The sequence below is a fragment of the Candidatus Paceibacterota bacterium genome (assembly GCA_035452965.1).
GTDB lineage: Bacteria > Verrucomicrobiota > Verrucomicrobiia > Limisphaerales > UBA8199 > UBA8199.
The window spans coordinates 1-80,798 of the sequence record DAOTCE010000024.1 but is presented as its reverse complement, the minus strand read 5'-3'; the positions used below and the strand labels follow the sequence as shown (position 1 = coordinate 80,798).

Annotated in this window: 62 protein-coding genes and 1 pseudogene; 36 read left to right on the top strand and 27 right to left on the bottom strand. The window is 60.8% G+C overall.

Going from position 1 to position 80,798, the window contains the following annotated elements:
* Positions 1 to 113 precede the first annotated feature (113 nt).
* The 4 genes from P5205_16260 to tilS all read right to left on the bottom strand — a co-directional run bounded on the left by P5205_16260 (position 114) and on the right by tilS (position 6,421).
* On the bottom strand, positions 114 to 1,529 hold the full coding sequence (locus P5205_16260; GenBank protein HSA11915.1) for a phosphoglucomutase/phosphomannomutase family protein: 1,416 nt from the start codon (positions 1,527 to 1,529) through the stop codon (positions 114 to 116).
* Positions 1,530 to 1,552: 23 nt separating this feature from the next.
* Complete coding sequence (rpe, locus tag P5205_16255; GenBank protein HSA11914.1) at positions 1,553 to 2,281, bottom strand: ribulose-phosphate 3-epimerase; 729 nt, start codon at positions 2,279 to 2,281, stop codon at positions 1,553 to 1,555.
* A 502-nt stretch (positions 2,282 to 2,783) separates the two neighbouring features.
* Positions 2,784 to 4,802, bottom strand: coding sequence for an ATP-dependent zinc metalloprotease FtsH (ftsH, locus tag P5205_16250; GenBank protein HSA11913.1), 2,019 nt, complete (start codon positions 4,800 to 4,802; stop codon positions 2,784 to 2,786).
* 56 nt (positions 4,803 to 4,858) lie between these two features.
* Positions 4,859 to 6,421: a tRNA lysidine(34) synthetase TilS gene (gene tilS, locus P5205_16245; GenBank protein ID HSA11912.1), complete on the bottom strand. Its 1,563-nt coding sequence runs from the start codon at positions 6,419 to 6,421 to the stop codon at positions 4,859 to 4,861.
* Positions 6,422 to 6,964: 543 nt separating this feature from the next.
* Here tilS and rarD point away from each other — a divergent pair.
* Positions 6,965 to 7,903, top strand: a complete 939-nt coding sequence (gene rarD / locus P5205_16240; GenBank protein HSA11911.1) for an EamA family transporter RarD — start codon at positions 6,965 to 6,967, stop codon at positions 7,901 to 7,903.
* A gap of 66 nt (positions 7,904 to 7,969) precedes the next feature.
* On the opposite strand, the gene P5205_16235 is transcribed toward rarD, so the two are convergent.
* Positions 7,970 to 9,397 (bottom strand): glycosyl hydrolase, encoded by a 1,428-nt coding sequence (locus P5205_16235; GenBank protein ID HSA11910.1) that lies wholly within the window; start codon positions 9,395 to 9,397, stop codon positions 7,970 to 7,972.
* A 5-nt stretch (positions 9,398 to 9,402) separates the two neighbouring features.
* Positions 9,403 to 10,200, bottom strand: a complete 798-nt coding sequence (locus P5205_16230) for a 3-ketoacyl-ACP reductase (GenBank protein HSA11909.1) — start codon at positions 10,198 to 10,200, stop codon at positions 9,403 to 9,405.
* 132 nt (positions 10,201 to 10,332) lie between these two features.
* On the opposite strand from P5205_16230, the gene aroB reads away from it, so the two are divergent.
* The 5 genes from aroB (at position 10,333) to rsmI (ending at position 14,993) form a co-directional block, all read left to right on the top strand.
* The gene (gene aroB / locus P5205_16225; protein HSA11908.1) at positions 10,333 to 11,436 is read left to right on the top strand and encodes a 3-dehydroquinate synthase; all 1,104 of its coding nucleotides are present in this window, start codon (positions 10,333 to 10,335) and stop codon (positions 11,434 to 11,436) included.
* 1 nt (position 11,437) lies between these two features.
* The gene (locus tag P5205_16220) at positions 11,438 to 12,043 is read left to right on the top strand and encodes a hypothetical protein (protein ID HSA11907.1); all 606 of its coding nucleotides are present in this window, start codon (positions 11,438 to 11,440) and stop codon (positions 12,041 to 12,043) included.
* Between the two features lie 81 nt (positions 12,044 to 12,124).
* A complete protein-coding gene (locus P5205_16215) occupies positions 12,125 to 13,480 on the top strand; it encodes a bifunctional UDP-3-O-[3-hydroxymyristoyl] N-acetylglucosamine deacetylase/3-hydroxyacyl-ACP dehydratase (GenBank protein ID HSA11906.1) in 1,356 nt (451 codons plus the stop codon).
* Positions 13,481 to 13,491: 11 nt separating this feature from the next.
* Entirely contained in the window at positions 13,492 to 14,289 is a 798-nt protein-coding gene (gene lpxA, locus P5205_16210) for an acyl-ACP--UDP-N-acetylglucosamine O-acyltransferase (protein HSA11905.1), read from the top strand.
* Positions 14,286 to 14,993 carry a 16S rRNA (cytidine(1402)-2'-O)-methyltransferase gene (gene rsmI / locus P5205_16205; GenBank protein HSA11904.1) on the top strand — a complete coding sequence of 236 codons (708 nt, stop codon included), beginning with the start codon at positions 14,286 to 14,288 and terminating at the stop codon, positions 14,991 to 14,993. Before lpxA ends, rsmI begins: the two co-directional genes overlap by 4 nt.
* A gap of 91 nt (positions 14,994 to 15,084) precedes the next feature.
* On the opposite strand, the gene P5205_16200 is transcribed toward rsmI, so the two are convergent.
* The 8 genes from P5205_16200 to lat all read right to left on the bottom strand — a co-directional run bounded on the left by P5205_16200 (position 15,085) and on the right by lat (position 23,366).
* Entirely contained in the window at positions 15,085 to 16,464 is a 1,380-nt protein-coding gene (locus tag P5205_16200) for an FAD-linked oxidase C-terminal domain-containing protein (GenBank protein HSA11903.1), read from the bottom strand.
* Positions 16,445 to 16,681 carry a hypothetical protein gene (locus P5205_16195; GenBank protein ID HSA11902.1) on the bottom strand — a complete coding sequence of 79 codons (237 nt, stop codon included), beginning with the start codon at positions 16,679 to 16,681 and terminating at the stop codon, positions 16,445 to 16,447. Before P5205_16195 ends, P5205_16200 begins: the two co-directional genes overlap by 20 nt.
* Positions 16,682 to 16,692: 11 nt before the next feature.
* Positions 16,693 to 17,706 (bottom strand): TRAM domain-containing protein, encoded by a 1,014-nt coding sequence (locus P5205_16190; protein HSA11901.1) that lies wholly within the window; start codon positions 17,704 to 17,706, stop codon positions 16,693 to 16,695.
* A gap of 7 nt (positions 17,707 to 17,713) precedes the next feature.
* On the bottom strand, positions 17,714 to 18,751 hold the full coding sequence (locus P5205_16185) for an MlaD family protein (protein HSA11900.1): 1,038 nt from the start codon (positions 18,749 to 18,751) through the stop codon (positions 17,714 to 17,716).
* 1 nt (position 18,752) lies between these two features.
* Positions 18,753 to 19,499, bottom strand: a complete 747-nt coding sequence (locus tag P5205_16180) for an ABC transporter ATP-binding protein (GenBank protein HSA11899.1) — start codon at positions 19,497 to 19,499, stop codon at positions 18,753 to 18,755.
* On the bottom strand, positions 19,496 to 20,275 hold the full coding sequence (locus P5205_16175; protein ID HSA11898.1) for an ABC transporter permease: 780 nt from the start codon (positions 20,273 to 20,275) through the stop codon (positions 19,496 to 19,498). The genes P5205_16180 and P5205_16175 overlap by 4 nt, the downstream gene beginning before the upstream one ends.
* Positions 20,276 to 20,353: 78 nt before the next feature.
* The gene (locus P5205_16170) at positions 20,354 to 21,922 is read right to left on the bottom strand and encodes an aldehyde dehydrogenase family protein (protein ID HSA11897.1); all 1,569 of its coding nucleotides are present in this window, start codon (positions 21,920 to 21,922) and stop codon (positions 20,354 to 20,356) included.
* A 67-nt stretch (positions 21,923 to 21,989) separates the two neighbouring features.
* A complete protein-coding gene (lat, locus tag P5205_16165) occupies positions 21,990 to 23,366 on the bottom strand; it encodes an L-lysine 6-transaminase (GenBank protein HSA11896.1) in 1,377 nt (458 codons plus the stop codon).
* Positions 23,367 to 24,022: 656 nt separating this feature from the next.
* On the opposite strand from lat, the gene P5205_16160 reads away from it, so the two are divergent.
* Positions 24,023 to 25,003 carry a Gfo/Idh/MocA family oxidoreductase gene (locus P5205_16160; protein ID HSA11895.1) on the top strand — a complete coding sequence of 327 codons (981 nt, stop codon included), beginning with the start codon at positions 24,023 to 24,025 and terminating at the stop codon, positions 25,001 to 25,003.
* A 114-nt stretch (positions 25,004 to 25,117) separates the two neighbouring features.
* The gene (locus P5205_16155; GenBank protein ID HSA11894.1) at positions 25,118 to 25,414 is read left to right on the top strand and encodes an RNA-binding protein; all 297 of its coding nucleotides are present in this window, start codon (positions 25,118 to 25,120) and stop codon (positions 25,412 to 25,414) included.
* 122 nt (positions 25,415 to 25,536) lie between these two features.
* On the opposite strand, the gene P5205_16150 is transcribed toward P5205_16155, so the two are convergent.
* Positions 25,537 to 26,103, bottom strand: a complete 567-nt coding sequence (locus P5205_16150; GenBank protein HSA11893.1) for an aminodeoxychorismate/anthranilate synthase component II — start codon at positions 26,101 to 26,103, stop codon at positions 25,537 to 25,539.
* A 374-nt stretch (positions 26,104 to 26,477) separates the two neighbouring features.
* On the opposite strand from P5205_16150, the gene P5205_16145 reads away from it, so the two are divergent.
* A complete protein-coding gene (locus P5205_16145) occupies positions 26,478 to 27,671 on the top strand; it encodes a radical SAM protein (protein HSA11892.1) in 1,194 nt (397 codons plus the stop codon).
* Between the two features lie 2 nt (positions 27,672 to 27,673).
* The gene (locus P5205_16140; protein HSA11891.1) at positions 27,674 to 28,963 is read left to right on the top strand and encodes a radical SAM protein; all 1,290 of its coding nucleotides are present in this window, start codon (positions 27,674 to 27,676) and stop codon (positions 28,961 to 28,963) included.
* A gap of 144 nt (positions 28,964 to 29,107) precedes the next feature.
* On the opposite strand, the gene P5205_16135 is transcribed toward P5205_16140, so the two are convergent.
* Positions 29,108 to 29,476, bottom strand: coding sequence for a hypothetical protein (locus tag P5205_16135; protein ID HSA11890.1), 369 nt, complete (start codon positions 29,474 to 29,476; stop codon positions 29,108 to 29,110).
* A 166-nt stretch (positions 29,477 to 29,642) separates the two neighbouring features.
* On the opposite strand from P5205_16135, the gene P5205_16130 reads away from it, so the two are divergent.
* On the top strand, positions 29,643 to 31,175 hold the full coding sequence (locus P5205_16130) for a DegQ family serine endoprotease (protein ID HSA11889.1): 1,533 nt from the start codon (positions 29,643 to 29,645) through the stop codon (positions 31,173 to 31,175).
* A gap of 289 nt (positions 31,176 to 31,464) precedes the next feature.
* On the top strand, positions 31,465 to 32,214 hold the full coding sequence (locus P5205_16125; GenBank protein HSA11888.1) for a class I SAM-dependent methyltransferase: 750 nt from the start codon (positions 31,465 to 31,467) through the stop codon (positions 32,212 to 32,214).
* A gap of 15 nt (positions 32,215 to 32,229) precedes the next feature.
* On the opposite strand, the gene P5205_16120 is transcribed toward P5205_16125, so the two are convergent.
* From P5205_16120 to P5205_16105, 4 genes are all read right to left on the bottom strand, one after another.
* Positions 32,230 to 32,601 carry a DUF2304 family protein gene (locus P5205_16120; GenBank protein ID HSA11887.1) on the bottom strand — a complete coding sequence of 124 codons (372 nt, stop codon included), beginning with the start codon at positions 32,599 to 32,601 and terminating at the stop codon, positions 32,230 to 32,232.
* Between the two features lie 5 nt (positions 32,602 to 32,606).
* The gene (locus P5205_16115) at positions 32,607 to 33,284 is read right to left on the bottom strand and encodes a glycosyltransferase family 2 protein (protein ID HSA11886.1); all 678 of its coding nucleotides are present in this window, start codon (positions 33,282 to 33,284) and stop codon (positions 32,607 to 32,609) included.
* Positions 33,281 to 35,014 carry a hypothetical protein gene (locus tag P5205_16110; GenBank protein ID HSA11885.1) on the bottom strand — a complete coding sequence of 578 codons (1,734 nt, stop codon included), beginning with the start codon at positions 35,012 to 35,014 and terminating at the stop codon, positions 33,281 to 33,283. The genes P5205_16115 and P5205_16110 overlap by 4 nt, the downstream gene beginning before the upstream one ends.
* A gap of 238 nt (positions 35,015 to 35,252) precedes the next feature.
* Complete coding sequence (locus P5205_16105) at positions 35,253 to 36,608, bottom strand: Gfo/Idh/MocA family oxidoreductase (GenBank protein HSA11884.1); 1,356 nt, start codon at positions 36,606 to 36,608, stop codon at positions 35,253 to 35,255.
* A 115-nt stretch (positions 36,609 to 36,723) separates the two neighbouring features.
* Here P5205_16105 and P5205_16100 point away from each other — a divergent pair, with 115 nt between their 5' ends.
* The 3 genes from P5205_16100 to P5205_16090 all read left to right on the top strand — a co-directional run bounded on the left by P5205_16100 (position 36,724) and on the right by P5205_16090 (position 39,834).
* On the top strand, positions 36,724 to 37,353 hold the full coding sequence (locus P5205_16100; GenBank protein ID HSA11883.1) for a DUF47 family protein: 630 nt from the start codon (positions 36,724 to 36,726) through the stop codon (positions 37,351 to 37,353).
* A gap of 6 nt (positions 37,354 to 37,359) precedes the next feature.
* Complete coding sequence (locus P5205_16095; GenBank protein HSA11882.1) at positions 37,360 to 38,439, top strand: inorganic phosphate transporter; 1,080 nt, start codon at positions 37,360 to 37,362, stop codon at positions 38,437 to 38,439.
* Positions 38,440 to 38,742: 303 nt separating this feature from the next.
* Positions 38,743 to 39,834 carry an inorganic phosphate transporter gene (locus P5205_16090; protein ID HSA11881.1) on the top strand — a complete coding sequence of 364 codons (1,092 nt, stop codon included), beginning with the start codon at positions 38,743 to 38,745 and terminating at the stop codon, positions 39,832 to 39,834.
* Between the two features lie 16 nt (positions 39,835 to 39,850).
* Here the strand turns inward: P5205_16090 and glgA are convergent, their stop codons facing one another.
* Positions 39,851 to 41,347, bottom strand: coding sequence for a glycogen synthase GlgA (gene glgA / locus P5205_16085; protein HSA11880.1), 1,497 nt, complete (start codon positions 41,345 to 41,347; stop codon positions 39,851 to 39,853).
* Between the two features lie 43 nt (positions 41,348 to 41,390).
* The gene (gene serS, locus P5205_16080) at positions 41,391 to 42,692 is read right to left on the bottom strand and encodes a serine--tRNA ligase (GenBank protein HSA11879.1); all 1,302 of its coding nucleotides are present in this window, start codon (positions 42,690 to 42,692) and stop codon (positions 41,391 to 41,393) included.
* Positions 42,693 to 42,829: 137 nt separating this feature from the next.
* On the opposite strand from serS, the gene P5205_16075 reads away from it, so the two are divergent.
* Positions 42,830 to 44,152 (top strand): Gfo/Idh/MocA family oxidoreductase, encoded by a 1,323-nt coding sequence (locus P5205_16075; GenBank protein ID HSA11878.1) that lies wholly within the window; start codon positions 42,830 to 42,832, stop codon positions 44,150 to 44,152.
* Positions 44,153 to 44,188: 36 nt separating this feature from the next.
* Complete coding sequence (locus P5205_16070) at positions 44,189 to 45,799, top strand: DUF3352 domain-containing protein (GenBank protein HSA11877.1); 1,611 nt, start codon at positions 44,189 to 44,191, stop codon at positions 45,797 to 45,799.
* A gap of 483 nt (positions 45,800 to 46,282) precedes the next feature.
* Here the strand turns inward: P5205_16070 and P5205_16065 are convergent, their stop codons facing one another.
* Entirely contained in the window at positions 46,283 to 47,185 is a 903-nt protein-coding gene (locus tag P5205_16065) for a DMT family transporter (protein HSA11876.1), read from the bottom strand.
* A gap of 136 nt (positions 47,186 to 47,321) precedes the next feature.
* On the opposite strand from P5205_16065, the gene P5205_16060 reads away from it, so the two are divergent.
* From P5205_16060 to P5205_15980, 17 genes are all read left to right on the top strand, one after another.
* Complete coding sequence (locus tag P5205_16060) at positions 47,322 to 48,584, top strand: efflux RND transporter periplasmic adaptor subunit (GenBank protein HSA11875.1); 1,263 nt, start codon at positions 47,322 to 47,324, stop codon at positions 48,582 to 48,584.
* 35 nt (positions 48,585 to 48,619) lie between these two features.
* A complete protein-coding gene (locus P5205_16055; GenBank protein HSA11874.1) occupies positions 48,620 to 49,360 on the top strand; it encodes an ABC transporter ATP-binding protein in 741 nt (246 codons plus the stop codon).
* Entirely contained in the window at positions 49,357 to 50,811 is a 1,455-nt protein-coding gene (locus P5205_16050) for an ABC transporter permease (protein ID HSA11873.1), read from the top strand. The genes P5205_16055 and P5205_16050 overlap by 4 nt, the downstream gene beginning before the upstream one ends.
* Positions 50,808 to 52,163, top strand: coding sequence for an ABC transporter permease (locus P5205_16045; protein ID HSA11872.1), 1,356 nt, complete (start codon positions 50,808 to 50,810; stop codon positions 52,161 to 52,163). The genes P5205_16050 and P5205_16045 overlap by 4 nt, the downstream gene beginning before the upstream one ends.
* Positions 52,164 to 52,529: 366 nt before the next feature.
* Complete coding sequence (locus tag P5205_16040) at positions 52,530 to 53,558, top strand: helix-turn-helix domain-containing protein (GenBank protein ID HSA11871.1); 1,029 nt, start codon at positions 52,530 to 52,532, stop codon at positions 53,556 to 53,558.
* 125 nt (positions 53,559 to 53,683) lie between these two features.
* Positions 53,684 to 54,418, top strand: coding sequence for an ATP-binding cassette domain-containing protein (locus P5205_16035; GenBank protein HSA11870.1), 735 nt, complete (start codon positions 53,684 to 53,686; stop codon positions 54,416 to 54,418).
* Positions 54,415 to 55,623 carry an ABC transporter permease gene (locus P5205_16030; GenBank protein HSA11869.1) on the top strand — a complete coding sequence of 403 codons (1,209 nt, stop codon included), beginning with the start codon at positions 54,415 to 54,417 and terminating at the stop codon, positions 55,621 to 55,623. Before P5205_16035 ends, P5205_16030 begins: the two co-directional genes overlap by 4 nt.
* A 158-nt stretch (positions 55,624 to 55,781) precedes the next feature.
* Entirely contained in the window at positions 55,782 to 56,270 is a 489-nt protein-coding gene (locus P5205_16025; protein HSA11868.1) for an MGMT family protein, read from the top strand.
* Positions 56,271 to 56,323: 53 nt separating this feature from the next.
* Positions 56,324 to 59,017 carry a bifunctional acetate--CoA ligase family protein/GNAT family N-acetyltransferase gene (locus tag P5205_16020; protein HSA11867.1) on the top strand — a complete coding sequence of 898 codons (2,694 nt, stop codon included), beginning with the start codon at positions 56,324 to 56,326 and terminating at the stop codon, positions 59,015 to 59,017.
* Positions 59,018 to 59,429: 412 nt separating this feature from the next.
* A complete protein-coding gene (nifJ, locus tag P5205_16015) occupies positions 59,430 to 63,047 on the top strand; it encodes a pyruvate:ferredoxin (flavodoxin) oxidoreductase (protein HSA11866.1) in 3,618 nt (1,205 codons plus the stop codon).
* 19 nt (positions 63,048 to 63,066) lie between these two features.
* Positions 63,067 to 64,071, top strand: a complete 1,005-nt coding sequence (locus P5205_16010) for a dihydroorotate dehydrogenase-like protein (GenBank protein HSA11865.1) — start codon at positions 63,067 to 63,069, stop codon at positions 64,069 to 64,071.
* A 314-nt stretch (positions 64,072 to 64,385) separates the two neighbouring features.
* Positions 64,386 to 66,338, top strand: coding sequence for a sulfatase-like hydrolase/transferase (locus tag P5205_16005; GenBank protein HSA11864.1), 1,953 nt, complete (start codon positions 64,386 to 64,388; stop codon positions 66,336 to 66,338).
* Positions 66,339 to 66,452: 114 nt separating this feature from the next.
* Positions 66,453 to 67,943 carry a sulfatase gene (locus tag P5205_16000; protein HSA11863.1) on the top strand — a complete coding sequence of 497 codons (1,491 nt, stop codon included), beginning with the start codon at positions 66,453 to 66,455 and terminating at the stop codon, positions 67,941 to 67,943.
* A 106-nt stretch (positions 67,944 to 68,049) separates the two neighbouring features.
* Positions 68,050 to 68,604, top strand: a complete 555-nt coding sequence (locus P5205_15995; GenBank protein ID HSA11862.1) for a hypothetical protein — start codon at positions 68,050 to 68,052, stop codon at positions 68,602 to 68,604.
* Positions 68,605 to 69,167: 563 nt separating this feature from the next.
* Positions 69,168 to 71,276: an alginate lyase family protein gene (locus P5205_15990; protein ID HSA11861.1), complete on the top strand. Its 2,109-nt coding sequence runs from the start codon at positions 69,168 to 69,170 to the stop codon at positions 71,274 to 71,276.
* An 87-nt stretch (positions 71,277 to 71,363) separates the two neighbouring features.
* Positions 71,364 to 71,825, top strand: a complete 462-nt coding sequence (locus P5205_15985; GenBank protein HSA11860.1) for a YbaK/EbsC family protein — start codon at positions 71,364 to 71,366, stop codon at positions 71,823 to 71,825.
* Positions 71,826 to 71,848: 23 nt separating this feature from the next.
* A complete protein-coding gene (locus P5205_15980) occupies positions 71,849 to 72,103 on the top strand; it encodes a heavy metal-associated domain-containing protein (GenBank protein ID HSA11859.1) in 255 nt (84 codons plus the stop codon).
* A 28-nt stretch (positions 72,104 to 72,131) separates the two neighbouring features.
* Here P5205_15980 and P5205_15975 read toward each other — a convergent pair whose 3' ends face one another.
* Entirely contained in the window at positions 72,132 to 72,869 is a 738-nt protein-coding gene (locus tag P5205_15975) for a DUF1080 domain-containing protein (GenBank protein HSA11858.1), read from the bottom strand.
* A gap of 293 nt (positions 72,870 to 73,162) precedes the next feature.
* Positions 73,163 to 74,221: pseudogene (locus tag P5205_15970) on the bottom strand (TIM barrel protein).
* A gap of 121 nt (positions 74,222 to 74,342) precedes the next feature.
* Here P5205_15970 and P5205_15965 point away from each other — a divergent pair.
* Together P5205_15965 and P5205_15960 are read left to right on the top strand one after the other, a co-directional pair.
* Positions 74,343 to 75,917: a hypothetical protein gene (locus P5205_15965; GenBank protein ID HSA11857.1), complete on the top strand. Its 1,575-nt coding sequence runs from the start codon at positions 74,343 to 74,345 to the stop codon at positions 75,915 to 75,917.
* 216 nt (positions 75,918 to 76,133) lie between these two features.
* On the top strand, positions 76,134 to 77,342 hold the full coding sequence (locus tag P5205_15960) for a YkgJ family cysteine cluster protein (GenBank protein ID HSA11856.1): 1,209 nt from the start codon (positions 76,134 to 76,136) through the stop codon (positions 77,340 to 77,342).
* A gap of 225 nt (positions 77,343 to 77,567) precedes the next feature.
* Here P5205_15960 and P5205_15955 read toward each other — a convergent pair whose 3' ends face one another.
* The gene (locus P5205_15955; protein HSA11855.1) at positions 77,568 to 78,941 is read right to left on the bottom strand and encodes a gfo/Idh/MocA family oxidoreductase; all 1,374 of its coding nucleotides are present in this window, start codon (positions 78,939 to 78,941) and stop codon (positions 77,568 to 77,570) included.
* A gap of 34 nt (positions 78,942 to 78,975) precedes the next feature.
* Positions 78,976 to 80,607 carry a fucose isomerase gene (locus P5205_15950; protein ID HSA11854.1) on the bottom strand — a complete coding sequence of 544 codons (1,632 nt, stop codon included), beginning with the start codon at positions 80,605 to 80,607 and terminating at the stop codon, positions 78,976 to 78,978.
* Between the last annotated feature and the right edge of the window lie 191 nt (positions 80,608 to 80,798).

Sequence of the window (80,798 nt, the reverse complement as noted above, 5' to 3'; positions counted from 1 at the left end):
CAAGCACTTTTTCACCTATTTATGCATTTTTCTTCACGAGGCTAAGGATTGAGGGGTATTGCCACGTCCGAAGCACCTCGCGATCGGTTCAGCAACTAACGGCCGATTCCGGGCTAGATCTGCCGCGTGAAGCGCACGCCTGTGTTCAGCAGCATCCGGACGTCGCCTTGGGACTTGCCTTCCGCGTAAATGCGCAGGATGGGCTCCGTTCCGGAGGCGCGCAGCATCAGCCAGGAGCTGTCCTGTGCAATGAACTTGACGCCGTCAAAGGTCTTAACCTCGGCTAGCGGGGAGCGCAACAACCTGGCTGGCGGGTTCTTTCCCAGGTGTTCGACAAGCGCCGCGCGCTTCTCAAGCGGGAAATGGGTGTCAATGCGCCCATACTCGTGGGGGCCGAACTGTTTGACCAGCTTGGCCAGAAGCTTGTTGACGGAGAGCCGCTCGACCGCGAGCAACTCCAGGAGCATCAAGCCCGCGGCAAGACCGTCACGTTCGGGGATGTGCCCGGGGAATCCGATGCCGCCGCTTTCTTCGACGCCGAGCAAGACCCCCCCTTTGATCATCTCGGTGACGATGTATTTGAAGCCAACGCCAGTCTCAATCAGATCCAACCCGTAAGCGGCGCACATGGCGTCCACCATCGAGGTAGTGGTCAGGGCTTTGACAACCCGTCCCCTGCCCTGCCGGTTGACGACCAGATGATGCAGCAGCAGGCAAATGATCTGGTGGGTGGTGAGATAACCGCCGCGTCCGTCCATGCCGCCGACGCGATCGGCGTCACCATCAGTCACCAGGCAGATGTCGTGCGGGTGCTTCTTTAGAAATGCCGCACTGCGCGTGTAGTTCTGTTTGATGGGTTCCGGGTTGATGCCGCCGAAGAACGCGTCGTGCTGACCGTTCAGCGTTGTCACGCGGCAGGTCGTGCCCGCGAGCAATGTCTCGAAACAGCCTGCGCCAACGCCGAAAAGCGCCTCGTGGGCGAAGCGGAGGCCGGACTTGGCTACCCGCTTGAAGTCCACCAGTTGTTTGACGGCAGCGTAATGGGCCGGTCGCAGGTCCTTGATTTTGAGCTGTCTGGCTTTGACCGCATCAGCCAATGGCGTGGTTCGGACTGGGCCCTTATTCAGGAACGTCTCTATCGCCGCGCAAGTGGCGGCGTCGGCGGAGCCGCCGTAATGCGATTTGAGCTTGAAGCCGTTGAAGGCCGGCGGGTTATGGCTGGCCGTGATCATTACGCCGCCAACCGCGTGCTGGTCTTTTACGGCATACGAAACGGAGGGCGTGGGGGTGGGACAGGGCGTCAGGACGACCTGGAAACCGTTCCCGACAAAGACCTCGGCACAGCAACGGGCAAATGCGTCCGACGCAAAGCGGCGATCGTAGCCGACGATGACCTTCTTCTCGGTGCCAGCCACAGAATTTGCGCTCCAGAACTCAGCGGCGGCTTGCGCGACGCGCGCCACGTTGGCAAAAGTGAACTCATCGGCAATGATCGCTCGCCAGCCGTCCGTTCCGAACTTAATGCTCATAATCTGTGAATGTGGCCATCGCCCTAAAGAACGTATCGCTCAGCCTTGGATTCTGAATTCACGGTGGCCGTGGCCGGGGCACTATTGGCCTTAGAGGCAGCAAGCTCAACGATCTTGCGCATTTTCCTTACCGCCGCACCCAAACTCGGACGGCCGAAGAGGGTGGTGCCACTTATGAACGTGTCGGCTCCGGCGCGCGCGCATTCGGCTGAGGTTTTGAAGTCAATCCCGCCATCCACGCCGATCTTGTAGTCGAGACCCTTATCGCGCCGCCAGGCGTCGGCCTGTTGGATCTTTGGGAGCGTTTCGTATATGAACGACTGCCCGCCAAAGCCGGGGTTGACGGTCATAATCAGCAGGTAGTCAATCTGTTCAAGGTAGGGCTGAACCATGGAAATGGCCGTGGGCGGATTAATAGCCAGGCCGACCTTTCGGCCTAGCGACTTTATCTTCCAGAGCAACGGGGTAACGGCCTCTCCCAGTTCCACGTGAATGCTCATTTGGTCTGCGCCGGCCCGGGCGAACGGATCGAGCAGAATCTCGGGCTTGGAGCACATCAGGTGAGCGTCGAAGAAGAGCTTTGAGAGTGGGCGGATTGTCTGCACCACTGCCGGGCCAAAGGAAATATTCGGCACGAAATGGCCGTCCATGATATCGAGGTGCAGCCAGTCGGCGCCGGAGGTGTTCACACGTCTTACTTCGCGGGCTAGCCGGCCGTAATCCGCTGCCAACAGCGATGGCGCTATAATCATCCCGCTACGCTAGAGAGTGGAATGTGAATTGTCGAACAAGGAATTCCAAATCCCGTCTGAGGCAATAGCAGGATTCAGCCGAATTACTGCCTGCTCCCCCGCAAACCGGGTGTAACCAGCCAACCCCACCGACAGCCGCCGCAACCACTGGCTCCACCCGTCGCCCAAGCCTGAGGCACCCCACGCCCAAGCCGACAATGGCTATGGGACGGCGTCAATCCGGCGGGACTACGGTGTGGTTCCCATGGGGGTCGGTCCCCATGGGATACACACCGGGGTATAACGGGTGTCAAAGGGTTGTCGCACCGGGGCAGCTACTCGGTATAGGTTTAGGGGACTGGTTGAACCTAAATGCCCCGGACCCCCTGAAATCCAACCGCGGCGCGGCGGACTCCTGACCTTGCAAGTGGCTGGAATTGCAGTGGTTAAAACGCAACCAGAACCTTGACTGTGGTTTCCAGGGTTCTATGATGGATCGGTTGCGGCAGTAACTGCAGGTCCTCTAAGCTGTAGCTGGCGCTGGGCTGCCCAATCCGGGCAATTTAGGCGGGGTCGGCTTGGTAGGGGCTTCCGGCAGCGGCGTGCCCGCCGGAGCGCCTTGAGGGGGCCCAACTTCCGGTCGCGGTGGCGGAGAAGTAAACTTGCCGGTCTTCACGATCTCTTCGACTTGTTGGCCGTCCAAGGTCTCGTATTCGAGAAGCGACTTGGCAATCAACTCCAGCTTGTCAATGTTGGTTGTGAGCAGGGTCTTGGCGTTCTTGTATGCGTCGTCAATGATTCGCTTGACTTCGGCATCAATTTCCTGCGCGGTGAATTCACTATAAACTTTGGCGCGGGAAACCTCGCGGCCGAGAAAGACGAACTCGTCGTCCTCCCCATATTGCACCATGCCCAGGCGGTCACTCATGCCCCATTGGGTTACCATGGCCCGGGCCATGGTCGTCGCTTGTTGAATGTCGCCCGCAGCCCCACTGGAAATATCTCCCGAGATGATCTCCTCGGCGATGCGGCCGCCCATCATGACCGTGATCAGGTCGAGCATCTCCTTGCGGCGGCGGTTGAGCACATCGGTCTTGGGCAAAGACATGGTGGAGCCAAGCGACTGGCCGCGGGGAATGATTGTAACTTTGTGCAATGGGTGAGTGTGTTCGAGCAGAACATTGAGCAGCGCATGGCCAGCTTCGTGCCAGGCCGTAAACTTCTTGTCTTCGACCGTCATGGCGAGACTGCGGCGCTCGCGTCCCCAGCGCACCTTGTCGCGCGCCTCCTCCAATTCCTCCATGTTCACGGCCTTCTTGTTCGTGCTGGCTGCCAACAGCGCGGCTTCGTTCAGCAAATTGGCCAGTTCCGCACCGGAATAGCCTGGTGTCCCGCGGGCAATGACCGACAAGTCCACCGACGGCGATAGCTTCACATTCTTGGCGTGAACTTTCAGAATCGCCTCGCGCCCACGCACGTCCGGCAGGCTGACGGTTACTTGGCGGTCAAAGCGTCCTGGGCGCAAGAGCGCAGGGTCCAGGACATCGGGGCGGTTCGTTGCCGCGATGATAATGATTCCTTCCTGCGTGTCGAAGCCGTCCATTTCGACCAACAGCGCGTTGAGGGTTTGCTCGCGCTCATCGTTGCCACCGCCCAGGCCGTGTCCTCGGCTGCGGCCGACAGCATCAATCTCGTCTATGAAGACCAGGCATGGCGTGTTGCGGCGCGCTTGTTCAAACATGTCGCGCACGCGGCTGGCGCCGACGCCGACGAACATCTCAACGAAGTCCGAGCCGCTGATGCTGAAGAAAGCGGCATCGGCTTCTCCGGCAATGGCTTTGGCCAGCAGCGTCTTGCCCGTGCCAGGAGGACCGATCATCAGGATGCCTTTAGGAATGCGTCCGCCGAGACGCTGGAACTTCTTCGGGTCCTTGAGGAATTCAACCAGCTCGGATACCTCATCGATGGCTTCCTCGATGCCAGCGACGTCTTTGAAGGTCGTCTTGTTGCGCTCCTTGGCCAGCAGGCGCGCTTTGCTCTTGCCGAAACTCAGTGCGCCTTTGCCGGCCATCTTGATCTGGCGAATGAAGAAGAAATAGATCAGTGCGGCAATCACCACGAATGGGAGGACGCTCAGCAGAAAGCTAAATAGCATGGTGTTCGGCTCGCGCGGCTCGAACTGCGGCAGGCTAAGCAGCTTCTTCTCCAAATCAGGCAGCAGCCGTGCTTTGGCGCGGAATGGCACTTCTACTTTGCGATCATTCTGCAGTTTCCAATACTTGCCGGTGATCTCCCTGAGGTCCGGGCTCTGGGGGTTGTAGTTGATGGTGGCTGAGGCAATGCCGTTGGTCTCTACCAACTGCTGGAACCGGTATTGGTTAAGAACCTCGCCCGGGGACTCCATGCGGTCCTTGAACAGCATGAGCAGCGTAAGGCCGCCCAGGATGGCAATCCAGACCACCATGGTGCGCGGCGGGACACGAAATTCCCCACCCTTCTTGGGGTTCTTGCCGCTATCGCTATGTTTGTTGTCGTCAGGCATCTTTAAGCAGGTTGCGCCAAGTTAGCATGGCCGCTCGGGCCCCGCAACTTAACCAATTAAAGCCGCTTCCACCGCCATTGCAAGCGGCGAATCGTGTCCTGTGTAAGCTTGAATCGTTCCGAAATTCGCATCCCCTCGATCCAGAAGACCTCCCCCATCGCTGTGGTTGCCACAATCAGCCGGTGACGCTCCGTTCGCGGCACTTTCTGGTTGGTGAAGATGTCCTGCAGTTTGACTCTACCAGCCATGCCAATCGGCTGAAATCGATCACCCAGCCGCCAGTGCCGCAGGACGACAGGCGACCCGACCTTGTCCGCGTCAAAACACTCCTGTCGAACCGCGGTGCTGGGCCGCTTGCCTCCTCGGCCAGCGTAGATACGCCACTCAATCTTAGCCCCGCCGAATTCCAGCTCCCCTGTCCTGCCTTGCAAGTCCACTTCCGCGGCATCAGCTCTGAACTCCACCGGTGCCGCGTGATGCAAACGCACTAAGCCAGTGTGGTCGCGAACTGCATAGCAAACGCAGCCAGCGAACTCAGCCGGCTGGGCCATCGCTTGGGAACTACCGAGCCGACTTACATCGGCGGCTGCGGCGGTGCGAAGTGTTTGGCTGGCGCCAACTGCCACCGAGCGATTCGGCTTGAGCCGCAGCTGTTCCACCAGTTCGAATTCCGGTGTGATCCCCTGCCCTGCCAATTGCAGTTGCACACATCGCCGCTGCACCGCCACCGGCAGCTTCTCGAACCCCGGCTGATCCCTCTCACCGCTCCATTCCCGCGGCAGCCAACCCAAGGAGGCACCAGTCTTCCCAGCCTTCCGTACTCGCACCTTGGGCCGTGGGCTTGGGGCTTTGGACCTACCCGATTCCCGCAGCCAGGCCTCTGCCGCCTTAACTGCAAACTCCGCTTCGGCCCCCAGGATTTCCATAACCCGCGGTAGGGTCTTGTCCAGGGCTGGCTGATAATTGCGGCGGAGCAGCGGCAGCAATTCATGTCGGATGCGGTTCCGCTGAAAGTCCAACTGTGCGTTGGTGGCATCTTCCCGGTGCCGAAGGCCCTGTTCCGCGGAGAACTGTCGCAACAACTTCTTGGGCTGGTCCAGCAGGGGCCGAATCAATTCGATCGCGCTGTCGTTCGGCGATCGGCTCCGACATTTCATGCCGGTCAAGCCTTCGCCGCCACTGCCGCGCAGCAGCCTCAGGAAGAACAGCTCAAGCTGGTCGTCGGCGTGGTGTGCCAGCGCGATGGCGGGGATTTGCCGGTGGGCCGCAGTGCGGGCCAGAAACTCGTGTCGCACGTAGCGCGCAGCCATTTCCAGGGACAGCTTCAGCGTCCGCGCCAGGCGACGGACATCCACCCGCTCAACTGCCACCGGCAACTTTAACTTCGCCGCCGCGCGGCGGACCAAGCGCTCGTCCGCATCACTGCTCCGGCCCCGAAGCCGATGATTCAAATGAGCGACGGTGAGCCGCCAGTGGTTCTTGCGACTCAGTTGGTGCAGCAGGTGCAATAAGACGATCGAGTCCACCCCGCCGGATACAGCCACCAGTATCCGCTGCCCCGGAAGAAACAGCCTGCGCGTGTGGATGGTTTGCTCCACGTGGCTTTGCAGTCCACTCACACGGGGATGCTATTTCAGCAGCCCTGTCAGGCAAGGAGGATTATGGTGCGGGTTTGCGGGATCATTTTGAATGCTCCGAGGCAGAAGGAAGCAACCGATAACCAGGGCTCTCGGATGGAATACAAAAAGGGCGGCTCGGTTTCCCGAGCCGCCCCCCAACCCAATCACCTCAAACAAAGAAAGAAGAGTAAACTGTGCCGTAACGCTACTCCGTGCGGTTTCTATTTACCAGCCGGGATAGTCCCGGAAATAGCCCCGGGGATTCACCGGTAGAAAAGGGCGGCCCGTCCCAACGAACGAGCCGCCCCCACCTGAACCAGCCACTATGAAACCCAGGCCGACCATCCACTCTTCAATTGCCGGCCCGGCGCAGTTACCAAACCACTGCGACAATGAGACGACGACTGGGCTGTGGGCATTCAAAAATTGTTGGAGCACTCTCACATGCTGTTGGTACTGAATTGACGTGCTTCTGTTCACCGCAGCTGCCTTGGGCCTTGGTCGGTGGTTGCTCGCTGTAGGGCACCTGATAGCTTCTGGATTGTGATCAATAGCGCGGACCATTCAAGTGCCATGATCGAGGTGGAGCCGACCGGCAAGCGCCGTCGTTCGCGCACTGGCCTGCTTTATGGCATCGGAGCCTATGGCATTTGGGGTGTGATTCCGCTCTACTTTCACTTCGTGGCAGAGGTGCCGCCGTGGATTGTGCTGTGCCATCGCATTATCTGGTCGGCGCTCTTCCTGGGGGTGGTGGTATCGGTCCGTGGTGAATGGAAGGCCGTAAAACCCGTGCTGCGTAGCCGCCGCAACTTGCTGTTCCTGACGGGTGGTTCGGCGCTCATCGCCTTGAACTGGTTGATATTCATCTATGCCGTCGGCAGCCATCAGGTGGTGGAAAGCAGTTTGGGCTACTTCATCAACCCGCTACTCTCTGTCGCGCTAGGGGTGATCTTCCTCCGTGAACGGCTCCGCGGCTGGCAGTGGGTGGCGGTCGCTATCGTGGGAGTGGCGGTTGCCAACCTGGCCTTGCGCGGCGCGAGGTTTCCCTGGATTGCGGTTTCGCTTGCCTGTACGTTTGGTTTCTACGGCTTGGCACGCAAGACCTTGGACATCAACTCGCTGCATGGTCTGATGGTCGAAACTGCTATTCTTGTTCCTGCGGCGCTGGTGGCGCTGGCAATCGTCCCGACCCGCATCGTCCCCGCCGCCACGTTGAGCATCCTGTCGCTTTCCGGTATCATCACGGCTGTGCCGTTGCTGATGTTTGGCGCGGCACTGCGGCGTTTGAAGTTATCAACTATCGGTTTCCTTCAGTATATCGGCCCAACTGGTCAACTGCTGGTTGCCGTGCTGGTGTTTCACGAGCCGTTGGACCGGATCAAGCTCGCCAGTTTCGCACTCTGCTGGCTGGGCATCGCTGTCTATACCGCCGACTCTGCCCTTAACCGAGATCAACCGCCCATAGCGGACGAGCCGGAGTAATGCCAACCAAGGGGATAAAACAGTGGGGAGCTTGACGGCTGGGATCGCTTTCCTGTTCCCGGATTCTCACCCACCCGCCACGAAGAAGCTGAAATACCTGTCGCAGCGAGCTTCGCGGAGTAACAGCAGCGCCAACTCACGGGCATGGTAGTCGCCCCACATCGAGCTCTCGCCGTTCGGCACCTTTTGGCCAGCCGCGACATAATCCCAGCCGTTGGGAAGGTGATAGACCGAGTGGAGCAACAGGCCTTCATGCTCTGGGCTGAGCGAGAGGTAGGGTTCGTCAAACAGGGTGTTTGCCACTGTCAGCCCAGCCTGTCGGTAGCGCTCGCCGCTCTTCTCATCGCCCTTGCCTTGAAGGTAGTTGCCCAGGCGAAGCAGGCCCTGCGCGGCGATGGCGGCGGCAGAACTGTCCACCGGCTCCCAGCGGTTGTAGGGGTCGGCAGGCTGGCCGAGGTAGGCGCCAAGCCGATGCAAATTGGGCGCGCCTGAGTCCCACATGGGGATACCGTCCGCGCAGGAGTTGGCGATATAGAAGTCCGCCGTTGCGCGCGCGGCATCGAGGAACAGGGCTCTGCTGGCCGCCAGATCGCGGGGGACGCCAGCCCGGTTATCAGGGGAACCTATCGGCCGCAGAGTCCCCGACGGCGTCTTTCTACTGTTCAGAGTTTCCAGGAATTCAAGTTGCTCCGCGAAGCCGAGAATGGCCCACGCCAATCCGCGCATCCAGGTGCCGAAGGACGAGTAACCCTGTTGGGAGTTGGGGGCGCGATAGCTGCCGTCGTTGATGTTGAAGATGCTCTCGTGAGCGGTTCGTCCGCGCACATCGAACGCATCACGGCCTTTGCCGTAGTAAACACTGTAAAGGGCTGTCGTCTCGGCGTGGTCCAGCAGCCGGTGGAGCAAGGAAATACTCCGGTCCCGTTCCCCACGCAGCACATGGCCGAGTTGGTGCGCCACAGCCAGTGAACGCAATGACCGCACGGTATCCACAAACAGCGAGTGCGGACCGTTGAAGGAATAGATATAACCCCCTCCATCGGCTGTCTTCGTCCACCGCGCCGCCTGCACGGCACCGGAGACTTTCAGCGCCAGCTCATAGAGGTCGTTCTCGTGCTCGTTGAACGGCAGTTTCCCTTCGCGCATCACTCGCCACAGGTTGCCATAGGTAGAGATGTTGTTGAAGCCGTGGTCGTGCACGCCCATGTTCGACACGTGCGGACCCATGAGCTGAATGGTCTTCCGGCGGCCCAGTTCGAGGAAGCGCCTCTCGCCGGTAGCGTCGAACTGAAGCAGGGCCGAGCCAAACTGGAATCCCTGCGTCCAGTCAGTCCAGGCACGCGAGACGTACTTGCCTCTGGCCGTGACCACCGGCGTGCCGTTGGCTGGTTCCCACCTTCTCTCCAGGCTCAATATCTTCTGTGCTGAGAGCTCAAACAACCGTTCGATCTTGGGCTGCAGTTTCTGCGCGGTCAGTCGTGTGTTTATGCGCATGGATATCAGAGTCTCCGCAGATGAAAGCCGCCATCCACGTTTATCACTTCGCCGGTGCTGAAGGGCAGCAGATCCTCAGCAACGGCGGCAACGGCTTTGCCTACGTCTTCTGGGGTGCCCCAACGCCCGATAGGGGTCAACCCCTCCGCGATGAGCCGGTCATACTTTTCCTTTACCGGGCCAGTCATGTCCGTGCGGATGACGCCGGGCCGGATCTCATAGACGTTAATGCCATGTTCGGCCAGACGCGCCGCATATAGCGCTGTGAGCATTGACAGGCCAGCCTTCGCAAGGCAGTAGTCACCCCGATTGGTGGATGCCGTGTAGGCGCTAACGGAGGAGATTGTGATGATCTTGGGTCGAAAGCAGGCGGGCGGCCCTCCTGCCCTGCCCTGTTCGATCATCCACCTGGCCGCTAACTGCGTAAGGAAGTAAGGCGCCTTAAGATTGATGTTGATAAGGCGATCAAAGCTCTCCTCGCTCGCCTCGAGAATGTCGGCACGGGCGCCAGGCGCCACGCCGGCATTGTTCACAAGCATGTCCAGTCTTCCCAGCCTATCCCTGGTGAACCTGACTAGTTCCTCGCGGTCAGCCTTTTGCGCAATGTTGGCCTGGCAGGTCTCTGCCCGGATGGTCTGGCCTGCAGTCCGTGCGGCTGAGAGGCAATCCGAGGCGGTTTGGCGTGCTGCAGCGGTATTGCTCGCGTAGTTGATAACCAAGTCCCAGCCACGCTTTGCCAACTCCAGCGCAATACCGCGGCCAATGCCGCGAGAAGCGCCAGTGATCAGGGCAACCAGGTTCATTGGCGGCCAGCATAGTAACCGAGCCGGGAAGCAAAAGGAAATAGTTTGCCCGGGTGGGGTGGTTATTCCGAGGCGTGCCCGCCCAGGGCGGCAAATCTTTGACACAGCGCGCCGAACCCCTATTCTTAGCCCGTGCGCATCGTTAGGGTACCGCTTGGCAACCGCAGCTACGACATCCAAATCGGGACAGGACTGCTCGCCCGATTGGGTCGCGAGTGTGCGCGGCTGGGCCTGAACCGGTATTGCGCCATCATTTCCGACCAAAACGTTGCGCCGCGCTTCGGCCAGACCGCAAGACGGGGGTTGGCCAGGGCCGGCTTCGTCGCGGAAGTAATCACTGTCCCCGCCGGTGAAACTGCCAAGAGCCTTCGCACGGTTGAGATCTGCTACCACCAACTGGCGGCGCGACGACTGGAACGGAAGTCTTTCATTGTTGCGCTCGGTGGGGGCGTCGTGGGCGATCTGGCAGGCTTCGTAGCCGCCACCTACCTGCGTGGACTCCCCTTTATCCAGGTGCCGACCACCCTGCTTGCGCAAGTGGACAGCTCTGTCGGCGGCAAGGTCGGGGTAAATCTGAAATCCGGCAAGAACCTCGTCGGGGCATTTCATCAGCCGAGGCTGGTGATGTGTGACCTGCGCACGCTCGCCTCATTACCCTTGCGCGAGTATCGGGCGGGCCTCTCTGAAGTCATCAAATACGGCATCATCTACGACTCCGCGCTCTTTGAATTCCTGGAGCGTGACCTGCCCAGGCTGTTGCGACGTGACCTGCGCTCCCTGGCGGCGGTCGTGGCATGGAGTTGCGAGATTAAGGCGGAGGTGGTTCGGCAGGATGAAACCGAGAGCGGCTTGAGAGCCATCTTGAACTTCGGCCACACCATTGGCCACGCACTCGAAGCCACTTCCCATTATGGAAAATACTTGCACGGCGAAGCTATCGCCATCGGCCAGGTCGCCGCAGCGAAGCTCTCGGCAAAGGTGCTGGGGTTGCCGGAAAACGAAGTCGAGCGAATCGAGCGGCTCTTCCAGCGGGCAGGACTACCCACCGAAGTAAAGACGACTATCCCGCAGCGAAGGAAGCTTCTTTCGGCCATGCGTCTGGACAAGAAAGTCAGCGGCGGAAAGGTCAAATTCGTGCTGGCCCGGCGCATTGGCAAAGTCGAGTTCGGCCATCAGGTTCCAACTGCCCTGATCCATCAAGCCCTCAACCCCCACCCCCCAACCCCTATCCCGTAATATGTCCGCTGTGAGCGAAACCATCGTCCGAGAGTACTTCGAACTGCACGAGTTTCTCGTCCGGCAGCACCGCAAGTATGTCGGCCAAACACGACGTGACGAGGAGGACGACATTGACTTCTTTGTCCTCAACCCCCATCCGCAGTCGGCGCCCGGGGCACTGCCGTTCATCCTGAACTCGGACGACCTGCCATACATCGAGCGTGCGATTGTGGTTGTCAAAGGCTGGCACACGGGAACTTTCAGCACCTCCCGGCTAGAGGCATCGCCGGAAATATTCCGTTTCGTCGAGCCTAAAGTGTTCAAGTTAGCAGCGCGCGCGTTCGGCAAGGAGGGCACGCCGATCAAGGTCCTGGTCGTTCCGACATTACCTCAGACCGCAGCCGCCCGCGACGAGAGCATCGCCCTGTTGCGCTCCAAAGGCATTGATGCCGTAATCCCGTTTCGCACCATGCTCGCCGAGTTGGTCCGCAAGACGGCCACCAACCTCAACTACCAGAAGTCCGACCTGCTCCAGATTATTCGCATCCTCAAGAACTACGATTTCTTCAAGGAACCGCAGATGGAGTTGTTCAAGCCGCGGACGGCGAAGCTTAAGAAGGGCTGACCCGGAAATCTCGCGCTGTGGCCGAGAGCTTGGTGTCATCTGCGGCTTGCCAAGGCTAGCGGCACTCTGTTTAATTCGCTCGTGGTACAGCAGCAAACACTAAACGGCTCTGCGAGCTATTCCGGGATCGGGTTGCACAGCGGCAACCGGGTCACCATGACGTTTCTCCCCGCTCCGCCCAACACAGGCATTCGCTTTCGCCGGGTGGACCTGGAGGGCAAGCCGGAGATCGAGGCGCGCGCGGAGAACATCGTCGAGAATAATCGGGCGACAACCTTGGCCAAAGGAAACACGCGGGTGCACACCGTTGAGCACGTCCTGGCCAGTTTCGCCGGGTATGGCATTGACAACGCCATTGTTGAACTGGATTCCAATGAGCCGCCTATCGCCGATGGCAGCGCACGCGAATATTGCCGGATGATCCGGGAGGCCGGCATTGTGCCTCAGGACGAGCGCCGGGACCCGTACATGGTCACAGCGCCGATTCAATTGGAGATGGGGGAGACGGTCATGACCCTCTTCCCAGACGAAACGTTGAAGCTCTCATGCACCAGCGCCGACAGCCAGGGACGGTTTACCCAGTACTACAGCGTCGAGCTTTCGCCGGCCACCTGGGAGCGTGAATTAGCCCACGCCCGCACGTTCGGCTTTTATGAAGAGATCGAATACCTGATCAAGAACGGCCTGATCAAGGGCGGCAGCCTGGAGAACGCCGTGGTGATTCGCGACGATGCGGTGCTCACCACCGAGCCGCTGCGCTATCCGGACGAGTTTGTCCGGCACAAGATGCTGGACATTCTGGGCGATCTCTCCCTGGTGGGCCGGCCGCTGCGCGGGCATGTCATCGCGGTCAAGCCCAGTCACGCGGCGAACTGCGAGCTGGTGCGGCGTATCCTGGCGCAAATGCGCAGGCCTCTGGTTGCAGCGCAGGCGTTTTCCCCGCCACCCGCCGCTCCGAAAGCCCCATTACCCTCCAAGGGTGCGCTCGATGAAACGCAGGCGCAGGATGGCGCCTTGGATATTCAGGGCGTGATGAAGTTGTTGCCGCATCGCTATCCGTTCCTGATGGTGGATCGCGTGGCCAAGATTGAAGGCAACAGAATCGTCGGCATCAAGAATGTCACCGTCAACGAGGCCTATTTTCAGGGGCATTTTCCCGGGCACCCGGTAATGCCGGGCGTTCTGCAACTGGAGGCCATGGCGCAGGTGGCCGGCATTGTGATGCTCAAAAGCGCGGAGAACGCCGGCAAGATCGCCTACTTTATGTCCGCCGAGGATGTGAAGTGGCGCAAGCCGGTGCTCCCGGGCGATGTGCTGGTAATTGAGGTGGAGTTGACCAAGATGCGCGGCAAGATCGGCAAGGCCAAAGGCGTGTGTAAAGTGCAAGGTGAGGTCGTCAGCGAAGCTGCCGTAACCTTCATGCTCGTGGAATCTTAAGGGGCGGCGACATGGTCCATCCAACGGCGATTATCCATCCCCAGGCGCGGATCGGGGCCGACTGCGATATCGGGCCGTATTGCCTCATCGGGGAGCATGTCGAGCTGGGGCCGGGGTGCCGGCTGCGCTCGCACGTGGTGATTGACGGCCACACGCGCCTGGGCCGTGAGAACGAGATTTACCCCTTCGCGAGCATTGGCCTCAAAACGCAGGATTTGAAATGGAAAGGCGGTGTGACGCGCACCGAGATTGGCGACCATAACACCATCCGCGAGTGTGTGACCATCCACAGCGCCACCGGCGACGGCGAGGCGACCGTCATCGGATCGCATAACAACATACTGGCCAGCAGCCATATCGGCCACAACGTCGTGATCGGCAACCGCGTTATCATCTCCATGGCGGCGCTGGCCGGGCATGTGATAGTGGAGGATTGCGCGCTGTTGGGGGGCCTGTCGGCCGTGCACCAGTTCTGCCGGATTGGGACGATGGCGCTCATAGCCGGCTGCGCCAAAGTGGTGCAGGACGTGCCTCCTTACATGATTGTAGATGGCAATCCGGCCGAGGCCCGGGCCGTCAACAAGGTGGGGCTGGAACGAAACGGCGTATCCGAGGAGGCCCAGGCGGCGTTGCGCCAAGCCTACAAGATTCTAATCCGCGATGGCCTGACAACCCCCAACGCCCTGGCGCGGATCGAAAGCGAATTGCCTCCCCTGCCCGAGATCAAGCACCTGGTCCAATTCGTTCGGGCGAGCGAACGGGGGATCACGAAGCAGGAACCCGGAAGGAACAAGGCAGGAAAGGGATGATGAACCAATCTCCGCCGCCGCTGACGCCGGGGACCCTTTACCTGGTCGCGACGCCGATTGGGAATCTGGAGGACATCACGCTGCGGGCGTTGCGCACGCTCAAAGAGTGCGATGTGGTAGCGGCAGAGGACACGCGGCGGACGGGGCAGTTGCTCAAGCACTTCGGCATTGCCAGGCCGCTGCTGAGCTATTTCCAGTTCAACGAGGCCAGGCGGAGCGAAGAAATCATCGCCCGTTTGCGGCGCGGCGAGAAGATTGCGCTGGTGAGCGACGCCGGCAGCCCGGGCATCAGCGACCCCGGCGAGCGAGTCGTGCGGGCGGCGATCACGGCGGGCCTGCGCGTCGAGCCGGTGCCGGGGCCCAGCGCGCTGGTCGCGGCCCTGACTGCCAGCGGGCTCCCGACCGACGAGCTCCACTTCATCGGCTTCCTGCCTCACAAGTCAGGTCAGCGCCGCCGAGAACTGGAGCGGCTACAGGGCATCGCCGGGACGCTAGTCTTCTACGAATCGCCTTACCGCATCGAGAAGCTGCTGGTTGAACTGAACGAAGTGTTCCCCGCGCGCCAGGTCGTTCTGGCGCGCGAGCTGACCAAGAAGTTCGAGGAGTACCTCCGCGGCAAACCGGCCGACCTGCTGACGCTGCTGCAGCGACGCTCGTTAAAGGGAGAATTTGTCGTCCTGGTAGGCAGCGAGACGGCTGGATAGGCTATGAGACAGAGGCTGAACCACGTCGGGCTCTCTGTCACTCGCCCGCCAGGCCCATCATCGGCCTGCGATCGAGGACTTTTGCACGCGATCAGACAAACTTGCCGGGGTTGAGGATGCCGCCCGGGTCGAGGGCGTGCTTGATCGCACGATGGAAGGCGCGGACCTCTGGCGGGACGGCCCGCGGCCACCAGCGCCGCTTGGCCAGGCCGATGCCGTGCTCGCCGGTAATCGCGCCACCCCAACCGATGACCTGGGCGAAGAGTTCGTCCAGCACGGCCTGGCTGCGACGTTTGGCGCCGGGTTGGTTGAAGTCCACCATGACGTTGGTGTGGATGTTGCCGTCGCCGGCGTGGCCGAAGCAGGCGACTGAAAGGCCGTGCTTGCGCTGCAGGCGGGCGGCGAAGTCGAACAGGTCTTCCAGGCGCCCGCGCGGCACGACGATGTCCTCGTTGAGTTTGGTGAGTCCGGTGTCGCGCAGCGCGTAGGAGAATTCGCGGCGGATTTGCCAGACAGCTTCGCATTGAGCAGCGCCCAGGCCAGTTTCAACGAAGAGGGGTTGCTGGGGGGCAAGGATAGCGCGGAGTTGGCGGATTTCCCCGCGAACGGAGCGCTGCTGGCCGTCCAATTCTACAATCAGGTGAGCGCGGCACCCCCGAAGGCGTCCGCTTCCGGTACGCTTGAAGGCGGCCGCTAGCGTGAAGGAATCAGCCAGTTCAAGTGCGGCGGGCAGGAACCCGGCGGCGAGAATGGCGTGCAGCGAGCGAACTGCGGCGCGCATGGACCCGAAACCGACGGCCAGGCAGGCGCGGTAAGGCGGGAGTGGCAGCAGCTTGAGGGAAGCCTCGGTGACGATGCCCAGCAGGCCCTCGGAGCCGACGAACAACCGGTGCAATTCGAAGCCGGTTTTATTCTTGTGCGTGCGACCGCCGAGGCGGAGCACGGTGCCGTCGGCCAGAACGACTTCCAGGCCCAGAACGTAATCTCGGGTGACGCCGTACTTGAGGCAACGCGGACCGCCGGCGTTGGTGACGATGTTGCCGCCAATGAAGTTGTCGGCGCGGCTGGCCGGGTCGGGCGGGTAGAACAGGCCGAGCTTCTCGACTGTTTGCTGCAGCCTGGCGGTATTGACACCGGGTTGGACGACGGCGACGAAGTCCGCCGCGTTGATCTCCTTGATGCGGTTCATGCGCGCCAGCGACAACACGATTCCGCCGCGTACCGGCACGCAACCGCCCACATAGCCGTGCCCCGCGCCGCGCGGGGTGACAGGGATGCGATGACGGTTTGCGAAACGCAGGGCTGCTGCGACGGACCGGCTGCTGCGGGGCAGCACAACGGCATCGGGTTTGTGGGCGGCGAACCATTTATCGCCCGCGTGCTCCGATAGTGCGGCGTCGGCGAAGGTAATTTCGCCCGGCGGCAGGATGCGTTTGAGTTGGGTAAGGAGTTTAGTTTTGCGCGGACTCATCAGGAGGGGTATCGGACGCGAGGAATTCCTGTGCGTCCTTGGCTTCCGCTGCCGGCACTTGCACGAGAATTCCGCCCGCGGCCAGCGCGTAGCCGTCGAGGCTTAGCGCAGAGAGTTCATGCGACACGACGGCGTGGAAGCCGGCGGCTTCCAGACGCGCACGGGTGAGCTGAGCCTCGGCTGGATTAAAAGCGCTGGCGACGGTGACGAGTGACATGGGAGAGTAGCCTACGCTGTTGACGGCTGTTTGAGGTCGGCAAAGACGATGACGCCCGCGCCGGTTTGGAGCTGGCTTTGGACCTGTGCCTCGACCTGCTGGCCGACAGCGTTCTGGGCGTTGTTCACCACGACCATTGTGCCGTCCGGCAAATAACCCACGCCTTGACCCTTGTCCTTGCCCTCGCGCACAATGCGCAGGGAGAGCGTCTCGCCCGGCAACAGGACAGTGCGGAGTGACTTGGCCAGGTCGTGAAGATTGACGCAGTTTACTTTCTGCAACTCAGCGATCTTGGCCAGGTTGTAGTCGTTGGTGTAGAGCTTTGCACGGAGGTTGCGCGCCAGACGCACCAGCTTGCCATCCACCCCCTCCTCGTCCGGGAAGTCGCCGTCGTGGATTTTGACTTCATTGCGCGTGTTGCGCTGGATGCGATTGAGAACATCGAGGCCGCGCCGGCCGCGGGCGCGCTTGATGGTGTCATTAGAATCGGCGATTTGTTGGAGCTCTTTCAGCACAAAGCGCGGCACGACAATCAGGCCCTCGATGACGTTGGCCTCGATCAGGTCGGCGATGCGGCCATCTACAATGACGCTCGTATCCAGCAACAACAGATTGTCAGGTTTGTTCTGGGGCGCGAATCGGATGTAAGGGATGATGAGGGAGAAGTCTTCTTTGTTGCTGCGCATGGCCAGCACCATGCCGATATAGCCGAAGCCGACGAAGAGCGCCATGCGAACCACTTGGCGATGGGGGGCGGCGTCCTTCGGGTCACCGAACAGGCCGGAGTGGTCAATGAGCAGAGCAACGACAGTGCCCAGGAGCAGGCCGAAGGTCGTGGCGGAGAAGGCGCGGAGCGAAAAGCCCTTCAGCATTTCGTCTATAGCAATCATGAGCCACCCGAAACCAAAGCCCGCGACCAGGAACAGGAAGGGATGGGCGAGCCACTCGGGCCGCACTTGGCTAATCGCATATCCGCCACCCGTGCAGAGGGCTAGGAATAGAATACGAATGACCCACAACGCCATAACCCAATCAACTATACGGATTCTTTGGCGATGTCAACGACCCTCGGCCCGGCACCGGGGCGTTGGTCCGGGGCGGCTTCTGTCTCCACAGAATGCCCCAGAGACCCCGGCGATTCAGGTTGCTGGTCGTCACGCTCAGGTTACTGGTCGCGATGGTTAGGTTGTTGGCAATCTGTGAAATCTCGTTTGCAAGAGTGTCGTCTACCAGTAATTTCCCAGCCAATCCCCTGCCCTCCTGCACACCCTCGATCAGGTTGCTCAGGGTGATAGAAGAGGCATGGATATTGGCAGCCGAGGCTTCGATCGCCGCGACAGTCGAGTTGATGGCGGGGGAGTTGGTGGTGAGAAGCTCGCGCGCCGCGCTGGCGACCTGGGTGGCCTGTTGCGAGAAGACCAAGAGGTTGTTGGCTGCGTGGGTGATGGCATTGCTGTTAATCTCCACGAGAGCTTGGACATTGCTCATAGCCGTCACGGAGCGCGCGGAGGCAAGATTAACGTTGGCGATGGTCTCGGCGAGGTTTGTCAGCGATTTCCCACTGAGGAATGTGCTCCGGGCATTGCTCAGCACCTCGCTGACATTCGTGGCGGTGGAGCCGATGTGCTTCAGAAACTCGGCGACCGAGCGTGCCACTTCCTGGAGGTCGAGCGGCGATTCTACCCTGGCTTCGTCCCCGGGCGCAAAGACGGGGCCCTGGTTCTCCGTCGGCAGGATGGCAACGTATTGGTCCCCGAGGAAGCCAGACTGATCAATTGCAAAGCGGGCGTCCTTGAAGATCTTGTACCGCTGGTGAATGCGCAGGGTAATAATGACGTTCGTACCGCCTGGATCCAACTGCATGTCGGAGACATGACCCACTTGAATCCCAGACATCAGCACCTGGGCGCGCACCTTCAATCCCCCAACCGTGGGGGCGCGGAGGAGCAGGTCGTAAGTCGGACGGAAAAAGCTGGCGCCTTTGCTGAACTGGAGCAGCAGCACGGCCAGCAGCGCCAAGCCAATGAAAACGAACAAGCCGACCTTCCATTCAAGCCTTGATTTGTCCATATCAGAAGTAGTGTTCTTTGGGGTCGGAAACGCCTTCAATGAAGCGCCGGACAACCGGATCCGGTGAATTAAAAATCTCGTCCGGCGTCCCCACCGCGTAAATTCGCTTGTCGTGCAGCATCAGGATGCGCTGGCCGAGCCGGCGCGTACTGCGCATGTCATGCGTCACCACCACCGTCGTCACATCCAGACGGTCCCGGACTCGCAGGATGAGCTGGTCAATGCTGTCGGAGACAATCGGGTCCAGCCCCGTGGTGGGTTCATCATACAAGACAATTTGAGGCTTGTAAATAATGGCGCGCGCCAGGCCGACCCGCTTTCGCATGCCACCCGACAGCTCGGAGGGCTTCTTGTCCTCAGTGCCGGGCAAATCCACCATTTCGAGGACTTCGGCTACCTTCCTGCGAACTTCTCTCTCGGGCAGCGAGCGATCGCGGCGAAAGGCGAAGCCGACATTTTCAGCCACAGTCATGGAATCAAACAGGGCGGCGCTTTGAAACAACATGCCGAACTTCCGGCGCACTGGCAGCAATTCACGCTCGTTCATCGCGGCAACGTTTTGACCAGCAATGAACACTTCGCCGGCGTCGGGTTTGAGCAGGCCAATCAGGTGTTTAAGCAGGATGCTCTTCCCACCGCCGCTGCGGCCGATGATCACCGCCGACTCGCCCTTCTCAATTCGGAAACTCACGCCTTCCAATATCCGGTGCGGTCCGAAGCCTTTCGTAAGATCGCGGACTTCGATCATAGCGTGTGGAAGATCTGGCCCAGGGCGAGCGTGAGGAAGAAGTTGGAGATAAGGATCGCGATGGAGGAATACACGACCGCCTCGGTGGTGGCGCGCCCGACGCCTTCCGCCCCCTCGCCGCAGTACATCCCTTTGTAACAACCGACCAAGGCCACAATACCGCCGAAGATCACCGCTTTAATCAAACCAACTGCGACATCGGCCGTATGAGTGTAGCGGAGCATGTTGTACCAAGAGTACACGGGATCAATGCCCAGCAGGAAGACTCCCACCACGTAACCCGCGCCAATCCCGACGGCGATGGCTTCCGCCGTCAACAGGGGCAGCGCGATGTGCAGCGCCAGCAACCGCGGCACGACGAGGTAGTCCACGGGATGGGTCGCCAAAGTGCGAAGCGCATCAATTTGCTCAGTAACCCGCATGGTGCCCAACTCGGCGGCGATGGCCGCGCCGACGCGGCCGGCGACCATCAGGCCGGTCAAAACCGGCCCGAGTTCGCTGCACATGGAGACGCTTACCACCGCGAGCGTAGCCGTGTCCATGCCGACCTTGTGGAACTGGAAATAGGTTTGGGCGCCAAGGACCATACCCGTGAAAGCGCCGGTGATTAGGACCACGGACTGGGACTTCACACCGGTGAAGTAGACCTGATATAGGAGGTCCCGCCAGGCCACCTGCAGGCTGAAGAGCGACCCGATGGACTCTTTTGACAGGAGAGCGATCCGGCCCAATCCCTCCAGCCATCCCGCCATCCATTGCTTGCCCATGGAATTCATAGCCGCGACCAAGATAACAGTCCGGTGACGCGGTCGCCAATTGTTTCAGGATTCCCCATTCCGCCCGGCGCGCCGGCCCTAGCCGAAAACGATTCCCTGCGCCAGCGGAAGTTCTTTTGAGTAGTTGACGGTCACGGTTTGGCGGCGCATGTAGGCCTTCCAGGCATCGCTGCCGCTCTCGCGGCCACCGCCGGTTTCCTTCTCCCCGCCGAAGGCCCCGCCGATTTCCGCGCCGCTGGTGCCGATGTTCACATTGGCAATGCCGCAGTCGCTGCCACAGGCAGAAAGGAACCGTTCGGCTTCGCGCAGGTCGTTGGTGAAGATGGCGGAACTGAGCCCTTGGGGCACCGAGTTGTGACAGGCGATGGCCTCGTCGAGAGTGCGATAGGTGATGAGGTAGAGAATCGGCGCGAATGTCTCCTCCCGGACAATTCTCATGTCGTGTCGAGCGGCGACCAGGCACGGCCGCACGTAGCACCCCCCGGGGTAGTCCGGCCCCCGCAAAGGTTCGCCGCCGTAAAGGACTTGACCACCCTCCTTGCGCACCTCGGCCAGCGCAGCCTGCATATCGGCGACGGCGCGGGCGTTGATCAGGGGCCCCATGAGGGTTCCCGCGTTGAGCGGATTGCCGATGCGGACCTGCCCGTAGGCTTCGACAAGGCTGCGGGTGAGGGGCTCACGCAGGGATTCGTGCAGGATGATCCGACGGGTGGTAGTGCAGCGTTGGCCGGCGGTGCCAACGGCGCCGAACAGGATGGCGCGCAGGGCGAGGTCCAGGTCGGCGGTGGGGGTGACGACGATGGCGTTGTTGCCCCCCAGCTCCAGGAGTGACCGACCCAGGCGGCGGGCTACAACCTCTGCCGCATGCCGGCCCATTCGGGTTGAACCAGTGGCGGAGATCAGCGGAATACGCGGATCGTTTATAAGGCGCTCACCGACCGTCGCCCCATCACCAATCACCAGGCTGAAGATGGCTGGGTTAACCTTGTTGGCGCGACAGATGCGCTCGGCGATTCGGACGGTGGCGATGGCAGTGAGCGGTGTCTGGCTCGAGGGCTTCCAGAGGGTAGCATCGCCGCAGACCGCCGCCAGGGCGCTGTTCCAGGACCAGACGGCGACGGGGAAATTGAAAGCGGTAATGACGCCGACGACGCCCAACGGATGCCACTGTTCCATCATCCGATGTTGTGGGCGTTCCGAGGCGATGGTCAGGCCGTAAAGCTGGCGCGAAAGACCGACGGCGAAGTCACAAATGTCAATCATCTCCTGCACTTCGCCCTGGCCTTCAGCCAGGATCTTTCCCATTTCAAGCGTTACCAGCCGCCCGAGGTCGCGCTTGGCGTTGCGCAAGGCATTGCCGAGTTGGCGCACAATTTCGCCACGTCTTGGCGCCGGCACGAGCTGCCATTCGCAGAAAGCTTCCTGCGCGCGCAGGATGGCGCGTTCGTAATCTTGCGCTGTGGCCGTGCGGACGGTGGCCAAGGCCCTGCCGTCAATTGGGGAGATGCACTTCAGCGCTTTGCCGCTGCCAAGCCATTCGTCGCAAAAGACGCCGGGATTCTCAGCCTTCAAACCGAGCCGCTGCAAGGTCGCGACTGTGGAGGTCGAAGCAGTCAGGCGCGTCTTGGATCGTCGGGTGGAAGTCATAATTTAGACCAGTAGTGATCAGGGGTGTTTCATTTAAAAGCGTTTGCGACAAGAATGCTGCGTGCTTTCAGAGGCGGCGGCACTCATGGTCCATGATGAGCAAGGCTTGTTCGATGATGTCGTCCTGCACGTCCAGCACCGGTCGCAGCCGGATGGACCGCTCGCCGCAGCGGACAACGAGCAGGCCAAGCTCATACGCGCCCTTCCAGAAGGCATCGCGGGCGGTGGTGCTGGGCAAATCGAACGCCAGCATTAGCCCGCGCCCGCGGACCGCTGAGACAACTGGATACTTCACTGCCAGCGCTTTGAGTTCAGACAGAAGCCGTTCGCCTTTGACGCGCGCGTTCTCGACGAGCCGCTCCTGTTCGATGATGCGCAGGTAGTGCGTGGAGCGGACGTAGTCGGTGAAGTTACCGCCCCAGGTCGAGTTGATGCGACTGGGCAGGCGGAAGCAGTTGTCCTTGACCTCATCCAGCCGCGGCCCGGCCATCACACCGCAGACCTGCACCTTCTTGCCGAACGCGAGCAGGTCCGGCAGCACATCGAAGTGCTGGCAGCACCAGGTCTTGCCGGTAATTCCCAGGCCGGACTGGACTTCGTCGAAGATAAGGAGAATTTCGTTCTCGTCGCATACGCGGCGCAGCGCCTGCAGGAATTCGCGCCGGAAATGATTGTCGCCGCCCTCGCCCTGGATCGGTTCGATGATGATGGCGGCGATATCTGCGGCCTTCCGCGCCAGGACCTCCTGTATCTGCTTCAGCGCCAGCTTTTCCTTCTCCAGAACTGCCGCATCGCGCTGTGCCGGCGGCAGGGAAAAGTCCAGGCTGGGCGAAATAATCCGCGGCCAGGGGAACTTGGCGAAGTGGGCGATCTTGCGAACGTCGGTGTTCGTCAAGCTCATCGTGTATCCGCTGCGTCCATGGAAGGCGCGCTCGAAGTGGATGATCTCCGTCCCGCGCTCGCCCCTGCCCGCAGCGAGGTTCTTCCTGACCTTCCAATCCATCGCAGCCTTGAGGGCGTTTTCCACCGCCAGAGCGCCGCCTTCGATGAAGAAGTAGCGTTCCAGCGGAGCCATGCCGGCTACGCGCGCGAACGTCTGGACAAAAGTCGCGAACTGCACCGTATAGACATCCGCGTTGGCCACTTTGATCCTGGCCGCCGCGAGCAAGTCGGCTTTGACTTCCGGCCGATCGAAATAGGGGTGGTTGAAGCCGATGGGCTGAGAGGCGTAGAAGCTGTAGAGGTCAATCAGCTCACGGCCGGTGGCTGCATCCACAAACCTCGATCCGCGGCTACGGGCCAGATCGAAGACGAGCTTGAAGCCGTCCACCAAAATATGCCGTTCCAGCTCAGCGATGACCTGTTGTGGCGGGACGGGAGCCGACAGACGCGGCGCCGCGACCTTTTGGACGGCAGCGTCTTGGGCTTTATCAACTACATGCATACGTGGTCTCCGCACTGGCAAAACCTGGTGTGAAGCTAACGAAGCGGCTTCGCTTGCTCAAGCCAAATTGATGGCCAACTTTCCACGATTAGCATTCCAATGCGGCAGCGGGCGTGCTTCTCCGCCGGATTTTCTCTGCCGCCAACGGCTTGCTCAGGGTAAGTTGGCAAGCCAAGACACACCTTTTGATACCTGTGTCTGGCGCCCACGTTGTCAGTTATGAACGCAAGCGCCCGTGCCGCACTTGCATCAACACCGCGCCCAAATTTTCGTCCGAATAGCCTCCCCGGTGCGACAACGCTGTGAAACCCGTTATACCCCGGTGTGGTTCCCATGGGGGCCGACCCCCATGGGAACCACACCGGGGTCCCGCCGGATTGGCACCGTCCCAACGCCGTGATTTGTATGGGCCTGGGGGGCAGGCAATGCATCGCCGTGCGAAGTCACTCCCTGACCTTGGCACGGTACCGACCCACCCGGCGGTGGAAGAACAAGGGCAGTCCCCTGCTTTTACCGAGGATTCAGTACATGTTTGCTGCGGGGCGAGGTAGGCAAGGCATCGTCCTGTGGGGGGTACTCCAGGAATTTCCGGCTGGCAATGCGCCTGAAGTCGCGTATTTTCACCGCGTTTCTAAACAACACGGCAAATTTGCTCTATGAGACTTTTACTCACCTGCGTGATAATGTCGGCGTGTGGGGTGATGGCGACGGGTGCGGAATTGCGGATCGGAATCATCGGCTGCGACACGTCGCACGTGCTCGCTTTCACTGAAATCCTGAACAATCCAGCCGCCAAGGGACACGTGCCGGGCGGCAAGGTTATTGCGGCCTACAAGGGCGGCAGCCCGGACATCCCCTCCAGTATCGCGCATGTCGAGAGCTACTCGAAGACGTTGCGAGAGAAATATGGGGTGAAGATCTACGACAGTATCGAAGGTTTATGCCAGGACGTGGATGTGGTCTTGCTGGAGAGCGTTGACGGGCGCCCGCACCTGGAGCAAGTGAAGCCCGTGTTGAAGGCGCGCAAGCCGGTGTATATTGACAAGCCGATGGCGGCGTCGCTGCGGGATACCCGGGAGATTTTCCGGCTAGCCAAGGTAGCCAAGGTTCCGGTGTTCAGTTCGTCGGCGCTCCGGTTCGGGAAGAACACGCAGGCGGTGCGCAACGGTTTGATTGGCCGGGTGCAGTACGCGGAGACCTACGGCCCTTGCTCCCTAGAGCCGCATCACCCTGACCTGTTTTGGTATGGCGTGCATGGGGTGGAGAGCCTGTACACCGTTATGGGCACCGGGTGCGCAACCGTGCAGCGCGGAACCACCACCAACGGCCTGATCGAGGTGGTCGGCACCTGGAACGACGGGCGCAAGGGCATTTATCGCGAGGACAAGGGTTTCCGCGGGCTGGCCAAGGGTGAAAAGGGCGAAACGGCGATAGGCGCTTACGACGGCTACGAGCCGTTGGTGGCGGCAATCATGGAATTCTTCCAAACGGGCATCGCACCGGTCAAACCCGAGGAAACGATGGAAATCATCGCTTTCATGGAAGCGGCCGACGAGAGCAAACGGCAGGGCGGCACACCGGTCAAAATTGTTGTTGCGTCCCCATCCAAAGCGGCTAAAGTCGGCGCCAATAGATAGCTGACCAGTTTCGAAGACAGGTGAATCCTCAGTTGAACACGGTTCAGTGATGATTTGAAACCCGAAGGTCGGGAACGGTCGCGAAAGGGCAGTGAGTCGAAAAGAAGAGTCATCGTGAGTACAAAACTGTTTGTCGGAAATCTTTCCTTCAATGCAACGCAAGAACAGATGCAGGACCTGTTCGGTGCGCACGGCACAGTCCTGGAGGTGGACTTGATCCGGGACAAATTCAGCGGGCGCCCGCGCGGCTTCGGCTTTGTGACCATGGAAAGCAAGGAAGGCGCTGATGCCGCTATCAAGGCGCTCAACGGCAAAGAGCTTGATGGCCGGGCGCTGACCGTCAATGAAGCGCGCCCGCGCGAGGAGCGTGCGCCCCGTTCGGGCGGCGGCTACGGCGGACGGCGCGAATAGCGCCGCAGCGAATCACTTTGAGGCGTCCTCCGGGATGCCTTTGGCAAAGGCACGGGATCAAATAACCTCCCGTGCCTGGTTGTTGTACGGCAGGGTTCAGGGAATCGCTGGCGCTGAAGGGTCTATTTCAGGCTGAGGAAGTTCTGGAGGATTCGCCGTCCGTTTTCCGTTAGGATGCTTTCCGGATGGAACTGGACGCCCCAGATCGGATATTGCTTGTGGCGCACCCCCATGATCTCACCCTCCTCGGTCTCAGCGGTGATTTCCAGGCAGTCGGGGGCGCTCTTGCGTTCGATGACCAATGAGTGGTAGCGGGTAGCAGCGAAGGGGTTGGCCATGCCCGCGAACAAATCCTTGCCATTGTGCTTAATCAGCGAGGTTTTGCCGTGCATCATACGGTAGTTCACGACGACATTGCCGCCGAACACGTGGCCAATGCACTGATGCCCGAGACAGACACCGAGGGTGGGGGTGTGCGGGCCGAAAGTGCGGATGATGTCGTTGGACAAACCAGACTCCCGGGGAGAGCATGGTCCCGGCGAAATGAGTATCCGCTCCGGGGCGAGAGCCTGGATTTCCTCTACTGAGATTTGGTCGTTGCGGTGGACCCGGATTTCCGCATTCAACTCGCCCAAATACTGGACCAGGTTGTAGGTGAACGAATCGTAATTGTCTATGACCAGAAGCATATTGGCTTGATGGAATGCTACGGCAGGATGCTGGAATTGGAAACCAGGAAATCTCGCAGAGTTGTCAGTGGAGGCGGCTTTAGGGCGTTCCGATGAGAATACGCTGGGATACAGTAAGGTCTTCTTGCGGACCAGGGCCTGATCTCTACATGGGGAATGGGGCGAATTCCTCGAACCGATTCGCGCTGTGGATCCCTGAAGCGCCGTGATGCGCGCGAGTTGCCACCCAAAGGCCGAAATTGGAACTCAATTCCCTTTCCCTTGCTGTTTGGCTGCTCGTTGGTAGGATGGCGCTCAAATGCGATCTGCGGCCCTCGAATGCTGGTGGACAATCTTGTTGAAGTCACTTGCGCGCTGCCTTTCTCGGTAAGCCGATGAGAAGGCCCAGTTTCTTCTTGTGCTATTTCGAGGCCACCCGGCGGTGCGACCAGGGTTGCCCCTACTGCATGACCGAGCGGGCGACCCCTGCACAGAAGCAGGAACTTTCCACGGACGAGGCCAAACGGCTGGTGCTTGACGAGTTGAAGGCCATCTGTCCCAAGGGAGCGGTCTCCTTTTCCGGCGGCGAGATCTTGCAGCGGCCTGACCATCTGGAACTCATTGCGCACAACGCCCGAAACGGTCTATATACCTTCGTAAACACCAGCGGCAGCGGTCTCGATTCGTCCAGGCTCAAACGGCTCAAAAGCGCTGCCGCCGGCCATCTAACCATGGGTTTCTCCCTCGATTCGGTGGATGAGGACATCCAGAAACGGTGCCGCTCTGGCAACCGGGAACGCCTGGAGTACCTTCTCAGGACCTGTGCCGAGCATGACGTTCCCAGCTTCGTGCTGCTTACAGTTTCCCGGCAGAACCTCCGGACGCTGAAGAGCACTATGGACTGGCTGCTGGCCCGGAAGATTGCAGTGATTCGTTCACCGTTTGTGCCGCGCGGCGCCGCGGCTAAGGCCCGTCATTTGTGTTTCGACCGGAACGACATGGGGGGCCAGATTCATCCAGCCCTGCGCGACAATCCGCTGAGCTACGTCAGTTATACACCATTCTTTGCCGCGCCGAATGCCACGCACCTGACTTTGGGTGGCCGCGGGCTCAGCCTGGGCAATCTTGGCTGCCAAGCCGGCCGCACGTTCATCGGTATCAACGCCGAAGGCGACGTGGCTCCCTGCGTGCACCTCCTGGACAGCCCGGTTTGCTGCGGCAATGTGCGCGACCAGCCATTGTCCAGGATCTTCGCTGAGTCCGACATCATGCGCACACTGCGCCGACCGCGCCCGGTCAAAGGCAAGTGTGAACGTTGCCGGTATGGGGATTCCTGTCGCGGCTGCCGCTCCCTGGCGTATTACCACACCGGCGACTACCTGGCTGAAGATCCGTCTTGTTTCTTTGAGCCTGAGAACATCGAAACCCGCAGCCCCCATGAGGAAACGCAAACCGCCAACGCTCGCCTCTTCCTGAACCACTTGGTTCAGAACCGTCCGTGGAATGAAATCTTTGGCGTGCAGGGTCGGCTAGGTGTCACCTTGCTCAATCTCAAAGCCAGGCTTAACGCATTCTTGGGGAGCCTCTGACGGTGCGGATTCTACTGGTCAAGCCGCGATGGTTCGTCAAGGACGGAGTCTATCGATTCCTAACCCGCGTCTCGTTTCAGCCGCTGCATCTCGGCATTCTGGCCGCGCTGTCGGGCGGGCATGACGTGACGATTGTTGACGAGGATTGGGACGAAGTTCCCTATGAGCAGAACTTCGACCTGGTTGGCCTCACGGCCACCACTTTCTCGTCGCAAAGGGCATTTGACATTGCGGATCGGTTCCGCGGGAAAGGTGCCAAGGTAGTCATTGGCGGCGTGCATGCCTGCCTGATGCCGGAGGAATGTCTGCAACATGCCGACACCATCGTCGTCGGCGAGGCCGAATACGTCTGGCCCCTACTACTCCACGATGCGGCTGCCGATGCTCTTAAGAAAGTCTATCAGCAGGACCAGCCCACGGAAATGGACGACGTTCCCATTCCGCGGCGCGACCTGTTTCGGCCAAACCCCCTGGTGGGGATGATCCAGGCTACCCGTGGCTGCAATCACTCCTGCAAGTTCTGCTACCTGCCCAACGTTCCCTGGCACCGGCATCGCCGACGCTCGCCGGACAAGGTGTATGACGAGATGAAAGGCATGGAACAGGACGTCGTATTCTTCGTTGATGATAACTTGTTTGTGGACGAGGACTACGCCATCGCCCTGTGCGAGAAGATTGCGCCGTTGAAGAAAGCCTGGTCCGTGCAGGCCCCCACCACTATCACCAAAAATCTCCGGCTGCTCGAGGCCATGCAGAAGGCCGGCTGCTTCTTCGTGCAGGTGGGCTTTCAGACCGTGCATCCAGACTCATTGGCGCGGGCTGGGGTGGTGCAGAACCGGGTTGAGAGCTACCAGGAGGTCGTCCGGCGTTTTCATCGGCACGGCATTCTGGTGCAAGGCTTCTTCATATTCGGCTTCGACAACGAGGACCAGCGCATCTTCAGTGCCGCGGAGACATGTATTAAGCAGATGGAGCTGGAGGACGCGCTGCTCTACATCCTTACGCCCTATCCCGGCACTCCGGTATACGACCAGTTGAAGAGCGAGGGACGGCTCTTGCGGCATGACCGGGACAAATTCGGCTGGGCCAACGCGGTGTTCAAGCCGGTCCGGATGACGCCTGCAGAGTTGGAGCGTGGCGTGCAGGCGACTTATGAAAACCTCTATCACTTCTTCAAGCGTCGGGCGCCCGGACAGATCCTGAAGTGGCTGCCTTTCTTTCTCCGTCACCCGCGTATCCTTTTGCTCGTCTGGCAGGCCCTTCACCGCCGAGTCAAGATTCTCAACGATTAGGCGGAGAATGGTAGCAGTCGCGGCGGGGCTCGAAATAAGTCATGCCGATTTCCGGAAACAACAGGTGTCTCCCCTCCCTGCGGCCACAGGTCAGTAGTCGTCCAAAGACGTTTACCCTGCGGAGGCCGATTTGGGTTGCGGATGCTACTGCCTCGGAGCAGGCGTGGGGGGCTTGGCTGCCTGATCGGAGAGGGGCTCGGCTTTCTGTTTCCAGGACTTGAACAGGCGCCGGTGGAGCGGCCCTGTAAACAGCCAGCCCACGCAGCCGACTAGAACGACTGCAAGGATCGTGAGTTTCAGCCGAAAGGACGCAATCTCCGCAGTGTAGTACGGGATGAACATGGACTGCCCCAAACCCAGCACGATAGTAGTCAGCACCAGCCCAAGCAGTCCCCCACCGATCGCCCACAAAACGAAATTCTTGGCCGATTTGTAAGCCATCACGCCGAACCAGACTGCCGACGCGGCCGCCACGGGCCACGGAATCCAACCGACAATGTAATTACTTTCCATACTAGTCAAACCTAGGATACTTGCCATACTAGTCAAACCTAGGACGCAGCCAAAGCGATCGCCGCTATCGGTCGTCCCTTACAAAAGTGTAATGCTCCGGAAAGGTCTCCGTCACACTCCGATTACTCCAATACGTAAACACAGAAAACAGATTGAAGCAACAGCTATGAAGAAGATCCTCGCTTACTTGAATGTTCGATATCTGGCCCTCGTTCTGGGCGTGACCGGTCTAGTTGCCGGCTCCGCGCTGGCGGTTAGCCAGGCAGACAAAGGCCAATCCAACACGGGAGCCGCTGCGCCCAAACTTGAAGTTGACACGACTCCGCTCACGCGCGCCGGTGGGCCGTACGCCAGCTTTGCGCCCGTCGTGAAAAGGGTTGTGCCGGGGGTGGTGAAGCTTGTCATCATGAGCAAAAGCTCCGCCGCTTCGAACCCGGACTGGTTTGGCTTCAGCGATCCGTTCTGGCGGCGGTTCTTCGGCGACCAATTCGGCGAGCGGATGCCCAAGCGCATGCCTAGCCTCCCACGCCAGTATGGTCTGGGTTCGGGTGTGATTGTCACCAAGGACGGCTATATCCTGACCAACAACCACGTCGTGGACAATGCCGACGAAGTGAAGGTGACATTGCACGACGGTCGTGAGTTTACCGCCAAGGTCGTTGGCCGGGATCCGAAGTCCGACGTCGCCGTGATCAAGATTGACGCGAAAGACCTGCCGTTCGTCTCGATGACCGACAGTGACAAAGTGGAGGTCGGCGACATCGTGCTGGCAATAGGCAACCCATTCGGCGTGGGCCAGACGGTCACCACCGGCATTGTCAGCGCCACCGGCCGGGGAGGGCTTGGCATCATCGAGGAGTACGAGGACTTTATCCAGACTGACGCAGCCATCAACCCCGGCAATTCCGGCGGCGCACTGGTGGATATCGAAGGCCGACTCATCGGGATCAACACCGCAATCTTCAGCCGCTCCGGCGGCAGCCAGGGGATTGGTTTCGCCATTCCAAGTAACCTCGCTCGCAACGTTATGGAGAGCCTCATCCAATATGGCCATGTCAGCCGCGGCTATCTGGGGGTTATGATTCAGGACGTCACCCCGGCGCTCGCGCGAGAATTCAAGCTCAAAGACCAAGGCGGGGCGCTCATTGGTGACGTTGTGCCCAAAGGCCCAGCCGACAAAGCCGGCCTCAAGAACGGCGACGTCGTGCTCGAATTCAATGGCAAGAAGGTCCGCGACAGCCGCCACCTCAAGCTCGCCGTCGGCGAGACCAAGCCTGGCAGCAAAGTGCCTGTCAAAATCCTCCGCGAAGGCGCGATCAGCAACCTGCAAATCGCCGTTCAGGAACTGCCTGGCGCCGAAAAGGTCGCTCAAAGCAGTGGCTCGAAAGAAACCGACACTGGCACACTTAATGGCGTGGGAGTCGGCGACCTGGATCAGCAGGCCCGTGAAGAACTCAAGGTCCCCGATACCATTACAGGCGTGGTGGTTACCGAAGTGCAGCCTGACTCGCCTGCAGCCGAAGCAGGCCTGAGGCCCGGCGATGTCATCCAGGAAATCAACCGTCAAGCAGTCAAGACCGCTGACGAGGCTGTGCGTATGACTGAGAATCCCAAAGACAAAATCACCCTGTTACGCATCTGGAGCAACGGCGGCAGTCGGTATGTCGTCGTGGACGAAAGCAACACCGGCGGGAAATAATGGCTGCCGTTGTTCCGAGGGCGGCCTTCGCGGTGGCGAAGGCAGGATGGTCGTGCCATTGCGAGAAGTTCTTCGAACGGGTGTTGCATCCCGGCTGCCAGTTAGTTATAAGTCACGAGGTCTGAACACGGCCGTGTTGTCAAAATCGAGAAGCTAAGAGTTCGACTACGCAGACAGCTCGATTGCCTGCTTTGTGGCTATGGCGGAGTTGGCTATTCCGTAATCGGACGAATGGCTCGAACGGCAAAGCCGACCAAGTGTTCATTGTAAATGAAGCAGCGTAGCAGCTATGTTTGAGAGATTCCCAAAGAAACGTCCTCCTCTCCCGAAAGAGATAGAAGAGATTTACGCAGCACATTACAGATCGAACCGCCAGGGACAGACAACCGCATCTTCGCTGGCCCAGAAGTTGGAGTCATGGATGCACAAGAAGGTGGCAGCCGATGTTGCCCGCCGCCCCGCCTCCCCTCCTGCAACCTTGGAAATAGGCGCGGGCACTCTCAACCAACTGAAGTATGAGCCTCCGCTCGGTCCTTACGATATCATCGAACCTTTCACAAGTCTCTATGCGGGTTCTCCGCTGCTGGGCAGAATTCGCAATATCTATGCAGATATCTCCGAGGTGCCCGATGATTCTCGATACGACCGGATAACTTCGGTGGCAACATTTGAACATGTGCTCAACCTCCCGAATGTTGTGGGGAAGGCCGGTCTGCTGCTGCGCGATAACGGTGTCCTGCGCATAGCCATACCTAGTGAGGGAACATTTCTTTGGACCATGGGTTGGAAACTGACTACGGGGCTTGAATTCAGGCTTAAACGTGGCCTTGATTATGGCCTGCTTATGAAGCACGAGCACGTCAACGATGCCAGGGAGATAGCGGAGATACTCGAGTTCTTCTTCGACAAAGTGGAGACCAGTTTCTTCGGGCTGGCCAGGTCGGTTTCGTTGTACCAATTCTACGTTTGCAGCAGCGCAAGGCTTGCGAAATGCCGTGAATATGGCGGCCATCCCGACGCACCGGTCGGGGCTGTGTAGAAGACTGAAGAAGTATCACTCAGCTGGCTTTGGGAACTGCGGGGGCTTTTGCGGTATCGGTTCTTCGGTGTCCCTGAGGGCGAGCTCTCGCACCAGGGAAGTTAACTGCTGTTCGATTTGTCGGTTTTTGAGATAGAGCCGGAAACAGGTATAGCTCAGCGCCACCAGACCGATGTAGAAGACGGCGTCGGCGCCGCGCCCCACGCCAAGAATGTCCGCCATCCACTGCGTGATGGCGGGCGCGAGTACGGCCCCCCCCACGGCGAGCCAGAACCCGCTCCAAGCGATCAGTTCAGTAACACCAATGGACCCGCGCTTGAAGCGCGAAACCGTTCGCGAGATGGCAAACAAGGCAAACAGGACAAAGAGAACTTGGATGATAAGCATGACTGCTAGCCGGCCGATTTACCAATCAGAAAGTCCCACACCACCCGGAAGGCCGCGGATGAGCGCTGGCCTTTGCCCCGAGAATACGCTGTATAAATGATCCGCGTGGGCACTTCGCGGTAGCGGAGCTTAAGGCGGCTGATCTCGTCTAGGATTTCGGATGCGTGGGCCATGCGGTCCTGGCGAATCTCAATTTTGCGCGCCGCCTCGCGCGAAAGCGCACGCAAGCCATTATGAGTGTCGGTAACACGGATTCTCGAAACGACACGCGTGAAGAGAACTCCCAGCTTGAGCGTCAGCTTACGCATGAAGGGCACACGGCTGCCGCCGTGCAGAAATCTCGAACCCAGCGCTACGTCGCACTCCCCCGCAAGGACTGGCGCCAGCAAGGCATCCACGTCTTCAAGTTGATGCTGGCCGTCGCTGTCGAAAGTCACGACCACCTCCGCCCCGCGGGCCAGGGCGCATTCAATTCCTGTCTTGAGGGCCGCTCCTTGACCGCGGTTAACCATGTGCCGGACGACGACCGCCCCGGCGACTCGTGACACCTCCGCAGTGGCATCGGCAGAGCCATCGTCCACCACGACCACGTTGGGGAACCGACTTCGCACCTGCCGCACTACCTCGCCAACGCAAGCTGCTTCGTTATAGGCCGGGATTACAAAGTATATTGGAGCGCTCACGGACCTAGCGCCTTTCCTCTCTGTAGAGTATTGATCGGCGATTCAAGCTCAATGACATGCCAGACTGCCTCGTCCTTGGTGGCACGCTGCCGCACTCGGGCCGTTCCAACGATCTTTCCATCCCGGGCCTGGCGCCAGTTTTCGATCCACTCAGAGGCAGGGACGTCATGAATGCGCGCCGTTGGAGACTCGATCCCCACGGCCACGTAGCGGATGCCTAGGGCGGCGATTTGCTCCAATGTGCTTTCAACCGGTACATGGATTATGCGCCGCTGACCGAAGGGTCGCCAGAGCGACGCTTCGAGCGAACTTGCCCCCACGAGCGAGATGAACCCAACTCTCTTCTCGCCCGGGGGCAGATACTGCCGTATGTCGGCAAGAGCATCCCAGCGGGTGGCATAGCTTGCGTAAAGAATTGCGGCGGTACCGAGGTTCTTTGAATGAGGATTACGCGCAGCCAAACGACTCAAGACTGTCTGCGCCGGCCAAAGGGGGCGTGGGGGATTGATGACCACTAACACCAGAGCGGGTAGCATCATCAACAGTGCCCAAAACTGCCATGTTCGGCTGCGCACTAGCTTAGACCAGCCTGGCCCCACGAGGAAGAAGGGCAGAAAGAAGCAGTAATAAGGAGTGACGATGCGTCCCGAAGTGCTCATGGCCGTCGTCAGCGTGTAAACCGCCAGGACCACGAAAGGTGACCAGCGAACCAGAGCCAGGAACCACTGATCAACTGACTGTGGAAACCGAGGTCCCACATTCGCGGGATGCACAAGGTGCGCAATCACCCAAGATACAAGCAACAAGATGGTCACACCCATCCCCAGACCAGCCATATACTCATAGTGGATCTCAGGGAGGGAGAAATGTGCCCCGGCGGGCTCAAACGCCTCTTCGATTGCCGTGATGAAGGACTGGGGCAAGACGCGATAAGCATGAGCATTCCACCATTGTGCTACCGGAAAGATTGGGGGGGCTAGATTCTGCACCGACAAGTTCATCAGGTTACCTGCAACAAGTGTCGCAGGATGCGCCCGGTGCACCGCTGGCGTCAAAACGGACATACCACTCCAGTCTCCTAAATGAAAGTGGTTAAGCGCCGCAGTTGGCAGGTAAGAACCCACCAACGCGGCAACTCCTACCAAAACCGTCGAAAGCGGCCGCGCCAAGACAAGCTTCACGCTCGGGAGCATCGCCAGAAACCACGGCAAGAGAAGAGGGAGATTGCTGCTCTTGATTGCCGTCATCAAGCCTGCCGACAAAATGGAGAGCCAGAGATCGAGATGGCTCCGGCTCTTCCTGGCGCGTAAAGCAAAATACAGCGCCGTTAGTGCAACTGTGGCGCCGGCAGCGTCGTTTCCGATGCTCCCCGCCTGCAGCAGAAAGCAATAGCCCGATGGCGCGATCCACATCCAGTGCCAAGCAACTCGACCCCGCACCTCCAGCCTCCTCAACACACCGAAGACCAACCCTGGAAGCAAGAGAAATGAGACAGCATTGTAGAAGAATACCCAGCGATCTGTTCGCGTTAACGCAAGCATCGGGGCCATCATCCATTCGAACCCGGCGTGTTGCGTGTTCATAATGACATGGTTAGTGATCCAGTGCCAGCGCTCCTCAGCCAGCCAGTTCAGCACGCGCGGAAGCCGATGGCTCATTCCGTCCGGGTTGGTAGGCGGATGCAGCACTCCACCCAGCACAGCGAGAAACGCCAACACAAGAAATGCCAAAGGAAAGGGACGCCGGAAACGTCGAATCAACCTTCGTGCATTGAATGATCGACCGCTAGCGGGAAACAACTGCCTGTGGGCAAGCAAGATTACGCTGCCACCGACCACGAAGACTGCCAAATAACCCACAGCGTTGAGTTGGTGAGCAACCGAGAGACCCCAACCTGCACAGTTGCAGAGCGCGCAAAAAAGGATCCAGAGTACGAGGACGGCTGGTGCACGCGCAGTCATTGGCACATCAGGAAAGTCCCGTGACACCCCAACCGCTGCGGTAGATGCGACGAATGAACTGGTTGGCGGTCCCCTCGGCGAAGCTCAGTGCCGCGGCATTCCAGTGGAGCGTGGTCTGCGGGAAGCGCAAGGCGACAGTGCCCAACAGCACTGCTTCGGCCAGCGGCCCGGAGTAGTCGAAACCCGCACTTGTCGGCGCACCGCCCAGGCAGGCCTCGACATACCTGCCCCAGTGATTCTGCTCGGTTACGTCCGGAAACTTGAGGTCCTTGAACTTCTTATCCGGGTAAAGCAAGGGCCTTGCGACATGCGGCACCACCAACGCGCCTTGCGTGCCAACTAAGATCGAGCCGGTGCCCGGCAGGTCGTCGCCTTCGAGCAGGGCGCGGATCGTGGAGGGCGGCTTCTGCGTGCCGTCATACCATGTGACCGGGATGGTGTTTGCGGCAGTGAAGCGGGTGCCGGGGAAGACGTATTGAACCTGGGAGTCAATCGGCCAGTTCCACTGGTTTGGAGGCGGGCCTTCGGATCGCACCGAGAGGGGCGCCCGCAGTTCGAGGGCCGTGAATACCGGGTCGAAGATATGGCAGCCCATATCGCCGAGAGTGCCAGTGCCAAAATCGAGACGTTTGCGCCAGTTGTTCGGATGGTAGTATTCGTCGCCGATGAAGGGCCGCTCGGCACAGACGCCCTGCCAGAGGTCCCAGTCCAAGCCCGTTGGCACTGGATCGGACTTGTCGGGGCGCGAGGTCGTGTCACCCCAGGTGCCGGAGTTCCAGGAGTGGACTTCCTTGACTCGTCCGATAGCCCCGGCCTGCACGAGCAACGCCGCCATCCGGTAGAAACTGGTCGAGTGAATCTGGATGCCCATCTGCGTCACAACGCCCTTCCAGCGGGCATACTCGGTCAACTTGCGCGCTTCGTAGAGGTCGTGCGTGAGCGGCTTCTGGCAGTAGACGTGCTTTCCCAATTGGAGGGCGCTCATGGCGATGGGCGCGTGCATGTGGTCGGGCGTCGAGACGTTGACGGAGTCGAGCTGTTTGCCTTCCTTATCGAGCAACTCACGCCAATCCTGGTAAACTCTGGCGGTGGGGAAATGCTTTTTAAGCTCAGCGGTGCGCCTCAAGTCCACTTCGGCCACGGCCACCAGTTCCACCTGTTTCGATTGCATAAGGTGCCGGACGTCCTCCCAAGCCATGCCAGCGGCCCCGAAACTGGCGTGACGTAGCACGCTGCTGGGAGGGCGGGCAATCAAGTCGCGCATGACAAAGGGCGCGGCCAGGGTCGCGGCGCCGAGGGTCTTGAGGAAGGTCCGACGGCTGAACGAAGAGTCGGACCTTACGTAAGTAAAATCAACAGGCATTGGGCGGTAGGCAACCAAAAGGTCCGGGGAGCGTCAATCGCAAACGTAGGCCCGGACGAGCATCCGCCTCTTTTTTTCGTGCGCTTGGCCGCCAGTCAGGTAGAAGTAGGACACTATGTTCTCGCTACAGAAACTCTTAGGCAAGGAAGACAAGTTCTTTGCGCTGCTTGAAGCCAGCGCAGAGGAGGCGCGCACCAGCGTGCAGGCGCTGGTCAAGCTGAGCCAGCAGCTCGACAAGCCGATGCCGGTGGATGACTTCGCTTACGCCCGCAAGAAGGACAAACAAATCACCCGGGAAATCAGCAATGCCGTTTATACCACCTTCATCACCGCCCTCGAGCGCGAGGACATCGAAGAGCTCTCCACCGCGCTCTACAAGATACCCAAGATGATTGACAAGTTCACCACCCGTGTGCTGCTGGCGCCGCAACTTGCCCGGGGAGTGGATTTCTCCAAGCAGATCACCGTGCTGGAGCAAGCCACCAACATCGTCCTCGAGTTGGTCAAATCGCTGCGCAAAGGCATGGACCTCGAACGTGTCAAAGAACTTAATGACAAGCTCCAGTTCCTCGAAAGCGAAGCCGACGGTCACATGATGTCGCTCTATAGGGACCTTTTCAGCGGCAAGTACCAACCGCTCCAGGTCATCGCCCTCAAGGACCTCTATGAACAACTGGAGAAGGTCATAGACCGCTGCCGCGATGCCGGCAACGTGGTCGCCCATATTGCCCTGAAGCATTCCTGACGCTCCATGACGTTGCTTCTGACGGTCATCGTCGTGGCGCTGGCCTTCGAGTTCATCAACGGCTTCCACGACACCGCCAACTCGGTGGCCGCGGTGGTCGGAACGAGGGTTCTCACCCCTACGCAAGCCATCATGCTCGCGGCAGTCACCAACCTGGCGGGCGCCCTGGCGGGCACGGCGGTTGCGACCACCGTGGGCCAAGGCCTGGTGGATGCCCAATGCGTCACCGGCGTGACGCTGATCTGCGGTCTGGGGGGGGCGATCATCTGGAACCTGATTACCTGGCGGCTCGGCTTGCCGTCCAGCTCCAGCCACGCGTTGATCGGCGGTCTGGTTGGCTCCGCTGTCGCCTCGGCGGGCAATAACTGGAACGTCGTCATTTGGTCTGAGCCGGTGGCCGGCAAGCCGTGGTACGCGTGGGGCGGCCTGCTCTACAAGGTCATCATCCCCATGTTCAGCTCGCCCATCCTCGGATTCCTGGTGGGATTTCTGTGGATGACCCTGCTGTATGTTCTGCTCGCGCGTTGCCGTCCGTCGAGCATCAACAAGGCGTTCCGCAAACTTCAAATTGTCAGCGCGGGTTTCCTGGGGTTTAGCCACGGCAGTAACGACGCCCAGAAGACTATGGGCATCCTTGCCCTGGCTCTTTTCTCCGCCACCAACATTGGTCATCTGAATCACCTTCCTTCCTGGCTCCATTTCCTGTACACGCCCGAATTCAGAATCCCGCTTTGGGTGAAGCTGATTTGCGCGTTCACAATGGCCGCGGGTACCGCCACCGGAGGCCGGCGAATCATCAAGACCCTTGGCCGCAAAGTCTCCCGGCTGCAGCCGGTGAACGGCTTTGCGGCGGACAGCACTTCGGCCTCGGTGCTCATGACGACCGCCGTGCTCGGCATGCCCGTCTCCACCACTCACGCTGTTTCAACCTCGATCATGGGTGTCGGCGCCGCGCGCAACTACAAGACCATGCACTGGCATGTGGTCGAAAGCATAGTGTGGACGTGGTTTATGACGCTGCCGGCAACTGGTCTGCTGGCTTACGCGCTGATGCGCTTGTTCCAGGCGCTGGGCGGAACGGCCTGAGCGGCTACCCGGATGTGCCCGAATGTGGCAATGGTGTAATAATAGGGGGGACCTTGCACAACGAAGGGACCGGGAACTGGGGCGGTGCGATGGCACAGCATCGTAACTCGTGGAGGCGGGTGTTTCCGTTTGAAGGCGTTGGGTCGGCACGCTGATGCTCGGTGCGGCTTTTTCGCTCAGGGAGAGGTGGGTTGGCATTTTCTCACAACAGAGATTGATGGCCAAAGATGACAAGGTAATTGACCCCCCGGGGGATGCCGGTAATGTCATTGCCCACATCGTGTTCAAGAGAATCTGACTGCTATGACACTTGTGCTGACAGTGATTCTGGTCGCGTTGATTTTCGAGTATATCAACGGATTCCACGACACTGCCAACTCGATTGCCACGGTTGTGGCCACCAAAGTCCTCACGCCGCGCCAGGCTGTGTTGCTGGCCGCCTCGACCAATTTGATCGGGGCCATGTGGGGCACCGCCGTCGCGAAGACCATCTCCTCAGGACTGGTAGACACCAAGGTCGTAACGCTCAGCTCCGAAATTATGATCTGCGCCCTCTTGGGAGCGATTGTCTGGAACCTGATAACGTGGTGGTTCGGATTGCCCTCCAGCTCCAGCCATGCGTTGATAGGCGGCTTGTGCGGCGCGGCACTGGCTTCCGCCGGCAACAATTGGCACGTCATTATTTGGGCTCAACCCGGCTCGGAGCATTGGTACCAGGGCAAGGGCCTTCTCTGGAAGGTCATTGTGCCCATGTTCACCTCCCCGATGGCTGGCCTGCTCCTGGGCTTCTTTATAATGGCGCTGCTCTATCTGCTGCTCCGGAATGCCCGCCCGACCGGGGTGAATCGCTTTTTCGGACGAGCACAAATGGTCAGTGCGGGAGCGATGGGATTCATGCATGGCACCAACGACGCGCAGAAGACCATGGGCATCATTGCCCTGACCCTTCTCGGCGCCACGCAAGCAGGGCAATTGGACAACCTGCCCCGCTGGCTATCCTTTCTGCACACCCCCGCGCCACTTCCGGGCAAAGACATGGAAATCGCCCTGTGGATCAAGGTCGTCTGCGCCATCACTATGGCCGCCGGCACGGCTGTCGGTGGCTGGCGCATCATCAAGACCCTGGGGCACAAGATGGTGAAGCTCCACCCGATTAATGGCTTCGCTGCCGAGACCGGTTCCGCCGCGGTCATTCTGGCCGCGACTCACCTCGGCATCCCCGTCTCCACCACCCACAACATCTCTGCCGCCATCATGGGGGTCGGTGCGGCCAGAAGACTAAATGCTATCAAGTGGTCAGTGGTCGAGCGCATGGTGTGGGCCTGGATTCTGACCATTCCCGTGAGCGGGCTCCTCGCCTATGCTTTGGTGCGGCTGTTACGGGGGCTGGGATAGCCTTGCTCCCAATGCCTTACTTCACAGGCCTGGATTCCGCGGATACAAGGTGAGAGTTGGTCCGCGATTGTGGCTGTGCGGCGCTATAGATCCGTAGGTAATCCCCCACGGTGCGATCCCAGGAGAAGTCGGCAGTCATCCCGTTAAGGCGGAATCGCTTTAGCGTCTCGGGCTCGGTGAACAGCGCCAGGGCCTTGCGCATGCCTTTGGCCAACGCTGTTGAGGAATACTCGGCAAATTTTATGCCGTTGGCCTTCCCGGCTTCTTCTCTGGCGTCAATAACCGTGTCGTCCAGGCCTCCGGTGGTGCGGACAATGGGGATCGTGCCATAGCGCAGGCCGTACATCTGGTTGAGTCCGCACGGTTCGAACCGAGAGGGCATTAGGAAGAAATCACAGCCGGCCTTGATCCGGTGCGACAAAGCTCCGTCGAAACCAACGCGCACACCAACCTGGGCCGGGAACCGCCGCGCAAGGTCGTGGTAGGCCCGCTGGAAGGCCGGCGAACCGTTCCCGATCGCGACAAATTGCAGATTCGCGCTGAGCATCTCCTCCAGCGCGCCTAGCAGGATCTCCACCCCTTTCTGTTCTGCCAGCCGGCCAATGTTGCCAAACAGCGGGATGCTGGCATCCACCGGCAGACCGAATTCCTTCTGCAACTCAAGCTTGTTTGCGGTCTTAGCGCTGAGGTCTTTCGCGCAATAGGGGTACTTAATGAACGGATCGCTTTTCGGGTTCCACTCCTCGTAATCAACCCCATTGAGGATGCCGACCAGCGAACTGTTGCGTTGCCGCAGCAGGCCGTCGAGGCCGCAGCCCATTTCTTCGGTCGTAATCTCGCGCGCGTAGCGGGGGCTGACGGTCGTGATAACATCGGCGTAGACGATGCCGGCCTTCAAACAGCTCAATTGGCCGTAGAATTCCACTCCCGCGGGAGTGAAGTAGTCTCCGGGCAGGTTGGTCAACTCGTATTGCGCACCAGGAAACAGCCCCTGGTAAGCCAGGTTATGAATGGTCAGGCAGACGCCGGGGGGGGGGCGCTGCGTCGTTCGTCCTCCCTGGTGTTTAATCAGCAGTGCGGCGAGGCTGGTTTGCCAATCGTGCAGGTGCAAAACCTCCGGTTGCCAGTCCAGATGCACCGCCAGGTGTGCCGCGACCTTCGATAGGAAGATGAACCGCTCTGCATTGTCCGGATAATCCGCCCCGTCTTGTTGATACAGGTCCGCGCGGTCATAGAACGACGGCTGATCCACGAAATAGACGGTCAGCCCCTCAGCCGGATTCAGGCCCCAGGTTTCAGCGCGAACGCTGCGCGCGCCGAGCGGCAATTCCAGGGGCAAATTCGCGCGCTTAAGGTCCGGAAAGCGCTCGCGAATGCCCGCATACAGCGGGGTCACCACGCCGACACGATTCCCCTTGCGCGCCAGCATCTTGGCGAGCGCCCCAACCATGTCGGCCAGCCCACCGGTCTTCGAGTAAGGATGGACTTCGCTGCTCGCGATTAAAATTCTCATGCCCAATACATTCGTGTCTGTGGCTGGCCGGCGAGCGAATGCCTCAAACCTGAATACGCTCTGTCTTGAGATAAGACTGGAGTGCCGCAGGCACTGCGAGGCTTCCGTCTGCCTGCTGATACGTTTCCACCAGCGCCACGAACAGCCGAGCAAGCGCCGTGCCGCTGCCGTTCAGGATGTGCGGGAATCTATTCTCGCCGCCCTCAGTCTTGAAGCGCAAGTTCATCCGCCGCGCCTGAAAATCCTCGCAATTCGACACGCTGGAAACCTCCAGGTAACTCCCCTGCCCTGGCGCCCACACCTCCAGGTCGTACGTCTTTGCGCTGGCGAATCCCATGTCGCCCGTGCACAGCAACACGGCCCGGTAATGCAATCCCAGCACCTGCAACACACGCTCGGCGCAACTGACCATCTTTTCGTGCTCCGCGTAACTATCCTCCGGCTTCACGATGCTGATCAGCTCCACCTTGTCGAACTGGTGCACGCGGATCATGCCGCGCGTCCCAACACCCGCCGCGCCCGCCTCCCCGCGAAAACAAGGCGTATAGGCGCAGTAGCGGATCGGCAGCGCGCTTTCCTTCAAGATTTCCTCGCGGTGAATGTTGGCCACCGGCGTTTCGGCCGTTGGAATCAAGTAGAGCTTCCCCAGCGTGCTGGGGTCCAAGCCTTCCTGCACCGCGTAATACTGGTCGGCAAACTTCGGGAATTGGCCTACCCCTTCCAGGCATTGCGGCCCCACCATGAACGGCGGCGACACCTCCGTGTAACCGTGTTCGCCGGTGTGCAAATCGAGCATGAACTGGATCAACGCCCGCTCCAGCTTCGCGCCCCAATTCGTGTAAAGCACGAAGCCGCTCCCCGCGAGCTTGACCGCGCGCGTGAAATCCACCATCCCCAGGCCCTCGCACAGCTCCACGTGCGGCTTGGGCTTGAACGCGAACACCGGCTTATCCCCGTGCGCCCGCACCACAAGATTATCCTCCGCCGCTTTACCCGCCGGTACCGACTCGTGCGGCAAATTCGGCAGCCGCAGCATTATCCGATCGCGGGCCGCCTCCGCCTCCGCCGCTTCCTGGTCCAGCACCGCGATCCGGTCGCCCAGGTCGCTGGTTTCCTTCTTCCTGGCCTCGGCCTCGGCGAGCTTCTTCTGGCCCATAAGCGCGCCGATTTCCTTGGAGACGCGCTTGCGCTGGGCCTTAAGCGCCTCGACCTCGCCCAGCGACTTGCGCCGCTGCTCGTCCAACCGCAGCAGTTCGTCAATGTGACTCTCATCCCCTGCCCCGCGCGTTGCCAGGCGCTGGCGGACGAAATCCGGCCGTTCACGAATCACTCTAACGTCAAGCATCGGCGCATTATAGGAGTGTCCCTTTCGGCAGCAAGAATGAAGGGCAATCCGCTCGCCGCCTGAACTTGATCAAGGCTCCAGTCTCGCGCCGATTTTATACTGGTGTCGCGGCGCGCCTTCTGGCGTCATTTGCACCCATGAATGAACTTGCTTCCTCTTCCAAGATTAGCCGTCGCCGTTTTCTAGCCGCCGCCAGCCTGGCTGTCGCCGCGCCGACCATTATCCCCGCCAGCGTGCTGGGCAGGGCGGGAAACACTGCTCCATCGGGACGCATCACGATGGGCATTGTCGGCTGGGGCATGATGGGCCCCGGCAATACCGACGCGTTTTTGGGGATGAATGATGTTCAGGTGGTTGCCGCTTGCGATCTGGACAAGAATCACCTCCAGGGCGCGCTCGATAGGGTCAACGGCCATTACAAGAACAAGGACTGCAAGCCCTACCATGATTACCGCGACATGATGGACCGCAAGGACATTGACGCTGTCATGCTCGCTGTGCCGGACCATTGGCATGCCCTGCTTGCCATCGACGCCGCCAAGAACAAGAAAGACATCTATGGCGAAAAGCCGCTGGCGCGCACTGTCGCCGAGCAACAAGCCATCGTCAAAGCCGTTCAGAAGCACAAGCGCATCTGGCAGACCGGCTCGTGGCAGCGATCTCAGGCGCCATTCCGCAAGGCGGCGGAGATCGTCCGCAACGGCCTTATTGGCAAGGTGACGCGCGTCGAGGTGGGCCTGCCCAGCGGCCATTCCGACTTCGCCGGGACGAAGGACAAGATGGGCGTGACCCAGCCGCCGGCGTGGCTGGACTACCCATTCTGGATCGGGCCGTCCAGGATGGAGCCTTACATCGAGGGCCGTGTCCACATGAACTGGCGCTGGAATTACAATACCGGCGGCGGCCAGTTGCTCGACTGGGTCGGCCACCATTGCGACATTGCGCATTGGGGCCTCGCTTTCGACAACTCCGGCCCTTACGAAATCGAAGGCCACGGCGAGTTCCCTCCCCCAACCGCCGTTTGGCACACCTGCACCAAATACCGCATCACCCTCAAGTATCCGAACGACATCACCATGATCATGGCTGGCGGCCATGCGGACATTCGAGGCGGCACCAAGTGGATTGGCACCGAGGGCTGGGTATGGGTGGACCGCGGAGGCTTCGACGCTTCCAACCCTGATTGGTTCGCTCAAATCCCGCCCGACCGGTACAAAATCGTGCTCTACAAGTCGGATAACCACCACCGAAACTTCATCGACTGCGTCAAGTCGCGCCAACCGACCATCACGCCCGTCGAGACCGCGCACCATTCCGCCCTTCCCGGCCATCTTGGTCTCATCTCGATGCTCGTGGGGCGCAAGATCAAATGGGATGCGGACAAGGAACGCATCCTGGATGACGCCGAGGCCGCCAAACTCCTGACCCGGCCCTACCGTTCGCCCTGGAAGCTGCGCTAGTTCGGGTCGGGCACATAGCGAGGCGAACTAATAGCTATGAAGTGGCAGTCCGCAGTGCACTTCGTCCTTTCGCTGGTCCTGCTCGCCCTCACGGTTGTCGTCGGTTGTAAGAAGGAGCAGGCGTCGGAGGTTGAACCGAGGAAGCTCCCCGTTCCGGGCGTCGCGTCAGCCGAACGAACCAGCTTCGCGCAGGTCACGTCGCAACTCGATCCGGGCGGCAGCCTATATCTGTATCTGAGCACCGAGCAATGGCTCGCGGGCGTTTCCGGCAAGGTCGCCGCTTGGCACGGCCTGCTGGGCGCCATTCCCGACCTCGGTAAGCAAGACCTTCAAAACCTTGACCGCGTCCTCTGCCTGGTCACCAATCTCATCCAGCACAGTGGCATCGAGGAAGTCAGCGGTTTTGGCATGAGTTCGGTTGCCCGCGACACCAACCTCTACCATTCCAAACTACTCCTGCACCATTACCCCGGCCAGAGCTCCGGCTTCCTTTGGAACATGTTCGGCCAGAAGCCTCATGCCTTGACCGGCCTCGACCTGCTCCCCGCCACCACGGCACTGGCCACCTTCTGCGATCTCGACGCCCCGATGCTCTGGGCGGTTCTCCAAAAGCAAGTCGCTCGGGCGGGCTTCCCCCAGGCCGAGGAGTTGCTCACCAGAATCCCTGCCAGCTTCGAGCAGTCCACCGGCCTCAAATGGGACCGCGTTCTCGCCTCGCTCGGCGGCGAAATGGGCTTCGCGGTTGTGCTTGACGACACGAGGGTGGTCCGGATCCCCGTGCCGGAACAAGCCGAACCGCTGCAAATCCCTGAACCCTCTTTGCTTATCGTTGCCACAGTCAAGGATGACACGCTCTTCAACCGTTTGGACGAAGCGCTGCGCAAGAACGGCGGACAGCAGATCGTCCGAGCCGACCAGCCCGGGCTAAAAATGCGGACCTGGCCTTTGCCGCTCCCGCTGCCCCTTCAACTCCGTCCTACCGTCGCCGCCACCGAGGGCTACCTCCTCATCGCCACAACCGATGCCCTCATCAATGAAGTCCTCGCCGCCAAGTCCGGCCAGAAGCATGGCCTGAAGTACAGTCGGGAATTCCAGCGCCTCGCCCAGGACCTGCCCGCGCAGGGAAACAGCTTCACCTTCACCAGCGCGCGCTTCGGCCAGACCATGGTGAAGATACAACAAGCCGCTCTGCAGGCGAGAGCCGGCGCTTCCGGGCCACAGGCAGCCTTTTTCCAATCTCTAATCACCTCAGGCAAGCCAGCGTTCAACTACATGGTCGCGGCGAACACCGACGATGGCTGGCTGGTGGTCGGCAACGGCAACCAGCATCCCGGGAAGTTGCTCGCCGCAGGCGCCGGTGTCCCCATCGGAATCCTCTCGGCGGTTGCCATTCCCAGCTTTCTCAAACCGCGCCCGACCGCCCAGAAGAACGCCTGCATCAACAACCTTCGCCAACTGGATGGGGCCAAACAGCAGTGGGCTTTGGAGAATAGTAAGGCCGAGTCTGACACTCCAGCGCCTGACGACCTCAATCCATATCTCCGTAACCAGCTAATCCCCACCTGCCCCGCTGGTGGCACTTACACCATCAACCGTGTTGGCGATCCGCCCGAATGCAGTATCGCAGGCCACAAATTGGCTGATTAAGGTGCCAAGTTTGGGAATATTGCCTGCCCATAGCGCAGAATCCAACCTGACCCGTAACTGGTAAAGCCGCATAGCCGGGCAGCTGAGTTCAAGAAATGCGCCGAAAGTCGTGTGAATTCAGTCACATCCACCGACTGCGGCTCCTGCCACTGCCTCCATCCGTGCCCCAAACCTGGGGCACCCCACGCCAAAGTCAGCTACGGCTATTGAACGGTGCCAATCCGGCGGGACCCCGGTGTGGTTCCCATGGGGGTCGGCCCCCATGGGAACCACACCGGGGTATAACGGGTTTCACAGCGTTGTCACACAGGGGCGGCTATTCGGTCCAGGCATAGGAGGCTCTCTCATGGATGGCGGCGCCAATTGTCTGCCTTCTGTCGGCCTGTTCACCTACGTAAATGGCACCTGTAAGCCCCCCTGTGAGCTTGAATGTGGTTTCCCTCAGGTGGGACGTGGGCTGACATGCCCGACACGGCAATTCGATCAGGCGGACTGCCTGGCTTGCACGCCAGGCGTGCCATGGACCTGGCGCGAGAGCCCGAGGGCCAGGCCGGCGGCGATGCTGAGGCTGCCGAAGAGATGGCCCCAGTGGAGCGTCTCATGGACCCAAAGCGCGGCGATCAGGACGCCGAAGACGGATTGGACGAAGATGGTGAGGGCGGCGACGTTAACAGGGCATTCGCGGATAATGATCAGCCAGAGGGTGTAGCCGCCGACGGTGCAGATGATGGCCAGGGCAAGAAGCAGCCACCAGGCCTGAATTGGCACCCTCTGGGCAGCGTGAAAGGTCTCTGGCCCGTCAACGAGCAGGTTGGCAACTGTCCCCGCCACCAGGGACATGGCTACGATCTTGGCGCCGCTGGCGCGAGCGACAATAGGTTTGCCGATGATGGAATAGGCGGCTTCGCATACGAAAGATGAGACAAAGATGAGGCTGGGCGCGAGGCCGGCCCATTGAAAATCACCGCGCCAGACACGGTTGAGGAGGGCGACTCCAAATATCCCGAGGGCGAAACCTGCCAGACGGCGCGGGCCCAACTGCTCGCGCAGGAAGAAGGCCGCCGCCGCCGATGTGAAGAGGGGCTCGATGGCCATGAGGACGGCCGAGTTGCCGGCCGTGCCGATCTCGTTGGCGTAGGTCTGCAGCCGCTGTCCCAGCGCGAAGTGCAGCACCCCCATGAGGCAGGCATCGAAGAGGTCCCGCCCCCGCGGCGCCGGCCCGCGCAGGAGCGGCCAGAGCGGGAGGAAGCACAGCGCCGCCAGGCCGAAGCGCAGAGTGACGATGCCGCCAGGGGTAAGGTACTGCCCCAGGACTTTGTTGGCGGAATATACGCAACCCCAGAAGAGGTTGAGCACCAACAATAACATCAAATACGACGGCTTCATACGTGTCCAAAGAGCGTAGAACAGAATCGGTTAGGGCCGGGTCTGGCAAGCTTTCATTGGCCTGTTTGCGCGCATGACCCAGATAGGCGTTTACTTGCGGGCTATTCCCTGACTAGTCTGTGTGGCCTCGATTGTGATGAATAAGTTCGTTGTTCTGATAGTTATCGCAGTTCTTGGAGCGGGCGGTTACTATGGCTGGAATCGTTGGCAGAAGGCCAGCCAGACCAGCGTCGCCTCCACCCGCCCCACGACTGCGACGGTGGAGTTGCGCAACATCAGCTTCTCGGTGAATGCGGCGGGGGAGATTGCGCCCGCCGAGCAGGTGTCGGTCCGCCCGGAAATCAACGGGCTGATTGATGAACTGCCGGTAGATGTCGGCGATTCCGTTAAAAAGGACGCCCTGCTATTCAAGCTGGACGACAAGCTGCTCAAACAGCAGCGGGCTGCAAATCAGACTGATATTGAGAAGGCGAAGCTGAGCCTGGAGAAGGCGGAGCGCGACTACAAGCGGGCGCAGCAACTGCTGGCCGAGAAACTCATTTCACAGGAGCTATACGACGACACCAAGACCACCTACGACCTGGCCAAGAACGCTCTTGAACGCACGGAGCGCGACCTGGCTCTGACCGATGAGCAGCTGACCAAAACCGAGGTGCGGGCCCCGTTTGCCTGCACCGTGTTGACCCGGCCGGTCTCGATGGGTCAGGCGGTGTCCGGCTCGGGCGGCTTCAACAGCGGCACCGAGGTGCTCACCATCGCCGACCTTAACTCGATGATCATCAACGCGCAGGTCAACCAGGCGGATGTGCCCCGGCTCAAAGTAGGTGGGATGGTCGAGGTGACGGTGGAGGCGGTGCCGGGCTTGAGCGTCACGGGCCTGGTGGAGCGCGTCTTTCCCCAAGCCACCATCAAGAACAATATTAAGGGCTACCCCGCCCGCATCCTGTTGAAAAATGTCGACCCCCGCATTCGCCCGGGCATGACCGCGAACGTTCAGATCCCCGTGGCGTCAGCGGACAACGTGACAGCCGTGCCCCTGGCCGCGGTGTTTACGGAGAAAATGTCGGAAGGCGGCCAGATGGAGCGCTTTGTTTACGTGCAGCAGGGAGAGACGTTCCAGAAGCGCAACGTGAAGGTGGGCGTTTCGGATTTCTTTTATGCGGAAATACAGGATGGCCTCAAGGAAGGCGAGGTCGTCGCGCTGGAGCTGCCCAAAGAAGCACGTGAGAACAAGGCGGGGAAAGCGACTGCGCAACGCAAAGGCGGTAGCGAGGGCGCAGGCGGTTCCGGCACCAACCTCAATACCGCCTCCGAGCGCGCGCCGGCAGGCGCCGGAAAAACCGACCGGCCACCCGGTAAAAAAGGCCCCGGTCCGAGCGCGGGCAGCGCCTCGCGTTGAGCTGGTCCGCGTTTCACCCTTCACGCATCACGCCCATGGCATTGGTCGAAGTCCGCAACGTCAGCAAGGTTTACCACCTTGGCGATGAGGAAATCCGGGCGCTCGACGACGTTAGCCTCGACATTGGGGAAGGCGAGTTTATCTCCATTATCGGTCCGTCAGGCAGCGGGAAGTCCACCTTGATGCACATCCTGGGGTGCCTGGACTCGCCCAGCAAGGGGACGATCCAGCTTGACGGGGTGATGATTCAGGATGCCACTTCGCGGCAGCTTGCAGCCATCCGCAACCAGAAAATCGGGTTCGTGTTTCAGTTCTTCAACCTGCTGCCGAAGCTAAATGTTGTCCAGAATGTCGAGCTGCCGATGATCTATAGCGGCATCTCCGCGCGGGAGCGGCGCGCGCGGGCCGCGGAAGCCTTAAGGCTGGTGGACATGGCCAACCGCGCCAGGCACCGTCCCAGCCAGCTCTCGGGGGGGCAGCAACAGCGCGCCGCCATCGCGCGGGCCCTCGTCAACAACCCGCGAATCATCTTCGCCGACGAGCCAACCGGCAATCTCGACTCGCATACCGGAGACGCCATCCTGCAACTCTTCCGCAAGCTCAGCCAGGAGGGCCGCACGATCGTGCTGGTCACCCACGACCCTGAGATTGCCGCGGTCACACCGCGTCGCATAGAGATCCGCGACGGCAAGATCGCGGCCCAGGTGGATTTGACCCTGGCCGGGCTGGCGGGTCCGGGGCAATCCGCCGGCGCGACGGTGCCGGCACAGCCATGAGCGCGCGGCGGGCCAATACCTCACCTGAGGTGTTCCAGCATTCCTGGGGGCAGCTTGGCATCACCATCCTCGCGGGCATGCGGGAGATTTGGGCGCACAAGTTCCGGTCGCTGCTGACGATGCTGGGAATCATTCTTGGCGTCTCCAGTCTCGTAGCTATGTCGGCCCTGGTGGCGGGCATGGAGAAGGGAGCCAAAGAGGCGCTGGTGGCCATCGGCGGGCTGGAACGGGTGAGCATCGAACCACAGAACCTCCCGATTGAGCAGCGCCATCTCTCCGACCAGGCCGTCGGCATCACCATCAACGACGTGCAGGCTCTGCAACAAAGCGCCCCGTTGGTGACGCGCTTCTCGCCGGAAATGCGCATCTCCGCCACCCTCACGGCCAAGGGGAAGAGCTTCCGACCCTGGAATTGCGTTGGCGTTTGGCCTGCAGCCTTGGAGCTATATGAGCACGTGGTCGAGCACGGCCGGATGTTCAACGAGCTGGATGATGAAATGGCCCGCAACGTCTGCGTCATCGGTACCGCCGCGCGTGACGAATTGTGGGGCGCGCCGGAGAAGATTGGCCGCGAAATCATCCCGATCGGTGAAACCCTTTTCATCAATGGCGTGCCCTTCACGATCGTGGGCATGTTCCAGCACTACGAGAGCGAGCAGGACCGCAAGGCGCGGTTGCTCGCCCAAAGCCAGGCCGGCCAGCAGCAGGCGGGAGGCGTCGTTCGCAGTCGCGGCTGGGGCAGCACTCGGCGGGGCAGCAGCTTCGTTTTCTACCTCAAGAACGCCACGGTCTTCATCCCCCTGAACACGGTGTGGATGAAGTTCCGGTCCGGAGCGACCCAGGTTATGCTGTCTTCTGGTGGCGGCAGCCGTACCATTACCAGCACAAGCGGCGACCCGCGGCTCTCGGGCTTGTCGGTGAAGATCGCCAGCGTGGACCTGCTGTCGGAGGCGTTGCAGCAGATTCGCAACGTCCTCATGTCCACCCACAAAGGCATCGAAGACTTCGGTTTCCGAACTCAGGAGGACTGGGCCGACCAAATCAACACCTTCATCCGCAACGCCCGGTGGAGCGGCGGCCTCATCGCCGGGATCAGCCTGCTGGTTGGTGGCATTGGCATCATGAACATCATGCTGGCCAGCATCTCGGAACGCGTGCGCGAAATCGGGATCCGCAAATCTGTCGGCGCCTCCACCGGCGACGTCTTTGTCCAAATCCTCGTTGAATCCGTGGTGATTGCCATCCTTGGTGGTCTGGTTGGTCTGGCCGCCTCCTTCGCCCTGGTGGACTTGCTCAGCCTGATCTCCCCGACGGAAAACGCGCCCATCGTCGGCCTGACCGCGCTCATGGTGGCCTTCGGCGCCAGCGTACTGGTCGGAATTCTGGCGGGGATCTTCCCGGCGATCAAAGCGGCTAACCTCAATCCCATACAGGCGTTACGGTACGAATGATCCTGCCTAACACCATCGTCGTCGGCCTCAAGGAAGTGTGGGCACACAAGTTCCGCTCCCTGTTGACCATGCTGGGCATCATTCTCGGCGTTGCCAGCCTGGTTGGCTTTGCCGCAATCATCAAGGGCATGGAGAACGGCATGCGGGAGACCATGATCGCCATGGGTGGCGCGGACCGGGTCAACGTGGACGACCAGGACGTGCCCGCCGAGCAGGAACATCTGGCCGATCAGGCGCCAGGCAACACCATGGTTGACGTCACGGCGCTGCGCAGCAGCGCTCCGCTCATGCGTTTGGTGTCGCCCAAGATGGATGTGGATGACGTGATCGTGACCCGGGGCGACAAGACGTTCCGGGCCTGGGACGCCGCCGGCGTATGGCCGGCCGCCATGGAGGTTTACCTCCATACGCTGGAGCATGGTCGTTTCTTCACCGACCTGGACGAGGAAAACGCCAACCCGGTTTGCGTCATCGGCACTGCCGTTCGCGACGAGCTGTTCGGGTCGCCGGAGCAAATCGGGCGTGAGATCATCCCGGTCGGCGAGAGCATCAACCTCAACGGGCAGCCCTTCACAATTGTGGGCATGTTCACCCGCTACGAGAGCGAACAGGCAAGGAAAGAGCGCGAGTTGGCCGGGCAGCGGCCGAGCGGACCGCAGTCCGGCCCCGCCCGGCTGAAAGCCCGGCACCGAAGCGGCAATTGGGCCTTCGACCATAAGAATGAGACCATATACATGCCGCTCAACACCGCCTGGGTCCGGTTCCGCTCCGCCGGGGACGAGAGCGGCATCCCGGACAATCGGCTTGACGACATTGGCCTAAAGGTAACCGGACTCGACCAAATGGAGGCGGCACTGCAGCAGACCCGCAATGTCCTCATGCTGACGCATCGCGGCATTGAGGATTTCCGGTTCCGCACCCAGGAAAACCAAATGGAGGCCATTGATAAGCAAATTCGCAACGCGCGCATGAGTGGTGGGGTCATTGCGGCAATCAGCCTGCTCGTGGGCGGAATCGGCATCATGAACATCATGCTCGCCAGCATCAACGAACGCATCCGCGAGATCGGCATCTGCAAGGCGGTTGGCGCGACCGGTCTGTCCGTCTTTACCCAGGTGCTCGTCGAGAGCATCGTCATTGCTCTGCTCGGCGCGGCATTGGGCGTGGTAGCGTCCTACGGCTTTGTGAGAGTGCTGGAGCAGATCAGCCCAACGGCCAACGCGCCGGTCATCACCCCGGCCGCCATGATTGTCGCCGTTGCCTTCAGTGCCGCCGTGGGAGTCTGCGCCGGGCTCTTCCCCGCGCTCAAAGCGGCCCGCCTTGATCCAATTCAAGCGCTCAGGTACGAATAGCGGACTTTGGCTCAGAATTCACTGGCACGATGGCGCCAATGTCGGATGGAACGACCGCAAGATGCGCTGCTCCAACCTGCCCGAACTCAATCGTTACTTCCGCCGCAAGTACCGGAAGGGGTGGAGCGTTTAGACCAGCTGCGGGGATCACAGACTTTGAGGCAAGACCACGCCTTTTTCTGTCGTGGTCTGAACAATTTTGGTGTCAGTGCAGCTTGGTCTTCCACGATCCAAGCGGCAAGATATCTCCCCTCAGGTCAGGCAGGATGCCCGCCGCTACCTGGTGGCAGAGATAGGCTGTACGTGGACAGCCACCACGTTGTGGCCCTGATTGACACCTTCTCCGTGTTCTCGTAATTTGCGTCAATGCAAACAACATTTGCTCGGCATGCTTTGGAAGGCGACGGGGGAGATGCCGCCCCTGCTCCCGGGCGTGCCGGGCGGGGGCGGCGCAGCGCCCGGGACGCTCAAGCCAGGGAGCCGGCGCTGAGGTCCCGCGGCAGCAGTGGAATCAATGCGGACCGCAATCTGGTCGAGGCGCTGAGCAATTCCAAGATCTTCCAGGATTACGAGCGCGCCTTTACCGAGGCCACAGGCCTGCCCGTGGCGTTGAGAGCGGTGGAATCCTGGCAGCTTCCCCATCATGGTCATCGCAACGAAAGCCCCTTCTGCGCCCTGGTAGTGGAAACCAGCCGTGCCTGCGCCTCCTGCTTGCAGGTCCAGGAAAGACTGGCGGCCGGCGCGGTGGACGAAGCGCACACCGTAAATTGTCCCGCGGGCCTATGCGACACCGCGGTGCCGGTGCGTCTGGGCGATCGCCTGATCGGCTTCCTGCAGACGGGCCAGCTTTTCCGCAAGGCCCCCAGCCGAAAGCAGTTCCAACGCACGCTTCGCCTGGTCTCCGAATGGGGCGTGAATGCGGATCCCCGCAAGCTTGAGCGGGCCTATTTCGCCACCCGCGTAGTGCCTAACAAGAAGCACGAGGCGGTCGTGAGACTTCTCAGCATCTTTGCGCAGCACCTCTCGATGCTCAGCAACCAGGTTGTCCTCCAACAAGAGAACGCCGAGCCTCCAGTGATCACCCGCGCCAAAGAGTACATCCAGCAGCACCAAACTGAGCACCTCCGCCTCGGACACGTTGCTCGAGCCGTCAATACCAGCACCTTCTACTTCTGCAAGATGTTCAAACAGGTTACTGGCATTAACTTCACGGACTACCTCTCGCGCGTGCGCATCGAGAAGGCCAAGAACCTTCTGCTCAACCCGAATTTGCGCGTGAGCGAGATTGCTTTCGAGGTCGGCTTTCAGTCCCTGACCCACTTCAACCGGGTATTCAAGAAGATCCTCGGCCAGTCGCCTACCGAGTATCGCGCTCAGTTGCTGGGCACGAGCTGAACATTGGACAGGCCGGGTAAGTTCGCCCTGGAGCATCGCCGCTGGACTGCCGGCTTGTGTGCCGCCTCAGTCGTCCTTATCCTCTTGCAGATGATGCGGCTCTCAATCCCTGCCCGGCGCTCTTCATGATCGAAGCTAGCCGACTGACCAAGATCTTCCCCGATAAGAAGCGCGGCCAAATCCGGGCCGTGGACGATGTCAGTTTTCACTGCGAACCGGGACAAATATTTGGCCTGCTCGGCGTCAACGGTGCCGGGAAGACAACCTGCCTGCGCCTGTTAGGCACCATTCTCCAACCCACCTCCGGCACCGCCCGTGTCGCCGGTTTCGATGTAACCGCGGAGCCGGAACGCGTGCGCGCACACATTGGTTTTCTCTCGACCGCTACGGCGCTTTACGGGCGGCTGACCGCCCAGGAAACGGTCGAGTATTTCGGCCGGTTGCACGGCGTGGCGGAGCTGGTCTTGCGCGAGCGTCTGGAAAGCATCTTCGCAACGCTGGACATGGATGAATTCCGGCATCGCCGCTGCGACCAACTCTCTAGCGGCATGAAACAAAAGGTCTCAATCGCCCGCACACTGGTGCATGACCCGCCGGTGATGATCTTCGACGAGCCAACCCACGGCCTGGACGTGTTGACGGCGCGAACGGTGGTCGGCTTCATCCATGATTGTCGCGCGCGCGGCAAGACGGTCATCTTCTCCACGCACGTGATGCGCGAAGCCGAGAAGCTCTGTGACCGGATCGCCATCATTCACAACGGGCGCATGATGGCCGAGGGCACGCTGGCAGAACTGCGAGAGCAGACGGGCGCGCAGGACCTGGACGACGTATTTGTGAAGCTGGTGGAGGAGAAATGACGACCTTGCGCAGCGTTGGCGTTGTTTATCGAAAGGAGCTGCTCGATTCGCTGCGGGACCGGCGGACAATTATCTCGATGATCGTGGTGCCGTTGATCGCCATCCCGGCGCTCACGCTGGGCATGGGAGTGCTGGCGGTCCGGCTGGTAACTCAAGCGCAGCAAGAGATCCCCAGGGTTATGGTGCTCGGCGGCGAGGATTCTACGCAGACCCTGGCCGCATTGCGCGCGCTGAAGACGATTCAGGTCGTCCCTGCCAGCCAGGACTACACCAATTTGATATCGAACAAGAAGGTTCGTGCCGCCGTCGAGATTCCCGCCGGGTTCGACGATGCCCTTCGCACCGGAGAGAAGAAGACGGTGCACATTTACATTTACGAAGGGGAGATGAAATCCTCCTTCGGGGCGCAGCCAATCGAGGAGTTCTTTCGCCAGTTGAGCGACCGAACGTTGAGCAAGCGCCTCGCCGCGCACAACTTCCCTGAGCGGTTGCTCAAGCCCTTCGACATACGACAGACTAACGTGGCGCCGCCCAAGAAAGTCAGTGGCAATCTTCTTGGAGCGTTTATCCCCTACCTCCTTATTCTGATGTGCATGACCGGCGCGATTTACCCTTCCGTTGATTTGACCGCCGGCGAAAAGGAGCGCGGGACAATAGAGACTCTCTTGTGCAGTCCGGTTGCCCGCACGCACTTGGTGTACGGGAAATGCCTGATGGTGCTGACCGCTTCGCTCGTCACCACCTTGCTGTCGCTCTGCAGCCTGGGGGCGTCCTTTGCGCTGGTTAAGCGATTGGCCACCGGCGGGGGCCGCGAAGCGCTGCCCCTGCCCCTGACGATGGACCTGTCCTCCCTGGCAGCCGTGTTTGTGATGATGCTGCCGATGGCCCTGCTCTTTTCCGCCGTAATGCTGGCGATTGGCTTGTTCTCCCGCACCACCAAGGAGGCGCACAGTTACTTGCAGCCGCTGCTGCTCGTCACCATCATGCCGGCGGTGGCGTCGATGCTGCCCGGCGTGGAGCTTAACAGCCGCCTGGCGGTTATCCCGGTGGTGAACCTCAGCCTCGTGAGCAAGGAAATTCTCTCCGGCACCTTTCATTGGAACTACATCGCGTTGATCTTCGCCTCGACCTGCATATACGCTGCCGGCGCCCTGGCGGCCGCTGTGGCGATGTTCAAACGCGAAGGCGTTTTGTTCCGCACCTAAACTGCTGGATCATCACCTAAGCCGGCATTTGCATGCCATTTGTTTTTGCTTTGCTAATGGCCCGGTCACCGCGCAATATATGGTGAAGATTTGCCAACGCCGGTGAAGTCGGGCCTACGTCCCGCCGGCAGACTGCAGTCGGTTGCTCCATTTCCAGAATGAGGAAACGCACATCATGGCGGGAGAAACTCGCGGACAGCAAAGGCCTGCCGCGAGTGGTTAAGATCGCGCCCGGAATGAGCGCACGGTGGGGCCGCGGCACTGTCGTTATCCCGGCTCCTCTGGAGGTGGATGCGCTGATGAAGCGTGTGCCGCGTGGCAAGCTTACGACCATCAACGAGATTCGCGCCGCTCTTGCCCGAAAGCACCGAGCCACCATCGGCTGTCCCATGACCACAGGAATCTTCGCATGGATTGCCGCTAACGCCGCCCAGGAAGCGGCGGCGGCCGGACAAAAAGCCGTAACCCCGTATTGGCGCACGCTAAAGACCGGCGGTGAACTTAACGCCAAGTATCCCGGCGGCATTAGCGGCTTGAGCCGGCGGCTGCGGGCTGAGGGCCATAGGATTTTAACTCGTGGAAAGAGGCGCTTTGTCGCCGACTTCCAGCAACAACTCATCACATTCAGCACTACAAATTCCCAATGAATACGCCCGTAACCTCTACCATTCAAAAGCCGTTTAGCTCCGCCGACCGTCAAATGGACCGCCATCCGCTGGATGCCATCTTCATGCCGAAATCGGTTGCGGTCGTCGGGGCTACCGAAAAGCCCGGCAGCGTCGGTCGCACTGTCCTGTGGAACCTGATGAACACGCCCTTCGGCGGCCCCATCTATCCGGTCAACCCCACCCGCCCCAGCGTGCTCGGTATCAAGGCCTACCCCAAGCTGGCTAGCCTTCCGGAGAAGCCTGACCTGGTCGTGGTCACCACACCGGCCGCGATTATCCCCGGTATTATTGGCGAGGCCGCTGACCTGGGCATTCCCGGCGCGGTGGTGATTTCCGCGGGCTTCAAGGAAACAGGTCCGGCAGGGGTTGAGCTCGAGCGGCAGTTGCTGGCCCATGTCCGTCGCGGCAACATGCGGCTCGTCGGCCCGAACTGCCTGGGAGTGATGAACCCCATCAGCGGCGTCAATGCCACCTTCGCCGCCGGTATCGCCCGCCGCGGCAACGTTGCTTTCATCAGCCAATCCGGCGCTTTGTGCACCGCCGTGCTCGACTGGTCCCTGCGCGAAATGGTCGGCTTCAGCGCCTTCGTCTCCATCGGCTCGATGCTCGACGTGGGCTGGGGCGACCTCATCAGCTACTATGGCGATGATCCGAATACCAAGAGCATCGTCCTCTATATGGAGACCATCGGCGATGCCCGGGCCTTCCTGTCCGCCGCCCGCGAGGTGGCCTTGACCAAGCCGATTATTGTCATTAAGCCCGGCCGCACCGAGGGCGCCGCCAAGGCTGCTGCATCTCACACCGGTTCGCTCACCGGCTCAGACGACGTTCTCGAGGCGGCCTTCAAACGCTGCGGCGTGCTGCGCGTGGACACTATTTCCGACCTGTTCCACATGTCCGAAGTCCTCGCCAAGCAGCCCCGCCCCCAGGGCAACCGGCTCACCATCATCACCAACGCTGGCGGGCCAGGCGTGTTGGCCACCGATGCGTTGTTGACCAGTGGTGGCGCCCTGGCCGAGGTGTCCAAGGAAACGATGGAAGAGTTGAACAAGTTCCTGCCGGCGGTCTGGAGCCATAACAATCCCATTGACGTTATTGGAGACGCCAGCGCGGAACTTTACGCAAAGACCCTCGAAGTGGCTGGCCGGGATCCGAATAACGACGGCCTGCTGGTCATCCTCACTCCCCAGGCCATGACCGATGCCACTGCCACCGCCGAGAAGCTCAAGGCTTTCGGCCACATCGAGGGCAAACCAGTGCTGGCCAGTTGGATGGGAGGCGATGAGATCGCCGCCGGCGAGGCCATCCTCAACCGCGCTGACATCCCGACCTTCGCGTATCCCGATACTGCCGCGATGGTCTTCTCGTCCATGTGGCAATACGCCGAGAACTTGCGCGCCCTTTACGAAACGCCCCTGCCTTCTGCCGATCCCGCCGACCTCGAATCCGGCCGGGCCAAGGCCCAGAAACTGGTGGAGGCCGTTAAGAAAGCTGGCCGCACCATCCTCACCGAGGCGGAGTCCAAAGAACTCCTCGATTGCTACGGCATCCCAACCGTCATCACCAAGATCGCGAAGACCGAGGCGGAGGCTGCCGCGCTCGCTAGGGAAATCGGCTTCCCTGCCGTCCTCAAGCTCTACTCGGAAACCATCACCCATAAGACCGATGTCGGCGGCGTCCAATTGAACCTCAAGGACGAGGCTGACGTGCGCCGGGCGTTCAACGACATCAGAACCTCGGTCACCCAGAAGAAGGGCGCTGAACACTTCCAGGGCGTCACCGTTCAGAAGATGATCAAGCTCGGCGACGGCTACGAGATCATCCTGGGCAGCAGCATAGACCCGCAATTTGGACCGGTGCTGCTGTTCGGCATGGGCGGCCAGCTAGTTGAAGTGTTCAAGGACAAAGCCTTGTCGCTGCCGCCGCTCAATACCACCCTCGCTCGCCGCATGATGGAGCGCACCAAGATTTATCACGCCCTCAAAGGCGTGCGCGGCCGCAAACCCGTGGACCTGGCTGCCCTCGAGAAACTCATGGTCGGCTTCAGCCAGCTCGTCGCCGAGCAACGCTGGATCAAGGAAATTGACATCAACCCGCTCTTTGCCTCCAGCGATGACCTCGTTGCGCTCGATGCCCGCGTCATCCTCCACGATCCCAAAACCACCGAGGAGCAACTGCCCAAGCTGGCCATTCGGCCCTACCCGACTCAATACGTTGGCGGCTGGAAGATGAAGGATGGCCGCAAGGTGACCATTCGCCCTATCCGCCCCGAGGATGAGCCGGTCATCGTCAAGTTCCACGAGGGCCTCTCCGAGCGCAGCGTCTACCTGCGCTACTTCAGTCCGCTCAAGCTCCAGCAGCGCGTTGCCCACACCCGCCTCATCCGCATTTGCTTCAACGACTACGACCGCGAAATCGCGCTTGTCGCCGAGCACAAGAACGGGGAAGGCCAGTTGGAGATCGTCGCCGTGGCGCGGCTCAGCAAGCTGCACAGCACCAGCGTCGGTGAGTTCGCCGTCGTAGTGACCGACCAATGCCAACGTAAAGGCCTGGGCACGGAGCTGACCCAGCGCCTCATCCAGATCGCCAAGATCGAGAAGCTCACCCGGCTGGTCGCCTACACCCTGCGCGAGAACAAGGAAATGCAGCAGATGTGCAAGAAGGTCGGCTTCGAGGTTCGCACCCCCGTCGGCGAGTCTGAGTGCGTCATTGAGATGAAGCTCTGAGGGCGTCGCGCGAGTGGTGCCCAATGAATGCGGGTTTCACGCGAAGCCTGCAGCGTCTGGTCATAAGGGCTGCATACTTATCTCTCTTGCCGTCTCCAGAATATGGACAGTGCGCGGGTCAGGAAGTGAGATAGTCCATCTGGGTTGTGCGGGTGGCAATCACCGTTGGCGCTTTCCGAGAATCCGTGATGGACCTCTTTTGGCGACACCGTTTTCTGTTTGCCTACCGGGCGGGATTGCGCGCAAAATAGGGTGAAGTTTTGCCAATGGCGGTGAAGTGCCTGGGCGAGCGCCCGGGCACATTGCTGCCGCCGGGACCGAGGATTCGCAATTCTCGCGGGGAGACCGCCACGGACACCAGTCAGTTTCCGTGAACGAACGAACGACTTTAGTGATTTAGCACTCTAGCAACATGAACAAAACCTATACAACGATTGATGGCAATGAGGCGGTCGCCTACGTGGCTTACCGCTGCAACGAAGTGATGGGCATCTACCCCATCACCCCCTCCTCGAACATGGGCGAGTGGTGCGACCAGTGGGCGTCCGAAGGCATCAAAAACCTCTGGGGCACCGTGCCATCGGTGGTGGAGATGCAAAGCGAAGGGGGCGCGGCGGGTGCCGTGCACGGCGCGCTCCAGACCGGCGCGCTGACCTGCACTTTCACTGCTTCCCAGGGCTTGCTGCTCAAGGTGCCCAACATGTTTAAGATCGCCGGCGAGCTGACCCCGACCGTGTTCCACATCACCGCCCGCACATTGGCCACCCATGCGCTGTCCATTTTTGGCGATCACAGCGACGTGATGCACGCCCGCACCACCGGGTTCGCGTTGCTTAGCTCGGCCAGCGTGCAGGAGGCGATGGACTTCGCGCTGATCGCGCAGGAGGCAACGCTCGAGAGTCGAATCCCCTTCCTGCACTTCTTTGACGGGTTCCGCACTTCGCACGAAGTTTCGAAGATCGAGCTGGTGGATGAGAACATTATCCGCCAGGTGATCAACGAGGACTTCGTGATCGCTCACCGCCAGCGCGCGATGAACCCCGAACGGCCGGTGCTGCGCGGCTCGGCGCAGAATCCGGACGTGTTCTTCCAGGCGCGCGAGGCGTGCAATCCCTTCTACGCCAAGTGCGCGGACATCACCGCCAAAGTGATGGACAAGTTTGCCGCCGTTACCGGCCGTCAATACCAGCCCTTCCAATACGTCGGCGACCCGAACGCGGAGCGCCTGCTGGTCATCATGGGTTCGGGTAGCGAAACAGCGCATGAGGCGGTGGAATACCTCAACGAACGCGGCGCAAAGGTCGGCGTTCTGAAGGTGCGGCTGTTCCGGCCATTCTGCGTGAAGCGGTTCATTGAGGCGATGCCAGCCAGCGTGAAGTCAATTGCGGTGCTGGACCGGACCAAGGAATCCGGCGCGTTGGGCGAGCCACTCTACTTGGATGTGGTGACGGCGCTGAACGAGAGCCTGGCGGCAGGTTGGGGCAAGCTCAAGAGCATGCCGAAGGTTGTCGGCGGTCGCTACGGACTGTCTTCGAAAGATTTCACACCGGCCATGGTGAAGGCGGTGTTCGACAACCTGGCTGCGGCCAGCCCGAAAAATCACTTCACCGTGGGAATCGAGGACGATGTCTCCCAGACCAGTCTGGCGTGCGATCCGGACTTCTCGACCGAGTCGGATAAGGTCGTCCGTGCTCTGTTCTATGGCCTTGGCTCGGACGGTACGGTTGGAGCCAACAAGAACTCGATCAAGATCATCGGGGAGAACACCGACAACTACGCCCAGGGCTACTTCGTCTACGACTCCAAGAAGGCCGGCGCGGTGACCATTTCTCACCTGCGGTTCGGTCCCAAGCCAATCCGCTCCATCTACCTGGTCACCAAGGCCAACTTCGTCGCCTGCCACCAACCGATCTTCCTGGACCGCTACGACATGCTCCAGGACCTCGTGCCTGGTGGGGCTTTCCTGCTCAACACTCACTACGGGCCAGGCGAAATCTGGGATCAGCTCCCCCGCCCCGTCCAGAAAAGCCTGATCAAGAAGAAGGTGAAGTTCTACGTCATTGACGCGATCAGCGTAGCCAAGGCTACGGGCATGGGCGCCCGCATTAACACCATCATGCAGACCTGCTTCTTTGCCCTCTCCGGAGTGCTCCCGCGCGATGAGGCCATCGAGCAGATCAAGTACACCATCAAGAAGACCTATGGCCGCAAAGGCGAGGAAGTGGTCAAGAAGAACATTGCCGCAGTGGACCAGACCCTGACCAACCTCCACGAGGTGAAGATCCCCGCCCAGGTTAGCAGCACGAAGGAGCTTCCCACGCCATTCACCGCCGACGCCCCGAAGGAAATCGCTGAAACCCTCGGCGTCATTTACGGCAACCGCGGCGAATCCTTGCCGGTCAGCGCGTTTAATCCTGACGGCACCTTCCCGACCGGCACCTCTCGCTACGAGAAGCGCAACCTGGCGCTGGAAATTCCGGTCTGGGACGAGAAGACCTGCATCCAGTGCGGCAAGTGCGTGGCCATCTGCCCGCACGCCTGCATCCGCATGAAGGTCTACGACGCGAAGCACCTGCAAGGTGCGCCCGCCACATTCAAGAGCACCGACGCCCGCTCTCCGGAGTGGAAGGGTTTGAAATGGACCCTCCAGGTTGCACCCGAGGATTGCACCGGCTGCTGCCTGTGCGTTGAGGTGTGCCCGGCCAAGAACAAGACCGAAGCCAAGCTCAAGGCCATTAACATGCGGCCGCAACCTCCCATCCGCTTTAGCGAGCGCGACAATTACAACTTCTTCCTCGCCCTGCCGGAGTTCGACCGCCGCAAGCTCAAGGTGACACAACTTCGCCAGATGCAGGTCATGCAGCCGCTCTTCGAATACAGCGGCGCCTGCGGTGGCTGCGGCGAGACGCCTTATCTGAAACTGCTCACCCAGCTGTTCGGCGACCGCATTGTCGCGGGCAACGCGACCGGCTGCTCCTCGATCTACGGCGGCAACCTGCCTACCACGCCTTACACAAAGAACAAGGAAGGTCGCGGCCCAACCTGGAACAATTCCCTGTTCGAGGACAATGCCGAGTTTGGCCTGGGCTTCCGCGCTTCCATTGACAAGCAGAAGGAGTTTGCCTGCGAGCTGCTTCAGAAGCTCGCCCCGAAACTGGGCGATGAATTCGTCAGCGCGCTCATCAATGCCAACCAGACCGACGAAGCGGGCATCTACGACCAGCGCGAACGCGTCGCTGCGCTCAAGCGGAAGCTGGCCACCGACACGAGCAGCGAAGCCAAGATGCTGCTCGCCATCGCGGACAACCTGATCCGCCGCAGCGTCTGGATCATCGGCGGCGATGGCTGGGCCTACGACATCGGCTACGGCGGCCTCGACCACGTTCTCGCCAGCGGGCGCGACATCAACGTCCTCGTGCTGGATACCGAAGTCTATTCCAACACCGGCGGGCAGTGTTCGAAGTCCACGCCGCGCGGAGCGGTGGCGAAGTTTGCCGCCGGCGGCAAGCCACTGCGGAAGAAAGACCTTGGCCTCATTGCCATGGGTTACGGCTCCGTGTATGTGGCCAGCGTGGCGATGGGTGCCAAGGACGAGCATACCCTCAAGGCGTTCATTGAAGCCGAGTCCTATTCTGGCCCCTCTATCATCATCGCCTACAGCCATTGCATCGCCCACGGTATTGACCTGGACCGCGGCGCGGGTGCCCGCCAGCAACGGCTGGCGGTTGAGTCCGGCCAGTGGCTCCTTTACCGCTACGATCCGCGTCGTGCCGAGCGGGGCGAGAATCCGCTGCAGCTGGATTCCCAGGCGGCCAAAGCCAAGGTGCAGGACTATCTGCTCTCGGAGAACCGGTTCAAGATGCTCACCAAGAGCAAGCCGGAGGACGCGAAGAAGTTCTTTGCTCAGGCGCAGACGGACGCCGAACGCCGCTGGGCTTACTACCAATACCTGGCGGGACTCAAACCCAATGGCGGCAACGGTGCGGGCACGCAGCCCAAGCCCGCCACCACCGTGGACCAACAACCTTAACTCATAACGACTCAGGCTTATGGATCTAAAGACAACCTATCTCGGATTAAAGCTTCGCACGCCGCTGGTCCCCGCGGCCTCTCCCCTGTCGGAAGAGATTGACGGCATCAAACAGATGGAGGACGCCGGGGCGTCGGCTGTGGTCCTCTACTCCCTGTTCGAGGAGCAACTGCGCCAGGACCGCGACGAACTGGACCATCACATGGAGCATGGCACCGAGAGCTTCGCCGAAGCGCTCACCTACTTCCCGGAGCCGAAGGAATTCCGCCTCGGGCCCGAAGAGTATCTCCAGCACATTGCCAACGCCAAGAAGGCAGTGCGAATACCGGTCATCGCCAGCCTCAACGGCTCGTCAACGGGCGGTTGGACGGATTATGCCAAAGGCATTCAACAGGCCGGGGCCGATGCCCTGGAGCTGAATATCTATTACATCCCCACGGACATGGACCTCAGTTCCGATGAAATCGAGCAGACGTACCTCGACATCCTCAAGGCAGTCAAGGCGGCGGTCACCATCCCCGTCGCGGTCAAGCTCAGCCCGTTTTTCACCAATTTCGCCAACATGGCGAAGCGCCTCGATCAGGCCGGCGCGAATGGGCTGGTCCTGTTCAACCGCTTCTACCAACCGGACATTGACCTGGAGGCGCTCGAAGTGAAGCCCAACATTCTGTTGAGCACGCCCATGGCCATGCGTGTCCCCTTGCGCTGGATCGCGCTGCTCTACGGTAAGATACGTCCTAGTCTGGCCGCCACCAGTGGCGTCCACCGCGCCACCGATGTGCTAAAGATGCTCATGGCCGGAGCCGACATCACCATGCTCTGCTCTGCGCTAATCCGGCATGGCGTGCGCCAGATCGGGGTCATTGAACGCGACCTGATCGCCTGGATGGAGGAGCACGAATACGAATCCGTCACCCAGCTAAAGGGCAGCCTCAGCCAGAAGAACTGCCCCGACCCAAGCGCTTTTGAGCGCGCCCAATACATGCGCGCCATCTCTCAGTACTCGGCCGCCAATTCCAAGTAAAGGATCGCCCCCACCGCCGATCGAGCGGTTCGATACAGCGCCGGTCTCTGTGCCGTCGCCGCCAGTCGGCGTATCTTGTCGAAGTCGAGTTCAAGCTCGACTTCTCCCGGATCCAGCGCGTAGGCATTAACGGGCAGTCGGAGCGCCGGCTTTAGCCGGCTGGCGCTGCCCGGGGCGCATATGCCGGCTGAAGCCGGCGCTCCGTCGCTTCCTGCAAACGCGCTGTCCCGGATCGAAGGCCGATGCTCGGGGCTTGGCTAAGCGCCCTGTCTGGACCAGCATGGCTGCTGTCGCTGGTCCTGAATAGCCGTATAATGAACACATCCTCCTTGCTTAGAATCGTTGTCCGCTGGCTCGCCACCAGGACGGTCATGACCGCCCTCCTGTCAGGTCAGTTAATCCTGGCAGTGCTCCCGATCAGGGCTGCGGCTTCCCCAACCCAAAACGCCGGCGACCGACCCAACATCCTGTGGCTGGTCAATGAAGACAGTGGTCCCTTCCTTGGTTGCTACGGTGATCCGCTGGCCCGTACCCCGACGCTCGACCGCCTGGCCAGCAAAGGAGTCCTGTTCGAGCGCTGCTTCGCGCAGCCAGTTTGTGCCCCTTCGCGGTTTACATTGATCACCGGCATGTACGCCGCCACCTGCGGTCCAGCGGAGCACATGCGAGCCAAGGGGAAGATTCCCGGCTGGCTCAGGGGCTTCCCGGCGCATCTGCGCAAAGCGGGCTATTACACCTCGAACAACGCCAAGACTGATTACAACGCGCCCATCGACATGAAGGAGGCGTGGGACGCCTCGAGCAGGAATGCGCACTGGCGCAACCGATCCAATCCAAAGCAGCCGTTCTTCAGCGTGTTCAACCACGAAGTCACCCACGAAAGCTGCCTGTTCCCCGTCGAGGAACAGACCCTCGATTTCCCGCCCACGGACCCCGCAAAAGTGCGCATTCCGCCCTATCAACCGGACACGCCGGAAATTCGCGCCGACTGGGCGCGCCACTACAACCACATCGCGCTGATGGATGCGCAAGTCGGCGCCAAGCTTAGGGACCTCGAGCAGAGCGGTTTGGCCGACAACACCATTGTATTCTACTACGCGGACAACGGCGGCGTGGTCCCTCGCAGCAAGCGCTTCCTTCAGCGCAGCGGCACTCATGTGCCGTTGATCGTCTATTTTCCTCCCAAGTGGCGGCACCTGGCGCCAGCCGCACCCGGTTCCCGGATCAAAGAGCCTGTGAGCTTCGTGGACTTTGCCCCAACCGTTCTCTCGCTGGCGGGAGTGAAAATTCCGGACTACATGATGGGCCGCGCCTTTGCCGGTGCGGCGAAGAGTCCGCCAAACGAGTATGTTTTCTGCACACGCGACCGCATGGACGAGCGTTATGACATGATGCGCTCGCTCATGAGTCACCGCTACCTCTACATCCACAACTACCGGCCGGAACTGCCTTATGTGCAGCGGCTAAGCTACCAGTTCCAGGCGCGTGGCTACCAGTCCTGGGCCCGGGAAGCCGCCACTGGGCACCTGACACCCGCTACGGCGCAATTCTGGGGCGAGAAACCGACCGAAGAGTTGTATGACCTGGTCGCCGACCCCGACAACGTGCACAACCTGGTCAACGACCCGGCCTATCGCGAGGCCTTGGAGAAAATGCGTGCCGAAATGAAGCGCCGGGTGCTGGCCATCAAGGACAACGGTTTCATCCCCGAAGGCTCGCCGCTGGAAGGCTACGAAGCCTCGCGCCAGCCAGGCGCCGTGCCTTTCGAGCGGGTGGTGGACCTTGCGAACCTGGCCTCGGAACGCAAGGCGGACAATTTACCCAGGCTCACCGAGGCTTTGGATGATCCAAACGAGGCCATCCGCTGGTGGGGCGCGCTGGGCTGCGCCATGCTCCGCAAGCAGGCTGCACCGGCCGAGGCCGCCTTGCGCAAGCGCCTGGTGGATCCGTCGGGTGCGGTCCAGTCGGCGGCGGCCAACGCCTTGGCCCAATTAGGCCACGTTGAAACGGCATTGCCTGTGCTCGAACGCTGGATCACTTGTACCAACGAGACCTTCTATGTCCTACACGCAGCGAATGTGCTCATCCGCTTGGGCGAAGCCGGACGCCCTTTGCTGCCGCTCATGAAGAAGCTCTACGCTGCCACCGAGAATGCTGCCAGGAACAGCCCTTCCGCCTACCTGCGCCGCAATCTCGAACAGAACATCGCCCTGCTCGAAGGCCGCGAGCCAGCACTCGTTTATCCCAAGTTCGGCCCTGTGAGATGACAACACCCGTGCCCTTCTCCACGCGCTTGAGTTCGGTCTTCGGATTTCGGCCTTCCTTCGGTTTTCGGTCCTCGGATTTCGGATTTCCACCCCGCCACCCTCCTTCCCGCCACCATGCACGCTAGACTGGCCCTCCTCCTCGCCTTGTCCCAAACCGCCGCCCTGGCCGCCACACTGCGGCTGAATGTCTTGCTCATTACCGCCGATGACATGGGCTACAACACGCCCGCCTTCGCCGGTTGTCTGACGCCTGGCATCACGCCCAACCTCGACCGCCTGGCGAAGCAGGGCGTGTGGTTTGTCAACGCCCACGTCACGGTGGCCGTCTGCCAGCCCAGCCGCGAGTGCCTGATGACTGGCCGATATCCCCATCGCAACGGCGCCACCGGCTTCTACCCCGTCCGGTCCGAGGTACCCACGCTCATGGAATCCCTCAAGGCCGCCGGCTACCAACTCGGCATTATGGCTAAGGTTAGTCACCTGGCCCCGCCCTCCAAATTTCCTTGGGATTACAGCTATGACGCGCGCGAACTCGGCCAGGGCCGCGACCCAAGCCTCTATTATCGCTCGGCCAGGGAGTTCTTCGCCAAGGCCAAAGATGCCGGCAAGCCTTACTTCCTCATGGCCAATTCCCAGGACCCGCACCGCCCGTGGGCCGGCAGCGAGGGTGAAATCACCCAGGGCCAGGGCAAGTTGGCCAGGAAAAAGAAGGCCAAGAAGGTGGCTGGTGCCCAGGCGAATGAAGACGGGATCGCAGCGCAAGCGACTTACCCTCCCCCCGCCCGCATCTACAAGCCCGAGGAGGTCGTCGTCCCCGGCTTCCTGCCTGACCTGCCCAACGTGCGCAAGGAAATGGCGCAGTATTACTCCTCCGCCCACCGCTGCGATGAGACGGTCGGGGAAATCCTGCGCGCGCTCAAGGACTCCGGCTTCGAGGAAAGCACGCTCGTGATGTTCCTGAGCGATAACGGCATCTCCATGCCCTTTGGCAAAAGCAACTGCTACCTGGCCAGCACGCGCACCCCCTGGCTCGTTCGCTGGCCTGGCAAGGTCAAGCCGAGCACTGTGGACCGCGATCACTTTATCTCCGGGATTGACTTCATGCCCACGATTCTCGAAGCCGCCGGCGTGGCGGCCCCCGCCAACATGGATGGCCGTTCCTTCCTGCCGCTGCTCCTCGGGCTCGACCAGCCCGGGCGCGACCGGGTGTTCACCTGTTACAACGACACTTCCGGTCGCCGCTCCTATCCCATGCGCTGCCTTCAGACTCGGCATTGCGGCTACATCTACAACGCATGGTCCGACGGCACGACCCAGTACCGCGCCGAGCCCATGGGCGGCCTGACCTTCAACGCCATGCAGCAGGCAGCCATGGACCAGAAGGACGTCGCGGCCCGCGTCGAGATGCTGCTGCACCGCGTGCCGGAGGAATTCTACGATTTTGCCACCGACCCGGACGGGCTGCACAATTTGATTGCTGACCCCAAGTGCCAGGAGCAGGTTGCCCAGGCGCGCAAGGATATGCTCTCGTGGATGCAGCGCACCCAGGACCCGCTGCTGAACACCTATCGCGCGAGGCTCAAACCAAAGCCGCTCAAGCCGTAAGGCAGGCCTGCGGTCGGTAGTCTGGTCGGGTTCTGTTTGGCCAGCCGACAGGCCACCCAGACCCCTGCGCGGCCGGATTTGGCGAACGTCCTGCTGTCATCACAGCATGGAACAACGCGAATGGGAACCGGTAACCGCCGCCAGGTTGGCAGGCTTTGGCGTGGGTTTAGGGCTGCTTCTGCTCCTCGTCTTTCGCTCTGAACCCGGCTTCGTCTTACTCCTGGACCACGCCAACCTGCTATTCCACGAAGCCGGTCACCCGCTCGTCGGCTTGATCAGCTCACGGCTTGAGCCCTACGGGGGCACTCTTGGCCAACTGGCCTTTCCCGTTGTGCTGGCGGTTGCGTTTTGGCGCAAGGGCCACACCATCGGCGTTGCCGCCGCCGCCGTCTGGTACTTCGAGAACTGGCTCAATATCGCCCGCTACGTCGCCGACGCCCGGGCGCTGCAGTTGCCTTTGGTCGGCGGGGGTGAACATGACTGGAACACGATTCTGCACCGCTGGAACCTGCTGCCCTACGATACTCGGATCGCCGCCGTCCTGACCATTGCTGCCTGGATCGGCATTGCCGCCACCTGCGGCTGGGTACTCTGGCATGTGCTAACCAACACCGCGACCGCGAGTGGCCAATTCTATCGGCTGCGGCCTCCGCCACCTTAGCTGTGTTACAGGCGGATCAGCACCGCGAAGCGTCAATGCGGTTTCCTATCTTGCGGCTGCAGAGTCGTCCCGGTAGAGACCGGCGTTCTGTCCATTTTTGAGACAGTCGGGGTTCCTGAATCAGCTTCCACGGTCGGAAATGCCGGTGTGACAACGCTGTGACACTTGCGATACCCCGGTGTGGTTCCCATGGGGGCCGACCCCCATGGGAACCACACCGGGGTCTCACCGGATTGTCACCGTCTGATCACCGCGGTTGGGTGCTTGAGGAGGCTTGGAAGATGGGCCGAGCCACTCGTTGGGGCGGCAGTCGGGTTGGACTTCTTCTCACAATTTGCCCCCCTCCCGATGCTGCTTGCTTGCCCATCAGGAGTGGGGGAGGATGCTCCTATGACCGAAGTGCAGATTGCGCCTGCTGCGGGGAGCAACGTCCCCTTCATTCTGCGGATGGCTGATGACAGGGAGTCTCCGGTGCTCCGTGGAGACTACTTACCGCTGCCGCCAGCGGCCTCTTACGTCATCTTAGGTCATTGTGACAGTAGTGGCACCCCGACTGTCGCCCCTTGAACCGAAGACGCTTCCTCTGGTCCGGTGCCGCCAGCCTCTGGCTGTGTGCGGCTCACTTGCCCGCCTTCGCGTCCGAAAGCCCAGCCTCGCCCACCTTCCCCACCCGCCCCTTCGTGCTGATCAACCAGGCCGAGTTGGCCACTCTCCGCAGTGACCTTGCCAAGCCCGGTTGGAAGACCGCCTTGTACCGCGCTGACCGCGGGCCGGCCGTGATGAGTTCCGGGCGCGGGGCGCGAGCCAACGCCAGTCTTTGGGCTGAACGCCCGATCATAATTCCGGCCCGCGGCGGCCATTACCACCATTTCTTCTGCGTGGACGGAGACCGGTTGGAGTTGCCCAAAGACCAGCGCTATGCGCCGGGGCCGTACCGCTGTCCGAAATGCGGCAGGCAATGCAGCGGCGAGAAATACGAAAGCGCCCTGCGCCGAATGGTTCATACCTGGCTTGCACCGGCGGCGCTGGACCTCGCCCTGGTCGCCGCACTCGAACACAGGCCGGACTACGCAGCGAAGGCGGGGGAAATTCTCTCGAAATACGCTGCGGCCTATCCGGGGCCGCATACGACTGTTACCAGCGGCGGGATGATTTATCAGTCCCTGGACGAGGCAATGTGGGTCATTCCGCTGGCGCAGGCCTACGACCTGGTCCACAGCGATTTGTCACCCGAGCAGCGCGCAACTATTGCGGACTTCCTGCGCACGGTCGCGCAGGGTTTGCAGCGTTGCGGCACCAGCGGCAACTGGGGCTCGTGGCACCTGTCGGCGGTCGGCGTCGTCGGCTACGCCATCGAGGACCAAGCGCTGGTCCAGTGGGCAACAGACAGCTTCAAGGAACAAATCCGCAACCAGCTCGGCGATGACGGCCTTTGGCCGGAGTCCGTCCACACCTACCACTACTTCCCGCTGCTGGCCTTTGCGGCCTTCGCCGAAGCCGGGTGGCACGCCGGGATGGACCTGTACCGCTGGGAGGCGAAGCCGGGCAAATCGCTGCTGCGGATGTATGAGGCTCCGTTGCAATATGCCTATCCTGATCTGCGCCTCGCGGCAATCAACGACGGCTGGTTTCAGTCGTTCGTGCCGGCAGACTGCTACGAGCTGGCGCATCACCGCACACAGGACCCCCGCTTTGCGTGGGTGCTGGCAAACGGCTACCGGCGCGGGGTCTTTCCAGCGGGCAGGGTGAATGCTGACTCGCGCGATTCGCTGCGCGGCGGCCAGTACGCCTTCCTCTTTGGCGGCGCTGTTCCCACCAAGGTCACGCCGCCCCCGGCAACCTCGGTTAACTTCCCGGTGCTCGGCATCTGCATGCTGCGTTCCACCAATGGCGCTGTGCTGAGCTTCGACTACGGCCCGTTCCTTGGCCACGGCCAACGCGACAAGATGGGCATCACCCTCTTTGCCAACGGAAAACTGTGGCTGGCGGATTATGGCACGCCGGGCTATGGCGCCTCCATCCTGCCATGGTACCAATCCACCTTTGCCCATAACACGATTGTCGTGGACGGCAAGAGCCAGAATCCGACCAAGGAGAATCGCGCAACGCTCTGGCTCGGCGAACCTGATTTGGAGGCCGCTCAATCCGAAACCGCGGAGGCCTATCCAGGCGTGATTCACCGGCGGACCGTGGTGCGCCGGGACGATTACTTCGTGGTCGCCGATCAACTGAAGAGCGACACGGAGCACACCTTCGATCTGTATCTGCACTCCGAGGGCAAGCTGACGCTGAACGGGAGGAGCAGCCAGTCCCATCTTGTCACCCCTGCCGTTCCCTGGATCGAGAAACTGACGAGCCTGGCGCCGTCTGGGGTACTCGTTGGGCGGTGGGCCGAAGGTGGGAGTGGCATGTCATTCTGGCTGGTCGGGAGCGGCCCGGTGACACCGCTGCTCGGCCAGTGCCCGGCTGAAACCGGCTCCCGCAAGGTCCAACTGCTCGTCTGCCGGCAGGAAGGCAAGGCCGTGGAGTTTGTCACCGTTCTCTATCCTTGCCGGGGCAAACCCGACCTGGCCGTGACACGCCGGGAGGACCAACTCATTATCCGCCACGGTAACTCCCTGGATGTGCTGACCTTGCCCTCGGATGGCACCCGCCCCACGGTGACCCGGTAGGCGCTCACAGAACATTCAGCCAGCCCGGCGCTTGATTATCCGGATGGATGGCTTAGCTTGAGATAGTAACATGGGAAGGAGAACACTATGCCAGTCAAGACATTGAAACAGTTTCTCAACGACGAAAAGATCAAGTACGTCTGCATCATTCACTCGACCGCCTACACGGCACAAGAGGTGGCCGCCTCGGCGCACATTCCCGGCAAGGAACTTGCCAAGACGGTGATTGTGCAACTCGACGGCGAGACAGCGATGGCGGTTTTGCCCGCCAACCGCAAGGTCGTCTTACAGGACCTGCGGGAAGTCACCGGGGCCGACCAGGTCAAATTGGTGCCGGAAGACGAATTCAAGAAGAGGTTCCCCGATTGCGAGATTGGGGCGATGCCGCCGTTCGGGAATCTCTACGGGATGGAGGTGTTCGTCGCGGCCGCTCTGGCGGCGAATGCGGAGATCGCCTTCAACGCCGGGTCGCACACGGAAGTCATCAAACTGGCCTACAGCGACTTCGAGCGGCTCGTCCACCCCAAGGTGGTCAGCTTCACGACTTGAGCTGGGCCCCGAAATCCCCGCGTATGGAAGCCGGCGAACATCGGCACGGCGCACCCGAATTGGTGACACGTGAGCTCACAGTAGCCGGAATGGGCTGCGATAACTGCGTCCGAAAACTCGAACGGGCATTCCGTGCCCGCGAGGGCGTGAAGGAAGTGCGCATTGACGGCATTGCCGGGCACGTGACAGTGACCTTCGACCGCACCAGGGTCACCATCCCGGAACTGCAGGCCCTGGTCGTCAAAAGCGGGTATCGCGCCGGCGCCGTCGAGACATAGCCGCCGCAGCCGCCGACTTGCCGGCAACCTACGGCGCTCCAGACAGTTCGCGGATCTTCACATTCCGAAACCAGGCTTTGCAGGTGTGGTCCTGCAGCAGAATGCGCCCCCTGACCTTGTCGCCAAAGCCGCTCTTGTCCTTGAACTTGCTGGCCGCCACGCCGGCCTTGATCGTCTCGCTGCCGCACTCGTATTCGAGCACCTTGACGCCATTTAGCCAGTGCTCGGCGTGGTTTCCTCTGACGAGAATCCGCGACGAGTTAACCTCGCCCGCCGGCTTGATGGGGGTGTTGGACGGCGCCAGCACGGCGTAGAACGATGCCGTAAGCTGCTTGCGATTGCCTTCATCCACACCTGTCGCGCGCTCGTCATCAATCATCTGGTATTCGTGGCCCAGCGCCTCGTTCCGCGTTTCCAGGACGAAATACTTCAGACCGCTGTTGCCTGCCGGAGCCAGTTTCCATTCCCATTTCAACTCGAAGTCGGTGAACTCGGCATCCGTGACGATGTCCCCGCCGCCCTTGTTGCCGCCGCCTTTGCCCAGGCAATGCAGCCAGCCCTCCTCCACCACCCAGCCCTTTTCCGGGAACGTCTCCTTCTTGAAGCTGCGCCAGCCCTGGGTGGACTTGCCGTCGAAGAGCAGCTTCCACCCGGCGGCCTTCTCTTTAGGGGCAAGCTGGTTGACGGGCGCTGCCGAAACCACGGAAGCGGTGGCAATCAACAACATCAGGGAGCAGTAACCCCTCGTCAGGCAACAATTCATCATCCGTTTATAAAGAGGTTGTGCAGCAAATGGCGGGACACTGCCCTGGATTACCGCTTCCGCCTAGCCTGCTTCCTGGGCGCGGCTTCTTTCCTCCGGGCAGGGGTCTTGTGGGCGGCCTTGGCTCTCCGTGGCTTTGCTTTCAACGGGCGTTTGCCGCTGGAGCGTTTGGGCCTGGCCTTCAGCGCCACCTTCTTCGCAGACCGTTTGGCGGGTTTCCTGTCTGGACGCCTGGCAGGCTTGCGAACTTCGATGGCGGCGGACGGAGCGCCCGCCTTGGCCCCGGGCGTCGCTTCTTCCCGCCAGCCGTGCGCGTCGCGGACCGCAATCATCATCCGGAGAACATCGTTCCACGTTTCCTGCTGCATCATGACCGCATTCGGAAACATGCAACCGTCCCAACAGATGTGGCGCACACTCTTGGTCAAGCGGCCATCCTCCCCGTGCAGCCAATAACCGGCGTGCCGAACGACGCTGAGCTTGCCATTCGGGTCATTCGGCAGGCAGTGGTGGCCCGTCTTGTCGTGAGTGCCGGAGCCGTGGACGGTGGCGTCGTTCTGCGCGACATGGAAATCAATGGTCCACGGGCGCAAGGCGGCGGTGAGTGTCTTCAACGCATCATTCAAGCGGTGCGGATCGGCCCAGTCCCAGCCAATTGGCAGGATGGCGTCTTCCGGCGCGTTGTAACCCAGCACGTAAAGCAGCGTGTGCGCCATGTCCGCCTGAAAGCCAAGCGTTCCGGGCCGGTCTACTCGCTGCAGCAAATCCACCATCTTCCTCCAGCTATGCATGCCGCCCCAGCAAATCTCCCCTTCGGCCGCCAGCCGCTCGCCAAAGCTCTCTGCCACATCGCAGGCCTCGCTGAAGGTCCGAGCTATCGCCTGTTGATTGGCCTCCGGATCCTTCGCCCATTCCTCCACCCCGCAGGCCGAGTCAATGCGCACCACGCCATAGGGCCGAACCCCCAATTCCCGCAGCTTTCGGGCGATGCGGCATGCCTTGCGCACCTGCCCGACAAACCTCGTGCGCTCCTCAAGGGTTCCCATCGCCGAACCGCCGCCAGTTGGTGTCCAGACCGGCGCGACCACCGAACCGACCGAAAAGCCCTTCGACTGGACTTTGTCCGCCAGCCGCTGGAGGCCGGCGTCATCAATGTCAATACTGACATGCGGGTCACAGAGGAAGAGATCCACACCGTCAAACTTGATGCCATCCACCTGCGCCCTCGCGGTCAGGTCCAGCATGGTATCGAGACCAATGCCTGGTTCGGCGCCCGGGCTGCCTTTGCCGACCAGGCCAGGCCACATGGCGTTGTGGAGTTTGGGGTAATTGCTGTGACTGTGTTGTGCGCTCATACGATTGTCCTTTCGCAAGTTGCGTCGTGAACTTGCAAGAGAAGCCCACCACAAGCAACGCAAAAGTTCGGCCCTGTCGCGCCCTTGACAGATGGCCAGGGTCTTCTAGTCTCTGCGCGCCATGAATCTTGCCGGCTGGATCCCGCGGTTCATCTTGCCCCTGCTGCTCGCGATGGCAGCCAGCGGCATTATGTTCTACATGGCGGACGGCAATCTCGCCTCCGGGAACATGCATAACGCAGTGCGGAATTGGGAGCAATACGGGCTGCTGACCTTGAAGGGCAAGATGGTAACAAACCCCGGAGGCTACGAGGCGTTAACCAAGCCCCAGGTTTACAAAGGACATCGAGCCGCCAGCCTGTATCCGGTGTTCTTGATCAAGCGGCTCTTCGTTTGGACCGGAGCAGGCACCCTTGCCGTCCACGTCGTCTTGAGCCTGACGCTCTTGCTCTCCACCTGGTTCCTGCTCGGCAAGAGTCGGCACGTCTGGCTGACGGGGGTAGCCGCAATCCTCTGCCCCGGCTACATCCACGATCAAACATATCTCGATCCGAATGTAATCGCCTTGCTGTTGGGGCTGCCCTTTGCCGCCATCATTCTGCCGCTGCTGGCGCGGCCCGCTTTGCCGCCTGCGGCGCTCGCGGCTTTGCTGCTCACCATCGCCGTCTATACCGCGCTTAACTGGACCACGGCGTTCGTCCATGGAATTCTGCTGGCTTACCTTGTGGCGGCCAGGCAGATCTCGACCCGCCGGGTGTGGCTCTACGCCGCCGCGGCGGGCATCAGTCTGATTCTGGTAGCCGGAGTCTCCGTCCTCGACAAGCAACGAGGTTACGCCACCTTCTCAGACTTTCTCGGTCACTACCTCTGGGGTTCGGCAGGATATGGAGCCTATCTGACAACCGACCGGGCAGTGGTGCGCCTGCTGTTTGTGGGCGGCGCCGGTCTGCTGCCACTGCTGTTGGTGTATGCTTATTTCCTGGCCCGGCGAGCAAAGTGCAAGCCCCAAAGACCGTGGATCGTCTATTTGCCCCTGGGAGCAGCCATCCTCGGTGTCTTTGTCATGCGCAATTACTTCGGAACAGTGCCCTGGATGGCCGCCGCGGCGTTCCTGGCGGCATTGATTCTTTCCATGCGGTTGGTGATGGAACAACAGAAGGAGACGTTTGCCGAATCTGAATTGCGGGCTGGTGGAAGGTTGCTAATGCCCGTCACCTTCCTGGCGGGGTGCTTCGTGTATGCCTCCGCGGTCACCATCCTGGCGAGCTTGCATGACGCCGAAGCGCGCTCGCTGGTGACCATGGTGCGCAACCACACAGCGCGCTCGGATACGATCGTGCTGGAGGACACCGATCCGAAGCTAACCGGCATGGCAAACGGCGTTGCGGACATCACCGACCGGCGCGTCGTAGTTCTGAACAGCCTGCCCGCTGGAGAACACCTCGGGGCACGGGCATTCCTGCTCTCAAGTTCGGGAGAGGCGAAACTGCCTTTGGTGGCGGCAACTTCCCAGCCAGCTCTCATTTCCTGGCCGCTAGTGCGGAAGCTGCTTGCCTGTTATAGCACGAAGGTGGCACGACGATTACCCGGAGACCAGGGGCTGAAGCCCGGGACCTGCTACTTGTACGAACTCAGCAACGGTGATCGCGCGGCGGACATTCAGGCGACCCCTGTGAGGTTCGGGAAACCAATGTGAGTTATTCTGAAGGCGCGAGCCACTGCCAGGACGTTGCTCGCCTTGCCGCTCCCCGGATGAGTGTCGCACCAACCGGCCCCGCCGCGGGCCGTGCTGGTGAGGCTGTTAAACAAGACAAGTAAGGGCCAGTCATGGGTTCCTCTCCTGTCATGCGCGCTGGAGTGCGCCATTGCTTAGGCAGCTGTTTGGCCTTAGTTTGGGGGTGGCATAAACGGCATGACGAAGCTCTACAACGCGGCTGCGACGGAGTTGTGTTCCGCCTGCGGGCTATGCTGCAATGGCGTCATCTTCGCCAACCTCGCGTTGCGCCCTGGTGACAATATCCCTCGGCTTCAATCGCTCGGCCTCCCAGTCCGCAGCACGCGTGCGGCATCGCGCCCGCCGCACCTGGCTCAGCCTTGCGCCGCCTTCGATGGCTGCCACTGCCGCATTTACTCCGAACGCCCCGAATACTGCGTCGAATTCGAGTGTGTCCTTCTCAAGAACGTGAAGGCAGGCCGCACTGAACCTGCCGCTGCGCTGCGGACCATCAACACCGCCCGTGACCGCGCCGACAAAGTACGCCGGCTGCTCAAAGCCATGGGGGACACCGATGTACACCTGCCCCTCAGCGTCCGTTTCCGACGTGCCGGCAAACGGCTCATCGGGCGCGATGTGGACGAAGAAACCGCGGACACATATTCTCAGTTAACGCTCGCGGTCCACGATCTCAACTTGCTGCTGGCCGACGCATTCTATCCAGGAAACACGCAACCCCGGTCAAACTCTGCCGTTGTGGGAACAGCGAGCGCGTTGCTTTGCGCCGCGTTGATTTTGTTTGCCGCCAAAGGCCACGCTGCGGCCGACCAGGTGGAACTCAAGAATGGAGACCGCTACGTTGGGCAGGTCCTGTCCCTTAATACCAATAGCATCGTTCTCCAAAGCGAGGTGCTGGGCACGCTGCGGCTGCCGCGCAACAAGGTGGCGGGGATTACACTAGGCCCGAATGCGGCGAGCAACTCCCCTGCCCCGCCATTGCCCTCCAGCGCGCGACGGTCCGCACCTGGCCCCGCGAATGCCAACGCGACATCCCATTCGACACCTCTGCTCCAGGGATTGAGCATGAGTACCAATCTGATTCGGCAGGTGCAGCAGCAATTCCTCAGTGGTGCCGGCCCGGAAGCGAACGATAAGTTCAATGAGCTGTTGGGGGGCCTGATAAGCGGCGAATTGACCGTGGATGATGTCCGCGCCCAAGCCAAGACCGCCGCGGATCAATTGCGTGCGCTCCAACGTGAAGGTGGAGACGAGGCTGGTCTTGCGACCGATGCTTACCTGGGAATCCTCGATCACTTCCTCAAGGAAACCGCACCGTCGGGTCCGGTGACTAACGCATCTGGTCCCTCGCAGAATTCCAAAACCAGGCTCGCTCATCCGGGGCAGTGACGCTTCCGTAACCACGGCGAGTGTTCAAGGCCCAGGGGCCTTGATGGTTAGAATTCGGCGATACGGCGGGTTTCCGAACCATCGCTGCCGCTGGATCTCGCGCGCGCGGCGCGGGGAGAGAAGCCGCCGTCAAGCCAGCTTCGGGCGTGTGGGTGGCTGGAGGCAGGCGTGATGGTTCGAGGTATCTTCGAAGGTCCTTCGATGGAATGCTGCGGTTTTGACTCCTCAGACCTCTGTCCACTGCCCGGGCACCGGGGTGGGGTAACGACCCTGGGCATCGGGGTGGATGGGTGGTTGGCTGTCTGCGGTGAGTTGGTCAATGTTCGGGCAGAACTGGAAGTTGGAGGCCATCATCTGGTCCCAAGTGATGACCTGACCCGTATGAACAGCGGCTCGGCCCATGAGATCGGCAATGTTCGACATCGCAGCGCGTTGGGTCTCGTTGTGCGGCTTGTTCTTACGAATGGCCTCCAGCAGGGCGTTCCATTCAGCCTGCCAGGGAGTAACCTCCTCCTTCGGCGCGCGCCACGCGATGTTGTCCGACGCGCAGCGCTGGTCCTTGTAGGTAAACACGTTGCCCTGATGGCCCGGGCCGGAGAAATGCGCGGCGCACTTGGTGCCGTGGATAAAGGTGGCGAATTCCTCGTAGCACTTGGGCAGCCAACGGACGACATCGAGGGCTTTAGTTCCGTCGGCAAAAGTCCATTCAATGTTGAGCGAGTCCAGGTTCTGGCTGCAGTCGGTGTTGTTGGCCGCCCTGCCCCCGATGCCGTGGGCGCTGACGGGCCACGCGCCCTTGATCCAGCAGATCTCATCAATCTGGTGGATATTCATCTCGGCAAAAAGGCCACCCGAGACCCAGATGAAGTGCACGAAATTCCGAATCTGCCAAAACAGCTCTTTCTCGTCTGCCGGCTTCTTCCCGAGCCAGCCCACCGGCTGCATGCGGTACGCCCGGATGAGTTGGATCTCACCCAGTTCGCCATCCCGCATGCGCTTTACGAGTTCCTGGCGATTGCGCGAATGTCGGCACTGCAGGCCCGCTGCGATCTTGAGGTTCTTCTTCTCCGCAGCCTCCCCGGCCTTCAGCAGGCGCCGTAGCCCTGGCGCGTCAGGGGCGAAGGACTTCTCCATGAAGACGTTGATCCCCTTTTCGACGGCATATTCGAGCTGCATCGGGCGGAAGGCCGAATAACCAGTGAGCATGGCGACGTCGCCCGGACGGAGACAGTCAATCGCCTTGCGGTAGGCATCGAAGCCAACAAAGCGGCGGTCCGGGGGGACGTCCACGCGATCTGTGAATTTCTCGCTGAGGGTTTGCAGGGCCCTATCCAAACGATTCTGAAACAGGTCCGCCATGACGGTCAGCTTGACCGGACCAAACGAGGAGTCGAAGGCGTCCGCGACCGCGCCACTGCCGCGCCCACCGCATCCGATCAGGGCCAGGCGGATGGTGCTGTTCTCGGCGGCGTGGACCCAAGGCAGGCTTACGCCGGCCAAGGCGGAAGTGGCGGCGACCGCGCTGCCGCGCGCCAGAAACTCACGGCGAGAGAGGTTGACCGATTGTATGGCTGAAGGGACAGGTGTTTGATCTTGCATAGTTAGCTTTACTCGATGGATTGCGTTGTTGCTGCTAGTCCAATTCGACGTCTCCGCACAAATGCACCTCGACGCCAAGTTCGGCGAGCATCGCCGCCTTGATCCGGCAGGCGCGGTGGGCCTGTTTGGTGCTGGGCGCATAAACCACCTGAACGTGATTTGCCTTGTGCCGCGCCATCATCTGATCACGCGTCACGCCGTCAAACACCGCGTGCATGATGGGCCATTGGGGATTGGTTTCGCGCCAGCGACGTTGAGTCTCCTTCTCCGGCAGTTTGACGGCCTTGCCGACGCCCAGGTCGCAGTGCAGCTTGCCATCCATGACAAACACGCGGCTCCAAACGATACGACCAGGCTTGGATACGCCCTTGATGGTGCCGCCTCCTAGGCGGAAGAACATCGGCGGCTGGCGTTCGCTCGTGGCGCCTCGGTAACCACCGGCGAAATGGGCGGGCGGCACGGCGCCGGAAATGAGCAAAACCCAGACATAGTCGTTGACGCCGTCGCCACGGTAGTGCTCGCCCCAGCGGACGTCATGCAACGTGTTCTCGGGCGCAAAGCCCAACTCGCGCCAGAGCCGGTAGGTCACCAGCCCATCCAGGCCGGCGCACTCATCCACTTCGTTGAAGTGTGGGATGGCCTCCTTCGCAAACAACACACGGCTGGACTTGGACGCCTTGACCGGCGGCCGGTCCACGTTGTTCAACAAGCCCTCGACCAGGTCGCTCGCCGGGGCGAGATCTTTCAGGCCCTGCTGGTACTGAATGCCCACCGCGGCGCAGCCGAATTCGTCCGCAAGCCGGACCGCGGCGACATACATCTTGCACTGCTGCAAGGTCTGTGCTTCGGTCAACTGCGTCTCCGCCTTGCGGCCCCAGTTGAAGGTCATGCCTTTCCTGAGCAGCCAGTTCAGCACGCCGCGCGCCTCCGCGTCACTCACCTGTTGCATAGCGGCAAACAGGGTGGATTGGCTGAGCCGTTCCTTGAAAATCCCGGTCGGGTGCAGCAGTTCGTCCGGGATAATCGCGTTGAACATGCCCATGCAGCCTTCATCAAATACGCCCATGATTGCCTTCTGATCTCGAAACCGCCGCGCAGCACGCTTGCCGAACTGCTCGTCAGCGAGCGGCAATTTGAGCAGGGTCAGGTCCTTTACGTGGCTTTGGTCATGGCTCACCACCCCCTCTTGCAGCCACTGCCGGAGGCCACTGCGGAAGAACTCGTCCTTGAAGTTCGCACTCCAAAGCGTGCTGTAGCGCACGCCGGCTTTGGTCAGCGAGGCGTTGAGGTTTAACATTCCCACCAGGCCGGGGTAGGTCCCGCTCCAGTTGGCGATTGTCAGGATTGGGCCGCGATGTGTCGTCAAGCCGGGCAGGACGTGATGGCTGTATTGCCAGACCGACTCGGCGACGATTACCGGGGCGGTGGGGTCCAGCTTGCGGAACACTTCGATGCCCATCTTCTGCGAATCAATGAAGCCGTGCCGCTTCTCCGGATCTACCCGATGGGCACGCACGACAGTCCAGCCTTCCGCTTTGAGGGCCCTGGCAAGGGCGGCTTCCATCCTGGCTTGCACGGGCCAACATTGGAGGTTTGCTGCCAGGCGCAGATCACCGCTGCAAACGAGGTAAGTGCGCTTGGGGGCGAGTGGTTTGGTGGTCTTCATAATATGGTCATTCTGCAAGAACTCTGGCGGCTGTTCTAGCACGGCTGGCCCGGGGAGTCACTGAATCTTTTTGCCTCGATGCAGGTTGGTGCGAGGGAGCCTGCGGAGAGTGTCCACACGGGCCGTTGTCCTCGCAGGAGCCCTTCCCCCGAAAAAGTGGACACCGGATCTTGGGTCTGAGAGAAAGGCAA

Coding starts and splice junctions, on each gene's coding strand:
- P5205_16260 (HSA11915.1), bottom strand. CDS start 1,529: ATGAGCATTAAGTTCGGAACGGACGGCTGGCGAGCGATCATTGCCGAT.
- rpe (HSA11914.1), bottom strand. CDS start 2,281: ATGATTATAGCGCCATCGCTGTTGGCAGCGGATTACGGCCGGCTAGCC.
- ftsH (HSA11913.1), bottom strand. CDS start 4,802: ATGCCTGACGACAACAAACATAGCGATAGCGGCAAGAACCCCAAGAAG.
- P5205_16235 (HSA11910.1), bottom strand. CDS start 9,397: ATGCGCATAAACACACGACTGACCGCGCAGAAACTGCAGCCCAAGATC.
- P5205_16230 (HSA11909.1), bottom strand. CDS start 10,200: ATGAACCTGGTTGCCCTGATCACTGGCGCTTCTCGCGGCATTGGCCGC.
- P5205_16220 (HSA11907.1), top strand. CDS start 11,438: ATGTCCGCTGTGAGCGAAACCATCGTCCGAGAGTACTTCGAACTGCAC.
- lpxA (HSA11905.1), top strand. CDS start 13,492: ATGGTCCATCCAACGGCGATTATCCATCCCCAGGCGCGGATCGGGGCC.
- rsmI (HSA11904.1), top strand. CDS start 14,286: ATGATGAACCAATCTCCGCCGCCGCTGACGCCGGGGACCCTTTACCTG.
- P5205_16200 (HSA11903.1), bottom strand. CDS start 16,464: ATGAGTCCGCGCAAAACTAAACTCCTTACCCAACTCAAACGCATCCTG.
- P5205_16195 (HSA11902.1), bottom strand. CDS start 16,681: ATGTCACTCGTCACCGTCGCCAGCGCTTTTAATCCAGCCGAGGCTCAG.
- P5205_16190 (HSA11901.1), bottom strand. CDS start 17,706: ATGGCGTTGTGGGTCATTCGTATTCTATTCCTAGCCCTCTGCACGGGT.
- P5205_16185 (HSA11900.1), bottom strand. CDS start 18,751: ATGGACAAATCAAGGCTTGAATGGAAGGTCGGCTTGTTCGTTTTCATT.
- P5205_16180 (HSA11899.1), bottom strand. CDS start 19,499: ATGATCGAAGTCCGCGATCTTACGAAAGGCTTCGGACCGCACCGGATA.
- P5205_16175 (HSA11898.1), bottom strand. CDS start 20,275: ATGAATTCCATGGGCAAGCAATGGATGGCGGGATGGCTGGAGGGATTG.
- P5205_16170 (HSA11897.1), bottom strand. CDS start 21,922: ATGACTTCCACCCGACGATCCAAGACGCGCCTGACTGCTTCGACCTCC.
- lat (HSA11896.1), bottom strand. CDS start 23,366: ATGCATGTAGTTGATAAAGCCCAAGACGCTGCCGTCCAAAAGGTCGCG.
- P5205_16160 (HSA11895.1), top strand. CDS start 24,023: ATGAGACTTTTACTCACCTGCGTGATAATGTCGGCGTGTGGGGTGATG.
- P5205_16150 (HSA11893.1), bottom strand. CDS start 26,103: ATGCTTCTGGTCATAGACAATTACGATTCGTTCACCTACAACCTGGTC.
- P5205_16145 (HSA11892.1), top strand. CDS start 26,478: ATGAGAAGGCCCAGTTTCTTCTTGTGCTATTTCGAGGCCACCCGGCGG.
- P5205_16135 (HSA11890.1), bottom strand. CDS start 29,476: ATGGAAAGTAATTACATTGTCGGTTGGATTCCGTGGCCCGTGGCGGCC.
- P5205_16130 (HSA11889.1), top strand. CDS start 29,643: ATGAAGAAGATCCTCGCTTACTTGAATGTTCGATATCTGGCCCTCGTT.
- P5205_16125 (HSA11888.1), top strand. CDS start 31,465: ATGTTTGAGAGATTCCCAAAGAAACGTCCTCCTCTCCCGAAAGAGATA.
- P5205_16120 (HSA11887.1), bottom strand. CDS start 32,601: ATGCTTATCATCCAAGTTCTCTTTGTCCTGTTTGCCTTGTTTGCCATC.
- P5205_16105 (HSA11884.1), bottom strand. CDS start 36,608: ATGCCTGTTGATTTTACTTACGTAAGGTCCGACTCTTCGTTCAGCCGT.
- P5205_16100 (HSA11883.1), top strand. CDS start 36,724: ATGTTCTCGCTACAGAAACTCTTAGGCAAGGAAGACAAGTTCTTTGCG.
- P5205_16095 (HSA11882.1), top strand. CDS start 37,360: ATGACGTTGCTTCTGACGGTCATCGTCGTGGCGCTGGCCTTCGAGTTC.
- P5205_16090 (HSA11881.1), top strand. CDS start 38,743: ATGACACTTGTGCTGACAGTGATTCTGGTCGCGTTGATTTTCGAGTAT.
- glgA (HSA11880.1), bottom strand. CDS start 41,347: ATGAGAATTTTAATCGCGAGCAGCGAAGTCCATCCTTACTCGAAGACC.
- serS (HSA11879.1), bottom strand. CDS start 42,692: ATGCTTGACGTTAGAGTGATTCGTGAACGGCCGGATTTCGTCCGCCAG.
- P5205_16075 (HSA11878.1), top strand. CDS start 42,830: ATGAATGAACTTGCTTCCTCTTCCAAGATTAGCCGTCGCCGTTTTCTA.
- P5205_16070 (HSA11877.1), top strand. CDS start 44,189: ATGAAGTGGCAGTCCGCAGTGCACTTCGTCCTTTCGCTGGTCCTGCTC.
- P5205_16065 (HSA11876.1), bottom strand. CDS start 47,185: ATGAAGCCGTCGTATTTGATGTTATTGTTGGTGCTCAACCTCTTCTGG.
- P5205_16060 (HSA11875.1), top strand. CDS start 47,322: ATGAATAAGTTCGTTGTTCTGATAGTTATCGCAGTTCTTGGAGCGGGC.
- P5205_16055 (HSA11874.1), top strand. CDS start 48,620: ATGGCATTGGTCGAAGTCCGCAACGTCAGCAAGGTTTACCACCTTGGC.
- P5205_16050 (HSA11873.1), top strand. CDS start 49,357: ATGAGCGCGCGGCGGGCCAATACCTCACCTGAGGTGTTCCAGCATTCC.
- P5205_16045 (HSA11872.1), top strand. CDS start 50,808: ATGATCCTGCCTAACACCATCGTCGTCGGCCTCAAGGAAGTGTGGGCA.
- P5205_16040 (HSA11871.1), top strand. CDS start 52,530: ATGCAAACAACATTTGCTCGGCATGCTTTGGAAGGCGACGGGGGAGAT.
- P5205_16035 (HSA11870.1), top strand. CDS start 53,684: ATGATCGAAGCTAGCCGACTGACCAAGATCTTCCCCGATAAGAAGCGC.
- P5205_16030 (HSA11869.1), top strand. CDS start 54,415: ATGACGACCTTGCGCAGCGTTGGCGTTGTTTATCGAAAGGAGCTGCTC.
- P5205_16025 (HSA11868.1), top strand. CDS start 55,782: ATGAGGAAACGCACATCATGGCGGGAGAAACTCGCGGACAGCAAAGGC.
- P5205_16020 (HSA11867.1), top strand. CDS start 56,324: ATGGACCGCCATCCGCTGGATGCCATCTTCATGCCGAAATCGGTTGCG.
- nifJ (HSA11866.1), top strand. CDS start 59,430: ATGAACAAAACCTATACAACGATTGATGGCAATGAGGCGGTCGCCTAC.
- P5205_16010 (HSA11865.1), top strand. CDS start 63,067: ATGGATCTAAAGACAACCTATCTCGGATTAAAGCTTCGCACGCCGCTG.
- P5205_16005 (HSA11864.1), top strand. CDS start 64,386: ATGAACACATCCTCCTTGCTTAGAATCGTTGTCCGCTGGCTCGCCACC.
- P5205_16000 (HSA11863.1), top strand. CDS start 66,453: ATGCACGCTAGACTGGCCCTCCTCCTCGCCTTGTCCCAAACCGCCGCC.
- P5205_15995 (HSA11862.1), top strand. CDS start 68,050: ATGGAACAACGCGAATGGGAACCGGTAACCGCCGCCAGGTTGGCAGGC.
- P5205_15985 (HSA11860.1), top strand. CDS start 71,364: ATGCCAGTCAAGACATTGAAACAGTTTCTCAACGACGAAAAGATCAAG.
- P5205_15980 (HSA11859.1), top strand. CDS start 71,849: ATGGAAGCCGGCGAACATCGGCACGGCGCACCCGAATTGGTGACACGT.
- P5205_15975 (HSA11858.1), bottom strand. CDS start 72,869: ATGATGAATTGTTGCCTGACGAGGGGTTACTGCTCCCTGATGTTGTTG.
- P5205_15965 (HSA11857.1), top strand. CDS start 74,343: ATGAATCTTGCCGGCTGGATCCCGCGGTTCATCTTGCCCCTGCTGCTC.
- P5205_15960 (HSA11856.1), top strand. CDS start 76,134: ATGACGAAGCTCTACAACGCGGCTGCGACGGAGTTGTGTTCCGCCTGC.
- P5205_15955 (HSA11855.1), bottom strand. CDS start 78,941: ATGCAAGATCAAACACCTGTCCCTTCAGCCATACAATCGGTCAACCTC.
- P5205_15950 (HSA11854.1), bottom strand. CDS start 80,607: ATGAAGACCACCAAACCACTCGCCCCCAAGCGCACTTACCTCGTTTGC.